The organism is Streptomyces sp. NPDC055966, assembly GCF_042269865.1.
GTDB lineage: Bacteria > Actinomycetota > Actinomycetes > Streptomycetales > Streptomycetaceae > Streptomyces.
Window position 1 is genome coordinate 165,270 of sequence record NZ_JBHJYK010000019.1, and the last position, 87,311, is coordinate 252,580.

Consider the following 87,311-nt stretch of genomic DNA (forward strand, 5'->3'; position numbering starts at 1 on the left):
CTGGGTGATGCTCGGCGCTGGTGGCTGCGGAGCCGCGGCAGTGCGCGTGGAGGCGACTCGGGTGTGCTTCGACGTGCCGATAGCTGATGATCGTTTGGCGAGGCTTGCCTGGCGCAACCGTCGAGGCCGGACCCGCTGTTTGAAGCACGTGGTCGACGGCCGCCTCAAGCGCTCGGTCGGCCTCCAGTGCTTCTAGCGGCTGACCACCGAGTCGGCCGACGCGTCGGCGGAGGTCGTCAGCAACAACATCCCTTCACCCTGAGGGCTGCCACTGTTGGGCGGGAGGCCCGAGAAGCCCTCGTCATTCCGATCTTGAAGTGTGGCAGTCGCACGAGGTTCTCATTCAGGCGCGCGTCGCCGCGTGTGGGACGGGCCACGCCGACGGCTCAGCGTGCGGCGCGCCCAGGACGGAGCTCATCAGGGTCGACCGTCGTCAGCGCCACGGTCAGTGGCACGCCGGTGCGGGCCGCGGCGGCCAGCCGCTCGCGTACCTCGCGCGGCGTTCGAGGCCGCCAGCCGGGCCCGTCACAGCAGCCAGAGTGGAACGTGACACCCGCATTCAGCAGGGCGGTCAACGTCCGCCACCCAGCGGAGTCGCTCCGCCTCGGCACAGCGAGGTCCTGGCCCGCGTCGATCAACTCTCCACCGCAGCGCGGGCATCGGCTTGCCCACGTGCCGCGCTTCTTGAACGAAGAGCGACAGGGAAGGCACACGTAATGCCGGTTAGGGGTCCCTCCGCGAAAGCACATCGCATCAGTATGGCAAGGCCACTTCGCCTGTCCCAGCGATTATCGATGCGAAAGAGTCGGTATTCTGACTTACCATCAGGGTGGCTGCCCCTGCCTCAACGACCGCTGTCGTTTGCGTTGCGGTCCCACGCAACGTGGTGTGACCAGACCATGCCCAGCTGCTCCGACTTTGGATGCGTTCGGCGTCGAGGCGTTCGCGGGCGTAGATGACGGCGGCTTCCACGCCGCGTCGCCGATACCTGCTCCCCTACCTGTCGATGGACAGGCTCGACAGCGCCCCTCTCTCGACCCCCAAGTCGCCCTCCAGGCAGGATAATTGAGGATGTTTTCCGGTGGGATCGCGTTTTTCGGGTGATCCTGGGATCGGTTCGACCGAGGAGGAACTTTGCGTCAGACGATCATTGCCGTACTCACGACGGCCGCCCTGGCCGTCGCCGTCGCCCCTGCGGCGGCCGCCGGACCCGCCGCACGTCCGTCCCTGGAACCGCTGACCAGGCTGTCCGCCGAGCGGGTCCTCATCGCCGACCAGGTGGCCGCCGCCAAGTACCGCACGGGGCAGCCCATCGACGATCCCGCCCGCGAGCAGCAGGTACTCGACGATGTGGCCGCCCAGGCCAAGGCGCTCGGCACCGACCCGGATGAGGTGGTAGCCGTATTCCGGGACCAGATCGAGGCGAGCAAGATCGTCCAACGCGGGCTGTTCCACATCTGGGACGCGGATCCGTCGAAGGCGCCGACCAGCAGCCCCGATCTGTCAGTGATTCGCGCCGAGATCAACCGCGTCAGCGGCGAGCTCGTTCAGGCCGTCGCGGACACCGAGGCGCCCCGTACCAGCCCCCGGTGCGGAGGTCGGCTGCTGGCCGCGTACCGCAACACCGACCGTACGATGCGGCTGGACGTGCTCCACTCGATCGCGCTCGGACGTTCCCTGCCGCACGTGTGCGTGGCAAAATAGCTCCCTCACCAGTGCCGTCGGCGCGCCGGGGGAGCGGTCAATCGCGCAACGTCTGACCACGATTGAACGGGTGATGTTCGCTTTCACCCGTGCGCAGGGCGCCGATCCTCTTCGCAGCAGGGCATCTGCGTCTGCGCCCTCTGCCCGCACCGCACCGCCCGGATCCGCCCCCTCCCCGGGGCGGGCGCCCGTGCCTCGTCCGTGACCCCTGGCAGACGGTCTGGTCGCTCTCCCCGACGCGGTGGACGGGTCCGGCGCTCGCCGCGGTGTGATCGAGAAAGATGGCGAGACCGCGGCGACTGTACGTTCCGCATCCGGCCTCCCTGGCCCTGGAGCGCTGGGGTCTGGCCGGTGGATCAGGACTTCGGTGGCATCCAGGGGGTGAGGTCGTCGCGCCAGTCCTCGAAGTGTTCGAGGGCGACGCTCAGATGGGAGTTCGCTCGATACAGGGTGCCGACGATGTGGTGCGGGTCGACGGTCGGGAGCAGGGACTCGCCGTCCTCCTCGGAGGCGGCGACGGCTTCGGCCTCCCGGTCGGTGAGGTGGTCGTAAGGGTAGGTCACGGCCGGGCACGACCGGTCCGGGCTGGGGCAGGGAGTGTCGGGCGGCCACACCCAGACCGCGCCGTGGTGCCGTACGAGGACTTCGCCCACGTACCAGCCGACCGCGCACAGGAACGGCCCCCGTCGGTCCTCGTACTGCTCCTCCCAGGTGGCGTAGCGGTCGAGGACGAGGTGTTCGAGGCGGGGGAGGGAGTCGGGGGAGAAGTCCCAGGATCCGCCTGCCTGTTCGGCGAGGGCGGTGAAGTCGGCGCCGGCGGCGTCCAGCCAGGCGTTCAGATGTGGGTTGTCCTGGTAGGAGGGGTCGTCGATGGGGCGCATGCCCGGCACTCTACGGCTACCGGGGTGCGCCCGGTTGTGTCGATCCTGTGTGCGCGGCGAGTTGACGAGGGCGTGTCAATGGTCTCGTCCGTAGGGTGAGGCTTCCGGCGGCGCCACAGATGTCACGGGGGCCCCGTGGCGCCGTATGCGAACCGAGTGGTCTGGGCTCCCACTGGAGAAGCCTCGTGACTCAACTGATACCTGCGCCCCGTCGGCGCGTGTGGCTGCGGGCCGCGCTGACCCTGGCCGCAGCTGGCGTGCTGACCCTGACCGGGCTGCCCGGCCTGCCGGGCGATGCCGCGTACGCGGCCAAGGGCAAGCGCTGCGACAGCCTTGCCGACGTCACCGCGACGAATCCGGGTACGAACGATCTGCCGTGGGATCACAACATCCAGGTCCGCGCCCCGGGTGACGTGGACACCTACACGTACAACGCCCCGCGGCAGACCTTGGACGGTCTGACGCTGCCGGGGGACGCGGAGAACCCGACTCCGGATCAGATCAAGGAGCGGGACGCGTTCCTCGACAAGTTCGACAAGAAGTACACCCAGTATCCGGAGAACAGCGAGGAGCGGGCGTTCGCCCGCTACAAGCAGTATCTCCAGGACAATCAGGGCAAGACGCCGAAGTACTCGACGTTCGCGAAGTGGCTGTCGGACGGCTACATCCTGCCGAACAACAACAACAGACGCGGCGCTGCCTACGAGACGAAGGTGATCAACGATCTCGGCCTGGTCGGCGAGGACTGGCTCTGCCAGGAGGAGATCGAGATCAAGGACAAGGACGGCAACCCCGTCATGGTGAAGGACCCCAAGACCGGCCGGATGAAGCCGCTGGTCCGCAAGTTCGACGCCGTGAACTACAAGAAGGGCGAGTTCCTGGAGTTCAAGGCCGGTCCGGGCCGCGACACCGGGCAGGACCTCGCGAATCAGAAGTTCCTGGAGGACCCCCGCTTCAGCGAGGGGAAGATCGCATATGTCAACGGGGAGTCCAAGGACTCCGCCACCACCAAGTACGTCACCAGGATGGCCGACGAGTACAAGGACGCGAGCGGCCAGCCCCGCATGCGGGCGTACGAGCACCTGTCCGACGACGTCCCGGAATACAAGTCCGTCAACTACCGCAACGTGTCCGGCTCCACGCTGGAGGATCCCGACTTCGCGGTGAACGGCAACAACCGGGCCGCCGGCGGAGCCTCACGTGTCATCGACCAGTCACCGCCCACCCCGCTCGACATGGAGAGGCAGCTCCAGCGCATCGGGAGGAACGGCGCGACCAACTTCGGTGTCCGCGGGCCGGGCGGCATCGACTTCTCCACCCTCGACCTCGCCTATGTCGGAAAGCCCGTCAAGGGCAAGGGCCTGCCGTACGCGTTCTCCGCGGACAAGATCCAGGACGAGAGCAAGGACTACGGCTGGGGCGGCAAGGCCAAGGCCTCCCTGATCTCCGACAGTTTCTTCACCTGGCTGGCGCTCACACCGGACAAGTTCTGGGTCAACCTCAACCCGGACCAGCCCGACAAGATCATGAACCCGGTGTTCGGGAAGACCGACGCGGGACGCGTGCTGCTCCAGGCCGACCTCCAGCTCAAGCACGACTACGCCAAGGACATGGATCCCCGTCAGGGCGTCGGCAAGACGTTCTGGGACGCCATGAAGGTCGCCAACGTCCCCTGCTCGCCGTCGATCCGCCTGTGGATCGAACCGAAGACCGCCAAGGTCCGCGCCGACGACAACGGCCTCTACATCCTCGACGCCCCCCTCAAGGTGAGCGTCGCCCACCTCGTCGTCAAGCACCCCAACCCCAACGGCAAGTGCGACCTGACCGACGCCCAGGAGAAGACCGGCGAGGCCCTGGTCCGGCAGTACGTCATCCCCGACGTGGAGCAGAAGGTCAGCTCCACTGCCGACTTCGCCGACCTGCGCCGCGTCTACAGCGCTCGCGTGGCCGCGGAGTACGTACGCCAGCAGGACGCGCAGAGCCCGTCGGACTACCACTCCGTCATCAACAGCGGCAACATCGGCGCGTGGCCGCTGCGCGCCCCCAACCAGCACTGGACGCCGAAGCAGACGTGGGACGACTACATGACGTCCTACACCAAGGGGGACTACTCCTACCCGTGCGAGTACGCAGGCCAGCAGAAGGTGTGCGTCATGGGCGGCGTCGACTTCTCCAAGGCGCCCAAACGGAACATCACCTCGGTCGAGTTCCGCGTACAGCACCCGTACCTGCCCAAGTCGGCCAGGACAGCCGCCAAGACGCAGCCCGATGACGCCGACAACCCGAAGCTGACCCTCCTCGGCGGCGACGGCCAGTCCACCGGCAGCGGCGGCGGCACGCCGACGCCCACTCCCACCGGCACTCCGACCAGCACGCCCACCCACCAGCCGACCACGCCCCCGGCCAGCCACACCCCGGCCCCGGGACACTCGACGCCGGCGGCCGGGCACACGCCGCCCGCCACCCCGCCCGGCGATGACAACAATGGCGGCGGCCTCGCGCACACCGGCACCCAGGTCCTCGGCATCGCCGGCATCGCCGCGATGCTCGTCGCGGCAGGAGCCGCTCTGGTCTGGTTCAGGCGCCGACACGGCACGCACCGCTGACGGCACAGACGGCACCAGCGAATCGTCGCGGCTCCCGCACCCGCCTTCCGGGCGCGGGAGCCGCGTCGTCATCCCGCGCTGGCGGCCCGACGCCACATCGCCGTTCTCTCACCGAGCAGGCCCCGGAGGCGAGGCGAGCCGGTGCGGACGGCGCGGGCGGGCGAGGAGCGGAGCCGCCTTCCCCGGAGCGGTCGTGCCGTTCCGGGGAAGGCGGTCGATCGGCGTTCGGTGCTGTTGCGTGGGTCAGCGGACGACGTGGACGGTCACTGGCGTGGAGGTGCGATCCGTCGTCGCGTGCTGGTGGTGCTTGTCGGTCGAGTACAGCACGGAACGGAACTGCAGCTCGCCCGTGTGCGTGGCCTTGACGTTCGCGCGCGCGTCGCCGTTGAAGCTCCGTGTGACGGCGTGCCAGTGGCCCCAGTGGCCGGGTTTGCCGGACCGCTCCTGTATGACGAGCGTGGTGTACCGCTCGGCGTCGTCATCACCCTGGCCGCGTACCTTCACCACGTGCCCGGCATGCACGGTGTGAGGAGTGGCCTGAATCGAGATGTCGCCCTTCGCGAACGCCGGGGATGCCGCCAGTGCAGCCGAGGCCACACCCAGCGCGCCGACCGCCGCGAGACGCTTCATGCCAAGCTTCATGCTCGGGTCTCCTTTGATATCTTTGCTCCCTTTGCATCAACTGGACTTTATTAATCCCTAATTGACGCTCTTTCATCGGAGAAGAGTGGTTGCCGTGCCAAGAAGTTGGCCCCCGATTGTCACTGCCTCGTAACTGCAGTGGGCCGACCACCCACGCTGCCTCACCGTGTACGGACCAAGGCGAGCTGCCTGACAGCCAACCTGGGCGGCGACATCACTGATCGACACGCTGATCTTGACCGGGTTGGCTGGGTGGCATGCCAGAGCTGCGAACCGATCGTCTTCTGCTCCGCCGGTGGCGGGAGTCCGACCTCGAACCGTGGGCGGCCATGAACGCCGATCCCGAAGTCCGAGAACACCTGGGGGCACTGCTGACGCGGGAGCAATGCGATGCCTCGGTGGCACTCATGCAGGCCGAGTTCGACGAGCGGGGCTTTGGGTGGTGGGCGCTCGAAGCACGGGAGACCGGTGAGTTCATCGGCCGTGCCGGCCTGGACGAGGTGGGCGGGGACATGCCGTTCGCGGGAGTGGATGTCGGTTGGCGGTTGATGCGTTCGGCGTGGGGTCACGGTTACGCCACCGAGGCCGCCCTGGCCTGCCTGGCTTTCGGCTTCGAGGCCCTCGGGCTGCCGGAAGTGGTGGCGTCGACGACCGTCCACAACCTCCGTTCCCAGGCAGTGATGCGCCGGATCGGCATGACCCGGGATCCGGCCGACGACTTCGAGGATCCGAGCGTGCCCGAGGGGCCGCTTCGCCAGTGTGTCCTGTACCGGATCCGCTCGTGCCCTCGCGAAGTGATGTAGTCACCGGCCGAGCTGATTCGGTTCTGGCGGGAGAAGCCGCCGGTCGCAAACCTGCCACTCGCCGTGGTGCTCGGCCAGGACTGCGGCTGCGACGCGGTCCGGAGCCGCAGGGTTGGGAAGATCTGCACAAGTGGGCCGGCGGGGAGTCCGCGAACGCGCTGCTATCCGTCGAATCCTCCAGCAGCAGCGTCCTAACCTGTGGGAACTCGCGTCCGAGCATGTCGGTGACCACGTCCAGCTGGGTGCGGACGGCCTCTGCCGTGGTCTGCGCACAGATCGTGCGGATATCACCAGCTGGACATCCTCCAGGGCACGGGCCCGTAAGGAGCGCAGGAACTTACCCAGAACGGCCGCGACTGGCTGTCACCAACCATCAGCCCGAGGATCGGTGGCCGGTTGTGGAGATTCCCGTGGCGATGACCACGGCCTGGGACACGATCCGATGGTGCACCCTGGCCTTGCAGTAGGCGGCATCCAGGCAGACGTAGGGGAAGACGGTGTGGTCCAGGCTAGGGAAGAACGGCCCGGCCGCACCTTCGGGATCTTCAGATCGAGGTCACCGGCCTGGGTGGTCAGCCCCCGCTCCCGGTGGCCGTTGCGTCAGGTCGTGCACCTCTCGGAGTGCTCGCCCCGGGGCGGCACCGACGACGTCCGTGGCCTCGGCCTCGATGAGCTCCCGCCGAATGCTCTCGCACAGCACCCTGATCGTCTCGACTACGTCAGCCGTACGTAGTGACTCCGGCATCCGCATCAGATCGGTTTGGGACAAGGCCATCGCGGGCTCCTCCGGTCGAACTGCCCATTCACCAGGTCGACTTACGCGATGGCGGCATCTGGTCAGGGAGCAGTCACGGACAGAAGGTGCACACCCTGGGCAGATACCAGCGCGTTCACGTGGAACGACCGGCTGCAGTTCCTGCCCGGCTGGGTGAGAGAGCTCGAAGACCTCCCGCGACCCTGACTACGCCGCCAAGAAGGCCAGGCTGGAGCACCTCTACGCCGTCGCCGACGGCGAGGTCATGAGCCCGATCGGGAACCCCGCCCCGCCGGCGGGCGACCTGCGCCGGCCCGCACGGTTTCCGCCACCTCTTCGCCGCGAATGACCCCGCACCTGACCGCGAAGAAGCACACCCGCGTCGGCATCCTGGTGAACGGCGTGAAGTCCACCAGCTCTGGCTCCGGCGTCACGTCCACCTTCGTGGGCCTCGACTCCGGCCATCCGCTGGGCCTGACCCTGGAGAACGTCAGCCTGGACGTCACGGCGTTCACGGCCTCGTACCCGAACATCGGCCTGTACAACAGTGACATCACACCTTCCGGCAACGGCGTGACCACCGGCTCGGTGACCGGCAGCGGTTCCGTACCGTGCTGCACGTTCCCCTCCTTGCCGAGCCTGTAGCCTGCGCCCCGGATCACCGCACCGCTCGACGGGGTACGCCGTGACATCGCACGTACCCCGTTCCGCGATGCGTCGGTCACCGGTCGCCCGGCAGCAGATGCTGGTCGACCTGCGTGAACGACCAGGATCCGGACCGGCGGCGGAAAACCCACACGAGGTCGAAGCGGTCCGGCCAGGTGGCCGGCGTTCCTGGTGCGTCCGCCGCGCCCAGCCCGGCTACGACGGCGGGGATCCGGCTGTGCTCCCAGCAGATCAGTACGGGGCCCGGCGCGGTCAGCGCGGCCTGCGCGAGCCGGCGCTCGGACCCTTCGGCGAAGTCGGTGTCGACGGTCAGCCCGAGGTCCTTGGCCAGCGGGGTCACGGTCTGGCGCATGCGATGGGCGCCCGCGTTCGGGCCCTGGTCGGCGGCGGCGAACACCGTTGCCGGTCGTGCCAGTCCCGCCCTGGGCGGCGAGAACAGCTTCGGGAGCGCGTGTGCCCGCTCCCAGCCCCGGGCCGTCAGCGACTTGCTGTCCGGTCGCCCCGAGTCGTCCATCCCGCTCAACCCGGAGGTGGGCTTTTCGCCGTGCCGGATCACCATCACCACGGTCCCGTCAGCGGCATGCACCGTGGGTGAACCGGCCGCTTCGGGTTTCTTGTGCGAGTCGCCGCATCCGACGCCGAATTGGGCGACCGACACGAGGGCCGCGCCCAGCAGCAGACGACGAGCCACAGGGGCGGAGGACAGCGAGGGGGGTTCACCGACTGCACGCACGGGCCGACCTTACGCCGACGACGGCGCGGTTTGCTCGCGCATACGAGGAGATTGCGAGGAGTTGGCGGGCTGTTGGCCTGTGCCGACAGCCCGACGGCCGGGCTCCGCGGTGCCGACGACGAACGCACTGGCCGGGACGGCGTACGTGAACAACGTGTTGTTGCCGCGACAGGTGCCGATCGGCGGGCTTCGGGAACTCGGCTCGCCGGAGGCGCCGCGCGCGCAGGAGGTCCAGTCCAGGACGAGGCGATGTTCTGACCCGCGGTGACGGTGTCGGCCGTCACGCCCACGGCCCACGCGGCGACGGCCAGTTCGTCCTGGACGAGGGTCTGGGTGTACGTACCCGGCCCCAGCACCAGGCTGCTGAAGTTGCCCGTCGACGCGTCCGGCGTGCACCAGTACTGCGCCGTGATGTCGGCGAGGCCGACCAGGGCGGTGGAACGGCTCGTGGCGCCGGGTGTCTCGCCACTCGCCGGTGGTCGGGGCGCCATACGGGTGCGGAGGGGCCTGTGGTGGAGCAGGTCGGCCGGTGACGTCGGCGTCCCGGCTCTCGTCGCAGCTGGCTCCTTCGGCGCAAACCTTCCTGGTTCGCTGTGCACTGCGGCACCGGAACCCCCGCTTCACTGTGCAACCAGACACTCCACATGAAGCGTTGCCGACCCTAGATTCGCGATGGAGCGCAAACAGGCACACCGATGTGCGGACGAACACCGGAAAACGTCCGCGGCCCCTCACCAGGGCCTCCACTCACACAGGGGGAACTTCACGCATGCCCAAACTCGGGAAGTCCAAGCGCGCGATCGCCATGGCCGCAGCAACCGTCGCTCTCGCCGCCGGCACTGCTCTCGGCGCAGGCGGGACCGCCAACGCCGCCGTGAGCGGCCCGGATCCGTCGACCACTGACTGGTTCAAGCTCTATCTGCAAAACGACTCGGGCGGTCGCACGTTCCTGGTCTGCAACGAGCAGTCCGGCCCCAACACGGTCGGCGTCCAGGTCATCGACTCCGGCTGGAACAACCTGAAGTTGCAGGACGTCAACACCGGGGCGACGTTCTACAAGGCGAACATCTACTTCAACCGCGGCGCCTGTAAGGAGTACAACGTCATCGGCAGTGATGGCAGCACGATCCTGGGGCTCATCACGACGCCCAACATCTACGACACGGGCTGGGTGACTTTCAACTGACCTCACCGGCGCGTGTGACCTCGCGGTGAACGATGCCCTCTCTGGCAGGTCCCGGGGAGGGCATCCTCATGCGCCGCCGTCCCACACCCAGCAGGCCGCGCGCCGAGCCGCGCAGCTCTGGGTGCTCGCCGGCGACCCTGGCCAGAGGATGAGAGGCGTTGCGGCATTGCTGCTCATGGCAGGAGGCCGTCCGGGTGGTTTCTCTGCCGTCGCGCGAAGAGTCGACCGTCCGTTGCGTTTCTCCCATCGGTGGTCGCATCCCGGCACGGGGACCTCGCCCAAGCTCCCAGGGCCCGTCTTCGTCCACTCCCGACACCTCGCACTCCCCAGGGCCGACTCCGGAGGCGGCAAGCGCGCCCCTGAACGGGGCCGAGCACCGCACGCGGGCGAGGACCCCGACTGCGCCCTTCTCGGTATCGCCCTGGACGCTCTCAGCCGCCTGGGTGCCATGGACGTGATCCTGTTCGTGGACGACAACGCCCGCCCGCCTGGCGACGATCGAGCGAGGGCGAACTCGGCTGTGAGCTGGGCAGGGGCCCGAAGTGGCAGTCCGGTTCGGAGACCAGGGCTGAACACCGGGCAGGTCCACCCCGTGCGTGCGCTTCCAGCGGAGCTCCTCTGGCGATGGCGGTGACGGTCGCATCGCATCGTGTAAGGGCGTCGGGACAGCGCTGTTGCGACGTGTCGAGGTCCAACACCGCGCCCCGCACGGCTCTCAGGGCTGCTGTGGTTGGCGATGCGGGGATGGTCCCGTGGATTTCGTGTAAACGTGAACAGTACTTTCGCTCGGGCCGGTCTAGGTCGGGCAAAGGGATCTACCCGCATAGAGGGATTCGCTGATGTCATGCACGCGTCCGCCCGGAATCCCTGCCGGGCATCCCCACCGGGAGATCCCCCATGTCCCCCCTGCCCCACATATCGCGCCCTCTGGTGACCACTCTGTCGGCCTTCGCGCTTGCCGCCGCGGGCCTGACGGCCACCATGGGCACCGCCCACGCGGCCAGCTGCAGCCAGTCCTATCTCCCCCTGCCCGACTCCAGTTGCACGCCGGGCGCCCTCAACCCGGACGTGACGCAGGACACCATCGACTCGACCATCTGCGTCTCGGGCTGGACCTCGACCGTCCGGCCCCCGAGTTCGTACACCACCGCGCTGAAGAAGCAGCAGATCGTGGAGTACGGCTACGCGGACACCAGCCTCTCCGACTACGAGGAGGACCACTTCGTCCCGCTCGAACTCGGTGGCAGCCCGACCAGTGAGCAGAACCTGTGGCCCGAGCCCCGCTACGACACGGGCACCGGGTACGCCTCGGCGAACAAGGACACCGTCGAGAACAAGCTCAAGACGGCCGTCTGCGACGGTCAGGTGAACCTCTCCGACGCGCAGAACGCCATCATGACCGACTGGACGACCGCTCTGTCTAACCTCGGCCTGAGCTGACCTCGGACCGGAAAGCGGTGGGGCCCTCCGTGCGGGAGGGCCCTGCCGGCGCCGGTCCGTTGTGCAGAACCCCGCGCTACTGCGTGGCCGGGGTTGCCAGTCCAGGCCGAGGCCGGCCACGCGCTGCGCCGACGGTGGCGGTGAGAAGGCCGGGGCGTGCCGCCTCAGCGGTCCTTCCTGCTCCCCGGCGACATCATCCGCCGGCAGTCGGTGTCGAGGCCGTTGCTCAGCCCGACTGGTCATCCATCGGCCACACCCTGCCCGCCGTCCGGTGTGGCGCACCGCCCGTGTGTGGGGAGGCATCTGACGGCCCGTAGCAGGCGACAGCATGCGCGGCCACGTGGCCCTGGGGCCGGGCCCGCGCACCTGTGCGCCCGGGCCCCGGCGAGTAAAGCGGTCCACGGGTCGTGGAGCATCTGCGCAGCTGCCGCTCGTCCGTGAGGGGATCGTCATGAGTTCGCTTGGTCGGGCTGTCCTGTAAGTTGCCTCTGTCTTCCAACGGCGCGGCTCGGCATGGCAGTTGCTCTGCGGCGTACTGCGCCGCACGACCCGTTTCTCCCTGTCCCGCACTCGTGCCGCACGCCATCTCGGTCTGTTCCTCGCCGCGGAGTTCACATGCGCTCCCTGACCATCCGGCTCCGGCCCGCGTGCCCTCACCATCACAGCTGGCGACACTGTCCGCTGGGCCAACCAGGACCAGGCTCCCACGACGTGAAAGCCACCTCCGGCCCGGAGTCGATCCACGCGCCGATGCTGAGCAAGGGAGGCAGCTGGAGCCATACCTTCACCAGGGCCGACGGAGTCGCCTCCGCGTCCCGCCCGCTCGGGCCCGATCCCTCCTCCTCACCGGAGTCGTCGTCGGGGTCGCCGTGCTCTGCCTGGTCCTGGTCGGATCACGCGCTGGGCCGTAGGGTCACCGGAGTCGGCGAGGTGATCGACCTTCTGGTGGGCCTCGGTCACCGCACGATCGCGTGTGTCATCGCCATCGGCATGCTCACCGCCCTGCGGGGAGGCGGGGGGTCCGGTTCCCCACGATGTCTCCGTCGTCGGCCATGACGACGACACCCTGTCCCGGCTGACCTGCTTCGATCTGACCACGGTCAGCCAGAGCACCGAGGAACAGGCCCGTCAGGCAGAGTCCTGGCCGTCGTCGAACGCTTCGACCAGGGCCGTAACGAGCCACGCGGGATCGTCCTCGTTCCCTCCCGCGTCGTTCGCGCGATCACCGCGCGGCCACGCTGATCGTGCCGAACGACTGCCGTCGGCCCAGACCAAACACCGAACCGCCGAGCACCTCTTCGCCTCGGCCCCCGCCCAGCACATCCCCGGAACCGCCGCGTCATGGAACTCCGCCGGCTGGTGGCCGAAGGTGGTCCCTGTGAAGCCACGGCTTCTGAGCGGCGTGTTTGGATGTGTTGGTGATCATTAACGCACAGGAAACTTCCGAGCCGCGGACGTACGTGGACCGGATTCTGGAGCACTGGTGCAAGGACGAGGACACCGAGGCGCTCGTCCAGGGGGCGCAGCGGCTGACCAGGGGGGAGGCTCGGCGGCGGCTGTTCAGGTTGGGGCATGCGCTGCGCGGGCAGGGGCTCGCGCCCGGCGACGGAGTGGGGCTGTTCCTGGCCAATCGCGTGGACTCCGTCCTGGTGCAGCTCGCCGTTCATCTCATCGGCTGCCGCGTGGTGTTCCTGCCGCCCGAGCCAGGGCCGGGCGAGCTCGCCGCGCTGGTCGAGCAGTCCCGGGCGTGCGCCGTGGTCACCGACCCGCTCTTCGCGCAACGGGCCGCCGATGCGGCCGGTCGCAGTGTCCATGCCCCTGTACTGCTGAGCCTCGGGCCCGGTGAGCAGCGGTGCACGGACCTGCTGGCCCTGGCGGCAGAGTGCCCGGCCGTGCGCCCAGACGGCGTGCCCGCCCCGGGAGCGGACGAAGCCGTCACCGTCCTCTACACCGGCGGAACTCTGGGCCGTCCCAAGCTCGCCGCACACAGCCACCGGCTTTACGACGCGCTGGTGGACCTGCTGGAAGACGCTCCGCAGAACTCCCGCCCCGCGGTCTTCCCGGCCATGGACCAGGGCACGGACAGGGTGCTCGCCTCCACACTGCTCACGCACGGCAGCGGCCACCTCACCTCGGTCCAGGCTCTGGTGACGGGGTGCACCCTCGTCGTGCTGCCCGAGTTCGAAGCGGGCGCGGCGTTGACGGTGCTGCGCGAGGAGCGGATCACCGCCACCATGTTCGTACCGCCCATGCTGTACGCGGTTCTCGACCACCCGGCGTGCGAGCCGAACGCTCTGCCTGCGCTGCGGCGGATCGTCGTCGGCGGCGCGGCCACGTCGCCCAGCCGGCTGCAGCAGGCGGTCGAGGTGTTCGGGCCCGTGCTCAGCCAGGGCTACGGGCAGTCGGAGGCGCTCGGGATCACCGTGTTCGGTGCGGAGGATCTCGCCTCGGAGGGAGCCCGCCGCCCCGAGCTCTGGCGCAGCTGCGGTCGCGTGATATCCGGCGTCGAGATCGAGATCCGTGGGGAAGACAGCGCGGCGGCACTGCCCGTCAGGCAGGTCGGCGAGGTGTGCGTCCGTGGCGAGACGGTGATGCTCGGCTACTACGAGGACCCGGAGCGCACCGCGGCGGCGCTGCACGACGGCTGGCTGCGCACCGGGGACATGGGCTATCTCGACGCCGAGGGGTACCTCTATCTCGTCGACCGGGCCAAGGACATCATCGTCACCGGCAGCACGAGCGACAACGTCTACTCCAGGGTCCTGGAGGATTTCCTGCTCACGCTGCCCGGTGTGCGCAACGCGGCGGCGCTGGGTGTGCCGGACGAGGAGTACGGGGAGGTCGTCCAGATCTTCCTGGCCACGGCCGAGGGCGCTGACGTCGACCCGGAGGCGGTCGGCGCGGCGGTGACCGCAGAGTTGGGCGCGTTGTACACGCCCAGGAAGACAGTGCTGCTGGACCACCTGCCGACGACCAGGGTCGGCAAGGTGGACAAGAAGGCGCTGCGCGCCGCGTGGACCAGCGGGGTCTTGGACATGCCGTAGGTTCCGTCGCTGTGGAGGCACGTCGGCCGATGCGACGTCAAGTGCGCCCGGGGGACCGGACTATCGTGGCCCACCTCTACCGGCCGCCCTTTCCCCTGTGGAAAGGCCGAAGAAGTGCGGAACGGTGAGGTGGTTCGGCCCGGATTCCGCGAGCCGCGATGAGTCCTGTGGCGTCCGGCGGTCGTACTGTCGAACCCGTCACCGAGGAGGGCTTCTGATGCGCAGCGTGACCTGTTCGATGAACGTCTCGCTCGACGGTTACATCGTCGGGCCGGACGGCGACTTCGACTGGACGGCGCCCGACGAGGACGTCTTTCGCTTCTGGATCGACGAAATCCGAGAGGTCGGCGTCCACCTGTTGGGACGACGGCTGTACGAGACCATGCTGTACTGGGAGACCGCCGATCAGGATCCATCGCTCGACGACTCCATGCTTGAGTGGGCCGCACTCTGGAAGCCGCTCCCGAAGGTGGTGTTCTCCACCACGCTGTCCGCGGTGCAGGGCCGTGCCCGCCTGGCTTCCGGTGGTCTGGCGGAGGAGATCGAGCGGTTGCGAGCCGAGCCGGGGGAGGGCGACATCGCGATCGGGGGCGCGACCCTCGCCGCGGAGGCGGCCGCGTTGGGTCTGATCGACGAGTACCGGGCCATGGTCCACCCGGTGCTGGTTGGCGGTGGCATTCCGTTCTTCCCCCGGCACAAGCGCCGGGTGGATCTCGAACTCGTCGAGACCCGCACCTTCAGCTCAAGAGTCGTCTACCTCCGCCACCGGGTGGCCCGCTAGCGCACGCCAACGTTCTTTCAGCTCCGCCGCGGTGCGCTCGCCGAGCGCTCGGACGCCTCTGATCAGCGCGTTTTGCATGCGTGTGGCGACGTGGAGGGTCTGCTCGGAGCGGCCGAGGCGGCGGCGGACGGGGACATGGACGCCGATGCCGGCGCTGATGTAGCCCTTGTCCGCGGGACCCCGTGCGACCGCGGAGCCCCACACAGGGTCGCCATCCGGCGCGGACAGGAACTGCACGTTGCCGCCGAACGCCTTGTGCTCCTGGCTGAACCACCCGTCATTGCCGTTCTCGGGCGCTCCGGCGCCGTGGAGGGCGGCGTAGGCACGCGCGACGGCCAGGCTGTCACCGGCCCGGGCGCCGCCGGGTCGTGCGGAGAATCGCTCCGCTTCGCCCTTGGCGAGGCCGAGTTGGTCGAGCAGAGACTGTTGACCCTGCTGCAGCTGGCGGGTAGTGGGTGATGTGGTGACGCAGCCACCGCCGGCGGCAGCTCGCTAGGCCGTGCAGGTTGTCGTCAGTGCGCAACTGGGCCGCGCTCAAGCACGTGGGTACGGGCCCCGTACCAACCGCGCTGCCGGTCGATCGGCCAGGGCGGGTTCCACACTGTCAACGGTCAAACAATGTGGCGGCGTCAACAATTATGTGGCGGTGTCGTTGTGGCACGGCGCGCATACGGGGCGGGATCCACCCTCAGCCGCCCACCGTCGGGCCGGTGTGCTTGCGGGCAGTGGCTCGGACGTGGGCGATGACGGGTGAGGTGGCGAAGACGTCGCCGAGTTGCGCGAGCCAGTCGGCCTCGGCCTCCAAGGGCTGATGGAGTGCATCCGTGCCGCTGGCATCGGCGTCGCGAGGAGTTGGGAGGGCACCGACGGCCGCGCGTTCGAGGGCGCCGGCCAGGGACGCGGCTTCGGCGATGAGTGAGACCTGCTCTGCGGCCGGGGGGAACCGACGGGTGGCCTCGGCAAGCCAGTCGACGGTGCGCGGATCCGTGTAGTGCCGGAGGATCATACGGGCATCCTGGATCTCGATGACTCTCCGGTAGAGCGCGAAGTGCACCTGGGACGGCCCGAACTGCCCTCGCGGCGCAATGAGCGTGATCTCGGGCAGCACGGCGTGCATTTCGCCCCATAACGGGGTGAGCGCACGGTAGCGGCGACAGGCGCCGAACCAACCACGCACGGCGGTGGAGATCGGTGCCCACAACGTGGTGCCGACCCCGGCCGCGAGCAGCCCTATGCACAACCCGCCCAGCACGGCGGACAAGGTGTCGTCCCCGCTGTCCTGGGCGCTGGTCATCGCCTCGCGGATCATGTCGTCGACTCCCCAGGCGTCCCACGCCAGACCGGCCAGGGCGCCGAGGGTGAACAGGCGCATCGCGGTGCGCAGGAGGCCGGGTCCGGCCAGGCGGGCACGCCGGGCCAGCGGGCGGACCAACGCAGCCAGACAGTAGCCGAGGTACAGCGTGATGATCGCGTCGTACCCGACGAGGTACCACCGGTGCGACGGGTTGGTGACCAGATCGCCGCTGACCAGCCGCGGACGAGCGAGGAGTTCCAGTGCGAGTGAGGTCAGCAGGGCCCCTGCCGCGAGGACCAGCTCCCGGCGGACCGCACATCGGGGCGGCTCCGCGGCGTACAGGGCGAGGGCGAGCAGCCGGAACGCACACGCCGCGCACACATACAGGCCGGCGCCCAGCAGCACCGGCAGCAGGACCAGCCGTAGGCGCGCGGCACTCTCGATGGTCAGGGGATCGAGCAGGCTCAGCTTGGCGCCCAGTGCCGCCGCCGCGAGAGAGCCGTACCGGGTAGCGGCCGAGAGGCCCTTCCAGCGGACGCGGCGGAGATAGCAGGCGCTGAGTACGAAGACCGCGGAGATCAGGTAGAGGCCGATGTCAGTCACGGCCGTCCTGGTCCGGTGCCGGAGCGAAGAAGACGTCGAGGCTCAGGAACCGCTCGCGGTGCAGTGACGCCATGTCGGCTCGGGCCGCCCTGCTCATGATCAGCGACGCCAGCAGTTCGGCCTCCCGCTCCTGCGGTTCGTCGTAGCCGGTGCGTCCGAGCACCCGCCGTACCAGGTCGGAGGGCAGGTGCGGCAGGAGTGTCTGAGATGTGACCGGGGAGAGCGGTGTGGTGCCCGCGTGGTCGAACAGCAGGTGGGCGGCCTCGTGGACGAGGATGTGCTGTCGGTGCAGGGGGCTGGTGTCGGCTGCGTAGAGGATGTAGTCGGTGCCGCTGGTGGACACCAGCAGGCCGCAGGGAAGGTCGGGGCGGGAGGCCACCGGCACCAGCTCGATGGCTCGTCCGCGCCTGCGGCCGAGCCGGGCGAGTAACTCCGCGGCGTCGAACGGCTCGGGTAATTCGAGCTGTTCGGCCATCTGTCTGCATCGCCGCACCGTGGGCCCGAAATCGCCTCGACGCACCGCTGTCCCCACCTCACTCGTCGAACCCTGTACCGGTCGGCCGGAGCCCTTGCCGCGCTGTCAGGACGTCGGCCTGTTGCGGGCCGCGTCCCGTCGTGCGATGACGTCGATCAACTCGCTCACCGTGTCCAGCCCCTCTGGTGAGAGGTTGACCGCGCGCAGGGCCACGCTGCGCACACAGGCATCGCGCATCGCGCCGAGCAGTGCCAGTTCCCTGGCGATCTCCGCGCCCTCCTGCTCGTCGAAGAAATAGGCGGGCGGGACCTGGAAGAACTGCGCGAGCGCCTCCAGATGGCGCTTGGTGGGGTTGTCGCGGCGACCGGTGCGCAGTTGCCACAGGTAGGTCGTGGAGAAGGACTCGCCTGTCGCCTCGCGACAGGCACTCGCCACCTCCTCGTTGCTGTACTGCTCACGGTCGGGCCGGCGTACCGTCTCGAACAGCGCCTCGATCTTGGCCGCAAGCCCGGACGGCTCGGTCAGCTCTCCCTTCCGGGCCGAGTCCACTACGTCACACCTTCTTCGCCTTGTGCGGGGTTGAGCCTGAATGAACGACGGATACCTTGCTCCGCAACGATAGCTAATGGCGGCGGCAGCCTCCAGACGCACGCGGCCTGCCTCGTGGGCACCCGGATCAGGGGCCCACGAGGCAGGAGAACGGCTGCGTTCCCCGGTGAGTTGACCTGGCCGGTTGTGCGCCCCCCTCCGACCGCACACCCGTGGCCTTGAGGTCACGCCGAGGCTACGACGGTCAGAGGTTGGGGTTGATGGGTGTGTTGCTGTCGGAGTGGTGCCAGTCAAACTGCTGGTTGATGTTGGGGGACGGGCCCTTTCCTGCGCCCATGAGGTGGTACGAACCGCGCGGTCCAGGCATGCCGGTGGAGTTCAGGCAGGCGTTGGCGCCATTGCACACGCTGCGGTTGCTGTCGAACGTCCAACGCTGGTGTGCATCACTGGAGTTGCATGGGACGGCGATGGTGTCAGGTCCGTCGGAAGGCCCGTTCGCGACGTGACCCCACAGGCACTGACCGTCATTGGTGCTGTGGATCAGGCCGTTCTGGTCGACGAACCAGAACTGGTTCCAGGAGCCGTCACACGGTTTGAGTACGACCGGACGGCCTTGGCCGTTGATCTGCCGGTACTCGTCCATGCAGAAGTAAGTCCCGTTGTTGGAGGGCGGCTTGTAGAGCGCGGCGAGGAACCCGTAGGCGTAGGGCTGGGGGTTGACCGGGTCCGCCTGTGCGGACACGGAGCACAGGGTCAATCCCAGGCCGAGCGCGATCGCCAGGGCCGAGACCATCTTCCATATGTGCCTCACAGGTTTGATTTCCCTTCTGTCGAGCGTCAGCGAAGCGTGCTCCGTCATGTTGGCGATGTGAGCAGTGGGGTCTGGAGCATTCCGAACGTTCCCGAACGAGTACGGGCAGCAGGTGTGTATGAAAAGGGACGTGATCATTCATCTGAGTTGACGCTCGCCGGTGGGGTGACGACACTACGTGACTGACACCGAAGTCGGTTCGACGCAACGGAGGTTGGATGTGGCGACGTCACAGGTGACTGCGGTGGCATCGCGCAGATGCCAGGCAACCGCAACCCGCCCCTGGGCGATACCGGACCTCGCAGGCGTATGCACCCTGGATGCACTGGCCGAGCGGCTGACGCTGCTCAGGCAGGACGCCGGAAACCCCTCCTACACGACGATCACCCGGCGGATCAGTGCAGCCAGAGCCGCCCGCGGCGTGCCGGCGGAAGAGCGTGCCCCGGGCCGTATCACGGTGTACGACTGCTTCCGGACAGGGCGCCGGCGTATGGACGTGGAGTTGTTGTCGGACATCGTGCAGGCGCTGGGTGCAGACCCCGGCCCGTGGCGCCGCGCCCACCGCGCGGCATCCGGCCCCGCTCTCCCTCTTCCCTCCGCGGTGCGACGCCGATGAAGAACCGACTGGACCCGACAAGGGGGACGTACCTCCCCGTTGAGGAAGCCGGGGGAGTGGGTTGGGCGGGGTGGTTGGGGTCTGGGCTACGGCCGTCTGGCTCCCTCAACCGCCGTTAGGCCCGCCCCCCGCCCCGCCGTCGCCGCGGCGGGGCGGCAGCCTTGGCACTACCGTCCCGACTTCCCAAGACGGCAACGCGCCTGCCAGATACCCGTAGGCACCCCGACCCAGCCGGCGAGCTGCTTCTTGGCCGTCTCGTCGCGCAGCCCTCCAGTGAAGGCGCGTACCGCGGCTTTGGCGGATGCGGTTGGCCCAGGGCGCACGCACACCATCCCCGACGCCTTCGCGACCTCGATCGCCGTGGATCGTTCCACCAAGTCCTCGGCTCTGCCGAGTTCTTCCGCCGGGCTCAGGACACTGAGACAGCCGCCCGGGGCGGGGCCGCGGCCGTCTCCGGTCGCCTCGTGCGGCCGTTCGGCTGCCGGGTCTTGCGGCCGCTCCCTACGGCTGCCAGGCCAGTCCGATGTAGTCGCCTGGGATCTTCGCCGTGCGGGCGACGATTCCCGGAACGGCCGGGTCCATGGTGTCGATGAATTCTTCCCCGGGTTTCTCCGAGCCCCAGGCGGCACCGATGGCCGAGCCGATGCGTTCCACGAACGCGACTTTCCTGCCGTCCGGCGAGAAGGCCGGGTCCCCGTAACCAGGAAGGACACCGTTGCCCGCGCGCGGTACCGCCGTCAACTGCTGCCATTGGCGCGCCGCCAGGTCGTACTCGATGAATCCTCCGTCATTTCCTCCGTCAGTGGAAGCGGTGGCCAGCAGCCGACCGCTCTCCGGCGACCAGCTCAACTGGCCGGTGAACGTTGGGAAGTGGGAGCCGTGGCGGCCTGCGTAGTCCGGCAACTGCGTCGCCGCTGCCGAGCCCTTCTTCACCCAGATGGTGTTGTCGCCGATGAAGGCGAGCGTTTTGCCGTCGGGGGAGAACTGCGGAGTGCCGCTGATCGCAACGGAATTGGAGACGCCGAGGTTGAGCCGGGTGAGGTGGCTGCCGTCGAGACGGGCGCTGTAAACGGTGGGAGTGCCGTCGACGTAGCTCATGAGCGAGAAGATGAGCGTTCCGCCGGGGCCGAAGGACGGGGCACCTGTGAGGTAGTGCTGGGCGTCCGGTGAGCGGTAGACGAGGCGTTCGCCGGTGCCGTCCCGGCGCAGGGTGTGGAGTTCATAGGGGGGCGACCTGGCGCTGGATCCGCGCCGTCTTCGTCACTGCGATCAGCTTTCCGTCCGGCGAGACGGCGGGGAAGCACACATTACCCATCGCGGCGGAGGTCAGCCGTCGGTTGGCGCCGGTGACGGGATCGATCGAGACGAGATAGGACGTCCCGGCCGGTGCCTGCTGCGTCCGGCAAGTGATCAGTGCACCATGGCCGGACGGCCTTCCGGAGGCCGGTGCCGCGGAAGCGGCTGCCGTGGTGCAGGCCAGGATTGCCGCGAGGAAGATCGCCGCTGGTCTTCTGCGTAACCTCAAGCGCATATGAACCCCCTGGTGGGAACCCCGGCTCGGCGGGAGAACACGGTGGCTCCCCACCGCCGTCCCGCGATTTCCCGGAAGCATAGGCAGCCCGAAGCTGCTCAAAGTCCGCTCGTGGCGAGCGGAAATCCCTATCTACGTTCCATTCGGGATCCAGGGCGGCCGAGGGCGCGTACCCGGCCTACGCCTGGCATTCGAGTGGGCGGCACGGTCCCGGACCGCTCATCGTGCCGCGCGCCCGGGGCGCACGGCGGCGACTGGCACCGACCGCCGCCTCCCGTAACCCTGCCGCGGGCTCCGCGCGCATATGTCCGTCCTGCATGCCTCACCGCGATGCGCTGGAGTCAGCGCTGCCTCGTTGGGGAGTGGGGCATTTGTTTCCTGCCCACCCATCACGCAGAGGCCGCGCCGACGCAGAACTCGTCGGCCTCGGGATCGGCCATCACGACATGGTGCCTGGGACCTTTCCAGGACGGTTCCGCCCGCTCGCACCGGGCGCTCGGACTCCGCCTTGATCCGTGCCCATCGCTCGTCAGACCTGCCGCGCAGGTCGAACTGCGCGAACCGCTCCGCACGTGTCTCGAAGGGAGCAGGGGGTGGTTCGTCGACAGAGCCCAGGGCTGTCTCCCAGAAGACGGCAAGAACCTGCACGTCCGCACCATCGAGCGTCAGGTCGATTCTGGTTGCCTTGGAGGGGCCTTACTGCGTACCTCTGACAGCCCAGGAATGACAGAAGCCGCGGGTATCAGCAATGCGCCGATGTCGGCGGCGGCTGAACGCTGGTTCTGGATCACTTTCAGTGCTGGAGCCACGGAGGGTCACCACAACCGCGATCATGAACGGCCTCGCGCGGTGAGGAGGACTCGCTTGCGGAGGAGGTCGAAGTTGGCACGGCCGAACATCTGCCTCTTCAGCATCTTGATCTTGTTGTTCTGGCCCTCGACGGCTCCGGAGCTGTAGCGGAGGCTGAGGCCCGCGACGACGGCGTCGAGGTCCTGGCCCAGGCCGGTGACGAAGGTGTGCAGAGCGGGAAGATCGTCGGCCTGGACCTGGGCGATCCACTGGTCGAGGTGTTTGCCCTGACGGGCGTTCATCAACTCGGCGAACGCGCGGATGTGGTGGGCGGTGCGGTCGAGGGCGGGGCAGCGGGCCAGGATTGTTTTGAGCTGCTGGGCCTGGTCGTCAGTGAGGCGGTCGGGATGGCGGGTGAGCCAACTGGTCACGTCCCGCACGGACGGAGCCTTGCGGGGCGGGGTGGGCGGAAAGTCCGCGCGGAGCTTGGCCAGGTAGACCCTCACTACGCTCTCGCCGCCGGGGTAGCCGTGCTCGCGTACTTCCTCGAACAGGCGGCGGGCGACGGTGCAGCCCTCGGCCCACCTCTGGTGCAGGTAGGGCTTGTAGGGGTCGAGGATGCTGGTGCGGCCGGTCCACCGTCCGACCAGGAGCTCGTCCGCACTCGCCGCGTGTGCATAGCGGCGCACGGTGTTGCGGGCCAGTCCCAGCCGGCGGCCGATTTCCCGCATCGCAATGCCTTGTTCGAGCAGAGTGTGAACGGCCTTGTGCTGTTCGCGAACCCGGTCGGACAGGCGGCCGGTGGTCCGCGGCCCTGCGGGAGCCAGGGCGAGGTCCAGCCCTTCCAACGCCGCGGCAGCCGCGGCAGTGGTGGTGTCCTGGGGCTCGCGCAGCAGAGCACGGTGCTGGACGACGGTCTTCTCGACGGCCTCGGCGAGGTTCGACCAGATGTGCCACCGATCTGCAACGTGCACCGCGTCCGGGGCGCCGAGGCGTCCGGCCTCGGCGTAAGCGGTGGAACGGTCTCTGCAGATCACCTCGACGCCGGGATGCTCGGCGATCCACCGGGCCACAGTCGCAGTGGTGCGGTCCGGCAGCAGGTCGACGGGTTGGTGTGTCTCGATGTCGAGCAGGATGGTGCCGTAGTTGTGCCCCTTGCGCAGCGCGAAGTCGTCGACTCCGAGCACCCGCGGTGTCGAGGTCCCGGGGTCCTGCAGGCGGCGGATCAGTCGTAACAGGGTCGAGCGGCTCACCTTGGCCGCCAGCGCGTGGGCCAGGCGGGAGCCGGCCCGGCCGGCCAGCATCACCGCCACCCGTTCCAGCACTGTCTGCAGCCCGGCACTGCGTCTGCCGTGCCTGAACGTCAGCCCGTCTACCTGCTCGGCGAACGTCGCCTGCAAGCAGCCCTGTTGAGAGCAGCGAAACCGCCGGACCTGTAACTCGATCAGCGCCGGACGGCCGCCGACCGCGCTGTCGGCAAGCCGGCGTACATACCGGCTGTGCACCCGCACCGACGCCGTTCCACACGCCGGACACGCAGCCCGCTCCGCAGCCGTCCGGGCCCGCACGACCACCAACTCGCCGTTGGATACGACACTTTCGACCACAACACCTTCGACCTGGTGGAACCACAGGTCCTGGAGGAGTACATCAGCCACGGCCGTTCATGATCGCGGTTGTGGTGACCCTCCGTGGCTCCAGCACTGAAAGTGATCCAGAACCAGGGTTCGGCCGTCGTCGAGACGCCGACTTCGATCACGCCGTCGAGGGCTCTTTGCCTCGCGGCCCAGCCTGCTGGGGCAGCACACCGACTGGTCGAGCACGGCCACCCCGTCGGCGCCGGTGCAGGGAGTGCCGGGCCACAGTGGTTCCCAGATCACCTGGGTGGCGAGGTTGGACGGCCCGCCGACCGCGGCAGGCGGACCAGGAGGGCGTCGATGAAGACGCCGATGGCGAGGGCGATCGGTTTGAGCATGGTGCTGCCGCCGGGGACGGAGCCGCGAGCACCGCGCATACGAGCAGCAACAGCAGCAACAGGCCGATCCAGGTCTATAGGTCAATGGCGAACAGGGATGCGGCGTTGCCAGAGGAGAACTGTTGGCGTTCTGCGTCGGAGGAGAAGTTACCTAGAAACAACCGAATCTCCTCCTTGGTCGGTCGTTGGAAGGGGTAGTCGGTCGCGAAAATCAATCGGTCGACTGAGGTCACCGACAGAGCATGCTGCAGATGTGCGGGGTTGAGCATGCCGGAGGCGGTGATGTGGAAATTCGATCGGATGCAGTCGGATACGGAGCGCTGCAGGCCGGCGGTCCGGGAGATGCTGTCGGCCCGATCCAGCCAGAAGAGCAACCCCTCTCCCCAATGGCCGAGCACCACCTGAAGGCCGGGATGCCGGTCGAAAGTACCTCGGAGGATCAGCCGCAACGCTGCTGTTGCGGTGTCCATGTGCCATCCCCAGCCGAAAGTGGCCAGGGCGAGTTCCGTCTTGGGGTCGAATCCGCGATATGAGGCATCGCGGACAGCGCTCGACGGCAGTTGGGGGTGAATGAACACGGGCTGACCGAGTTCCGATGCCGCGCCGAAGAAATCGTCATAGACGGGATCGTCGAGAAACAGATCTCCTGATCGGCCGTGCACCATGGTTCCGACGTGCCCCATACCCGCGGCTCGTTCGAGCTCGGCGGGAACGTCCTTCGGTGAGGACATGGGCAGGGTGGACATCGAGCGAAAACGGGCAGGGTTTCGGGCGACGGCCGCCGCGGCCACGTCGTTCGCCGCGCGACTCAGCGCCAGGGCTTCCTCGGGTGGCAGCGACTGCGTTCCGGGCGGAGTCAGGGCGAGGATCGACAAGTCGATGCCCTGCGCGTCCATCGACGCGATGCGGCCCGCCGCCAGGTCCTCCAAGCACTCCTGGTTGTCGTCCATCTCCCCGAGAACGAGACTTTCATCCGGGTGGGGTAGGGCGTGGAGAGCAGCCGTCAGATCCGGCATGCTCCAGTGTTCTTCGATGGCGATGATCGGCACGATCTCCTCCGTGAGGCCGTTCCAATCCGGCGAATGGCTGCCGGTGAGTGCTGGGGTGGATCGCAGGGTTCACCAAGGGACGGTCCGGCCGAAGCGGTCCAGATACGCCAGACCGGGCGTGCCCAGTCGGGAGAGCAGGACGTCCACCAGCAAGGGGACTGTCTCCTCGATGGTGAACGGTGCATCCGGACCACCCAGGGCGGTGCGTATCCACCCAGGCGCCATGAGTACGAAGGCGCGCTGTGTCTCGCGTTGCCGGGCCGCGAAGCTCCGCAGGAACATGTTCAGGGCTGCTTTGCTCCCTCGGTAGACCTCGCGGCCTCCGGTCGTGTTGTTCGTGATGCTGCCCTGTCCGGAGGACATCGCGCCGATGAGTCCTGCCGGGGACACCAGATCTTCGAGGGCTTCGATGACGCGCATCGGACTGAGCGCGTTGGTGACCATCACGTGGATGAAGTCGGCTGTCGCGACCGAGCCGATGGGCGTCTGCTCGTTGTTGGTGGTGCCCGCATTGACGAAGAGCACGTCGAGTCGGTGGTGCGCCAGACGTTCGTGCAGCGAGGTCAGGTGGCCGGGGTCGTTGATGTCGAGGTGCTCGATGGTCAACCGTCCGTCAGCGTGATCCGAGAGATCGTGCAGCGGCGTTCGGGCAGTGGTGTCGCGAACGGTGCCGACGACGTTCCAGCCCCTGTCGAGGAACTCCGCCGCCATCGCGTGGCCGAGGCCGCGTGAGGCCCCGATGATGAGAGCGGTGGGTGGACGTTGTTCGGTTCCAGTCGATGACATCCAGCGTCATCTCCGTTCTTCGAGAGTTGCTGTACTCCGCTCGGGCATCGTCGATGCCGCGGGATCGGCACAGGGCGCTGCCCGTTGCTGTGGCTGGCGCCTCAACCCGTGCGCTTCAAGTGTTCCGTCCGCACGGCATCGCAGGCGAGTCATGAATGCTCGTTTGTACGATTGCTGATATGGCAAGGGCACTTGTGACGGAATCCGCTTCAGTACAGCCTGACGATGTACGAATCATCCGGGCGCTGCAGATCGCTCCGCGGGCTTCGTTCGCCGCGATAGCGACCGCCCTCGGCCTGACCGAGGGCACGGTCAACCGTCGGTATCGCCGCCTGCGCGCGGACGGCGTCATCCGCGTGGCCGGCGTGGTCAACCCGGGTGCCTTGGGGCAGAGCAGGTGGCTGGTGCGACTGCGCTGTCGCCCTGGCAGTGGCGCGGCGATCGCCGACGCGCTCGCCAAGCGTGACGACGTCAACTGGGTAGCCCTGAGCGCGGCGGGCTGCGAGATCACCTGCGCTACGCAATCCCGGACGCGGGAACAACGCGACGACCTCCTGGGGCAGCGGCTTCCCCGCACTGCAGCGGTGATCGACATCAACGCCTTCGCCATGCTCCGCCAGTTCCTCGGAGGCCGCGGCCACTACTGGTCCGCCCTGCAGGGCACACTGTCCCCGAAAGAGGAAGCGGCGCTGGGGAGCAGCGGGCCCCCTTTCATCGAGTCTCCAGTCGTCACTCGCGAGCCACCGAGCCTTACCCCCGAGGACGAGAAGATGCTCGATGCGCTCGCTGCAGATGGCCGCGCCAGTCTCGTAGATCTCGCCACAGCCGCCGACCTCACTCCGGGACGCGTCTCGCGACGTCTTGACATTCTGATCCAGCACGGCGTCGCCCACATCGACGTCGAGATCGCCGCAGCAGCCTTGGGCTATCACGCTCGCGCGAACCTCTGGCTTCGCGTGCACCCGTCGTCCGTGAAGAGCGCGGGCCGCACACTCGCGCAGGAACCCCAGATCGCCTTCGTCGCAGCCATCTCCGGGCCCTGGAACATACACGCTGTCGCACACTGCCGGGACCTCGACGAACTGTTCGAGTTCACTTCGGATCGCATTGGGTCCCTGACCGGACTGCAGAGCATGGAGGTCTCACCCGTCCTGAAGCATGTCAAGCAGGCCGGCACTCGGCTCTCCGACGATCGCCTCGTCGAGCCATCCAGCGCTCGCGCGCGACGCTGAGAGGCTGGTCCCATGATGATGCCGTGGGCGCGGGCGGTGGTCAGGTCGTGGGTGTGTCCGGGTGTCGCGCGCGAGAAACACGGGGGCGGGACGTCCGGGACTGCGACGACCTGCACGTCCATGCCGTACCACTCGATGTTTCATCGAGTGGTACGGCTCACCGGCCTTGATGCGGTCAGCGAGTAGCCGTAGTTCTGGCCCGCCTGCGCGTACGTGGCGACGCCGCCCGCGTTTCAGGGCCCAGGCGAGAGGGCGCATGGTTGGGCAGGCGTCGATTCGGCAGTCTCGTGCGCGGTAGGGCGCGAGGGCGTCCGTGAGGCCCTCGTCGGCCCACATCCGCGGACTGATGGCGTTCCGCCGAGCCGACGGGACACGATCACATGCACTTCGAGAGGCAGTTCCGTCCGCCTGGGGGATGGTGGTCCCGCTCCGGCTGCCGCCCAGTCCACCGGCAGCCCTGCGGCTTTCCGTGCGTGCCGGTACGTCAGTGCCCACCCCCAGGGCTGCCTTGAGGCAACGGTGGGGTGGCGGATTCAGGGGGCTGTGAGCGTGTCGAGTCGTGCTGCGAGGTCGGGGTGGGGGGCCGTCAGGTAAGGGCGGGTGGCATTGAGGGGGTGGATGAGGTCGGCGGGGTCGTCGTGGGCGAGGGCTTCGTGGAGCTGGCTGAGCGGGAGGCGGGCCGCCGGGGGCAGGTCGGTGAGGGCGGTGATCTGGCCGGCGATGCTGCGTAGGTCGGCTGCGTTGCGGCGGGCCCAGGCGGCGGTGGTGCGTTCGGCGGCGCGGCGTTCGCGGGCGGCCTGGACGCGTTGTTCGCCGGTGGTTCCTGCGGGTCCGGGCCGACCCCGCAGGTAACGGCGTTCGGCGGCCTGGCGGCTGGCGACGCCGAGGGGGTGGGCAAGGTCGGCCCAGCTGGCACCCGCGTGGCGGGCGGTTTCGATCAGGCCGTTTTCCCACCCCGCGAGCTGCTCGCGGACCTGGCGCAGCAGTAGCAGCGAGGCCAGGGCCTGCTCCGGGCCGACGTCGTGGGTCTCGGCAGTCCCGGGGACCTCATGCCGGGCGGCATGCAGAGCGTCGTCTATGGCGTGCAGGGCTGCCGCGGCGGCGAGGAACGACGCCGGGCTCGGCGTGTCGGCGCTAGATGGTGCCGGCTGGTCGGCCGGGGTCATAGGCACCTCCCTCATGTGTCGTCCATCGGACGACAACAGGTTTGTCATCCATTGGATGACATGTTACAACGGTTTCAGTGAGGCGCATTGGCAGCAACTGCCCGAACCTGCTGGAGGTGTTTTCCGATGTTGATGCGCACTGACCCCTTCCGTGAGCTGGACCGGCTGGCCCAGCAGCTGATGGGACCGGGCACCTGGTCCAGGCCGTCCTCGATGCCGATGGACGCGTACCGCGAGGGCGACCAGTATGTGGTGGCCTTCGACATCCCCGGCGTCAGCGCGGACGCGATCGACATCGACGTCGAGCGCAACATGCTGACCGTCAAGGCCGAGCGCCGGCCGGCGACGAAGTCCGGCGACGTGCAGATGGAACTGTCGGAACGGCCGCTTGGCGTCTTCTCCCGCCAGATCATGCTGGCCGACACGCTGGACACCGAGAACATCACGGCCGACTACGACGCAGGCGTGCTTACCCTGCGTATCCCGATCGCCGAGCGCGCCAAGCCCCGCAAGATCGCCATCGGCGTCGGATCGGGCCGCAAGGAGATCTCCGGCTGAGCCGGACCCGATGAGGGCTGACCAGCGGCGGAGGACGGGTATCTGATCCCCCCTCGCCCGTCCTCCGCACCCCCCGGGAACCGAGGAAGGGGGCGGCCGACGTGCCTGCGCGACGCGAAGCGTTTCTCGACCATGTGAAGGAACGCGGTACGCGGTGAATACGGCACCGCGCAGGAAGCCGACCACGCGGCCCGCGTGGCGCTCGCCCTGCTGGGCGGGCGCACACCTGGTCGGCGAGGTACGCGCTGACGGGCGACGCGTCTGTCGGAGGACTTCGCCCTGGTCCTGCTCAACCCGCTCCAGAGCGCCGAGCCCCTGTCACCTGAGCGGTTCGTGGGCGGCGGTGGCCTGGATCGAGGGCGCGACCGAGTAGCCGCGCGGCCTGGCACGTCGGCGCCGTCCTGTCCATGGTCGCCGACGCCGCCAGTGAGGCCTCCTCCAGGAGATCCTGCTCCAGCTCACCGCAGGCTACGACCTCCTCTTCGGCCACTCCAGTCCACCTGACACCCACCCCCGGTGACCGCGCGGCGGCCACCGCGATTCCAGTGACAGAAAGGCAACGACCGTGATGTCCGACCACAGCGCACCGCGCCAGCACTCCTACGGGAGGGCGTACGAGCACATGCTGGAAAAGGTCCGCTACGAAGGCGCCTACCCCACCCGCGACAAGGCCGAGGAAGCCGTCCGCCTCGTCCTTTCGGGTCTGGGACGCCAGCTGACCGGCGACGAACGCGTCGAACTGGCCGCCCGCCTCCCCTTCGAAGCCGCACGCATCCTCACCGCCCAGATCCCCGACACCCAGCCGCTGGGCGGCTGGGCCTTCGTCAAGGACCTGGCCGCCCGCACCGGCGCCTCCCTGGCCACCACCCGCTGGGACACCGGATCCGTCTTCTCCGCCGTCGCCGCCTACGCCGGCCCCGACCTCATCACCCGCATCCTGCAACAGCTTCCCTCCGGCTACGCGCTGCTGTTCGGCCGCGCCGAACTCACCCCCGTCGCGTAGGTGGCCCCGTGCACGCTCGGGCACGCTTGGCCAGGCGCTTCAGTGCGAGCTCGTCGGCAGCGGCAGGGGTGGTCGATCGGCGCCGGGTCGGCTGGTAACCAGGCGCCGTATCAGCTCGGTGGCGGTCAGCGAGTGCAGTGCTTCGCGGACCGCAGCGGGCGCGGTGATAATCAGCGATTTGATCTGCTTGATGGTCTGGGTGCGGGCCTTGATGGCGCTGGCACGTACGACGCGCAGTGCGCGGATCGCCTCGACCGTGCCGGGGTCGGATTTGCCCGCGGCGCGACGAGCTCGACGGTCGGTCTACCTCAACCACGGTGATCTGGTTGGCACGCAGGTACCGGGCGAGTTCGGCGCCGAAGGATCCGGTGCCCTCCATGCGCACCGTCAGTACGTGGCCGTGCGACCGCAGCCATGCCAGCAGGCTTCGATAGCCTTCAGGTGTCGCAGGAAACGCCTCGGTGGCCAGGTACCGGCCGATGGTGCCGATGACGGCGGCCTGGTGGACGTCGGTGTGGGCTCGCGCGCACCGGCTCGGCGGACGGACACGACTGTGATGGGACCGCCTAGGTCAAGCTCGTGAGGTCATGATCGCCGAGTCGGCACGCGCAATGGCGCCGCTCGTCATAGTCCCGTTCCGCACTTTGACGTGGCTGGTCCTGCTGGCGAGCTGACCTGCGGCAACGGGTGGAATCGCTTGATGCGGAGCCGAGTCGGTCCGCACCTGGTCCGGCTCTTGGTTTGGTGTCGGCGGAGGCGCTTCCTGCGGCACCACATGGCACATGTCGTAGAGACCGTCCACGGGCGTCCAGTTGGTCCTAGGTGAGCGCGTAAGTTCAGGTCAGGGCCTTGTGACGTGAGGGCGTCCGTGGGGTTGGTGACATGCCTGTGATCGCTCGTGACGCGTGAGGACCCCCGTCGGCTTGCGTCGACGGGGGTCCAGGGTAGACGGGGATCTGATACGACGACGCTCAGCCAAGGCTTGCTCCGGGGGGGCGTCGTCGTGCAGTTGGTCAAGACGGATTGAGGCTTGCGAGGGAGGCCCCGTTGTACTCCGGCGCGCCGATCTCGAGTACGCGGAGGAGCGAGGCGGTGACGACGAGGGCGGTGTGCCCATCGGCAGGACGGGGCATGGGAATCCCCACAGCGAACACGGTCGTGGCTCTTCGATCGCGACAAGCCGAACGCCTGGCTCGCGCACGCGCTCGTCGGGGTGTTCAGCGACCGGGTTCCCGCCGGAACGCCTGGTCGATGTTGTCCTCGACCCACGAGCGGAGCGCGTTGAGCGGGAGCGCGGCGCTCTGGCCGAGGGGGGTGAGGGTGTACTCGACGTGCAGGGGGACGGCGGGGTAGATCGTGCGGTCGAGGATGCCGAAGTCCTCCAGGCGGCGCAGCGTCTGGGTGAGCACCTTGGGGCTGACGCCCTGGAGCCTGCGCTGGAGCTCACCGAAGCGCTGCGGCCCGTCCTCGAGGGCACCGATGGCCAGCGCGGACCACTTGTTGGCGAGCAGGTCGAGCAGGGCGCGACACGGGCACTGTGCGGCGTAGACGTCGTGGTGGGCGTGCTGGCCGCTGGGGCAGGTGGTCGTCATGCTTCCCTCTCCTCACCAGGTCACTTCCCAATGGGAAGTACTGGACCTTGAAGGTAACTATATCCGCGGGGATAGCGTCGTCGACGTCCACGGGAGGGCCGCAAAGGCCTTCCACAGAGTGCCCTTTTCAGGAGATGACGCATGTCCGCAGACACGATGCGCGCGGTGGTCCAGGACGGTTTCGGCGGTCCGGAGGTGCTGCGGATCCAGCAGGTGCCGCGCCCGGTGCCGCTGCCCACCGAGGTGCTGGTGCGGGTGCACGCCGCCGGGATCAACCCGGTGGACTGGAAGACCCGGGGTGGCACCGGCATGGCCGGAGTGCTGGGTGAGCCGCCGTTCACCCTGGGCTGGGATGTGTCCGGGGTGGTGGAGGAGGTCGGCTTCGGTGTGACCACGTTGAAGGCCGGCGACGAGGTGTACGGCATGCCGTGGTTCCCGCGCGTCGCGAACGCCTACGCCGAGTACGTGACCGCCCCGGCCCGCCAGTTCTCCCGCAAGCCCGCCACCCTCGACCACGTGCACGCCGCCGCCGTACCGCTCGCGGCGCTGACCGCCTGGCAGGCCGTGGTCGACACCGCCCACGTGCGAGCCGGCCAGCGCGTCCTCGTCACCGCCGCCGCCGGCGGGGTCGGCCACTTCGCGGTCCAGTTCGCCCGGCACCTGGGCGCCCACGTGATCGCCACCGCCGGCGCCGCCCGCCACCCCTGGCTCAAGGAACTCGGCGCCACCGAGACCATCGACTACACCACCGCCCGCTTCGAGGACGCCACCGCCGACGTCGACGTCGTCATCGACCTGGTGGGCGACGCCCACGACCGGACCAGCACCCGCTCGCTGAAGGTCCTGCGCCCCGGCGGCCTGCTGGTCGCGATCCCGGCCGGCGTCTCCCCGGAGCTGGCCGAGGCCGCTGCGGCGGCCGGTGTGCGGGTGACTCCCTTCCTGGTCGAGCCGGACGGTGCCGCGCTGACGACGATCGCCGACCTGATCGATGCGGGCCATGTGGCCGTCGAGGTGGAGGACACCTTTCCGCTGGAGCAGGCCGGTGCGGCCCATGCCCGCGGCGAGGCCGGCCGCACCCGCGGCAAGCTCGTCCTCACTGTCACCAACTGACCATCCCCGCAGGCAGTTTGGAGTAGCAGCATGTACTACGAGATCCGCCGCTACCAGGCGCAGCCCGGACGCCGCGAGGAATGGGTGCGCTACATGGAGGACGTCGTCATCCCGTTCCAGACCTCGCTGGGCATGGACGTGACCGCCTCCTTCGTCGACGACCAGGACCAGGACGGCTACGTGTGGATCCGCCGGTTCGAGGACGAGGCCCAGAGCGAAGCCCTGTACGCGGCGGTCTACGACCACGACCGGTGGAAGGGCGAGATCGGACCGGTCGTGTACGGCCTGCTGATTCCGGAGAAGACCGTCGTCACCCGCGTGGTCCCCACCCCCGCCTCACCATTGCGCTGACCCCGCCGCGAAGGCACCGACCGCCACTGCCCCACCTCACGACACAGCCACAAAGGGAACCGTTCATGAACACCGATACGCTCGAAAAGTCCAGCCCCGCCTCCTCGATCACCCAGGCCGCCGCCGGCGCACTTGTCGCGGCGGTGCACGTGGCTGCCGCCGGGATCGGCTTCACGGCTGCCGTAGCTGTCACCGACCCGGGCGGGCACCTCAAGGCGTTCGACCGCGCCGACGGCGTGCCCTTCCTCGCCGCCGAGGTGGCCGTCGACAAAGCCTGGACCGCGGCCTCCTTCCACACTCCCACCCACGTGTGGAACGACTACCTCGCTGAACCGCGGGTCGCGCCGCTGGCCGGCCACCCGCGCCTGATGGCGGTCGGCGGCGGCTACCCGATCACCGACAACGGTCGGTGCGTGGGAGGTCTCGGAATCTCCGGCGGCACCTATGAGCAGGATCAGCAGGCCGCCGTGGAAGCCCTGGCAGCCCTCGGGTTCGAGCTGCCCGCCCGCTGACCCCACGGTCTACTCGTCTCCGAGATCATCCCGCTGCGGGCGGTCACCTCGGCTCTGCCGACCGGCGCCGGATTGCGGTTCGGCATGCCGGTCAGCCGGCGGACGAACCGCTTCTGGACCGGTTCCGCAGCGAACAAGCTCAGCGGCGGGATCCGGGCCCGGGGGATTGCCGCGTCGAAAGCCCGATGGGTACGGCGTGCGCCCCCTGTTCCTGAACTATGGACGCCGACGCCGACCGTGACCGGCTTCCGTTGCGCGGGAAGAGAATGAGCCTCTGGTGTTCAAGGAGATCCTCGACGGTTCGTCAGAGGGTGGGGAGAATCCCTCCGTCGACCGAAATGGTGATGCCGGTGAGGTAGGAGGCGCGGGGGGAAGCGAGGAAGGCGATCAGCTCTGCGGCTTCTTCGGGGCGTCCGGGGCGGCCGAGCGGGGCGGCGAGGCGCTGGTGGAACTCCTCGCGGATGGTGTCCAGGTCGCGGCCGGTGCGTTCTGCCGCCTGCCGCAGGCTTGCTTCCACGGCGTCGGTCTCGATGACTCCGGGCATGACCGCGGTGACGCGCACGCCGTGTGGGCCGCAGGCGAGTGCGAGGCTCTTGCTGTAAGCGTTGAGGGCGGCCTTGGCGGCGGCGTACGGAGCGCCGTTGGGCTGAGGGTAGCGGGCGGCGTTCGACGACACGTGGACGACTGCCCCATGGCCTTGTGCGGTCATGTGCGGGACGAGGACGCGGTCGAGACGGACGGCGGACAGCAGGTTGGCCCCGAGGTTGGCCAGCCAGTCCTCGTCGGTCGCAGCGAGGACGCCGTCCGGTACGTGGGTGTTGCGTCCGGCGTTGTCGACGAGCACGTCGACGCCGCCCAGCAGGTCGAGCGCTGCGGCTGCCGCCTGCTCGGCTCCGTCGGGGGTGTCGAGATCGGCGGTCACCACGTGCACTCGGGCGGGGACTTCTGCTCGGTTGCGGGCGATGGCGACCACGTGCGCTCCGGCCGTGACCAGACGGCGCACGGTGGCTGCGCCGATCCCGCGGGTTCCTCCGGTGACGACGGCGCGTGCGCCGTGCAGGCCCAGATCCGCGCTCGGATCGGGGTACAGGGTCGGACGGGTGGCAGACATGGCGCTCCTCGGGCGAACAGTGGCGTACGGAGGCGGAGGGACTTGCGGTCCCTCAATCGTTCACATGCATAATTCATTGAGGAACTTACACGATTGTGTGATGTAAAGTGAAAGGGTGACTTCGGCTACCTCCATCACCTCCGGCCCGGCGCTGCTCGGCGAGCACCGCAACAGCCCCGGCCTCATGCTCGCCCTTCTGGGGCACGAGGCCATGCGTCGCCTGAGGGATGCGCACACCGCCCATGGCCTCGCGCCGCGGCAGTTCCACATCCTCGGGCTGCTCCACGATCGCGGCCCGCTGGCGCAGACCGACCTGGCCGCCGAGACGGATACCGCGGCCAGCGTGCTCGTCACGCAGCTCAACCCTCTGGAGGCCGAGGGGCTGGTGACGCGCACGCGTGACCCTCGCGATCGGCGCCGCCACCTGGTCGTGCTGACGGAGGCGGGACAGCAGCGGCTGCAGGACGCGGCAGCCGCGCAGCAGGAGGTGGAAGACGACCTGTTCCGCTCGCTGACTGACACCCAGCGCTCGCGGCTGACACAACTCCTTGTCCTGGTGCGCGACGACCTGACCGACGGCAACGAGCGCTGCGGCACCCCGACCTCCCTCGACAGGAAGACGCCGTGATGCCGTGAATGGGCTGGACCAGGCGCCGAAGCGTCCTCCGGCCCGGACGGCGACGGGCGCCCTGCTCGGTCGCTCCACACGCGGGTCCGCCTCGCGCGACAGCTTCCGCTCAGGCTCCGTTCGCCTCCGCCTGTCTGCGCGTCGAGAGGGCGGAGACGCGGTCCATTCCGCGGTCAGTCCAACCGGCGCCCTCTGCCTCGGCGGCTACAACGTGAGGGCGAAGCTGCCCAGCAAGGTCAGGGACTGTCGGCGGCGGTGCCGGGCTCGGCTCGGTAGACGACAAGGTGCTGGCCGGGGCGCTGTTGACGGAGAAGGTCTCGAAGCCCAGAGTGAGGTCGCCGATCAGCGGGTGGCGAAAACGCTTGGTCGAGGCCGTCTTGGCCCGTACCTCGTGGCGTGCCCACATACGGGCGAAGTCGGGACTTCGCCCGCAAGTTCACCTACCAGCTCCTGCAGTCGCTGATCGTCCGGGTCGGGGTTGGCGGACCGCAGCGCAGCCACGCACCCCTGCGCGACGTCGGCCCAGTCACAGTAGAAGCCCTGGGCGGCCGGGTTGAGGAACATCGCTGTGATCAGACTGGTCTCGCTGTCGAGCCAGGTAAACGCAGCTGGTGTCTTTGCTGGACGCCTGGGTCGACACGCCGGCCCTGGTCTACGGCAGGTACATTGACCTGCCCGCGCTGTGGCGGATCGACCAGCGTATGCAGGTAGGCGGATTCCTCGCCCTTCAGCAACAGGGCTGCCGCCAAGGCCCGCAGGACCTGGGACGACGGATTGCGTTCGTGTCCTTGTTCCAGCCGCACGTGGTAGTCCGTGCTCACCCCGGCGAGCAGCGCGATCTCCTCGCGTCGCAGACCGGGAGTACGGCGCGTCCCCGCGGGCATCCCGTGGTCCTCGGGGCGCACCAGTGCGCGCCGGGCCCGCAGGAACTCACTCAGCGGCTTCGCCTGCATGTCGACCAACGTACGAGCCCGCACCGCGAAGAGGGTGGCCCTGAGGCACCCACCCGGATGGCCAGATCAACAGATGTCGGAGGCCGAGCCGGCGCACAACGCCGGTCTCGGCGTCAGCCGAGTCCAGCCGCCGCCGGCGGGACTACGTCATGAACGGCTGATCCGCCGCGCGTGCGGGGCTGAAATGTGCCACGCCTCTTCGGAGATCAGTGTGCGGGTGAGTGTGCCGTGGGCCGGACGGGCGGGTGTCAGGTGGTGATGGTGGCGACGGGGTCGAGGCCGTAGGTGTGGGCGTAGCCGTTCTCGGTGCCGACGAGCAGGTCGACGACCTCGAAGTAGCGGTCCCAGAACGGGGTCTCGCGCAGCGCGTCGACGAGGAGCTGGTAGGCGTGGTGGTCGTCTGCCTCCCAGACCCAGACGTCGGTGACGCGCGCGGAGTAGAACTCCGTGTCGTAGAAGCGTGACCGAACACCGGTGGTCTTGGCCTTGATTGCGGGGAGGACCTGGGTGGTGAAGGCGTCCACACGTTCCTGGACGGTCAGGGCGAGCCACTCGGGTGTGGTCTTGACGAGCATGAACGCGGTGACCGGCGGTTCGGTCTTCTCAGTGGACATGATGAGTGCCTCCGGGGTGGCAGGGGGTCTCGGTACGGTGGGCGCCATGTGCTGCGGCGACGGCTGTTGGGCCTTCAGGAGAGGACGGCGGGCTTGAGGGTCCGGGCGCACCACTGCTCGAAGGTGGTGGGGGAGGCGGTGTCCGGGGTGCGGGCGACGCCGGCGTCGAGGCCGTCGTCCTTGGCCCGCTTCATGTCGGTGATGCCCCGGACGAATGCCTCGTTGAGGCCGTAGCCGACGAGGGTGGTGTGCAGATCGTCGAGCGGCTGGCGTTCGTAGCGCACGGGGCGGCCGAGCTGCTCGGTCATGATGCGGGCCAGGTCGTTGGGGGACAGGTCCTGCGGCCCGAGGACCGGGACGGTGTCGGTGCCGGTCCAGGAGCGGTCCAGCAGCAGGCCGGCGGCCACGGCGGCGATGTCGGCGACGGCCACGAGGGGCGCCTTGCGGTCGGCGTCGACGGTGTCGGCGAAGACGCCCTTCTCGCGGATCGAGTCGGCCTCCTCCAGGAGGTTCTCGAAGAAGGACGGGTTGGCCAGGGCCCGGTAGGCGACGCCTGTGCCCGCGATCAGGTCGTCCATGGCAAGGGAGGCGGTGACGAGCCCGGCGTGGTCGGCGACCGGGGTACCGCGGCCGAGCGCGGAGACGCCGACCACATGTCCGACGCCGTGGGAGGCGAGTGCCTTGGCGGCGGGGCGGGTGAAGCCGCAGTAGGCGTCCTCCGGGGTCAGGGAGGCGTCCGGGGGGACGAGCCAGAAGACCGCGTCCGCGCCTTCGAAGGCCCGGTCGACGACCTGGGCGTCGCCGTGCGAGCCGGTGATCACTTCGACGTGTTCGCGCACCGCGTCGGGGAGCCGGGCGGGGTCACGCACGACCACGCGCAGTTCCTCGCCGGCGGCGGGGGCGGACTCAAGGACCAGCGGAAGCAGGTGGCGGCTGATGTTCCCGGTGGGGCCAGTGATGACGATCATGAAGACCTCGTGGATGGTGTCGGGTCGGTACGCCCCTCATCCTGCGGAGATCAAGGGTGTTGCCACAATGGGAACTTCAGCATGGAATCATTGCCTGAAACGGAATTACGCTGGTGAACAACCCTGACCCGGTTATCGATGCCCAACTCGCCGTCGCATTGGACGCTTTGCTTTCCGAGCAGAGCGTCACCCGCGCCGCCGCCCGCCTGCACACCTCCCCCGCCGCCATGAGCCGCACCCTTGCCCGTCTCCGCCGCGTCCTCCAAGACCCGCTCCTGGTGCGGGCCGGACAGAGCATGGTCCCCACCCCGCGCGCCCAGGCCCTGCGCGACGAAGCCGCCGCAGTGGTGCGCCGCCTCGGAGCACTGCTCACCCCCGGCACTGGCATCGACCCTGCCGCCCTGCACACCACCTTCTCCCTCCAGAGCGCCGACCTGGTCGGCGCGGTACTGGCCCCCGGACTGCTGCAGCTGGCCCGGCAGGAGGCGCCGGGGGTTTCCCTGCGGTTCCGGGCCGAGGAGTTGGAGGCCGGACCGGCACTGCGCGACGGCCGCATCGACCTGGAAGTCGGATCCATCGACCACGTCGACCCTGAAACCCAGGTCGAGGAACTGCTCACCCTCCGGATGGTGGCGGCTGTCCGGCCCGGCCACCCCCTCACCGAAGGAACCCTGACCCCGGCTCGGTTCGCCGCTGCCGAACACGTCGCGGTCAGCCGCCGCGGCCGGTTCACCGGCCCCCTCGACACCGCCTTGTCCGAGCGCAACCTCAGTCGGCGGGTCAGTGCCGTCCTCCCCAGCCACTTGGCCGCGATGACCCTCGCCGCCCGCAGCGATGTCATCTGCCTCGTCCCCGCCGCGCTCCCCGGCGCCGCACCCTCGCCCCTCACCAATGCCACCACGGCCCTTGGCCTGCACCTCCTCGACATCCCCCTGCCACTGCCGCCCCTGACCATCGGCATGGCCTGGCACCCCCGCCATGCCGCCGACGGAGCCCACCACTGGCTCCGCAACGCCGTCCGCCGCGCCGTTCGCGCACCCGGGAACTCGCCCCCCTGACGTGCCTAAAGCCCCCTTGGCTGCGGGCGGCCGCGACCGGGCAGCAGCAAAGACCCTGGCGAGGCCGCCGGCGTCATCACACCGGCACGAGCAGAAGATTGCCCGGCCGATACGCCGCACACTCGAACCACCGGCCACCATGGTCGGTACGACAACGGCATCCTTTCCGGCACGGTGACCCAAAGCCGGCTGGGCAGGGACGCCGGCCTTTCGTGGCCCGAGCGGCACATGCCGGCCCGGGGCCGCGGGGCCGGGGCAGTGGATCGTGCCCCAGTTGCTGCGGGGCACCAGAGCCGTTTGCGCATCCGGACGGGCGGCAGCGGCGGCTGATGAGGGGGCCGAGGCCCGGATCCCTGGGCACACGGCCGCGGCTCTGGGGCTGGGCGAAGACGGGATCCTCGCAGAGGGAGTCTGGTGGGTTCACCGGCTTCCGGCCGCCTGGTCCGTGCTTTCTCAGCCACCGTCGACCTGTGGCTGGTGTGGTGGGGAGCTGGCACAGCGGGTGCGGACGTCACCGGATGCGGTGGGTGGCTGATCATGCGGGAACCGTGTCGTGCGGCCCCCGCGTCTTGCCGGGGGATGCGTTGAAGACGTAGGGGTGTCCGTGGGCGAGGTGTGCGGAATTGGTCTCCATCCGACCGGGAAGTGGTCCACTGCCGTACTGGCCGCCGAGCGGGGTGCCCGTGCCACCTTCCCCTGATCCGGCCGGCCCGGCACAGTTCCGGGACTGGCCCTCACTGTTCGGACTCCTCGGCCGCCTGCCCGGCGGCGTGGTGCTCGTGCTGTCGCCGTTTCTGCTGCTGCTCTCTCCGTTGATGGGGCTGTACTGCCTCGCACGCAGCGCCCGCCGTGTCGCCTGGCGCCTCTTCCTTCGTGACCCAGGCTCCGTCCCCGTGCGCGATCCGGACGTGGCACGCCTCAAGAGGCTCCGCACGTGCGCGGCGATCGGGGTGTCACTCGCGGATGTCGTGGCCTTCGGCTCCGTGCGGGACATAGGCGAGTCGCTCTCGGATCGCTGGAGCGCGCTCCTCACCACACCGTGGCTGCTCGTCGTGAGTGCGCCGGTCGTCTTCATGGCCTTCGTCTGGTGTGCGCCTTCCAGCCGCCGCCGGACGATGTGGGCTGCACTGCGTGGATCGTTGCGCCAACTCGGCTTGTTCGTCAGCACGTTGCTGCTCATCGTCGTACTGGTCGTTTGCTGGAGCGTGGCCGATCCGTCGCGGCTGGGCGGCTCTGCGGGTACGTGGCTGTCCCTCGCGTTCCTGGCGGGAGTCATGTGGTCGGTGTTCTTGTTCCTGTTCGCCTCGGCCGCCGTCGCACGAACCGGCTTCGGCGCGGCCGCGGTTCACCCCGCGGCCCCGCCTGTGCTGGCCACCTTCCTGGTCTGGACGTTCGCGGCCACAGCGAAACTGCCCAGCGGACCGACGCCGATCGCCTATGCGCTGTTCATCGGCGGTCCGGCCACGGTGACGGCGATCGCATGGTGGGAGATCCACCGATTGCGCACCCGGTTCGGGGTGAGACTGAGGGGCGGCTGAAGCCTCGCCTGAGCAGAACGTCGCCGGAGGGTGAGGACAACTCCGGCCGTCCTCGTCGGTCACCTTCAACTCGCCCAACTGCCCCATCGCCACCGTCTGGCAACGTGGCATACGGGCCGGGCTGGGGCGTGTCCATGGCGTGGACGCGGAGCAGGAACGCGACTGTTTCGGTTCCGGTTGTGGGGTGATCTGGGGTTCGGGTTCGGTTGGCCTGGTGGTGAAGAGCCCGGTCTCCAGACCAGGCACGCCTCCAGCCTTCGGCCGGAAGGTGCGCCGCCTTGCGATGCACGCATGGATGGCGTGCCCCCGCTGGGGCTGGAGGAGTCGCGCTGATCCGGCCTGGTCCGTGAGAGAAGGGCGCCGAGCGGGTCCGGCGGGTGGGCTCACCGAGCGCGCTCAGCGGCACAGGGTGCGCAGGGCGGTGAGGCAGTCCGCGGCCCGGCGCTGCGGGTCGGTGTCGGTGCTGGCCCAGGTGATCCGGGCGTCCGGTCGGATCAGAACCGCGGTGACGTTCCGCCAGATCGGGTCCGTCGCTGCGGTGTTGACGGTGACTGCCCGCTGTTCCAGACCGTCTGCGGTACACGGCGTCCGCGTCCCGCCGAGGTCCAGTAGCAGCGGCCGGCCGTGGTGCATCAACGGGTGGGCGGTGGGTGCGTCGGCCGTGTCCAGGGCGAGGCCGGCCAGTCGAGTGCCGTCCAGCGGGTGTGCGCCGGGTGCGGTGTCGGCGGGGAGCGGGTCGTCGAAGCCGGCGATCCGGCGGGCCCACTGGCGGTTGGTCTGCGGTTCGGCCAGCGCGGTGGACCAGACCTCGCGCAGCGCGATCTGCTCCGGGCTCGCCGCGGCGAACAGGGCGAGCTGGGCACGGGTGTTGTCGATGACGGCGCGGGCGGCCGGCCGGCGTTCCGTGTCGTAGCTGTCGAGCAGTCCGTCGGGCGCCCGGCCCTGGAGGGTGGCGGCCAGTTTCCAGCCCAGGTTGGTGGCGTCCTGGATGCCGAGGTTCATGCCCTGGCCACCGGCCGGGAAGAACATGTGCGCCGCGTCCCCGGCCACCAGCACCCGTCCGGCCCGGTACCGCGCGGCCTGGCGGGTGGCGTTGCCGTAGCGCGACAGCCAGCGGGGGTTGCGGATGCCCAGATCCCGTCCCAGTAGCGTGCGGGTCTGCTCGCGCACCTCCGCCAGGGTCAGCGGTTCGCCGGTGCCATGGTGCATGGTGGCCGTGGAGAGGCCCGCCAGCCGGTGGACGCCGTCGCCGATCGGGGCCGCCAGGAACGAACCGGCCGGCCTGGTGGCGGCGAGCGGCGCGCTGGGCGGGTCGTCGAGTTCGACGTCGGCGAGCCATCCGGTCAGCGTGGTGTCCTGCCCGGGGAAGTCGATGCCGGCCGCTTGGCGCACCGCGCTGCGCGTGCCGTCGCAGCCCACCACCCAGCGGGCCCGCACGGTCCGGTGGGTGCCGCGGGCCCGAATCACCGCCTCGACGGCGTCCGGGCCCTGGGTGAGCGAGACGACCTCCTCTCCGCGCAGCACCCGGGCGCCCACGGCAACCGCGTGCTCCTCCAGGAGCTGTTCGGTGACGGACTGACCGAGCGCCAGCATGAACGGGTGCGCCGCTCCGACTGTGGAGAAGTCCAGCCGGGTGGTCGCCGCACCGAAGTGGCCGGTCGGCACCGGGGTACCGCGTTCGATGAACCGCTCCGCGAGTCCGCGGGTGGCGAAGGTGTCCAGCGTGCCGGCCTGCATGCCGACCGCGCGCGACCGTCCGTCCGGTGCCGCCCGGCGTTCCACGACGGTCACCTCCACCCCGTGCAGGCGCAACTCCGCGGCCAGCCAGAGCCCCACCGGGCCGGCCCCGGCGATGAGCACATCGATCACGACAACCACTTTCCCCTCACTCTTGTCCAATGGATAAGAATGAGAGTGCCCTAGAATTGTCCACTGGGCAACAGGGGTGCGGAAGCCGACCGGAGAGGCGCATCGGATGGGCACGACACGGGGCGAGATCGTCGCCGCCACGCTGGCGGTCCTCGACGAGCACGGGCTGGACGGGGTGACCATGCGCGCCGTCGGGGCCCGGCTCGGCGTGCAGCACAACACCGTCCGCTGGCACGCCTCCAGCAAGGGCCGCCTGCTCGAACTGGCCTCCGACGAACTCCTCGCGCACTGTCTCGACGAGCCGCTGCCCGAGGCGTTCCCCGACCGGCTCAAGGAACTGAGCCGCCGCTGCCGCGCGGCGCTGCTCTCCCACCGCGACGCCGCCAGGATGGTCGCGGGCGTTTTCGCGGCCGAGCCCCGCACGCTGCGCTTCGCAGACAGCGTGATCGCGACCCTGCTGGCGGCCGGCCACTCGCCGCGCACGGCCGCGTGGACCCACTGGTCGATCTTCTACCTGACCCTGGGCCTCGCCCAGGAACAGCAGGCCGCCCAGGAAACCGCACCGGCCCTCCTGCCGGACCAGGTCCCGGCCGACACCTACCCGGCCCTGGCCGAGGTCCTGCCGTACATCGGCCCTGACAACTTCGACCAGCGCTTCGAATTCGCCCTCGACCTGATCATCGCCGGCCTTCCCCGGGGCGAGGGGCCAGCCGGCTGGCGGTCGTGAAGAGGAGTTCCCGCTGGACGGACGTCCGGCGGGTCTCGGTCAGCTCCATCAGTCCCGCACAGGGCGGGGTACGGCGCCGTTTGCACGCCAGCCTGAGCACGTAGCCGGTGGGCGCGCCCGGGTGTGCGACGGTGGAGTGTCCAGGCCCCACGAGCCGAGCGTGAAGAAACACGACCACAGTGAGTGCAGCGTGGCCATCCTGTGCGCCTGCCGGGCCGGTGGCTGCGGTCCCACCCGGATCGATGGAGCTCGTTCGACGCCGGGGTGCTGGTCGAACTGGAGGCCACCGGCGCCTTCGGGGCCAGACTCGCCCGCCACTCGCGCGAGTGGGGCGTGACGCCGCCGGAGCCCGTCACCGGACGGAATGAGTGTCTGGATGCCGCAGGCGACCAGTCCGGCACCGGGCTGAGAGACGTTGGGCCGCTCACGTGGGGGTTCACCACCAAGATCCACCTGGCGAGTGACGGTGGATGCCGCCCGCTGTCCATACTGATCGCCCCCGGACAGTGGGGTGATGTGCCGCAGTTGATCCCGGTCCCGGACCGTATCCGTGTCCCACGTCCAGCGGGCGGGCGCCCGCGGACCCGCTCTGACCATCTGTGCGGAGACAAGGCGTACAGCTCCCGTCGGCGAACCGGCACGACAAGAGAGCGGTCGTCTTTCATGGCACGGTCAGCGTCGCCGCGACCCGGCTGTGGATCTGTACGTGGGAACGAGGAGGGAGAACAAGCTCAGCGGGTGAGCGCGATCCACACCGCGGCGCCGAGGAAGAGCACGCTTCCGGTAAGCAGGCTGATGACCGTAGGCCGGAGGTGCTTCCGGGTGAACACCCTTGCGTTCTCAGGGTGTTCGGGCGGATAGACGACCGGCACCTGGGTTCCAAGCTCCATCCCCATCCTCGTCCCCGTCGCCACGGGTGTGAATCTGACGGGTCGCCCCTGCCGGTCGGTGAACTCGATGACGGGTGTCGAATAATCGTCCGACGGCGCCAGATACTGGTCCACCACCAACCCCTCGGCGTGTACGCCGTACCGACGCAGCCGCGCTTGCAGCCGCGCCTCCCGCACACCGCCCCACAGACTCAGCAGGCCCGCCAACACGGCCAGCGCGAAACCGGTCACTTCACCTGTTGTCATCTGTCCCCTGCTCTCCCTCGCCCAGCTCCACCCGGCACGGGCCGCGCACCAGGATGACGCGGTACCCGGCCCGATGGTTCACGAAGGTGCGCGGGTACACCGGCTCCTCGGGCTTACGTCGTCATGGCAGGGGTGTGCCCACGAAGGGCCGGCAGCCGCCTTCGCCGTCGGGCACGCGACTGCTGTCCCTGGTTGTCCTTCGCTGACTGCGTCCGGGTGGGCCGCTGGCGCATCTCGAATTGTCGGCTGAGCAGTCAGCGCCTGGGTCACAATGCCCCCATGACCGACGACCAGTCCCGGAATCCCGCTCGTCCACTGCTGCGACGCCCTCAGGACGGTGAGCTCATAGACGTTGCCGGTGTCGCTCACTTCTTCCGGCTCACCGGCAAGCACACGGGCGGACGCTTCGCCTTCGAGGAGTTCGCTCTGGCCCCCGGAGTAGTTGGCGCCAGACCGCACGTTCACGATGGACACGACGAGTACTTCTATGTCCTCGAAGGGGAGTTGACCCTCCACACCGGGGACGGCGAGGTAGCGGTTGGCTCCGGGCACCTGCTCGCCGCGACCCGCGGCACCCCGCATGGCTTCCGCAATGCGGGCTCGACTCCGGTACGCGCCCTGTGCCTGTACACCCCTGCCGGCTACGAAAACTACTTCCGTGACGTCCACGCCGCGGTGAGTTCCGGGGCCGAGGTGACTGATGAGCTGCTGGCAGAATTTCGCAGCCGCTACCGGACCAGTTCCTACTAGCGTGCCGGAGCGAGGTGCGGGTCCCTCGCCGTGTCGCCTCCGCTCTCGGCAGGCTCCGCGCCGCCTCTGCTTGGCTGATGGCTTTGGTGATCACAGGTGCTCCACGGACGGCTTCGGCGGTCGTGGCAGTCGGGCAGCGGGACGAGGCGGGCGTAGCGACTGATGCGGTCGACCGGTGTGGCGCTCGCGGACCGGAGGCAACTGGCGCACAGACCTCACCCACCGGCCCGAGCACCGCGGCGGTGGGACCATCGCAGCTGAGGCGCACACCGATCCCTATGCCGACGGCATGATCGATGTGCCGATTTCAGCGCTGGAAGTCGCGGTGGTCGAATCAGGTCCCATGGATCCGAGCGCCGCTTGCGCCACATCCAGTACCGCGGCGACCTCGTAGACGGCTGCCTCGCTGAAACGAGCCTGATCATCAGCACATGACCACCACGAGAACGCGTTCAACCTCGTAGGCCCAACGATTGGGATGGGGCAACACGCCTGGCCAGCACGCAAGAATAGGTACCGAGCACGCAATATGGTGCAATGCGGCATATTTAATCTCGCTGTAGGAGGAAATGCCATGGCGGGCAAGCCCAGCATTGTCTTCGCCCACGGACTCTGGGCGGATGGGTCGTGCTTCAACAAGCTCATCCCCACGCTCCAGGCTGAAGGGCACGAGGTGTTCGCCTCACAGCACGGCCTCGACTCGCTCGAAAGCGACGTCGCGTGTGTCAACTTCACGCTCAACCACGTCCCCGGCCCGATCGTGCTGGTCGGTCACTCCTACGGCGGGACCCTGATCACCAAAGCGGGCACCCACGACCGCGTCCGCGCTCTGGTGTACATCGCCGCGCTCGCCCCGGACGAGGACGAGACGTCGCAGGAACAGCAGGACCAATTCCCCCGCACGCCCATCTTCGAGCACGTCGACGTCGCTGACGGCCGCGTGTGGCTCAAGCCTTCAGGCGTCCCGCACTTCTGCGGCGACCTCCCGGAAGCGGAGCAGAAGCTCGTCCTGGCGACGGGCGCTGTGCCAGTGGCGGACCTGTTCAACCAGCAGGTTCCCGGCACCGCCTGGCGGACGAAGCCAAGCTGGTACATCGTCGCCAACAGCGACCGCACCGTGCACCCCGACCTGGAGCGGTCCGCCGCCGAGCGCATGGGCGCCACAATCCGCCCCGTGGACAGCAGTCACGTTCCCATGCTCTCGCATCCCGACTTCGTCCTCGATGTGATCCGTGAGGCCGCGAAGTCCCTCGACGCCTAGGCCAAGCCAAGGAGGCGGCCCGGACCGACCGGGCCGCCTCCTTGCTGCGACTCGCCGGCTTGCTCGACCTGCCGGGCCTGCCCGAGGACACCCGGATCGTCGTCAGTCGCGGGCGCCCGCATCCCGTCGCCCAGCTGTCCCTGTTCGATCTCGGCGGGCAGTTCGGGAGGCAGTATCCGCGCCGGATGCCATGTGACGGTAGGCGGTGGAGGTGCCAATCCGAACCCGGCCGCGAGCTGGGCGCAGGTCCGCCCGTTGTACAGATGGGCGAGTGTGGGCAGGGGCTTGGCGGCCGACACCCAGCCGGCGCTCCTCGAATCCGGCTACTGCAGTGCCGGACGACGCTCCCCGCGTCCGTGCCCGGATCGTAGTCGCCGTCCGCCCGGGCCGCCGCTCACCGAAGGTCCGCTGAGCACAAAGAGAAGGCCCGGCGCGCTGCAGGCGTGTCTGTGTCAGCTGGTGTTCGGCGTCGAGATGATCGTGTTGCGGAGCCAGCGATGTGCGGCGTCGTCGTCCAGGCGGGGATGCCAGGACATCGCGTAGCTCATCGGGCCGATCTCCTCCGGTGCCGGGATGACGGTGGTGACACCCGGAGCCGCGTGCTGGATGGCGAAACTCGTCGGCAGCGTCGCCACCAGCGAGGTACCCGGGACCGAGCCGGCGGCCGCTGCGTGGTAGGGCACGGTCACGCTCGCCCGCCTCGGCCTGGCCTTCGCCCTGTGGCGGCCCGCAGGCCGACTCCTGCGCCGACAAGGTGTCCCGTCAGCCGGCCTCGCCCAGCCATAGGGGCAGTGACACGTGCGGACCGCTGTCGGCATGCTTCGGCGGGTGTCCTGCGTAGACGTAGACCTGATAGGGCGACGCCCCGCCCGCTCCGGCGGGGCATCGTCGTGCCGCAGGGCGATCCAGGTCAGAGGCGCCAATATCGTGGAGATCCATAACGGCTCCTCGAACTTGACCGTGGCCTCACAGTCTTGATGAATGGGCGACGGCTGAAACCTCGTGCGATGCCGCGCATAGGCCGCTGGTGAGACGCTGCTGTTCGCGTCAGATTGTGCCCGGCGGAGGTTGGGGCAGTGGGTGGGCTCCTTCGGGGCGCAGGCCGTCGAAGATGATCGCGAGGTATCGCTGCCACAGGTCTGGTGAGGCGTCCGGGACGGAGCTGGTCACGTAGTTGGGCGCGCACATCAGCAGGGTGACGTCGGTACCGGTGACGTCGGGCCGGATGGCGCCGTCCGCACGGGCCCGGTCGACCAGGGTGTCGATGGTCTGGAACATGGCCGTGCGCGCGTGGCCGACTTCGGGGCGGGTGTCGCCGGCCTCCTGCAGGAACGACAGGTCGCGTTGTTGCCGCCGGTGTGCGGCGGCGGCGAGGAACTCCAGCAACGCGCCGCCGGGGTCGTCGGAGTCCAGCAGGCGTTCGCCGATGGCGGTGAGGGCTTGGATGCGGTCCAGCACGATGGCGGCGATCAGGTCGTCTTTGGTCGGGAAGTGGCGGAAGACAGTGCCTTTCCCGATCCCGGCCCGGCGGGCGATATCGGCGACCGAGGCGTCCAGTCCGTGCTCGGCGAACTCGTCGGCCGCCGCCGCCAGCAGCAGTGCGCGGTTGCGGGCGGCGTCGGCGCGTAGCGGGCGGGACGTGGTCATGGTCGCAGCCTAACAAGTTGACCGCCCGGTCCGGTTATCGCTAGCGTCTTCCGCCGGGGCAGAACATGACCGCCCGGTCCGCTTTTCTGGAGGGGCTTTGAACAACCACCGATCGATGAAAGCCGTCGTCGCGACCGCCTACGGACCGCCGGAGCAGTACACGGTGGCCGAGGTCCCCATTCCTCGACCCGGCCCAGGACAGATCCAGGTACGGATCGCCGCCGCGGCGATCAATCCGGCCGACGTCCGACTGCCCAGCGGCGAGTTCGGCGACGCCGTGCGGCTGGAGTTCCCGCACATCCCCGGCAACGACTTCGCCGGAACCGTCACCGAAGTCGGCGACGACGTCACCGCCTACCGAGTCGGTGATGAGGTGTTCGGCCTGGCCGTGCCTCGGGCGTTACGCGCGATGGCCGGCAAGCGCCCGTCGGTGGGCACCGGCACGCTGGCCGAGTACGCCGTCATCGAGGCGGACACCCCGCTTGTCGCGCACCGCCCGGCCGAGTTGCCGGCCGAGGACGCGGCGGCGCTGGCCACCGCGGGACTGACCGCGCGGGCGATCGCGACGACCGCGAACATCCGACAGGGCGAGCACGTGTTGGTTGTCGGGGCGACCGGCGGCGTCGGCACCGCGTTGATTCCGCTGCTGGCCGCGGCGAAGGCCCACGTGACCGCCACAGCGACCGACGCCGACGCCGACGTACTGCGCGAGCTCGGTGCAGCCGAGATCATCGGCTATCAGCCGGCGGACTACCCCGCCGGCATCGACGTCGCTGTCAACGTGGTCCTGCCGGGCGACCGCCTGACCGGCCTTGCCGCGGCGCTGCGTCCCGGCGGCCGGCTCCTCACTATCACCTACCCGGTGCCGACGCCGGAGCTGATCGGCCGTGACGATGTCGAGATGCACTTTGTCCTCGACATGGACGGCGACCTCGGCGGCATGCGTGAAGTCGGCGACGCAGCCGTGCGTGGAGAACTGCGTGCCACGATCGGACACCGGTACCGGCTCGACCGCGGCCCGCAGGCATGCGCTGACTTCCTCCGCGTGCACACCACGGGCAAGCTCGTCGTCACGAGGTAACCGTGTATCCCGTCGGCACGAAGGACGTCCCATCGGCGCCTCGCAGGCCACGAGCAGGCGAAGCGCCGATGGGCGAACCCTTAACGTCCGGATGCTGACACTGGTCACGGCCTGCCGGGACGCGTGGCATTGCCCGGGATGCGGGCAGCGCGCAAGTAGATCGTCAGGGCTGGTGACCACTACTCCGCGGGACCTGCCGCTGGCGGGGAGGCTGACACTACTGCGATGGACGAAACGCCGGTGGGAGTGCCGTAACCCTGCATGTGACCGTCGGTCGTTCACCGAATCGCTGCCGGCGATCCCCGCGCGCTCCCGCCTGACCAGCAGGCTGCGGGCCTCGGCAGGGGCAGCGGTCGCCGACGCCGGCCGGCCGGTCCTGCAGTCGGCCCGGGACCACGAGTTGTCATGGCCGGTCGTGCACGCGGCGTTCGTCGCACACGCACAGGCGGTGCTTCCGCGGGCGACACCGAGCGTCAAGCACCTGGGGACGTATGAGACCCGACGCGGCAGGGCGAAATTCCGCCGTGTCCCCGGGTCCGGTGGTGCCGAGGTCTGGGAGGTGGTGCCGGACCGACGGCATGTCGGGTTCTGTGACCTGACCGCTGGCGCCGGGCTGCTCGGGCAGGTCGAGGGCCGCACCGCCGCGTCGGTATCGGAGTGGATCGAGGCACAAGCCGCCGAGTGGCGGGCCGGGGTGAAGGCCGTCGCCATCGACATGTGCACCGTCTTCAAAGCCGCCGTCACCACATCCCTGCCGCACGCAGTGCTGGTCGTGGACCGGTTCCACATCGTGCAACTGGCTAACAACGCGGTCATCGAGGTCCGCCGCCGCGTCACCCTGACCCAGCGCGGCAGGCGCGGGCGCAAGGGCAACCGGGAGTGGCAGCTGCGTAACCGGCTGACCAGGGCGGCCTCCCGGATACACGCCGACCACCTCGATCCAAGGTCGACGACCTCAAGGCGCTGCCGAAGAACATCAGCGAACCGATCCTGGCGGCCTGGAAGGTGAAGGAGGATCTGCGCGACCTGCTGGAACTGCACGGCACCAACCCCACCCGACAGCAGATCGGCCAACTGCTCACACAGTTCTACGAGTCTGCCGCCGCCAGCGGTCTTCCAGAAGTGGAGCGCCTGGCCACCACCGTCAACACGTGGTGGCCGCAGATCCTGTCTGGGATCACCACGGGGATCACGAATGCCGCCTCTGAAGGCATCAACCGCACAATCAAGACCGACGCCCGCTGCGCCTACGGCTACCGCAACCCCGCCAACCAGCGACTCCGCGGCCATTGCACCACCATCCGACGCGCACGAGGGCACCTCACGGCTCACCCCAGCGGACCCCACGGCCGACCCCGAAAGCACTCAAACCCTTGATGCCACGGTCAAGCTCGATGAGCCGGATGGGCATCGTTCTGTGGATGGGCAGTGCACTCACTGTGCGGTCCGACACCGGAAGCATCCCCTCACCGTGCAAAGAGATCCTTCCGCCCCACCCCCTCACGGTCATACCTTCGGACCACGGAGCCGCAGGCGGGGGTGTACGGATTCGTACGGGAAACGAGACTCCACACAGCCACACTGAGCAACCTGGTTGAGCCTCCGCACAAGGCGGGGTCAACCGGCCATGCCTGGCAGTGATCACACACAGGGGGATTCATGAAGCTCAGGATTCGACTCGCGGCCGGCGCCGCAGCTCTGGCAGTGTCCACGTTCGGACTGGTTGGGCTCGGCGCGACGACTGCTCACGCGGTTGACAGCTACTACTGCGGCGACGGTGTGAAGCTCGGCAACGGCACGGTGGTGGAGGAATGCCTCCACCTCGGTGGCAACGGGTACTGGCAGCCCTACGTGTTCGTTGGCGCTTTCACGAACGTGATTTCGGGGTCCCAGTGGATCAACTCGAACGGGCAACATGGTGATATCACCAACATCGCCACCGGGCAGTACTGGGCCGGCAACATCTGGGGAAAGTCCACCAACTGGCGGTCTAGCTGCTACGTCCAGGCTCAGGTGAGCATCGACTTTCCTGGCGAGGCATACAACCTGTTCTCGCCGTCGGAGTACGTGTGCTGATAAGCCGGGACACCCAGCGAGCGACCTGAGAAGCGCGAAGCTCCGGTGCCGTAGTGGGCGGCCGGGCCACTCCGCCAGGTCGTGTCTCCCAACTCCTGTGGGGCACGGGGGCTTCGCCGATGCTCGTAGACTCGTGACGTGGCATTCATGAGCACCCCGCACTGCTGCTTCCTGTGATCGGAAGGCGTTGAGGGCGATGTCGGACGGCGTCGCCCTCCTTGGTGTGCCTGCTGCGTGAACCACGGTTCCAGCGCTGCCCGTTCCTTCCTGAGGCAGTGACGCTCTGAGCGCGCGTGCAGGCACGATCCCCTGCCTTCACCCCTTGCCAGGAGTGCCTCGTGCCCGTGTCGCTTTCCCCTGCCCTTGAACTGTCCCTCGACCTGCTGCGTTGCCCGACGTGCCGCACGCGTCACCTGCACCCCGACCGCGGCGCACTGCGTTGCCAGGTGGGCCATACCTTCGACGTCGCCCGCCATGGCTACGCCAGCCTGCTGACGGGCACCCGCGGCATCAGCGGCGACGACGCGGCCATGGTCCAGGCCCGGGACCGGTTCCTGTCCACCGGCGCCTACGCGCCCATCCGCGAAGTCGGGGCCCGCCTGGTGGCCGGCGCCGTGTCTGAGCAGGCCACGGTTGTGGACGTGGGATGCGGCACGGGCTACTACCTGGCCGGCGTACTCGACCAGTTGCCCGGCGCCCGTGGTCTGGGACTGGACACGTCGGTGCGCGCGCTGCGCTCGGCGGCCCGTGCCCACGACCGAGCCGCTGCGGTGGCCTGGGACGTCTACCGTCCCTTCCCGCTGGCCGACGGGGTGGCCGACATCGTGCTGGACGTGTTCGCCCCGCGCAACCCGACCGAGTTCCACCGCGTGCTGCGCCCGACCGGGCGGCTGATCGTGATCCGTCCCAGCGATCGGCATCTGGCCGAGCTGCGCGACCGGTTGCCTGGGATGGTCGCCATCGACCCCGCCAAGGAGCAGCGCCTGCACCGGGCGCTGGGCCCGTTCTTCGATGCCGTCGTCACCGAACAGGTGGAGTACCCCGCGACCCTGTCCAGGCTGGATGTCCTGGACCTGGTGGCGATGACGCCGAGCGCACGCCACGTGAGTCGTGCTGACCTGAACCATGACGGCCTCCTGCCCGACCAGGTCACCGTCTCCGTACTGGCCACCGCCTATCAGCCTCGGTGACCACGAGCGGGCGCGTGCCACTGCTGACCGACCAGCAGTGGGCACGCCTGGCGCCCTGCCTTCCCTGCAACGCCGGAAAGGCAGGGCGTCCGTTCACCGACCACCGTCGCATCATCGAAGGGGTCTTCTACCGGTACCGCACCGGAATCCCCTGGAGAGATCTGCCCCGCGAAGCATTCGGTCCCTGGCAGACGGTAGGGAAGCGCCATCGCAAGTGGGCGGCTGACGGCACCTGGGACACGGTTCTGGCCCAGCTGACCGCCCAGGCGGATTCGACCGACGGAATCGACTGGACCGTCTCGGTCGACTCGACAATCAACCGGGCCCACCAACACGCCACGAACACGGCACGGCCGGAGAACACCGGCGCAGCCACCTGCCGCAGCAAGGGCGAAGCTCCTGCCACCAGGGGCAAGCCAGGGCCACGCAATAGGCCGATCCCGCGGCGGCCTGACAACCAAGATCCATCACGCCGTGGACGGCTACGGCCGCCCGCTGGCCGTCGTAGTTACCCCGGGCCAGGAACACGACGCGCAGGTCCTCCCCTTCTTGCTGGGCGACGTCCGAGTCCCGCGACTTGGCCGCGGCAGGCAGCGCACCGCGCCGGACGCACTGCTCGCAGATAAGAAGCCATCTCATTTGGAGTGTTCGGTAGGGGCACGGCGTGGGGATCGTCGAGCGGCTGGTGTCGGATGAGTTGTGGGAGTTGTTCCAGCGGGTGGTGCCGGAGGCGCCGACTCGTCCGCAGGGTGGCGGCCGGCGCTGTCACGGTGACCGGGAAGTGCTGGCCGTGATCGTGTTCGTGGCCACGTCGGGCTGTACGTGGCAGCAGTTGCCGTCCGCGTCGTTCGGGCCCTCGGGAGCGACGGCCCACCGGCGATTCACCGAGTGGTCGAAGGCCCGGGTATGGGCGAAGCTGCACCGCCTGGTGCTCGACGAGCTCGGGGTGAGACTGCCCGGCCGAAGGTCGAGGCCGACGTGGACCTGGGTGTCTTCCTGTGCCCGGACGTCGACACGCCGGGCCGGAGTCGACTTTGGTGTCCAACAAGGGTGTTCAACAAAGGAGGGCTTTTGGGAACGCGGCTTTTTGATGGGTCCTCCGGAACGTGCGGCGGGTCCTGTTTCGCTCTCGACCGCCCGGCTGGTACCAGTCCTCAGGGCGGCACCCGGAGATATCCCGAAGGCATCCCTGAGGGCCTGTCAGGGTTTTCCCTGCCTGCCCATGCGCCACCACTTGTCGTGGGATCGTGAGCGAACCTCGGTGCGACTCGCACCGATCGCTCTGCGCGATCCGGACCAGCATCCGAACGGCGCGTCACGACACCCTGGGGCAAGGGCGATTACGGCATCGTACGGTCAGTACTCGGTAAGTTCTGCGGACTGTTTAGCAGGCGCTAGGTGCGAAACGGGCGGCGCGGGTGAGGAGGTGGGCTGGGGGACCTCTTCCGTGTCAGGGCAGCACGAGCGGCGAAGCCTCCAACGTAGGCGCAGGCCGATACACGTCCAGACGCTGTCCGCTGGCTCCATACACGAGCCCGGTCACCACCGCGACATCCACGGTCCACACTGCCGGCCTTGTTCTGCATGACGTTGTGGCGCATCGCGCGCCCGGCCATGCTGGTCGAGTTCGTCATGGCGTCCGGCCCGGCGAGGAGTGCGTCTGCTGCGGCGTCGCAGCACGGCGTGCACGATGTGGTCGGTGATCACCGGGCGCCGCGTGCTTGGCCGTGTCAAGTCCGTCGAGCGTGGACTGCCGGGCCGACGAGAAGAACACGACTCCAGCCCGTTCAGCCCGCGAGGCGTCGACGGCGGGCCCGCTGCCGGCAAGTAGCCCCGCAGTAACGTACCGGGCGACCGGTGGGCCGGACCGTGAGCGTAGCCCCGCATTCCTCACAGAACACGACGGTTTCCCGGCGGACACCGAGGCCATCACGAAAGCCTTGTCGTTCCGTGACGATGGCGGAAGGGCGCAGACCATCCAGGGTCAGCTGGACGAGTCTGAGGCCGGCCGACCGATCGCGGCGGGCAGCGAGCATCGAGGCGCATCCGACGGTGAGTGAGACGACATCGTCGGGGACGATGTCAGCGCGGACACCGCCGGCCCGCTGCGCCGCGTGGAGTAGCGCGGTCAGGACCTGGCGGAATCGCAGCACGAACGCCGTGAGCATCGGGCGTGGCCAACTCGCGTCGGCGGCCACGACATCGCATATATGCCCGCGCTTGTGGGACTTCTCGACGACGTCCATCAGGAACCCGAAGAACGCCTCGGTGGGCGCGAATCGGGCCATCCGTCGCTCGCCCGAGGCGACCAGTTCGTCCAGGTGCTGGACGAACACCGCCTCAAGGAGAGCCTGTTTATTCGGAAAGTGCCGGTACACGGTGCCGGCGCCGACACCGGCCCGGCGCGCGATCTCGCCGAGCGGGACGTCGAGTCCCTGCTCGGCGAATGCCTCACCAGCGGCGGACAGCACCTTGGCCCGGTTGCGGCGGGCATCGGCCCGGTCGCCACCGCTGATCACTGTAGTCATGTCACGAAACCCCTTGTGCGCCCGACCCAACCGGGTTGAAGTATTCCAGATATCCCCGGGTCCACCACCCTGTCCATAGCAACCGGCCCCCGGGGAAAGGAGAGGACGACATGGCCGCCGAACCAATCCATTCCGTCACCGGCCCGACCCAGGGCCCCGCCGACGGCCCCGTCGCTGTGACCGGCGCGACCGGCAAGCAGGGTGGCGCGACGGCGCGACGGCTGCTGGCCAGCGGCCGACCGGTGCGCGCGCTGGTGCGGGACAAGACCGCGCCCGCCGCCGCAGCACTCGCGGACGCAGGAGCCGAGTTGGCCCTCGCAGACTTCGACGAGCCGTCAGGCCTGGCGCCGGCACTTGATGGCACCACCGCTCTGTTCGCCGTGCCGCCGGTTGTCTACGGGCCAGCCGGCAGCAACCCAGAACTGGAGTTCACGCGCGGCCGGGCCCTGGCCGACGCAGCAGCTGCCGCAGGTGTCCGCCACGTGGTGTTCACCGGTGTCGCCTCGACCTCGGGAGACGCGTTCGCGGCCCCGGGAAAGCGGCGCATCGAGCAGTACCTGCGCGAACAGATCCCACTCGTGACCGTGCTGCGCCCGGTACGGTTCATGACGAACTACCTCGGGGAGTCCGGCATCGGCCTCGACGGGTTCGTTGACGGCGTCCATCGGCACCTCTTTCCGCCGAACGAGCCTGTCCAGATCATCGCCCTCGAAGACATCGCCGAGTTCGCCGCTCTGGCCTTCGAGCAACCGGACCGGTTCGCTGGACGGACTCTGGAGTTGGCCGGTGACAACCCGACCCCGGCTGAGGCCGTCGCCGCGATCAGTGCTGCCACCGGAGTCGCGGTGCACTACGAGCAGCTCACCCACGACGAGGCCGCCGCGCTGAACCCGGGGATCGCCGAGACCCGGCAACGGTGGATCTCTGGCCAACGCTGGCACGCCGACATCGAGGCTCTGCGGGTCATCCATCCCGGACTGCGCACCCTGGCGGACTGGCTCTCCGAGGGCGGCGCCGCCGCACTGCGCATCCGGTTGCTCGGCACCCCGTAGCAGCAGGCTGCGCCTGGCCGCCCGGGTGATCCTTCAGGCATCCGATTGCTTCCGGCGACCTGGTTGCCCACCGCCTGGAACAGCGCCCGCCCCTCGGGGTGCATCCAGGCCCCGTGACACGCCAGGCCAGGTGCCCCAGAGGGGGCCGTCGGCTGATGTCTCACTCGTCCTCGGGCGCCTCGGGGTCGCGCAGGGGGCGTCGCCCTACGGGCAGGTGGGGGAGTTGGAACGAGTACCGGCCGTGCATGTCGATGTGCTGCCGTACGAAGGGAGAGATGGGCCACGCCCCTGTCGCGGACGTCGGAGCCGTCCGCACGCAGTTGGTTCACCGCGGCGTCCGTGTACCGGGTGTTGAACAGGAGCAGGGCGTTGAGGACCAGGCCGAGTGCCAGCCCCCCAGCCCCCTCCACCAAGGACCGCCGACACGCGAAGACACGGTTTCGCCTTCCTGTACGAGCGCATGCGGGCCGGGGGCGTCGGCCCCGTCCTCACCCTCACCCACAGCGGCCGCGTCGCCGGCGCGATCGGCCCCATGCAGACCATGATCGACGCGACCGGACGGGGTGGAGCAGCCGGCGGCGGGAGCTGCGGGTACGTCGGGTGGAACGCCAGCAGCCGGGTGAGGCCAGCCGTGGCAAACCACGCCAACTGCATGAGCGGGCACCGGGGGACGGTGGTACGGGAGAAACCCGCCTCGGTGGCTGCCTGTATGGCGCCGCAAGAAGGCAGGTAACGGGGGTGATGGCGGTGTCGGCTCCGGAACTCACGACGCGTTCGGCAGTGCAAGGTCGACGATGCTGGGCATCACGATGGCGTACATGCCTTCGGCCTCTTGCGCAGCAGAGTGCCGAAGACGACTCCGAGCTACGCCGTAGGTCATGTCGGCGCAGAAGAGTGCCGCGGCGAGCAGAACTGGCTGGCGGGGTGTCCAGGTCAGGCAGGTGATCGCGCCATCTGGCGCTTGTGGCCGGGTATGCGGCCGAGCCGTCGGACGAGCCGACGCGGCATGGCAGGTGAGGCTGTTCAGCGCGGGGTGCGGGGGTGCGGCGATCGGGGTTGGTCGCGGCGCGGGCGCGGGAGGTCGGATGGCAGGCCGTTGACGGGCGGGAGGGTGTTGCGGGTGCGGTGATGGAAAGTGAGGAGACTGACCAGAGCGGCTGCGGTGAACCACAGGAGTTGGACGCCGAGGTAGGTGGGGGTGGCGATGGTGGAGAAACCGGCGGCTGTGGCGGTCTGCATGGCGCCGTAGGAGGGCAGCAGGCGGATGAAGGGGCTGTTGGCTCCTGAGCTGGCCATGGGGTTCTGCAGAGCCACGTCGACGACACTGGTCATGATCATCAGGAACATGCCCTCTACTTCGCGCCGTAGCAGGGAACCGTAGACGACTCCGAGAGCACCGTAGGTGAGGGCGGCTCCGAAGAGGGCAGCGGCGAGTTGGACGGGTTGTTTGGGGGACCACGCGGCACAGATGACGGCGGTGGCGTAGGTGGCGACGGCTGCGGAGGCGAGGGTCAGGGAGGTCGTCTTGGCGAGGACCAGGTGAGTGCGCGGGTAGCCCGCCAGGGCCAGGCGCCGGTCGAAGCGGCCGCTGTTGAAGGTGGCCGCGAACATCATGAAGCCGGTGATCAGCGTGACGGCGTTGAGAGCGCCGGTGATCTGGGTGAGCAGGTTGCCGGCCGGGGCGAGCCGCTCGCCTGTGGCATTCAGTTGGAATGGGACGAGTTTGTCAGGGATGACGAGGTAGGCGAGGGTGACCCAGACGGGGACGTACAGGGCGACCAGGAGCATGGCGAAGGTGTTGCGGGCGTGCTCGATCAGGTCGTACCGGGTGGCGGTGGTGTAAAGAGCGAGGTGCCGTTTCACGCCGCCACCGCCGTGCCGCGGGTGAGGGTGCCGTTGTCCAGGTGCCAGAGTTCGTCGAGGCGTTCGATGTCGTAGGCCAGGTGGGACACGACCAGGACGGAGCGGCCGGCGCTGCGCAGGCGGCTCGCGAGGCCCCAGAACTGCTGGTACGTGTCCCAGTCGAAGCCCTGGTAGGGCTCGTCCAGCAGCAGGACCTGCGGGTCGTGCATGAGAGCGAGGGTCAGGTTGAGTTTCTGCCGGGTGCCGCCGCTGAGGTCGCCGGAGCGTTCGTCGGCGTACTCGGCGAACCCCAGTGTTTCCATGATCGCCTCGGCATGGTGCAGGTCGGGCAGGCCGAAGGCGGCCTGGAAGAACTTCAGGTGTTGGTGGACGGTCAGGGCGTCATTGAGGACCACGTCCTGCGGGCAGTAGCCGAAGCGGCCCTGATGGCGGACCGTTCCCCGGTCCGGGCGCAGTTCGCCGGAGAGGATTTTCAGCAGGGTGGACTTGCCTGCCCCGTTCTCCCCGACGATTCCGACCACGGCACCGGGACCCAGGTCCAGGTGGATTCCTCGCAACACTTTCCGCTGACCGTACGCATGGTGCAGATCTTTGACCTCCATCACTCGGTCACCGGGTACGGTCGACGACCGTCGTGGTCAGTTCTTCCAGCCTGTGCCGGGCAGCCGAGGGAGGAAGCTGGGCCAGTGCGTCCCGCGCGTTCGCGGCATGCGTCAGGGCCATGTCGGTGGCCTGGTCGAGAGCACCGCTGCGGACGAGGACCTCGGACAGCCGCTGGTGAGCGGTGACGGCATCAGTCTCTTCGACGAACAGGTCGTGGAGCGTGTCCCGGTCGGCGCCGTCGGCGGCGTCCCGCGCGAGGAGGACCGGGACGGTGGGCTGCCGGTTCGCCACATCGCTGAGCGCGCCGGGGTTCTCGGTGCCGTGCGTTCCGGCTGCGTAGGGAAGGAGATCGTCGCGGATCTGGAAGGCCACGCCGAGTTCCTCGCCGTAGGTGCGCAGTGCCGCCTCGTGGTCGGCCGGGGCGTCGGCGAGGATCGCGCCGGCCTGGCATGCGGCACTGGTCAGCGCTCCGGTCTTGCCCCGGATGATCTCCAGCACGGTCGCCAGTACACAGGTGAGATCTCCGCGGACAAGAGCCTCCTGGGCGATGGCAGCAGCCGTGTGCTTGAGCGCGTCCGCCGCGACGCGCCCCGCCCGCAGGACGCGGTCGGCGGGCAATCCTGCTTCGGTGCCGGCGAGCATCGCCACGTACGCGGTGGAAGCCAGCCCGTCACCGGCCATCAGCGCCATGCTGATACCGAAGTGCTCCGCAGCCGAAGCTCGTGCGCGGCGGACGGGGGCCTGGTCGATGACGTCGTCATGCATCAAGGTCGCCACATGCAGGCATTCCAGACCGGCGGCAAACGACAACGTCTTGTCCACCGTGCCCCCTGATGCGGCCGCGGACCACACGCACAGCCTGGGGCGCAGCAGTTTGCCCGACGGAAACAGCGCGTCCAGGCACGCGACGCTCATCAGGTTTTCCCCGGCGCCCACCCAACGCCGGATCTCCTGCTCCACCAACTGGTTGACGGTCCGGTCATCCAACTCGCTGCCTGCCGTTCCGGTTGTGTCCGACACTTTGGTCGTCATGGGTTCCTCCCCCAGTTCTCACTCAACGTAGTCAGGCTCCCGCTTCAGCCCGCCAGGGCGGCACGCCACAGGCCCAGCCCCGCCTGAACCATCGGTCCTGTCGGTGGAACGGCGACGCACCGCAGGATGGAGGGACCCGCCGCGAGGACGGCGGAGCACAGCGCACGGGTGAGGGTGTCGAACGCAGGCGCGTACCGGTGCAGCCATGGGTGCTGCCGTGTGCTGTCCAACAAGGCCGGCAAGCCACTGGTGATGCGTGCCACTTCGAACGCGATCAGCTCCCTGGTGGCCGCCGTCCATCGCCCGGCCTCCAGATCCTCCCTGCGCACGCCGAACCGGTCGAGGTCCTCAAGCGGCAGATACAGCTGTCCCTCGCGCAGGTCCTCCGACAGATCGGCCAGACAATCCACCATCTGGAACGCGTCGCCGTAGCCGCGCACGATGCCCTCGCCGACCTGTCCGGCCTCGCCGAGCGCATCCCATGTCGACATGATCAAAACAGCGGAAGCCCCGCTGCTGCCGGTCGCCCAGGTCTGCCAGTCCTCGTAGGTGGCGAACTCGGTCGCCTCCCAGCTGCGGCGGAGCGCGGCAAAGCACTCTTCCATCAGGGCCCGGGGCGGGCTGTCGAAAACAGTGCTGCACGCGTGAGCCGCCGCGTGCAGGACCGGATCCGAACTGCCCCCGGATTCCAGAGCGGCGTACCAGGCGTCAATCCACTCGTCCAGACGCCGAAGGCGCGCCTCGGGTGGCCCTGTGTCCACCCGGTCGTCAGCTTCGAGGATCACCATGGTCATGGCGGCGGCGTGGGCGCGTCTCTCGGGTGGCGCCGCGAGGGTCCCTACCCAGCCCACACCGCCACGTTCCCGCAAAGCGGCGCGGGCACAGACGGTGTAACACTCCCGCAGCACCGGATCCTTGATTCCTGCTGCGTCCAGCCAGCGTCGTACCAGCACGGCACCCCCACTCGACTCCCCGGCCAAACCGGACTCTCACAGGTCCGCCCGGGCTGACGCAGGCGAGCCGAGGAGGCTCAACTCAATGAGGTGAACTGATTCGCCCCCAAGGGTGTCTGGCTGTTGCGGCATTGACCGTGAGTGCGTGACGCTGACACGAAAAATAGAGTGTGTGCGGGTCAGGCTGTGGGGACGGAGTCGAAGGCGGACGGTGGGACCGAGGCGGTTGGCTTCCTTGGTCATGCGTCGGATGGCGCGTTCGGGGTCGCGTCGGGTGAAGTAGTCGGCTCCCAGGTCCTGGTCGGTGGTCTTGTTGCGGAGGATGTGCCAGATCGCGATGGCGGTCTTGTGTATCACGGCGACCTGGGCCCGCCGCCGGCCACGCCAGGTGGCGACGCGCCGGTAGTAGGCGCTGAGGTAGCAGTCCTTGTTCCGGATCGCCGCCATCGCGGCAACGCCCAGTACGCGCTTGTGGTTGCTGCCCTGCCGGGTGCGGCCGGACTTGTTGACACCGGCGGATTCGTTCATCCCCGGACAGACCTCGATCCAGCAGGCGAGGTGCCCGGCGGTGGCGAACTGCGCCATGTCACCGCCGGTCTCGGCGATGACGATCTGGGCGGCTGCGGGGCTGATGCCGGGATGGTGTCGAGGTCGGCCACGTTCTGATCGTGCCCTAGGCGGGCGAGGAGCGCGGTGATCCGGGCGTCAATCCGGTCGGCCGCGGAAGTGAGGCGGTCGGTCTTCTCCAGGTAGTGGCGGCACATGAACGCGTGGTGGTCGGTGACCTGTCCGTACAGGGCATCGATCAGCGCCGGGACCTTGCTGCGGCCCCGGCGGACGGCGAGTTCGGCGAGTGTCCCGGGATCGCGCTCACCGTTGATGAGCGTGCCCAGAATGGCCCGGCCGTCGGCTCCGGTGATGTCGGAGAGCACCGAGGAAAGCTTCACCCCGTGTCCTCGAGTTCCTTCTCCAGGCGCTGGGCCTCCTGCCCGCAGGTGGTGACCAGTTCGGTGCAGCGGCGGGTCAGGCCGCGCAGCTCGCGGATCTCCCGCTCGGGCACGAAGGAGCCCATGACCATGCCCGAGGCGCCGGCCCGGCCAGCAACGCGGCATCGCTGGGATCGCTCATGTGCCCTCGGATGCCCTTGAGGCGGGCCGGGTTGACCAGCATCAGGTTCAGATGCGGGTGCAGGGTGTAGTAGAGATGGCGCCAGTAGTCCGAGGTGGCCTTGAGCACCACTACCTCGCCCCGGCGTTCGAGCAGCGAGGCCGGCAGAAGGCGGATCTCGGTGCCGCCGGGCCCGGCTCAAGGCGGATCTCGGTGCCGCCGGGCCCGGCTCAAGGCGGCGGCGCTGGGTGGCTCGCGCGGTGGGCTGAGCGGCAAGGTCCGTCTCGCGGCAGACCGTGGATGCCGCCCGCTGGCGTTCGTGCTCACGCCTGGGCAGGCCGTCGGCAGTCCCCGGCTCGTCGCGGTGTCGGACAAGGTCAAGGTGCGCGAACCGGTGGACCGTCCGTGCACCAGACCGGACGCGGTGGCTGCCGATAAGGCGTAGCCCTCGCGGGCGAACCGCGCCCACCTGCGCAGACGCGAGATCAAAGCGGTCATCCAGGAGAAGGCCGATCAGGCTGCGAATCGCAAGAAGCACGCCAGGGATGGCGGTCGACTGATGGTCCATGGCGCCGAGCAGTACAAGGAGCGCAACACGGCGGAACGCTGCATCAACAAGATCCGGGCATGGCGGGTCCTGGCCAGGCGCTACGACAAGACGCCCGCGAGCTGCACGGCGGGGCACCAACTACGTGGATCCATCATCTGGATGCGCAGCCTCAACCCGGGGCCGTGGTCGCGGCGCCTGGCTGGCAAGCCGGACGCCGCCACCGCGCACGTCAGACCGGCGAGGTAATCGGTCGGCCGAGGTGCCGGGCGAAGAACCGGACCGCGCTGTCGGCCTCGAACCGGGGCAATTCCTTGTGCTTGCCCGAGTTCACGTGCAACGACTTCTCCTTCGAGGCGAAGGCGTCGAACAGCGCGAGACCCTCCTGTCGCGAGATGTGCTCGTCGTCCCACTGCATGTCGAACTCGATCGGGATGGTGATCTGCTTCGCCTTCTCGGCCAGGACGTCGGGCCAGTGCTGACCGAAGACCGCGGCCGTGATCCTGGGTTCGATCGCCACGAACGGTATGCCAATCGCGGTGCCCATGTTGATGCCCCAGAAGCCGACCTGCCCGTTGGGGCCGATCTCCGGGAGTTCCTGGAGGGCGTCCAGGGTCGCCTGGTACTCGGGTACGGCGAGCTCCGCCAGGTGGTCGTTGTAGCGCACGACGATCGGGCCTTCCGGTTCGCCCGCCGCCCTCGCCCGGAACAGCTCGGCGATTTCCGCCTCGTCATGTGCCGTGCGCGGCCGGTCGCCGTGACCGGGCGCGTCGATGACGGCGACGTGGAAGCCGCAGCCGGTCACGAGGAGTCGGGCGCGGCCGGACATCGCCGGGTGCTTCTTGTGGTTGCCGCCGCCATGGGCCATCAGAACCAGGGGCGCGCGATCGGCCGCATCGGAGGTCGGCGACCAGAGGACGCCGGGGACGTCGCCCACGGTGAAGTCGCGTTCGAGCATGCCGTTCGACGGCAACTCGGCGGTGAACTGCAGAGAGTGCATAGGTGTTGCCCTTCGGGAGTGCTTGTTGGCGAGGCGCTCCCGGCGACACCTACGTCAGTCGCCGACCGTGACGGTAAGGGAGAGCACCCACGTCGATACAGCGTTCATGGGTCTCACCTCCTGGGGCGGTGTCACGGGCGACTGAAAGCTACCAGCCCGATGATCATCCCTTCAACCCTCTTCCCGCTGGGTCATCAGGACTCCAGACACGCCCTGATCGGCTGGCTCCACCGCACCCGTGGCGTTTGGGAAGATTGCTCCCGCCCCCGCGCTGCGAGGACACTCCGATCATTGGCTCCGTATGGCCTCCCGCGCCCAGTCGGCCTTGGTCTGGGCGAAGCAAGGCCGAGGGAGACCCGCCAGAACCTGTCTGACATGTCCAGGGCTGTATCGGCGGCGTCTGTGAGGGTGGTGTGGGGCGCGGTCTAGGACGCGCCGTCGCCGGCTGTCTCGCTGCGGTGGGACTGGAGGCGTTCGGCTGCTTGCTCGCTCCATGCCCGGATGACTGATGTCTGCTCGGGGGTCAGTGAGTCGAGGAAGTGGCGGCGGATGTTGCCGCCGTGCACGAGGATGGCGTTCTGGGCGGCGCGGCGGCCCTCGGTGGTCAGTCCGATCCCCGCGCGGCGACCATCGGCTCCGTACCGGGTGCGATTGACGAAGCCGCGTTTTTCCATGCGCGTCAGCTGATGTGAGACGCGGCTCTTGTCCCAGTCGAGCGACTCGGAGAGCTCGCCTACACGCATCTCGCGGCCGGCGGCCTGCCACAGTGTCACCAGCACGCTGAACTCGGCCTTCGAGATGTCGCAGTCACGCTGCAGACCACGCTCCAGCTCCCTGGTGAGCAGGCGCTGCGCCCGCATCCAGGTATCCCAGAACTCCCACTCCTCGGGTTCCAGCGATCGAGTCTCCTTCATATCGCCGAGGATACCGCGACCAGCAGAGTTGTCACATCAACACTCTCCAATCTAGAGTTGACGTATCAACTCTTCCGGAAGGGGAGACCATGACACTTCGCATCGCACTCATCCTCGGAAGCACCCGCCCCGGACGTCGCGGCGACCAGATCGCCGCCTGGGCACTGGAGACCGCCCGTGCCCACGGCGGCGCCGACTACGAACTCATCGACCTCGCTGACCACAACCTCGGCAACCTCGACGAGCCCGGCAACCCGAACCTCCAGGAGTACCAGCACGACCACACCCGCACCTGGGGCGCCCTCATCGACAGCTTCGACGGCTACGTGTTCCTCGTCCCCGAGTACAACCACTCCTATCCCGGAGCCCTGAAGAACGCCCTGGACTACGTCTACCGGGAGTGGAACGACAAGGCCGCAGGCATCATCAGCTACGGGGGCTGGGTCGCCGGGGCCCGAGCCGCCGAAGCGCTGCGGCTCGTCCTCGCCGAACTCCAGGTGGCCACGGTCCGCGCCCAGCCCACCATCTCGACACACCCCTCGTTCCACACCGGCACCTTCGCGCCCCAGGAGGGCCTCGACACTGCCCTGGGCGGCATGCTCGATCAGGTGATCGCCTGGTCCGGCGCGCTGCGCGGGGTGCGCCAGGCCAAGACACAGACGGTCGCGGCTGCATGAGGCCAAGTTCGTGGCCGATCACGTGGCAGGACGTGGCGAGCTGACGGACGCTGTACGGCAGGCGCAGCCCCTGCCGCCGGCCGCCGACGGACCCGGCCGCCGGCGGCGCAACCTGCCGGAACACTACGGGCCATGGCCGACGGTCCAGACCCGGCCGCCGACCTGGTCAAGGTCCCGGCGGCGGACTCCACCAAGGCCGCGCTCCGGGCCGGGTCCGTGGTGAACTTCGGCAGCGGGCTTCATGAGCGGCTCAGTTGGCGAGTCCCGCCAGATGGAGGGAGCGCTGGTAGGCGAGGGCGCACTGCCAGGGGGAAGCCGGTGGCGGGAGTGTCCTTCGCCCTGGTCTCTGGCGTGGTCAGCGACTCGCGTCGGTGTGGGCGAGCATGACGATGTCGTCCTCGTGGAGGCTGCCGGCGACCACCGTTCCGCGATGCTCGGCGACGCTGGTTACGAAGCCGTAGTCGACTTCGTCCGTGCGTAGGTCGTGGACGAGGCGGCCGGAGAGGTCGAAGGCCATGACCCAGGCGAGGGGGGTGGGCTTGGGGCGTACGGCCTCGGGCAGGTTCCACAGCAGGATCCGCAGGAATCCCGGCCGGGGGAGCAGCTTGTCGAGGAGTGCGTTGCGGGGCGCGGCGATCGCCACCCACACGAGTCCGTCGCTGCCCAGACTCATGTTGTCGGGCGTGCCGGCGAGGTTCTCGGCGAATGGTTCGACGGTGTCGGCCTTCGGGCCGGTGAGCCAGTAGCGGCTCACCCGATAGCCGGCGGTCTCGGCCACGAGCAGGTAGGACTCGTCCGGCGCGAGCACGAGGCCGTTGGCGAACTTGAGACTGTCGCGCAGAACAGTGACGGTGTTGTCGGGGTCGCGTCGGACGAGCATGCCTGTGCAGGAGTGTTCGACGATGTCGCCGAGATGGTGTTCAAGGTCCCAGCGACGAGTGGAGACGGTGAACCAGACGGTTCCGTCCCGGCTTTCGACCACATTGCTGGCGAAGGTGAGCGGCTTACCGGCGACGGTGTCGACGAGGACGTCGACCGATCCGTCGGCCCCCATGCGCAGCAGTCCGCGGTCGTGGTCGCAGACCAGGACGCTGCCGTCGCCGGACAGTTGGAGTCCCAGAGGCCGGCCGCCGGTGTTGCCCAGCACGGTGCGTGCGCCGCTGGCGAGGTCGAGGCGAATGACGCTGCCGTCGCCGAGACCGGCGAGTACGCGGCCCTGCCGGTCGAAGATCACGTCTTCGGGACCATGGCCGCCGCTCGCGAGTCGGCGGGCGATGGAGAAGCGGCCCGTGACAGGGCTGCGCCCTGCGTCGTCAGGGGCCGGGGGCGGGGTCCAGCGGCGAGGCGAGATGAGGCGGCGGGTCACAGTCACGGCGCCAGTATGGGCCAGCGTTCGCAGGTGCTGGCAGATTACAGGAAACCGCCGGAACGCACCTGGGGAAATCGGGCCAACGGCGCCTACGGTTACCCGGGAACCCTCGACGGGCCGATTCTCGCAAGATGCCTGGCCGCTTGGCCGAGCTGACTGCTCACGGGACCGGGGTAGGGGGTTCAGCCGGTAACAGCCGCGACAGCCTTGACTACTGGGGCGTCTCCGCCTACCAGCTCCAGCGTCCGCTCGACCGCTCCGGCTCATCGAGCAGGTGCTGCTCGACATCACCGGTTGGACGCCGGGCGAGATCGACACCTACGTCTTCCACGGACCGAGCTTGGGCAGTTCGGTCCCGGCGGCCGGGCGCTGTACGACCCGCGCCCGGGCAACCCGGCCTGCTGGGACCGGGATGGCGACATCCCCTGATCGCCCTCTCCTCGGCCGGGCGAAGACACCATACGGGCCGAACTTCCCCTGGACGCCGGGTCGTAGTGCCGTGCATGGACCCGATCCACGACATGCATGTGAGCGAGCCGGGCCCGGTCGTCGTCGACTTCCTGTTGACTGAACTAAAAATGTCGGGGATTTCGATCACGGAGGACTGGATGAGCGTTGTAGAGGCCTACCTGGGCGCCGCGGGGCAGGGGGTAGCACTGTTGGAGGCGCCGGAGGTTGCCACGGCGTGGGAGCAGCCCAGTGCGTTGGCCAAGATGACGGTCGGCGGCTTGGCCGGACATCTCGCCTATCAGATCTTAAGTGTCAGTTCTGCCCTGCAAGTCGGCGCCAACTCGGCCCTGCAGGAGGCCCCTGCCCAAGAGGTGCCGATCCCCCTGCTGGAACATTACGCCCGAGCTGCCTGGATCGATACGCCTCTCGACGGGGAGGTCAACGCCGGCATCCGGGCGAAGGGGGAGGGAATTGCGTCCCAGGGGTCGTTGTGGTTGGCAGAGCTTGCCCGTACCTCGTTCGTAGAGCAGCGGACCAAGCTCGCGGAGTGTGCAGGCGACCAGCCCGTGTTCATGCCGCAGACGGGATGGGCGTTGCGTCTCGATGATTTTCTGGTCACCCGGATGTTGGAGCTCGCCGTGCATATGGACGATCTCGCTGTCAGCGTGGGGCTGGCCGTCCAAGAGCTCCCGGAGGAAGCTTTCGATCTGGTGCTTGTGCTGTTGGCTCGTCTCGCTGCCCGGCGGCATGGCCAAGCCGCGTTGCTGAGAGCATTGGCCCGATTGGAGCGAGCGCCCGCGGCGATCAACGCGATATGACTCGCCGCAGGCGATCAGCTTGGACGATCAGCCCGCTTGCTGATCACTTCGTAGTCCATCGGAGTCGCGGCCGCCAACGACGTAACCGCTCGCGTTCCAGCAGCTGCTCGCCGATCGGCGGCGACATCTTCCGCACAGCACACTACCCACGACGAGGGCGAGCCCGGCGTACGGCTGCGTTGCTACCTGGACCTGCGCCAGCCGATGAGCCCGGCCACATCCGGTAGAGCCGCACCACCCGTGGGGCGGTGTCCCTGCCGCCCCACGGGCTCTGCGCTGTCCTTACGCGCTGAACACCCATCCGCGTTCACCCGTACCTCGTGCCGTAGACCCGCCACACCCGGCCCACCGCGTAACCGCCTGGATACGGAGCCCTCACGTGCCCTGCGACAGGCACTATGGTGCTGACGTGTGCATCTGTGCCGAAGGCGTCCACGACAATATCGGCGCGCCCGGCATCGCCAATTCGTGCTACCGCTATGGCACTTACAACCTGTCGAACCAGGTCAACCGGCATTGGCTAACGGGAGACCGGGACCGACTGGGCGTAGTGGTCAAAGGCGGCCGCAGTGTCCTGTGTGGCGCACTGACCACCGGCGCCACCAGAGCCGGTGCCTGGGACACCAGGATGTGTGAGGGATTGCGTGCCGGCTGCGTCCGGTACGGAACCTGGCCGCGCACGTACCACGGGCGCCGGGGAATGTGGTGTGAAGTCCCCGGGGCCCGCCACATGGGGATTGCGCTGCTCAACGACGGTGCGACCTGGGCGTCGACGGGTGCCGGCGGCGGCTGCTCCCGCAGGGCCTGGGCGACGTTGCGGGGCGACGAGGCGCTTCCGACGTAGCCCCCCCCGGGTCGCCGGACTCCACACCGCCCCGGACCAGATCTTCCCGTCCTCATCGAGGGGTTCTTCGTCTTCGCGTTCCTCGCCCGGCCCGGCGACAGAGTCGCCCACGGCCCTGCGCACCGGCCGTGCCGGGGGGCAGGGCCGGAGCAGGTCCCAGCCGGGGGACTAGGTATCCAGGGGCTGGTGACGTCGGCCCTGGCGGGGACGGCCCTCAGGCTTTCGGCTGCGTGAAGCGGATGCTGTTGCCGAAGGGGTCGCGCAGGGCGCAGTCGATTCCGTACGGACGCTCGGTGGGTTCCTCGGTGAACTCCACGCCCCGGTCGCGCAGCGTCTCGTACGTCTTACGGCAGTCGTCGGTGCTGAAGATGAGCGAGCCGCCCATTGCGCCCTTGGTGATCAGCTCGCGGACCTGCTGCGCCGTCTCCTCGGACAGCGCCGGAGGGCCCGGTCGCTCCAGCAGGATCTGGCGGTCGGGGTGAGCGGGGATGCTGACCGTCAGCCAGCGCATGAAGCCCAGGTCGACGTCGGCGTTGACCTCCAGGCCGAGCTTGCCGACATAGAAGTCGAGGGCCTCGTTCTGGTCGAGGACGTAGATCTGCGAGTGTGTGATGGCGTTGAACATGTGCATCACGCTAGTGGGCGGGCCGGACGAAAACTTATCCAAAACTGCTCAGTCGACGGACGGTGCCCGTAACGCGGACGGTCAGGCGCGCGGCCGCAGCCACGCCATCGTGAAGCACGTCGGTACGTCCGTGGCCGCCACTTGTCTGCGGTACGCCCGCGGTGACAGGCCGACGACGGTGCGGAAGGTGCGGCTGAAGGTTCCCGGGCTGGTGAAGCCGACCGCGAAGCAGATGTCCGTCACGCTGCGGTCGGTCTCCCGCAGCAGGGACATCGCACGCTCCACCCTGCGACGCTGCAGGTAGCGGTGGGGCGTCTCGCCGAACGTGGCCCGGAAGGTGCGCGTGAAGTGCGCCTCGGACACATGGGCGATCCGGGCCAGGGCCGGTACGTCCAGTTGCTGCGCGTAGAGGCGGTCCATCACGTCCCGTGCCCGCAGCATGCGGCGATTGGTCGATTCCACGGTGCGACTCACGGCGCCATCACACCACGCCTCTCCGTCGTCCGTCATCGACGCCGGCCGGCACCCGCCGGTCCAGGTCCATCAAGGCCGCCGCGGAGGCACCGCCGGGGGAGTGGCCGAAGACACCGAACCGGCCGAGAGCCAAGAGCCCGCGCAGGCCGCGCGGGAGCGGCCGCCGTTCGGCGTCGGGGTTGTGCCGCCCCTGTCCAGGACGGCCACTTGGTCCAGCACACAGCGCAGGCCGGCGACGCGCACCGCGACGGCGTCCGCGCTCGGGGCGGAGCGGGTGAGCACCATTCGGCCGTCAGGGAACTCCACCTCGCCCGAGTCATAGGGATGGTCGACCGCGACCACGACGTAGCCCCAGGGACGCCAGTTCCTCGACGAGCAGCGTGTTGAACGTGCGATCCGACTGACAGCGCGGCGAGTGGAGCAACACCGGCCGGCGGACCGGCCGGACCGGCGCGCGGTCCGCGCTGTGGGTCTGCGGGAGCGCGTAATCGTCCACCGCGCCTCCGAAGCGGGCCTTCAGGGCCCGCTCGGCGCCCGTCGGCAGCCATGGCAACAGCGCGCGGTCACGCACGTCGGCGGCCGGACAGGTCACGGTCACCATCACCTCGCGCGTCCGCCCCGACCAAGGGTCGGACCGAGACGGGTCCACCAGATGCAGTTCTACCGCGCCCACCGGCAGGGGACCGGTCGGCCCTGCCAGCCGGATGGGGATGAGACCGGCTGCCAACGCAGGCGTGGACACCGACAGGGGAACGGCGGCTGAGGCGGCCACTGCGAGGCCACCGGCTCTCGCCGAGTCAGCCCAGCAGCGGTAGCGGGCAGTGAACGCACCCCACCTCGCCGCCCTGGTTCGTGCCGGAGCCCGCTTCGAGCGCGGCCACCCCGTCGAACGCTCCGAGGGCCACGCGGCCTGAACGACCGCAATTGATCCACGGGTCATGGCTCCTGCCCCTCAGCCCGGCATCAGGCCGGGCGCGTCGGGCCGATGAGTTTGCCGGTTGCCTGAAGTCTTCCTCGTGATAACCCGCCCCGTCGGCGGATCAGGAAACGCCGGATCCCGGTGTCATGGAGGAGAGAAGGAGGCCAGGATGAACAATCCGATTCGGCTGTACATGTCGATGTCGCTCGACGGCTATATCGCCGGCCCGGACGATCGGCCGGGGCAGGAGCTCGGACGCGACGGGGGACGGCTCTTCAACTGGCTCGACGACCGGGAGTCCGACGGTCCGAGCGGCCGGGTCTACCGCGAGGCGCGGGCGACCGGCGCGGTGATCTCTGGCCGTCGGACCTTCGAACTCGCCGGGCGCTGGCAGGGCGATCACCACGACGGCGTGCCGATCTTCGTCCTCACCCACCAGGTGGATGACGGGGACGTGCCACCCGACCACGCGCGTTTCGTCACCGATGTCGAGGACTGCGCCCGTCAGGCTCGCTCAGCCGCAGGGGACCGGCCGGTTATGGTCCATGGGGCGGGGGCGGCCCAAGCACTCCTCCGCGCCGGGCAGGTGGACGAGATGGAGATCCACCTGGTGCCGGTCCTCCTCGGGGACGGTCGACGGCTGTTCGACCACCTGGGTACCGATCACATCGAACTCGACCTCGTCCGACGGCTTGAGGATCGAGACGTTACGCATCTCCGCTACCGGGTGTATCGACCCGAGGAGGTCGCGTGAAGACGCTCTTCGTCTCCTACCGCGTCACCGACCTGGACCGCTCGCTCGGTTTCTACACCGCCTTGGGCTACGTCGAACTGGGCAGGATCGAGGGCGGCGACGGGGCCCGCCTCGTGATCCTCAAGTTCCCCGACGAACCGGTGGCCTCGCTCGAACTGGTCCACCGCCCCGGCGACGGACCGGTCGACGTGGGCAGCGGTTTCGACCACCTCGCGATCCAGGTGGAAACGCTGGCCACCACCCTGGAGACGCTGACCGAAGCCGGCCTGGAGCCGGAGCATGTCCAGTATCCGGGCGGTCCTCACGGCCCGAAGACGTCGTGGCTCACGGACCCGGATGGTTACCGGATCGAGTTGGTGGAGTGGCCGTCCGGACATCCCGACGGCATCACCGCAGCAGACTTCTCCTGAGGGGGGCACGGTGACCGGAGTGACGAAGCCTCCCTCGGCGCGGCCGCGGCACAACGCGGGGCAGCATTGCCGTCCCATCCACAGGTCTTGACGATTACTCGGTCCGTATCCACGACACGCCATCAACCGCACTTGAGGAGAGCACTATGACGGCTGTCTACACCTGGGACGTCTTTTCCACCCTCGACGGCTACGGCTCCTACGGCCCCGACGGCGACTGGGGCGGCTACTGGGGAAAACAGGGCCCTGAGTTCCTTGAGAACCGCCTTGCCGTGATCAGCAAAGAGCAGCGGATGGTTCTCGGGGCCAACACCTTTCGGCAGTTCGTGGAGCTGCTGGACCCGATCCCAGAGGCCGACCTCGACCCGGTGAACTCCCGGATGCGAAGCATGCCGACAACGGTGGTGTCGACGACGCTCACAGGACCCTTCGCGTGGCCGGACGTGACCGTCGTGGCTGGCGACGCCGTCGACGTCGTCGCCCGGCTCAAGGAGGAGTCCGAGGTGCCGTTGCGCTCGCACGGCAGCCTGTCGTTGAACCGGGCGCTGATGGCCGCAGGGCTCGTCGACCGCGTTCAGGTGACGATCTTCCCTGTGATCAGCGGTCAGACCGGGACCGACCCGATCTTCGAGGGCGCGGCCGACTTCGACCTTGAGCTGATCGAGAGCCGGATGTTCGACGGCCGCACCCAAGAGCTCATCTACCGGCCCACCCTGCACTGTTCAGCACAGCCGTGCACTGCACCAGGTCCAGCAGCCGAACCTGACCCGGAAACTCCCCCGCGAGCCGACATGCCGCACCTGACATGAACTTGAACACGCCCTGGGCCGCCGGTGCCCCGTCGCGGTGGCTGTCTGCCTGGACACGCACCTCGGAGCACTCGGCCGTGCTCCCGCTCGGGCAACGACGGGGTTCTTCTCCAGCGGCACAGCACGTAGGCCACGGCGCGCCCCCTCGCTGAAACGGCCCGGCCGGCGCTGCTGGATAGGCTCGGGGCGTGGAGCCGATCAGCATGCAGCCGAACCACGCGTTCGCCGGAGAAGCCCGGGGCGGGCTGTCGCCCCGGGCGGCCCGGGCGTTGTGGTGGGGATCGGGAGGTCTGGTGCTCGGCGTGCTGGGCACCTCGGTGCTCGTCGCCGGTGCGGAGCACGGCCGGCGCCTGCTGGTGACCGTGATCCTGGTCCTCGCGCAGGTATGTGCCCTGCGGTGGCAGACACGCGCGCCCATGGCCGTACTGGCCGTCAACGCGCTGACGGGGCTTGCGGTGTGGGCTCTGCTGCCCGCGGTGTCCTTGTCGGGGGCGCTGCTTGCCGCGCAGGTCACGTTGTGCGTGCTGTCGGCCACCAGGCCGCGGCGGGTGTCGGTGTGGGCGCTGGCGGTGATGTGCCTGCCGGCGCCGTTGGCGCTGGGGGCGGCCGGCGCCGCGGGGCCGTCGGTCTATCTGCTGGCGGTGGTTCTGGCGTGGACAGCGGGGCAGTGGCGCAGGGCACAGCAGGACCGGATGCGGGCGGAGGCGCGCCGGGCTGTGGTCGAGGAGCGGGCGCGGATCGCGCGCGAGGTGCACGACGTCGTGGCGCACACCCTCTCCGTTATGGTCATTCAGGCGGGCGCCGCCGACGACGTGTTCGTCCAGCGGCCCGAACAGGCGCGTGAGGCGCTGCGGGCCATCGAAACGGGTGCCCGCTCGGCACTGGGCGAACTGCGCTTGCTGCTGCGGGCCTTCCATTCCGACGAGGGGGCGGGCGCGGCTGGGGATGAGTTGGGGCAGCAGCCCTCGCTCGCGCGTCTGCAGGAGCTGGCCGACAGCGTGCGTACGACCGGGATCACCGTGCACGTGCACTGCGAGGGCGCAACCGACACCCTGCCGGCCACGGTGGACCTGGCGGCATACCGGATCGTCCAGGAGGCCCTCACCAACACCGTGCGCCATGCGGCCGGTGCCGACGAAGTGAGCGTGCGAGTGAAGGCCGAAGGGGAGTGCGTGAAGGTCACTGTGGTCGACAACGGCCGTACCCGGCAAGGCGGTCCGGCCACGGTGGGAGCGGGTCGCGGGCTGGTGGGGATGAAGGAGCGTGCCCGGCTCGTGGGCGGCAGCCTGCGTGCCGGGCCGTTGCCCGAAGGAGGCTTCGAGGTGACGGCGCAGTTGCCCGTGCGGGACGGGTCATGACGCTGCGCGTGGTGGTGGCCGACGACCAGGCGTTGGTCCGCACCGGGTTCCGCATGATCATCGATGCCCGGGACGACCTTGAGGTGGTCGGTGAGGCGTCCGACGGCCAGGAGGCGGTACGGCTGACCCGGGAGCTGGTACCCGACGTGGTGCTGATGGACGTACGCATGCCGGTCGTGGACGGCATCGAGGCGACCCGGCAGATCGCGCTGTACGGCAGCCCGGCCAAGGTGCTCGTGCTGACCACGTGGGACGTGGACGCGCACGTCGTCGCCGCTCTGCGGGCCGGAGCGAGCGGCTTCCTGCTCAAGGACATCCGACCCACCGAGCTCGTCGACGCGATCCGCCTCACCGCGCGCGGCGACGCGCTGCTGGCGCCCGCCGTGCTCAGCCGCGTCCTCGACCGGTTCCTGCGCACCATGCCCGACCCGGCACCGCCGCCCTCCCTGCAGGACCTCTCCGGTCGCGAACGGGAGGTGCTCACCCTGATCGGCCAGGCCCTGTCCAACGCCGAGATCGCCGAACGGCTGCACTTGTCGGAGGCCACGGTCAAGAACCACGTCACCGCGGTGCTGCGCAAACTGGGCCTGCGCGACCGCGTCCAGGCCGTCGTCGCCGCCTACGACCACGGCCTCGTGCAGCCGCGCCGCCCCTGACACCTGTCTCCTCCTCAAGGAGGAGACAGGGCCACGATCCTCCTGTGTTCCCAGTGCCGGACCGCTCCCACGGACGATCCACGGGCTGGGCGGCCGGCCGTAGCGTCGACGTGTGATCGACGACCTGCCTTGCCTCATGTATCTGCTCGCCTACGACGACGCGGCCGAAGGCCCCTACGACCGCCCCCGGACCCAGTTGCTGCTCCGGGCCGCCGCCCTCGTCGACCTCGCCCTGCGCGGCCGGCTGCGGGAGGACGACGGCACGGTCACCGTCTTCGGCACCCGACCGACCGGCGCCCCCGCCCTGGACGGCGTGCTGCACGACGCGGCCGGCGGCCACGGCTGGAAGCACCTCACGCGCACCCACCGCAAGCGGACCCTGACGGAGGTGGAGGACCACCTCACGGCGGCCGGAGTCCTCACCGTGAAGGAACCCCGCACCCCCTTCGGCACCCGGCGGCTGACCCTGACCGACCGCGCCGTGCCCGCCGCCCTGCACGCCCGCATGTCCGTGGCGCTGCGCGGGGACGAGCCCGTGCAGAGCCTCCCCGCCGCCGACACCGCGCTGCTGGCGCTGGCCGCGGCGGCCGGCGTCCACTCGGTCGTCTCCCGGCAGGACCGCAAGACCTACCGGGCCCGAATCGATGCCTGCACGACAGCTCTCGCCGCCCTGGCGCCTGGCCTGGAGAAAGCGGTACGCGACCTGCCGACGACCATGATCGCCGCCCAGGGCGGCATGGGCGGCAGCTGACCGAACGAAACGGGGAGACGATGACCATGCGCCGCGTCCTGACCGCCCTATGCTGTGGCCTGACCGCCGTCCTCGCGACGGCCTGGTCCGCACAACCGCCGACGCAGTCCGGCCGGCCCGATGCCGCCGCCACGACGGTCCGCACCCACGACGGCCTCGTGCGGGGCGCCGCTCACGACGGCTACCGCACCTTCGAGGGCATCCCCTACGCCGCACCCCCGATCGGCAGGCTCCGCTGGGCAGCGCCTCACCATGCCGCCCCCTGGTACGGGGTCCGGGACGCGACCCGTCCCTCGAACGCCTGCCCGCAGCCGGCCGGTGAGGTGCCCGGCGGCAGCACGGACGAGGACTGCCTCCGCCTGAACGTCACCACGCCCGACGGCGCGCGACCGGCACACCCCCGTCCGGTGATCGTGTGGCTGCACGGCGGCGGCTTCACCACCGGAGCGGGCGCCTCCTACGACGCCCACCGCATGGCCACCCGTGGCGGTGTCGTGGTCGTCACCGTCAACTACCGCCTCGGAGCACTCGGTTTCCTCGCCCACAGCGCACTGCCCGGCTCCGGCACCTTCGGCCTGGCCGACCAGCAGGCGGCGCTGCGCTGGGTCCGCGCCGAGATCGGCGCCTTCGGAGGCGACGCGCACAACGTCACACTGGCCGGCGAGTCGGCCGGCGGCTACAGCGTCTGCGCCCAACTCGCCTCACCCGCCGCCGCGGGCCTCTTCGACCGGGCGATCATCGAGAGTGGTCCGTGCACCGGCCGCGCCGGCCGACCCTTCGCCCCGTCCTCCGTCCCGCTGTCCACGGCGCGTACCGCGGGCGCGGACCTCACGGCGAAGGTCGGCTGCAACACTGTCCACGACGTCATGCACTGCCTGCGGCGCGTGTCCGTCGCCCGCCTGCTCAAAGCCCAGACCACCGACCAGCAGCCCGCATACGCCACGTCTCTGCTGCCCCGTGACCCCGCGGCGGCCATCGCCGCCGGTCGCTTTCACCACGTGCCCGTACTCCTCGGCAACAACCACGACGAGGGCAACAGCTGGGCCGCCGGGATCATCCGAGCCGGTCACCCCGTCACCCCGGACACCTGGCCCGATGTCGCAGCCGCCTTCTTCCCCGCCGCGGGGGAAGCGAAGGCGATCGTCCGCGCATACCCGGTGCACCCCACCGACGGCGGCCCGGTCTTCGGCGCGGTCATCGGCGACTCCGACTTCGCCTGTCCCACCGCGCGCACGGACTCCCTCCTCGCCACCCAGGTGCCCGTCTGGCGCTACGAGTTCGCCGACCAGCATGCCCCGCCGCTCACTCCCGGCACGCCACCGTTCCCGCTCGGCGCACCACACGCGAGCGAACTGCCGTACCTGTTCGACCTCGGCGGCCGCCCCCGCAGCCTGACCGCGGCGCAGCACCGCCTGGCCAACACCATGATCGACTGCTGGACCCGCTTCGCCCGAACCGCCGACCCCAACGGCCCGTTCTCACCGCGCTGGTCCCGCCAGACGACACTGTCCCTGGCACCCGACCACATCGTCCCCGCACGCACCACCCAGACCCGCCACCACTGCACGTTCTGGAACGCCCTCGGGTGACCACCGGGACAACCACTGACGAGGACCTCACCCAACCGCACAACTGGCCCGCGACCCACCACAAACCCGCCCTCACCGGCCACCACACCGGCCACCCCGCCCAGACCCGTTCGCCGACTCACCAGCGATGACTGTGCCTGGCGAGCGCCCACCGGGTCCGAACAGGGCTACGTGCCGACCTTAAGGAAATGAGGCAGCGCGACATGCGCAAACTCAGCCGCATCACCAGCACCGCCGCAACGCTCATGGTGGCTACGGGCCTGACCCTTGCCATCGGAGCCGGAACCGCGCAGGCCGACAGCTACACCCAGTACGTGAATGGCTATACAGGTCTGTGCCTGGACGACAGCAACTCGTACAACTGGCGCGCTTTCCCGTGCAATTACGACTCGTGGGAGGCTGGCTACCAGAAGATCTACCACCACGAATTCAACGACGGCACGGAGCGCCTGATGGGCCAAGCCACCGGCCTGTGCCTGCGTGACTTCGGGGGCGGACGGGTCGGCCACGCCGGATGCGACACCTCGCAGGCGGAGAGCTGGTACCACACCTACGACAATGGACTAAGGCTCAAGAACCAGGCCACGGGTTGGTGTCTGGACGACAGTCCTGAGGCGCACCTGCGCACTTTCCCGTGCAATGGCTTGTCCTACCAGGCGTGGTAGCCGCACGCGGCTGAGGCCGACGCGCGGTTGAAGGAGGACCGGCCCGGCATTCGCCGAGTACCGGTGGTGACGGCCGGCAAGGGTCGGCCGCGAACGGAGGGACACCACTATGCGCAGGATCACGCGCGGCGCCGCCGCGCTCGCGCTCGCCACGGCCGCGATAGCGACAGCCGGCACCGGCTCCGCACACGCGAGCGACAGGACCGTCTACGGCTGTCCGGGCGGGGCGGTGTGCATCTACCCCGAAGGGGCAGACATCCACACGAGCTCGCCGGCGCACATCTTCTACAGCTATGGCGCCCACAATCTGAGCAACCAGTTCGGCAACCACTACGTGCTCAACAACCAGTACGGCAGCGCAAACGCCACCGCCCAGTTGTGCAACGGCTACAACGGCGTGGACTGCGTGGTCACTGTCGGGCTGAACGAGTTCGGAGTCTTCAACCTGACGCCGATCAACTCGATCGTCCTGAACCAGCCGTAGCCGGCCGTTGGCTGGTGTTCGACGGGATCGACGATCTGACCGTCGAGGCGGTGACGGCCGTTTTCGGCACGGTCGATGTGGTGGCAAGAGGCCGGGCGGCTGCGGCCCGCTGCCCGGACTGCAATGGCTTCTCGAACCGGGTGCACGACTCCTGCCTGCGCAGACTCAGAGATCTCCCGATCGGTGAGTTCCGGGTCGTGATCCTTTTGACTGTCCGGCGGTTCGTCCGTGGCTCGGCGGACTGCCCGCGCCGGACGTTCGCCGAGCCGTTCGCGCAGTTCACGACCCCGTGCGCACGCTCCACCAGCCGTCTCAAGCGCGCCCTGGAACGCATCGGGCCGGCACTGGCCGGACGAGCCGGCTCCCGGCTGGCTGTCCAACTCAGTTTCGACGCTGGGAGGATGACCTTGCTGCGCCGGGTCATGGCGTTTCCGGATCGCTGTCCAGCACGCCGCCCGTGCTGGGTGTGGACGATTTCGCCACCCGGCGCGGACAGTCGTACGCCACTGTGATCACGGACGGCGAACGCCACCACCCGATCGACGTCCTGCTCGGACGTGAAGCGGGACCGCTCGCGGCCTGGCTCACCGCGCATCCCGGCGTGGAGATCGTCTGCCGGGACCGGGCAGGCGCCTACGCGGAAGGGGTCCGGCGCGGTGCCCCTGACGCTCTCCAGGCCGCCGACCGGTTCCATCTGTGGCGGGGACTCGGCCGGGCCGTGGAGACTTGCGTGGGAACGGCGGTTAGCCGAAGGCTGCACGAGCGTCATCCAGCTGCACCGTGTACTGCTGGCCGAGAACGCCCCCGTCACCTATCAGATGGTCCGTGCCCACATGGCCGGCCTGCGTGCCTCTCCGACTCAGGCACCGCCGCCACCACCGACAGTGCGGCAGGTGACGGGCTGGCTCACCCGCCGTCCCATGGCCCTGGGCGAAGAGGATCGTGCCGGCCTCAAGGAGGTTCTGGCCCGCTGCCCCGAACTGGACACCGCCGCCGGACACATCCGTGAATTCGGCGAGATCCTCACCGACCGCCGCGGCGCCATGCTCCCCCACCTGGATCGACGCTGTTGACGCCAGCCAACTCCCCGGCCTCACCGGCTCCGCACTCCACTTGCTTCGAGACATCGACGCCGTCACCGCCGGACTCACCCTCACATGGAGCTCCGGCGGCATCGAGGGCGCCGTGAACCGCATCAAGAAGATCAAGAGGCAGCTCTATGGGCGTGCCGGATTCGAAGTGCTCCGCAAGATGATCCTGCTTCAGTGAGGCTCCGCGGCCGCTCCCCAAGATCTGTGCCAGAACCCGGAATTCACCGACATCGAGGCGCTGGACTTCGACCTGTAGACCCCAGGAGGATGAGGACCAGGAAGCGCAGCGGTGACTCAGCACTTCACCTGGCGAGTGAGCAGTTCACTTGGCGGGGCTGAGCCCTCCAGTCGGCGAGCTGAGCATTGCGGCTGCTGAGCGAGTCGATCTCTGTTTGACGACGGTGAGGATGTCGTTGCAGAGCGGGCGCATAGGATCGCCGGCATGGCACTGCGACCCGTCATGGTGAACATAAAGGCTCTTGATCACTCGGCAGTCGGCCGGTTCTGGGCGGAGGCGCTCGGCTGGAGTGCCTACAGCCCCGGCGTGACCACCTACGTCGGACCCGCCGGCGGCCTCGTCTGGCCGGACCCCGTCTTCGTCGGCATCGACGTCGTCCCCGTCCCGGAACCCAGGACATCGGCAAAGAACCGCGTACACCTCGATCTCGCCACCGCCTCTGCGGCCCATCAGGCGGAGTTGGTCGCGCGTCTGAAGTCTCTCGGTGCGACGCCCGCCGACGTGGGCCAGGGTGTGGTGCCGTGGACGGTTCTCGCCGACCCCGAGGGCAACGAGTTCTGTGTGCTGGAGCCTCGGGAGATCTACCGGGACACCGGGCCGATCGCCGCGGTTGTGGTCGACTGCGCGGATCCGCGGGCCATGGCCCGGTTCTGGGACGAGGCGACGGACTGGACCCTGCACGAGGTGAGCGACGATCAGGCGGTGTTGCGCTCCGCCAAGGGCGTCGGCCCGTATCTCGAATTCCTGCGCACGCCCGACGTGAAGACCGTTCCGGACCGCGTCCATCTCGACCTGCTGCCGTACCCCGGTGACGACAAAGCAGCGGAGGTGGCCCGGCTGCGGGCCCTCGGCGCCACTGACCTCGACCTCGGCCAGGGCGACGTCCCTTGGACGTGCCTGGCCGACCCGGAGGGCCACGAGTTCTGCGTCCTCGCCCCGTCCTGACGCGGAGCCTTAGCGACTCCCCGACGCGTGAGCCTTGTGTGCTCATGAGCCCTGACCCGGGGTGGGTTGGGCTGCCGCGTATCGGTCGATTCGGGCGGCGAGAGCTGTGCCTGTTTGCGATCCTCGGAGCGCGTATGAGCGGTGCCTCCAGCGTCGGTGTCGGACCACGTGGCTGCCTTGTCCGCGTCAGGATGGTGCCGGAAAGGCGCGGCCCGGCTATGCGGCTTGGGTGAGTTCGGCATGGCCGAACAGCAGCGCGTAGCCGGAGGGGAGCTGTTGCAGGATGCGGGTGATGAGGTCGGGTCCGGCGTAGGCGGCGACGGCGGAGAAGACGGATCCGGTGTCCCAGCGGGTGGTGGCCAGGGAGGCGCCGGTGCGGGCGGCGAGGTCCTTGACGAAGGCCCAGCCGCCCAGCGGTTGGGTGTCGGGGATCTGGGCGGTGAGGATGCGTGCGGCTTCGAAGGGGAGGCGGGCGGCCAGTTCGACGCGTTCGTCGCCGGTCAGCTGGCGTCCCAGACCCGAAAGGACGAGGCGGACGGCTTCCTCGGCCTTGTCGCGGGTGGGGTAGGCGCCTTCGTAGCGGACCTTTTCCAGCATGTGCTCGTACGCCCTCCCGTAGGAGTGCTGGCGCGGTGCGCTGTGGTCGGACATGACTGCGGTGGTTGCCTTTCTGTCACCAGGTCGTGGTGGCCGGTGTGCGGTCACCGGGGGTGGGTGGTCAGGTGGGCTGGGGGCGGCCGAAGAGGAGGTCGTAGCCCGCGGGGAGCTGGAGCAGGATCTGTTTGAGGAGGTCGTCGCCGGTGGCGTCGGTGACTGTGGACAGGACGGCGCTGACATCCCAGGCCGAGGCCCGCGACCCGCAGCTCCGCCGATGCTGGGTGGTCCTGGCCGACGGCGCCACCCACCAGCTGGGGCTGATCCGGGCCTGGACTGCCCGCCGCAGGATCGAGATCCATATCGTCCTCGACATCGTGCACGTGCTCGAAGAGAAGGTATGGGCGGCCGCGCGGTGTTTCCACACCGCCACCGATCCCGACGCCGAGGACTGGTTGGGCACCGAAGCCACCCGGATCCTGGCCGGTGACGCCCCATCAGCCGTCGCAGCCATCCGCACCGAGGCCGACCGCACGGGCCTGTCCCCAGATCAGCGGGCCGCAGCGGACAAAGCCTGCCGCAACCTGGAGAACAATGCCGCCTTCGTCCACTACGGCCAGGCCCTCGACGCCGGCTGGCCGATCGCCAGCGGCATCGTCGAAGGAGCAGCCCGCCACTTGACGGACCGCCTCGACATCACCGGCAGCCGATGGAGCGTCTGCGGAGCCGAAGCCGTCCTCACCCTCCGCGCCGTCATCAGCAACGGCGACTTCCCGGCCTACTGGACCTACCACACCCAGAGAGAACGCGAACGCCGCTATCACCCACCCGACGAGCACAACGGCGAACTCCAGCCCTGACCAACGATCTCACCGCAGAAGAGCCGCACCCATCCGCAATCCGCCGCACAGCGGCGCCATGAATACCTTTTCAAGATCTCGATGGTCTGCAGACGTGACGGAACGGTGCGCTTCATCGGAGTGTGACCGCTGGGCGGTCAAGATCGACACGGCAAGCCCTGGCCCGGCATCCCGAGCCGGGTGCTGAAGCCCCCGGCCGGGGGCAGGCCGTGCGCCAACCTGTCCTGCGGTAGTTCTGGGCGATGACGGTGGAGCGAGGAGCGTTCAGGTGGGCGTGTGGTGCCCGTTCTGATGACGTGGCGATGGGTTCTCGCGGAAAGCGCCCGGCGTCACGCCCGTCCGCAGCCGGAAGAACTTCGTGAAGTCGCTGGCGTCGGTGAACCCGAGCCGGTCCGCGACCTCCTTGGCAGCGAGTCCGCTGTGCCACAGCAGCCGCTTCGCCTCGAGCAGCACCCGGTCGTCGATGTACTGCTTGGCCGTACGTCCCGTCGCGGCGAGCGTCGCACGGGTCAGCGTGCGCGGGCTGTAGCCGAGCGCCGCTGCGTAGTCCTCCACGCGTCGGGTCACCGCATGGTCCCGCTCCACGGCCGAGTGGAAACGGCGGAAAGTCTCTGACGCGGAGGTCGGCCGGGGCGCCGGGCCGCGCGCCTGTGCGAACCGCACCACGAGGACGGACAGCAGCGCGCGCAACACCTCGGTGTGTGCCTGAAGGGGAAGCGAGGCCATCGCACGGTACTCGTACGAGAGATGGTCGAGCGCCCGCCGCAGGCCCTCCGCCGCCGCGCTGTCCGGCGTCGTCGGACGCTGCTCGTAGGGCGGGTCCATGTGCGCCGCCGACACCGTGGCCGACGGCAGGAAGCCAGGCTGGAACAGCACCACCACCCCGTCCGCCGCCACCAGGTCGGGGCCGAACCGCTGCACCTGCCCCGGTCGGATCCACAGCCACGACCCGGGCCGCAGCTCGTGCTCGACGAAGTCCACCCACATCCGCAGCGGCCGCGAGCGGGCGCCGATCAGCTGGTGGAAGGCGGGTCGCAGCGGCACGTACGGGTCGTTGCCATGGCGGCGCGAGCGCTCGTACAGATCGGAGAGCTCCATCACCTCGACCCCGGCCGCGGCGCCCACGGTCGGGGTGTAGGCCAGCTCCTTGACCTCAGACTGTCCGTTTTTCCCCATCGTGAGTCCCGAGGGTACCGCCGCACGCCCAGAACCGCCTCCTAGCGTGGAAACACAGGTCAGCGAGGTGTGAGGAGTGGTCTTGTGCGGTTGGTCGTGGGAATGACCGGGGCGACGGGAGCCCCGTTGGGTGTCCGGCTCCTGGAGCACTTGCGGGAGCTGCCGGACGTGGAGACGCATCTGGTGCTGTCTCGGTGGGCGCGCACCACCATCGAGCTGGAGACGGGCCTGTCCGTGGCCGACGTGTCCGCGCTCGCCGATGTCACACACCATCCCGAGGACCAGGGCGCCACCATCTCCTCCGGTTCGTTCCGCACCGACGGCATGGTGATCGTGCCGTGCTCCATGAAGACCCTCGCCGGGATCAGGACCGGCTATGCCGAGGGGCTCGTGGCCCGCGCCGCCGACGTCGTCCTGAAGGAGCGCCGCAAGCTCGTCCTCGTCCCGCGCGAGACACCGCTGAGCGAGATCCACCTCCGGAACATGCTCGAACTTGCCCGCATGGGGGTGCACGTGGTGCCGCCCATGCCCGCCTTCTACAACAACCCGCGGACCGTCGACGACATCGTCGACCACATCACGGCCCGCATCCTCGACCAGTTCGACCTGCCCGCGCCGGCCGCCAAGCGCTGGGCCGGGATGCGCGCGGCGCGCACGGCCTCCCGATCGTCGGCTGACGCCGCCTGAAATTTCTTAACCCACAAAGGAGTTCCCTATGGCCTACGACGATCTGCGCAGTTTCCTGGACACGTTGGAGAAGGAGGAGCAGCTGCTGCGCATCACCGACGAGGTGCTGCCCGAGCCGGATCTCGCGGCCGCCGCCAACGCGACGGGCCGCATCGGCGAGAACGCCCCCGCCCTCTACTTCGACAACGTCAAGGGCTTCACCGACGCCCGCATCGCCCTCAACGTCCACGGTTCCTGGGCCAACCACGCGCTCGCCCTCGGACTGCCGCGGAACACCCCGGTCAAGGAGCAGGTCGAGGAGTTCGCCCGCCGTTGGGACGCCTTCCCCGTCGCGCCCGAGCGCCGCGAGGACGCGCCCTGGCGTGAGAACACCCGGGAGGGTGAGGACGTCGACCTGTTCTCTGTGCTGCCGCTGTTCCGCCTCAACGACGGAGACGGTGGCTTCTATCTCGACAAGGCCGCCGTCGTCTCCCGCGACCCCGAGGACCCGGACGACTTCGGGAAGCAGAACGTCGGCACCTACCGGATCCAGGTCATCGGCCGGGACCGGCTCGCCTTCCAGCCCGTCCCGATGCACGACGTCGCCCAGCACCTCCGCAAGGCCGAGGAGAGGGGCGAGGACCTGCCCATCGCCATCACCCTCGGCAACGACCCGGTGATGGCGATCGTGGCCGGGATGCCGATGGCGTACGACCAGAGCGAGTACGAAATGGCCGGCGCCCTGCGCGGCGCGCCCGCACCGATCGCCACCGCGCCGCTCACCGGCTTCGACGTGCCCTGGGGGAGCGAGGTCGTCATCGAGGGCGTCATCGAGTCCCGCAAGCGTCAGATCGAGGGCCCCTTCGGCGAGTTCACGGGCCACTACTCGGGCGGCCGCCGCATGCCCGTCATCCGCGTGGACCGCGTCTCGTACCGCACGAACCCGGTCTTCGAGTCCCTCTACCTCGGCATGCCGTGGACCGAGTGCGACTACCTCGTCGGCCCCAACACGTGCGTGCCGCTGCTCAAGCAGCTGCGCGTCGAGTTCCCCGAGGTGCAGGCCGTCAACGCCATGTACACGCACGGCCTGATGGTCATCATCTCCACGGCCAAGCGGTACGGCGGCTTCGCCAAGGCCGTCGGCATGCGCGCCATGACGACGCCGCACGGACTCGGCTATGTGGCCCAGGTGATCCTCGTCGACGAGGACGTCGACCCGTTCAACCTGCCGCAGGTCATGTGGGCCATGTCCGCCAAGGTCAACCCGAAGGACGACGTCGTCGTCATCCCCAACCTGTCCGTCCTGGAACTCGCGCCCGCCGCGCAGCCCGTCGGCATCACCAGCAAGATGATCATCGATGCGACGACGCCGGTCGCCCCGGACGTCCGCGGCAACTTCTCCACCCCGGCCAAGGACCTGCCCGAGACCGCCGAATGGACGATCCGCCTGCAGCACCTCATCGCCGACCGCCACTGACGCCTGTCACTCCTCCCCTCCCCCCCTGAAAGGACAACTCCCGTGAACGACGAGCACCTTGAGTGCCCCCGTTGCGCTTTCGGCACGATCACCCAGCTCGCCGCGTCCCCCGTCCCCGGTGTGTGGGACGTGCTGCAGTGCGCGCGCTGCCTCTATACCTGGCGCACCATCGAACCCGCCCGCCGCACCCGCCGCGACACCTACCCCGAGGCGTTCAAGCTGACGGAGGCCGACATCGAGAACGCGATCGAGGTGCCCGCCGTCCCCCCTCTCATTGGCCGCAGTTGATGACGTGGCCGACACACAACGAGGTCATCCGGTTTGGGTGCGGCTCTTCTGCAGTGAGCTGGTGATGCTGTGCGCCGTTGCCGCTTGTGGTCGGACGGCGGAACGCCGTGTCCCAGGACGTGGTCTTGGAGGCGGCGATGGTGTCGTGGCTGGAGGAACTCGATCGGCGGGCGACTGCCGCAAGGGAGGAGATCGCCGAACTGCGGGGACAGATCGAGGAGTTGACCAGGCGTGTCGGTCAGCGGGAGGACGTGTTGTCCCGGCTGCAGATCACGCGGGAGACGATGACCGGGATCCTGTCCGGCAACGAGACGGTCTCGGTTGCCGGGGCGGTAGCGGACGCGGGCGAGGCGGAGATGGAGGAGCTCCGGTTGCCGTCGGGATCGCCGGTCGGTGTGCGTCTGGTGCCGCACTGGACGCCCGAGCCGGCCGTGGGGGTGCTGCCGGATTCGTACCGGGACATCATCGAGGTCCTCCAGGACGCGGTGCATCCGATGCGGGCGCATCGATCTGGCAGGTGGCGAACCCGCTGCTGAACGCCGCGGTGTGTGCTACTTCATCTTCGGCATGCTGACGGGCACAAGGCCCGCCAGCTTCCCCACCACGTGTGGGCGTACGCGGTCGGCTGGGCGCTGCTCTTCGGCGTCGGCGGGTGCATCTACTTCTGGAAGGCAGAGGAGCGGTACGGCCGTGGCTGAGCAGATCACCGAATTGGTTCCCGCTGCGAGACGCTACGGGCCCGTGGCCTGCTCGGCACGAGCCCGGCCCCCGTCGGCACCACGGCGGACCCTCGGTACCCGCGGCCGTGCCTCCCTGTGACGCGGCGGGTGCTCGCACACAGCGGGGCCTTCGGCAACGGCGGAGTGGATCCAGCGCTCCCGTCCGGGGCTCTTCACTCGGCAGACAGCTGGGGGCGGGCAAGCAGGTGCCGTAACCTGTGGTGATGAACCAGGTGTTGGACGAGGGACCGTTCTTTCACGGCACGAAGGCCGAGCTGCGGGTCGGAGATCATCTCACAGCCGGATTCCGTTCCAACTACCGGCCCGAAATCGTGATGAACCACATCTACTTCACCGCGTTGCGCGACGGCGCGGGACTCGCCGCCGAACTTGCCGCCGGTGACGGAGCCCCGCGGGTGTATGTCGTCGAACCGACCGGAGAGTTCGAGAACGATCCAAACGTCACCGACAAGAAGTTCCCTGGAAATCCCACTCGCTCCTATCGCAGCAGAGAACCGCTCCGGATCGTCGGGGAGGCCACCGACTGGACGCGACAGACACCCGAAGCTCTCCAGATGTGGCGAGACCGGCTGGCCGCAATCCGTCTGGATGGCCGCGCCGAAATCATCAACTAAGAGGACGTCTCACGTGGCGATGTCTCGTCACGGACTGCTCGCTTGTGGGCACACTCGTGCAACTGCGCCGATGGAGCCCCGAGTTTTCGCTGCCCCGGCCGTCAAGTAGCTTCTTGACTCTCACACCGTGTCAGGCGGTCAGCTCGGAGACATCATGTTCACCATCGGAGACTTCGCCCGGCATGGCCGCGTCTCGGTCCGGATGCTGCGTCACTACGACGCGACCGGACTGCTGCGCCCGGCTCACGTCGACCCCGCCAGCGGCTATCGCTACTACACCGCTACCCAGCTCGCCCGCCTCAACCGGATCATTGCGCTCAAGGACCTCGGATTCACTCTCCAGCAGGTCCAGGACATCGTGGACGAGAAGGTCGGCCTCAAGGAACTGCGCGGCATGCTGCGGCTGCGGCGGGCCGAACTGGAGACCGCAATGGCTGCCGCAGGAGCACGGCTGATCCAGGTCGAGGCGAGGCTCCGAGCGATCGAGAATGAGGGGCACATGCCCACGAACGACGTCGTCATCAAGAGCGTCCCTTCCGTCCGGGTGGCGCAGCTGACCGCAACGGCCGCGAGCTTCGAGCCCGAGGACATCGGCCCGGTCATCGGGCCGCTCTACGACGAGCTGTTCCGGTGCCTGGGCTCAGCGGGTATCACTCCCACGGGCCCCGGCATCGCGTACTACGAGGACGCCCCGGAGGGCGGAGGCAGGATCAGCGTCCACGCCGCCGTCCAGGTCTCCGTCCCTCTCCAGGACGGTACCTTCCGGATCCTCGACCTGCCGTCCCTCGACCAGGCAGCGACCATCGTGCACCACGGTTCGATGGACGCCGTGCTCCCCACCGCCCAGGCCCTGGCCCGCTGGATCGACGCCAACGACTATCAGTCGACCGGATACCCCCGCGAGATCAACCTGGAGTGCCCGGAAAATCGTGACGACTGGGTGACGGAACTGCAGGCACCGGTGACCCGGGCCTGATCAATCGCGCCCAGCCTGGCCGGATTACGTTCGGGCAGCGGGAGACCGCTATGGCCTCCCGCTGCCCGACTTCAGTCTTGAGAGCTTCTTGTAGCAGGTCAGGGCGGAAGCGAGGCCGAGAAGGGCGAGGAAGTGTGAGCCGGTTCGCTCGTATCGGACGGTGAGGCGGCGGTAGCCGAACAACCAGGCGATCGGCTTCGGCCCGGTGAGGGTGCCCCCCTTTTCGTCCGGGCCGAGGCGGCGTCAATGATCGCCGAGGTCAAGTCGACTTCGTCCTTGGCGCCGAGTTCGTCCAGCACCGCCCGGTGAAGCCGGCGCCACAGGTCCGCCTCGGTCCACGCAGTGAACCGGCGATGCACCGTCGCGAGAGACGTACCGAACGTCGGCGGCAGATGCCGCCAGGCACAACCGCTGGTCAGCACGTACACCACGGCAGTGAACACGGCCCGCTCGGAAGATTTCAAGTCCAGTGAGACGGTCGTGACGCTATGAGGTTTGTGGTGCGGGTTCCCTGCGCTTGGCCGGGTCGTTGATCCATGCCTGCTG

At 68.9% G+C, this 87,311-nt stretch carries 91 protein-coding genes and 14 pseudogenes; 58 read left to right on the forward strand and 47 right to left on the reverse strand.

Going from position 1 to position 87,311, the window contains the following annotated elements; translation table 11 throughout:
- The first annotated feature begins 1,134 nt into the window (after positions 1-1,134).
- On the forward strand, positions 1,135-1,704 hold the full coding sequence (locus ACFC8N_RS34380) for a chorismate mutase (RefSeq protein WP_376292636.1): 570 nt from the start codon (positions 1,135-1,137) through the stop codon (positions 1,702-1,704).
- 356 nt (positions 1,705-2,060) lie between these two features.
- Here ACFC8N_RS34380 and ACFC8N_RS34385 read toward each other — a convergent pair whose 3' ends face one another.
- A complete protein-coding gene (locus tag ACFC8N_RS34385) occupies positions 2,061-2,585 on the reverse strand; it encodes a hypothetical protein (protein ID WP_376292639.1) in 525 nt (174 codons plus the stop codon).
- A gap of 185 nt (positions 2,586-2,770) precedes the next feature.
- Here ACFC8N_RS34385 and ACFC8N_RS34390 point away from each other — a divergent pair, with 185 nt between their 5' ends.
- Entirely contained in the window at positions 2,771-5,191 is a 2,421-nt protein-coding gene (locus ACFC8N_RS34390) for a hypothetical protein (RefSeq protein ID WP_356033746.1), read from the forward strand.
- A gap of 243 nt (positions 5,192-5,434) precedes the next feature.
- On the opposite strand, the gene ACFC8N_RS34395 is transcribed toward ACFC8N_RS34390, so the two are convergent.
- Entirely contained in the window at positions 5,435-5,833 is a 399-nt protein-coding gene (locus tag ACFC8N_RS34395) for a hypothetical protein (protein ID WP_356033743.1), read from the reverse strand.
- A 257-nt stretch (positions 5,834-6,090) separates the two neighbouring features.
- Here ACFC8N_RS34395 and ACFC8N_RS34400 point away from each other — a divergent pair, with 257 nt between their 5' ends.
- Positions 6,091-6,636, forward strand: coding sequence for a GNAT family N-acetyltransferase (locus ACFC8N_RS34400; protein ID WP_356033741.1), 546 nt, complete (start codon positions 6,091-6,093; stop codon positions 6,634-6,636).
- A gap of 373 nt (positions 6,637-7,009) precedes the next feature.
- Here the strand turns inward: ACFC8N_RS34400 and ACFC8N_RS34405 are convergent, their stop codons facing one another.
- Positions 7,010-7,144, reverse strand: coding sequence for a transposase (locus tag ACFC8N_RS34405; protein WP_376292783.1), 135 nt, complete (start codon positions 7,142-7,144; stop codon positions 7,010-7,012).
- 591 nt (positions 7,145-7,735) lie between these two features.
- Between ACFC8N_RS34405 and ACFC8N_RS34410 the strand changes: the two genes are divergently transcribed.
- Positions 7,736-8,035: a hypothetical protein gene (locus ACFC8N_RS34410; protein ID WP_376292642.1), complete on the forward strand. Its 300-nt coding sequence runs from the start codon at positions 7,736-7,738 to the stop codon at positions 8,033-8,035.
- A gap of 76 nt (positions 8,036-8,111) precedes the next feature.
- Here ACFC8N_RS34410 and ACFC8N_RS34415 read toward each other — a convergent pair whose 3' ends face one another.
- Both ACFC8N_RS34415 and ACFC8N_RS34420 read right to left on the reverse strand, forming a co-directional pair.
- Positions 8,112-8,732, reverse strand: a complete 621-nt coding sequence (locus ACFC8N_RS34415; RefSeq protein WP_376292785.1) for a hypothetical protein — start codon at positions 8,730-8,732, stop codon at positions 8,112-8,114.
- Positions 8,615-9,280 (reverse strand): hypothetical protein, encoded by a 666-nt coding sequence (locus ACFC8N_RS34420; RefSeq protein ID WP_376292644.1) that lies wholly within the window; start codon positions 9,278-9,280, stop codon positions 8,615-8,617. Before ACFC8N_RS34420 ends, ACFC8N_RS34415 begins: the two co-directional genes overlap by 118 nt.
- Positions 9,281-9,558: 278 nt before the next feature.
- Here ACFC8N_RS34420 and ACFC8N_RS34425 point away from each other — a divergent pair, with 278 nt between their 5' ends.
- From ACFC8N_RS34425 to ACFC8N_RS34445, 5 genes are all read left to right on the forward strand, one after another.
- Positions 9,559-9,975 carry a hypothetical protein gene (locus ACFC8N_RS34425; protein WP_356033733.1) on the forward strand — a complete coding sequence of 139 codons (417 nt, stop codon included), beginning with the start codon at positions 9,559-9,561 and terminating at the stop codon, positions 9,973-9,975.
- Between the two features lie 930 nt (positions 9,976-10,905).
- Positions 10,906-11,415, forward strand: coding sequence for a hypothetical protein (locus ACFC8N_RS34430; protein WP_376292646.1), 510 nt, complete (start codon positions 10,906-10,908; stop codon positions 11,413-11,415).
- A 973-nt stretch (positions 11,416-12,388) separates the two neighbouring features.
- Positions 12,389-12,844, forward strand: coding sequence for a substrate-binding domain-containing protein (locus tag ACFC8N_RS34435; RefSeq protein WP_376292647.1), 456 nt, complete (start codon positions 12,389-12,391; stop codon positions 12,842-12,844).
- 31 nt (positions 12,845-12,875) lie between these two features.
- Positions 12,876-14,459 (forward strand): class I adenylate-forming enzyme family protein, encoded by a 1,584-nt coding sequence (locus ACFC8N_RS34440; protein WP_376292649.1) that lies wholly within the window; start codon positions 12,876-12,878, stop codon positions 14,457-14,459.
- Positions 14,460-14,676: 217 nt separating this feature from the next.
- Positions 14,677-15,240 carry a dihydrofolate reductase family protein gene (locus ACFC8N_RS34445; RefSeq protein ID WP_356033723.1) on the forward strand — a complete coding sequence of 188 codons (564 nt, stop codon included), beginning with the start codon at positions 14,677-14,679 and terminating at the stop codon, positions 15,238-15,240.
- 688 nt (positions 15,241-15,928) lie between these two features.
- On the opposite strand, the gene ACFC8N_RS34450 is transcribed toward ACFC8N_RS34445, so the two are convergent.
- The 9 genes and pseudogenes from ACFC8N_RS34450 to ACFC8N_RS34490 all read right to left on the reverse strand — a co-directional run bounded on the left by ACFC8N_RS34450 (position 15,929) and on the right by ACFC8N_RS34490 (position 25,718).
- Complete coding sequence (locus ACFC8N_RS34450; protein ID WP_376292652.1) at positions 15,929-17,137, reverse strand: MAB_1171c family putative transporter; 1,209 nt, start codon at positions 17,135-17,137, stop codon at positions 15,929-15,931.
- A complete protein-coding gene (locus ACFC8N_RS34455) occupies positions 17,130-17,612 on the reverse strand; it encodes a ParH-like protein (protein WP_376292654.1) in 483 nt (160 codons plus the stop codon). Before ACFC8N_RS34455 ends, ACFC8N_RS34450 begins: the two co-directional genes overlap by 8 nt.
- A 105-nt stretch (positions 17,613-17,717) precedes the next feature.
- Positions 17,718-18,161: an XRE family transcriptional regulator gene (locus ACFC8N_RS34460; protein WP_376292657.1), complete on the reverse strand. Its 444-nt coding sequence runs from the start codon at positions 18,159-18,161 to the stop codon at positions 17,718-17,720.
- Positions 18,162-18,405: 244 nt separating this feature from the next.
- Positions 18,406-19,020: a ricin-type beta-trefoil lectin domain protein gene (locus ACFC8N_RS34465; protein ID WP_376292659.1), complete on the reverse strand. Its 615-nt coding sequence runs from the start codon at positions 19,018-19,020 to the stop codon at positions 18,406-18,408.
- A gap of 1,069 nt (positions 19,021-20,089) precedes the next feature.
- On the reverse strand, positions 20,090-20,686 hold the full coding sequence (locus ACFC8N_RS34470; protein ID WP_376292662.1) for a TolB family protein: 597 nt from the start codon (positions 20,684-20,686) through the stop codon (positions 20,090-20,092).
- 822 nt (positions 20,687-21,508) lie between these two features.
- Positions 21,509-21,794: pseudogene (locus ACFC8N_RS34475) on the reverse strand (VOC family protein).
- A gap of 155 nt (positions 21,795-21,949) precedes the next feature.
- On the reverse strand, positions 21,950-23,566 hold the full coding sequence (locus ACFC8N_RS34480) for an ISL3 family transposase (protein WP_376292664.1): 1,617 nt from the start codon (positions 23,564-23,566) through the stop codon (positions 21,950-21,952).
- A gap of 391 nt (positions 23,567-23,957) precedes the next feature.
- Positions 23,958-24,932 carry an amidohydrolase family protein gene (locus ACFC8N_RS34485; protein ID WP_376292665.1) on the reverse strand — a complete coding sequence of 325 codons (975 nt, stop codon included), beginning with the start codon at positions 24,930-24,932 and terminating at the stop codon, positions 23,958-23,960.
- 69 nt (positions 24,933-25,001) lie between these two features.
- Complete coding sequence (locus tag ACFC8N_RS34490; protein WP_356033700.1) at positions 25,002-25,718, reverse strand: SDR family NAD(P)-dependent oxidoreductase; 717 nt, start codon at positions 25,716-25,718, stop codon at positions 25,002-25,004.
- A 179-nt stretch (positions 25,719-25,897) separates the two neighbouring features.
- On the opposite strand from ACFC8N_RS34490, the gene ACFC8N_RS34495 reads away from it, so the two are divergent.
- Positions 25,898-26,950, forward strand: coding sequence for an Lrp/AsnC family transcriptional regulator (locus tag ACFC8N_RS34495; RefSeq protein WP_356033697.1), 1,053 nt, complete (start codon positions 25,898-25,900; stop codon positions 26,948-26,950).
- Between the two features lie 14 nt (positions 26,951-26,964).
- Here the strand turns inward: ACFC8N_RS34495 and ACFC8N_RS34500 are convergent.
- Both ACFC8N_RS34500 and ACFC8N_RS34505 read right to left on the reverse strand, forming a co-directional pair.
- Positions 26,965-27,124 (reverse strand): annotated as a pseudogene (locus tag ACFC8N_RS34500) (IS5/IS1182 family transposase); the annotation flags it as partial.
- Positions 27,125-27,483: 359 nt separating this feature from the next.
- On the reverse strand, positions 27,484-28,116 hold the full coding sequence (locus ACFC8N_RS34505; RefSeq protein ID WP_376292787.1) for a type III effector protein: 633 nt from the start codon (positions 28,114-28,116) through the stop codon (positions 27,484-27,486).
- Positions 28,117-28,242: 126 nt separating this feature from the next.
- Between ACFC8N_RS34505 and ACFC8N_RS34510 the strand changes: the two genes are divergently transcribed.
- The 3 genes and pseudogenes from ACFC8N_RS34510 (at position 28,243) to ACFC8N_RS34520 (ending at position 29,677) form a co-directional block, all read left to right on the forward strand.
- On the forward strand, positions 28,243-28,674 hold the full coding sequence (locus tag ACFC8N_RS34510; protein ID WP_376292669.1) for an Hsp20/alpha crystallin family protein: 432 nt from the start codon (positions 28,243-28,245) through the stop codon (positions 28,672-28,674).
- 101 nt (positions 28,675-28,775) lie between these two features.
- Positions 28,776-29,194, forward strand: a pseudogene (locus ACFC8N_RS34515) (DUF2267 domain-containing protein).
- A gap of 48 nt (positions 29,195-29,242) precedes the next feature.
- Positions 29,243-29,677: a DUF2267 domain-containing protein gene (locus ACFC8N_RS34520; protein ID WP_376292672.1), complete on the forward strand. Its 435-nt coding sequence runs from the start codon at positions 29,243-29,245 to the stop codon at positions 29,675-29,677.
- On the opposite strand, the pseudogene ACFC8N_RS34525 reads toward ACFC8N_RS34520, so the two are convergent.
- Both ACFC8N_RS34525 and ACFC8N_RS34530 read right to left on the reverse strand, forming a co-directional pair.
- Positions 29,661-30,179 (reverse strand): annotated as a pseudogene (locus ACFC8N_RS34525) (transposase); the annotation flags it as partial. The gene ACFC8N_RS34520 and the pseudogene ACFC8N_RS34525 overlap by 17 nt on opposite strands.
- Positions 30,180-30,894: 715 nt before the next feature.
- A complete protein-coding gene (locus ACFC8N_RS34530; protein ID WP_356027904.1) occupies positions 30,895-31,269 on the reverse strand; it encodes a helix-turn-helix domain-containing protein in 375 nt (124 codons plus the stop codon).
- A gap of 141 nt (positions 31,270-31,410) precedes the next feature.
- Between ACFC8N_RS34530 and ACFC8N_RS34535 the strand changes: the two genes are divergently transcribed.
- The 3 genes from ACFC8N_RS34535 to ACFC8N_RS34545 all read left to right on the forward strand — a co-directional run bounded on the left by ACFC8N_RS34535 (position 31,411) and on the right by ACFC8N_RS34545 (position 33,242).
- On the forward strand, positions 31,411-32,379 hold the full coding sequence (locus ACFC8N_RS34535; RefSeq protein ID WP_356027906.1) for an NADP-dependent oxidoreductase: 969 nt from the start codon (positions 31,411-31,413) through the stop codon (positions 32,377-32,379).
- Positions 32,380-32,409: 30 nt separating this feature from the next.
- Positions 32,410-32,730, forward strand: a complete 321-nt coding sequence (locus ACFC8N_RS34540; RefSeq protein ID WP_356027908.1) for an NIPSNAP family protein — start codon at positions 32,410-32,412, stop codon at positions 32,728-32,730.
- A gap of 65 nt (positions 32,731-32,795) precedes the next feature.
- A complete protein-coding gene (locus tag ACFC8N_RS34545) occupies positions 32,796-33,242 on the forward strand; it encodes a heme-binding protein (RefSeq protein ID WP_376292675.1) in 447 nt (148 codons plus the stop codon).
- A 304-nt stretch (positions 33,243-33,546) separates the two neighbouring features.
- Here ACFC8N_RS34545 and ACFC8N_RS34550 read toward each other — a convergent pair whose 3' ends face one another.
- Positions 33,547-34,353, reverse strand: coding sequence for an oxidoreductase (locus ACFC8N_RS34550; RefSeq protein WP_362817312.1), 807 nt, complete (start codon positions 34,351-34,353; stop codon positions 33,547-33,549).
- A 115-nt stretch (positions 34,354-34,468) separates the two neighbouring features.
- On the opposite strand from ACFC8N_RS34550, the gene ACFC8N_RS34555 reads away from it, so the two are divergent.
- A complete protein-coding gene (locus tag ACFC8N_RS34555; protein ID WP_376292679.1) occupies positions 34,469-34,981 on the forward strand; it encodes a MarR family winged helix-turn-helix transcriptional regulator in 513 nt (170 codons plus the stop codon).
- A gap of 109 nt (positions 34,982-35,090) precedes the next feature.
- Here ACFC8N_RS34555 and ACFC8N_RS34560 read toward each other — a convergent pair.
- From ACFC8N_RS34560 to ACFC8N_RS34575, 4 genes and pseudogenes are all read right to left on the reverse strand, one after another.
- Positions 35,091-35,545 (reverse strand): annotated as a pseudogene (locus ACFC8N_RS34560) (hypothetical protein).
- An 8-nt stretch (positions 35,546-35,553) separates the two neighbouring features.
- The gene (locus ACFC8N_RS34565; RefSeq protein WP_376292681.1) at positions 35,554-35,934 is read right to left on the reverse strand and encodes a hypothetical protein; all 381 of its coding nucleotides are present in this window, start codon (positions 35,932-35,934) and stop codon (positions 35,554-35,556) included.
- A gap of 248 nt (positions 35,935-36,182) precedes the next feature.
- Entirely contained in the window at positions 36,183-36,548 is a 366-nt protein-coding gene (locus ACFC8N_RS34570; protein ID WP_356027918.1) for a darcynin family protein, read from the reverse strand.
- 74 nt (positions 36,549-36,622) lie between these two features.
- The gene (locus tag ACFC8N_RS34575; RefSeq protein WP_376292683.1) at positions 36,623-37,516 is read right to left on the reverse strand and encodes an NAD(P)H-binding protein; all 894 of its coding nucleotides are present in this window, start codon (positions 37,514-37,516) and stop codon (positions 36,623-36,625) included.
- Between the two features lie 104 nt (positions 37,517-37,620).
- Between ACFC8N_RS34575 and ACFC8N_RS34580 the strand changes: the two genes are divergently transcribed.
- Positions 37,621-38,574 (forward strand): LysR family transcriptional regulator, encoded by a 954-nt coding sequence (locus tag ACFC8N_RS34580; protein WP_376292789.1) that lies wholly within the window; start codon positions 37,621-37,623, stop codon positions 38,572-38,574.
- A 770-nt stretch (positions 38,575-39,344) separates the two neighbouring features.
- Positions 39,345-40,112, forward strand: coding sequence for a hypothetical protein (locus ACFC8N_RS34585; RefSeq protein WP_376292685.1), 768 nt, complete (start codon positions 39,345-39,347; stop codon positions 40,110-40,112).
- 396 nt (positions 40,113-40,508) lie between these two features.
- Here ACFC8N_RS34585 and ACFC8N_RS34590 read toward each other — a convergent pair whose 3' ends face one another.
- Entirely contained in the window at positions 40,509-41,981 is a 1,473-nt protein-coding gene (locus ACFC8N_RS34590; protein WP_376292688.1) for an FAD-dependent monooxygenase, read from the reverse strand.
- A 106-nt stretch (positions 41,982-42,087) separates the two neighbouring features.
- On the opposite strand from ACFC8N_RS34590, the gene ACFC8N_RS34595 reads away from it, so the two are divergent.
- Both ACFC8N_RS34595 and ACFC8N_RS34600 read left to right on the forward strand, forming a co-directional pair.
- Positions 42,088-42,708 (forward strand): TetR/AcrR family transcriptional regulator C-terminal domain-containing protein, encoded by a 621-nt coding sequence (locus ACFC8N_RS34595; RefSeq protein ID WP_362817324.1) that lies wholly within the window; start codon positions 42,088-42,090, stop codon positions 42,706-42,708.
- Between the two features lie 368 nt (positions 42,709-43,076).
- A pseudogene (locus ACFC8N_RS34600) lies at positions 43,077-43,342 on the forward strand (IS5/IS1182 family transposase); the annotation flags it as partial.
- Between the two features lie 97 nt (positions 43,343-43,439).
- Here the strand turns inward: ACFC8N_RS34600 and ACFC8N_RS34605 are convergent.
- Entirely contained in the window at positions 43,440-43,844 is a 405-nt protein-coding gene (locus ACFC8N_RS34605) for a DUF3592 domain-containing protein (RefSeq protein ID WP_376292690.1), read from the reverse strand.
- 279 nt (positions 43,845-44,123) lie between these two features.
- Between ACFC8N_RS34605 and ACFC8N_RS34610 the strand changes: the two genes are divergently transcribed.
- Both ACFC8N_RS34610 and ACFC8N_RS34615 read left to right on the forward strand, forming a co-directional pair.
- Positions 44,124-44,594: a cupin domain-containing protein gene (locus tag ACFC8N_RS34610; protein ID WP_356027932.1), complete on the forward strand. Its 471-nt coding sequence runs from the start codon at positions 44,124-44,126 to the stop codon at positions 44,592-44,594.
- A 574-nt stretch (positions 44,595-45,168) separates the two neighbouring features.
- Positions 45,169-45,855: an alpha/beta hydrolase gene (locus tag ACFC8N_RS34615; RefSeq protein WP_376292692.1), complete on the forward strand. Its 687-nt coding sequence runs from the start codon at positions 45,169-45,171 to the stop codon at positions 45,853-45,855.
- On the opposite strand, the gene ACFC8N_RS34620 is transcribed toward ACFC8N_RS34615, so the two are convergent.
- The 3 genes from ACFC8N_RS34620 to ACFC8N_RS34630 all read right to left on the reverse strand — a co-directional run bounded on the left by ACFC8N_RS34620 (position 45,852) and on the right by ACFC8N_RS34630 (position 47,502).
- Positions 45,852-46,154: a hypothetical protein gene (locus ACFC8N_RS34620; protein ID WP_376292695.1), complete on the reverse strand. Its 303-nt coding sequence runs from the start codon at positions 46,152-46,154 to the stop codon at positions 45,852-45,854. The two genes, ACFC8N_RS34615 and ACFC8N_RS34620, sit on opposite strands and share 4 nt — an antisense overlap.
- A 153-nt stretch (positions 46,155-46,307) precedes the next feature.
- A complete protein-coding gene (locus ACFC8N_RS34625; protein ID WP_376292696.1) occupies positions 46,308-46,544 on the reverse strand; it encodes a hypothetical protein in 237 nt (78 codons plus the stop codon).
- A 358-nt stretch (positions 46,545-46,902) separates the two neighbouring features.
- Positions 46,903-47,502 carry a TetR/AcrR family transcriptional regulator gene (locus ACFC8N_RS34630; protein WP_362817329.1) on the reverse strand — a complete coding sequence of 200 codons (600 nt, stop codon included), beginning with the start codon at positions 47,500-47,502 and terminating at the stop codon, positions 46,903-46,905.
- Positions 47,503-47,617: 115 nt separating this feature from the next.
- Between ACFC8N_RS34630 and ACFC8N_RS34635 the strand changes: the two genes are divergently transcribed.
- The 9 genes and pseudogenes from ACFC8N_RS34635 to ACFC8N_RS34675 form a co-directional block, all read left to right on the forward strand.
- Entirely contained in the window at positions 47,618-48,583 is a 966-nt protein-coding gene (locus tag ACFC8N_RS34635) for an NADP-dependent oxidoreductase (RefSeq protein ID WP_376292699.1), read from the forward strand.
- 91 nt (positions 48,584-48,674) lie between these two features.
- Positions 48,675-48,827: pseudogene (locus ACFC8N_RS34640) on the forward strand (transposase family protein); the annotation flags it as partial.
- A gap of 315 nt (positions 48,828-49,142) precedes the next feature.
- Entirely contained in the window at positions 49,143-49,592 is a 450-nt protein-coding gene (locus ACFC8N_RS34645) for a transposase (protein WP_376292791.1), read from the forward strand.
- Entirely contained in the window at positions 49,589-49,960 is a 372-nt protein-coding gene (locus tag ACFC8N_RS34650) for a transposase (RefSeq protein ID WP_376292702.1), read from the forward strand. Before ACFC8N_RS34645 ends, ACFC8N_RS34650 begins: the two co-directional genes overlap by 4 nt.
- Positions 49,961-50,242: 282 nt before the next feature.
- On the forward strand, positions 50,243-50,659 hold the full coding sequence (locus tag ACFC8N_RS34655) for a hypothetical protein (protein ID WP_356027944.1): 417 nt from the start codon (positions 50,243-50,245) through the stop codon (positions 50,657-50,659).
- 338 nt (positions 50,660-50,997) lie between these two features.
- A complete protein-coding gene (locus ACFC8N_RS34660) occupies positions 50,998-51,849 on the forward strand; it encodes a putative RNA methyltransferase (RefSeq protein ID WP_376292704.1) in 852 nt (283 codons plus the stop codon).
- A pseudogene (locus tag ACFC8N_RS34665) lies at positions 51,846-52,206 on the forward strand (IS5 family transposase); the annotation flags it as partial. The gene ACFC8N_RS34660 and the pseudogene ACFC8N_RS34665, both read left to right, overlap by 4 nt.
- Positions 52,207-52,269: 63 nt before the next feature.
- Positions 52,270-52,476, forward strand: a pseudogene (locus ACFC8N_RS34670) (IS5/IS1182 family transposase); the annotation flags it as partial.
- Positions 52,477-52,513: 37 nt separating this feature from the next.
- Positions 52,514-52,801 (forward strand): annotated as a pseudogene (locus ACFC8N_RS34675) (transposase); the annotation flags it as partial.
- A gap of 835 nt (positions 52,802-53,636) precedes the next feature.
- On the opposite strand, the gene ACFC8N_RS34680 reads toward ACFC8N_RS34675, so the two are convergent.
- On the reverse strand, positions 53,637-54,407 hold the full coding sequence (locus tag ACFC8N_RS34680; protein WP_376292706.1) for a TetR/AcrR family transcriptional regulator: 771 nt from the start codon (positions 54,405-54,407) through the stop codon (positions 53,637-53,639).
- Between the two features lie 80 nt (positions 54,408-54,487).
- Here ACFC8N_RS34680 and ACFC8N_RS34685 point away from each other — a divergent pair, with 80 nt between their 5' ends.
- Positions 54,488-55,429, forward strand: coding sequence for an NmrA family NAD(P)-binding protein (locus ACFC8N_RS34685; RefSeq protein WP_376292709.1), 942 nt, complete (start codon positions 54,488-54,490; stop codon positions 55,427-55,429).
- Between the two features lie 160 nt (positions 55,430-55,589).
- On the opposite strand, the pseudogene ACFC8N_RS34690 reads toward ACFC8N_RS34685, so the two are convergent.
- From ACFC8N_RS34690 to ACFC8N_RS34725, 8 genes and pseudogenes are all read right to left on the reverse strand, one after another.
- Positions 55,590-55,818, reverse strand: a pseudogene (locus tag ACFC8N_RS34690) (Tn3 family transposase); the annotation flags it as partial.
- A gap of 634 nt (positions 55,819-56,452) precedes the next feature.
- Positions 56,453-57,292 (reverse strand): ABC transporter permease, encoded by an 840-nt coding sequence (locus ACFC8N_RS34695; protein WP_376292711.1) that lies wholly within the window; start codon positions 57,290-57,292, stop codon positions 56,453-56,455.
- Positions 57,289-57,894: an ABC transporter ATP-binding protein gene (locus ACFC8N_RS34700; RefSeq protein ID WP_362817339.1), complete on the reverse strand. Its 606-nt coding sequence runs from the start codon at positions 57,892-57,894 to the stop codon at positions 57,289-57,291. Before ACFC8N_RS34700 ends, ACFC8N_RS34695 begins: the two co-directional genes overlap by 4 nt.
- A 7-nt stretch (positions 57,895-57,901) precedes the next feature.
- Positions 57,902-58,855 carry a polyprenyl synthetase family protein gene (locus ACFC8N_RS34705; RefSeq protein WP_362817588.1) on the reverse strand — a complete coding sequence of 318 codons (954 nt, stop codon included), beginning with the start codon at positions 58,853-58,855 and terminating at the stop codon, positions 57,902-57,904.
- 116 nt (positions 58,856-58,971) lie between these two features.
- Positions 58,972-59,880, reverse strand: a complete 909-nt coding sequence (locus tag ACFC8N_RS34710; RefSeq protein ID WP_376292714.1) for a phytoene/squalene synthase family protein — start codon at positions 59,878-59,880, stop codon at positions 58,972-58,974.
- A 36-nt stretch (positions 59,881-59,916) separates the two neighbouring features.
- Entirely contained in the window at positions 59,917-60,465 is a 549-nt protein-coding gene (locus ACFC8N_RS34715; protein ID WP_376292717.1) for a transposase, read from the reverse strand.
- Positions 60,405-60,827, reverse strand: coding sequence for a hypothetical protein (locus tag ACFC8N_RS34720; protein ID WP_376292719.1), 423 nt, complete (start codon positions 60,825-60,827; stop codon positions 60,405-60,407). The genes ACFC8N_RS34715 and ACFC8N_RS34720 overlap by 61 nt, the downstream gene beginning before the upstream one ends.
- Positions 60,824-60,952: a hypothetical protein gene (locus tag ACFC8N_RS34725; RefSeq protein ID WP_356027960.1), complete on the reverse strand. Its 129-nt coding sequence runs from the start codon at positions 60,950-60,952 to the stop codon at positions 60,824-60,826. The genes ACFC8N_RS34720 and ACFC8N_RS34725 overlap by 4 nt, the downstream gene beginning before the upstream one ends.
- 246 nt (positions 60,953-61,198) lie before the next feature.
- On the opposite strand from ACFC8N_RS34725, the pseudogene ACFC8N_RS34730 reads away from it, so the two are divergent.
- Positions 61,199-61,708 (forward strand): annotated as a pseudogene (locus ACFC8N_RS34730) (IS5/IS1182 family transposase); the annotation flags it as partial.
- A gap of 58 nt (positions 61,709-61,766) precedes the next feature.
- Here ACFC8N_RS34730 and ACFC8N_RS34735 read toward each other — a convergent pair.
- Positions 61,767-62,534: an alpha/beta hydrolase gene (locus ACFC8N_RS34735; protein ID WP_376292721.1), complete on the reverse strand. Its 768-nt coding sequence runs from the start codon at positions 62,532-62,534 to the stop codon at positions 61,767-61,769.
- A 425-nt stretch (positions 62,535-62,959) separates the two neighbouring features.
- Positions 62,960-63,448, reverse strand: a complete 489-nt coding sequence (locus ACFC8N_RS34740; RefSeq protein ID WP_376292722.1) for a MarR family winged helix-turn-helix transcriptional regulator — start codon at positions 63,446-63,448, stop codon at positions 62,960-62,962.
- Between the two features lie 89 nt (positions 63,449-63,537).
- Between ACFC8N_RS34740 and ACFC8N_RS34745 the strand changes: the two genes are divergently transcribed.
- Entirely contained in the window at positions 63,538-64,125 is a 588-nt protein-coding gene (locus tag ACFC8N_RS34745; protein WP_376292724.1) for an NADPH-dependent FMN reductase, read from the forward strand.
- A gap of 355 nt (positions 64,126-64,480) precedes the next feature.
- On the opposite strand, the gene ACFC8N_RS34750 is transcribed toward ACFC8N_RS34745, so the two are convergent.
- The gene (locus ACFC8N_RS34750) at positions 64,481-65,497 is read right to left on the reverse strand and encodes an SMP-30/gluconolactonase/LRE family protein (RefSeq protein WP_356027967.1); all 1,017 of its coding nucleotides are present in this window, start codon (positions 65,495-65,497) and stop codon (positions 64,481-64,483) included.
- Between the two features lie 500 nt (positions 65,498-65,997).
- On the opposite strand from ACFC8N_RS34750, the gene ACFC8N_RS34755 reads away from it, so the two are divergent.
- Together ACFC8N_RS34755 and ACFC8N_RS34760 are read left to right on the forward strand one after the other, a co-directional pair.
- On the forward strand, positions 65,998-66,762 hold the full coding sequence (locus ACFC8N_RS34755) for a hypothetical protein (protein ID WP_376292726.1): 765 nt from the start codon (positions 65,998-66,000) through the stop codon (positions 66,760-66,762).
- A gap of 57 nt (positions 66,763-66,819) precedes the next feature.
- Positions 66,820-67,170: a DUF6207 family protein gene (locus tag ACFC8N_RS34760; protein WP_376292794.1), complete on the forward strand. Its 351-nt coding sequence runs from the start codon at positions 66,820-66,822 to the stop codon at positions 67,168-67,170.
- 650 nt (positions 67,171-67,820) lie between these two features.
- On the opposite strand, the gene ACFC8N_RS34765 is transcribed toward ACFC8N_RS34760, so the two are convergent.
- From ACFC8N_RS34765 to ACFC8N_RS34775, 3 genes are all read right to left on the reverse strand, one after another.
- Positions 67,821-68,231 (reverse strand): VOC family protein, encoded by a 411-nt coding sequence (locus ACFC8N_RS34765; protein ID WP_356027970.1) that lies wholly within the window; start codon positions 68,229-68,231, stop codon positions 67,821-67,823.
- A gap of 81 nt (positions 68,232-68,312) precedes the next feature.
- Positions 68,313-68,705 (reverse strand): AraC family transcriptional regulator, encoded by a 393-nt coding sequence (locus ACFC8N_RS34770; protein WP_356027972.1) that lies wholly within the window; start codon positions 68,703-68,705, stop codon positions 68,313-68,315.
- Between the two features lie 316 nt (positions 68,706-69,021).
- Positions 69,022-69,306, reverse strand: a complete 285-nt coding sequence (locus tag ACFC8N_RS34775; RefSeq protein WP_376292729.1) for a hypothetical protein — start codon at positions 69,304-69,306, stop codon at positions 69,022-69,024.
- Between the two features lie 487 nt (positions 69,307-69,793).
- On the opposite strand from ACFC8N_RS34775, the gene ACFC8N_RS34780 reads away from it, so the two are divergent.
- From ACFC8N_RS34780 to ACFC8N_RS34840, 13 genes are all read left to right on the forward strand, one after another.
- Positions 69,794-70,378, forward strand: coding sequence for a dihydrofolate reductase family protein (locus ACFC8N_RS34780; RefSeq protein WP_376292731.1), 585 nt, complete (start codon positions 69,794-69,796; stop codon positions 70,376-70,378).
- The gene (locus ACFC8N_RS34785; RefSeq protein ID WP_376292732.1) at positions 70,375-70,788 is read left to right on the forward strand and encodes a VOC family protein; all 414 of its coding nucleotides are present in this window, start codon (positions 70,375-70,377) and stop codon (positions 70,786-70,788) included. The genes ACFC8N_RS34780 and ACFC8N_RS34785 overlap by 4 nt, the downstream gene beginning before the upstream one ends.
- A gap of 146 nt (positions 70,789-70,934) precedes the next feature.
- Positions 70,935-71,597: a dihydrofolate reductase family protein gene (locus ACFC8N_RS34790; RefSeq protein ID WP_376292735.1), complete on the forward strand. Its 663-nt coding sequence runs from the start codon at positions 70,935-70,937 to the stop codon at positions 71,595-71,597.
- 188 nt (positions 71,598-71,785) lie between these two features.
- Entirely contained in the window at positions 71,786-72,955 is a 1,170-nt protein-coding gene (locus ACFC8N_RS34795; protein WP_376292737.1) for a sensor histidine kinase, read from the forward strand.
- Positions 72,952-73,611: a response regulator transcription factor gene (locus ACFC8N_RS34800; RefSeq protein ID WP_356027984.1), complete on the forward strand. Its 660-nt coding sequence runs from the start codon at positions 72,952-72,954 to the stop codon at positions 73,609-73,611. The genes ACFC8N_RS34795 and ACFC8N_RS34800 overlap by 4 nt, the downstream gene beginning before the upstream one ends.
- A 112-nt stretch (positions 73,612-73,723) precedes the next feature.
- Positions 73,724-74,362 (forward strand): GPP34 family phosphoprotein, encoded by a 639-nt coding sequence (locus ACFC8N_RS34805; protein ID WP_376292739.1) that lies wholly within the window; start codon positions 73,724-73,726, stop codon positions 74,360-74,362.
- A 20-nt stretch (positions 74,363-74,382) separates the two neighbouring features.
- Positions 74,383-75,951: a carboxylesterase/lipase family protein gene (locus ACFC8N_RS34810; protein WP_376292742.1), complete on the forward strand. Its 1,569-nt coding sequence runs from the start codon at positions 74,383-74,385 to the stop codon at positions 75,949-75,951.
- A 203-nt stretch (positions 75,952-76,154) separates the two neighbouring features.
- Positions 76,155-76,616, forward strand: coding sequence for a ricin-type beta-trefoil lectin domain protein (locus tag ACFC8N_RS34815; protein ID WP_376292743.1), 462 nt, complete (start codon positions 76,155-76,157; stop codon positions 76,614-76,616).
- Between the two features lie 109 nt (positions 76,617-76,725).
- The gene (locus ACFC8N_RS34820; RefSeq protein WP_376292745.1) at positions 76,726-77,100 is read left to right on the forward strand and encodes a hypothetical protein; all 375 of its coding nucleotides are present in this window, start codon (positions 76,726-76,728) and stop codon (positions 77,098-77,100) included.
- 14 nt (positions 77,101-77,114) lie between these two features.
- Positions 77,115-77,612: a transposase family protein gene (locus tag ACFC8N_RS34825; protein ID WP_376292747.1), complete on the forward strand. Its 498-nt coding sequence runs from the start codon at positions 77,115-77,117 to the stop codon at positions 77,610-77,612.
- Entirely contained in the window at positions 77,609-78,109 is a 501-nt protein-coding gene (locus ACFC8N_RS34830) for a transposase (RefSeq protein WP_376292796.1), read from the forward strand. The genes ACFC8N_RS34825 and ACFC8N_RS34830 overlap by 4 nt, the downstream gene beginning before the upstream one ends.
- Positions 78,106-78,369 carry a transposase gene (locus ACFC8N_RS34835; RefSeq protein WP_356027999.1) on the forward strand — a complete coding sequence of 88 codons (264 nt, stop codon included), beginning with the start codon at positions 78,106-78,108 and terminating at the stop codon, positions 78,367-78,369. Before ACFC8N_RS34830 ends, ACFC8N_RS34835 begins: the two co-directional genes overlap by 4 nt.
- 264 nt (positions 78,370-78,633) lie before the next feature.
- A complete protein-coding gene (locus ACFC8N_RS34840) occupies positions 78,634-79,374 on the forward strand; it encodes a VOC family protein (protein ID WP_356028002.1) in 741 nt (246 codons plus the stop codon).
- A gap of 216 nt (positions 79,375-79,590) precedes the next feature.
- On the opposite strand, the gene ACFC8N_RS34845 is transcribed toward ACFC8N_RS34840, so the two are convergent.
- A complete protein-coding gene (locus ACFC8N_RS34845; RefSeq protein ID WP_376292749.1) occupies positions 79,591-80,025 on the reverse strand; it encodes a DUF2267 domain-containing protein in 435 nt (144 codons plus the stop codon).
- A gap of 67 nt (positions 80,026-80,092) precedes the next feature.
- Positions 80,093-80,227, reverse strand: a pseudogene (locus tag ACFC8N_RS34850) (DUF2267 domain-containing protein); the annotation flags it as partial.
- Here ACFC8N_RS34850 and ACFC8N_RS34855 point away from each other — a divergent pair.
- Positions 80,175-80,828, forward strand: a complete 654-nt coding sequence (locus ACFC8N_RS34855) for a hypothetical protein (protein WP_376292799.1) — start codon at positions 80,175-80,177, stop codon at positions 80,826-80,828. The pseudogene ACFC8N_RS34850 and the gene ACFC8N_RS34855 sit on opposite strands and share 53 nt — an antisense overlap.
- Before the next feature lie 264 nt (positions 80,829-81,092).
- Here ACFC8N_RS34855 and ACFC8N_RS34860 read toward each other — a convergent pair whose 3' ends face one another.
- Entirely contained in the window at positions 81,093-82,004 is a 912-nt protein-coding gene (locus ACFC8N_RS34860; RefSeq protein ID WP_376292751.1) for a helix-turn-helix domain-containing protein, read from the reverse strand.
- Between the two features lie 84 nt (positions 82,005-82,088).
- On the opposite strand from ACFC8N_RS34860, the gene ACFC8N_RS34865 reads away from it, so the two are divergent.
- The 7 genes and pseudogenes from ACFC8N_RS34865 (at position 82,089) to ACFC8N_RS34895 (ending at position 86,765) form a co-directional block, all read left to right on the forward strand.
- Positions 82,089-82,691, forward strand: coding sequence for a non-oxidative hydroxyarylic acid decarboxylases subunit B (locus tag ACFC8N_RS34865; RefSeq protein ID WP_356028007.1), 603 nt, complete (start codon positions 82,089-82,091; stop codon positions 82,689-82,691).
- 28 nt (positions 82,692-82,719) lie between these two features.
- Complete coding sequence (gene vdcC / locus ACFC8N_RS34870) at positions 82,720-84,147, forward strand: non-oxidative vanillic acid decarboxylases subunit C (RefSeq protein ID WP_376292754.1); 1,428 nt, start codon at positions 82,720-82,722, stop codon at positions 84,145-84,147.
- 42 nt (positions 84,148-84,189) lie between these two features.
- The gene (locus ACFC8N_RS34875; protein WP_356028012.1) at positions 84,190-84,435 is read left to right on the forward strand and encodes a non-oxidative hydroxyarylic acid decarboxylases subunit D; all 246 of its coding nucleotides are present in this window, start codon (positions 84,190-84,192) and stop codon (positions 84,433-84,435) included.
- Positions 84,436-84,542: 107 nt separating this feature from the next.
- Positions 84,543-84,971 carry a hypothetical protein gene (locus tag ACFC8N_RS34880; protein ID WP_376292757.1) on the forward strand — a complete coding sequence of 143 codons (429 nt, stop codon included), beginning with the start codon at positions 84,543-84,545 and terminating at the stop codon, positions 84,969-84,971.
- A 51-nt stretch (positions 84,972-85,022) separates the two neighbouring features.
- Positions 85,023-85,133 (forward strand): annotated as a pseudogene (locus ACFC8N_RS34885) (ABC transporter permease); the annotation flags it as partial.
- 245 nt (positions 85,134-85,378) lie between these two features.
- Positions 85,379-85,789, forward strand: a complete 411-nt coding sequence (gene arr / locus ACFC8N_RS34890) for an NAD(+)--rifampin ADP-ribosyltransferase (RefSeq protein WP_376292760.1) — start codon at positions 85,379-85,381, stop codon at positions 85,787-85,789.
- 154 nt (positions 85,790-85,943) lie between these two features.
- On the forward strand, positions 85,944-86,765 hold the full coding sequence (locus tag ACFC8N_RS34895) for a MerR family transcriptional regulator (RefSeq protein ID WP_376292763.1): 822 nt from the start codon (positions 85,944-85,946) through the stop codon (positions 86,763-86,765).
- Positions 86,766-86,863: 98 nt separating this feature from the next.
- Here ACFC8N_RS34895 and ACFC8N_RS34900 read toward each other — a convergent pair whose 3' ends face one another.
- Positions 86,864-87,229 carry a transposase gene (locus ACFC8N_RS34900; RefSeq protein WP_376292766.1) on the reverse strand — a complete coding sequence of 122 codons (366 nt, stop codon included), beginning with the start codon at positions 87,227-87,229 and terminating at the stop codon, positions 86,864-86,866.
- Positions 87,230-87,311 lie beyond the last annotated feature (82 nt).

Excerpts from the sequence above, each read along its gene's own strand:
- ACFC8N_RS34545 (WP_376292675.1), top strand. The coding sequence starts at position 32,796 with ATGAACACCGATACGCTCGAAAAGTCCAGCCCCGCCTCCTCGATCACC.
- ACFC8N_RS34635 (WP_376292699.1), top strand. The coding sequence starts at position 47,618 with ATGAAAGCCGTCGTCGCGACCGCCTACGGACCGCCGGAGCAGTACACG.
- ACFC8N_RS34565 (WP_376292681.1), bottom strand. The coding sequence starts at position 35,934 with ATGCAGGCGAAGCCGCTGAGTGAGTTCCTGCGGGCCCGGCGCGCACTG.
- ACFC8N_RS34815 (WP_376292743.1), top strand. The coding sequence starts at position 76,155 with ATGCGCAAACTCAGCCGCATCACCAGCACCGCCGCAACGCTCATGGTG.
- ACFC8N_RS34495 (WP_356033697.1), top strand. The coding sequence starts at position 25,898 with ATGGCAAGGGCACTTGTGACGGAATCCGCTTCAGTACAGCCTGACGAT.
- ACFC8N_RS34465 (WP_376292659.1), bottom strand. The coding sequence starts at position 19,020 with ATGACGGAGCACGCTTCGCTGACGCTCGACAGAAGGGAAATCAAACCT.
- ACFC8N_RS34410 (WP_376292642.1), top strand. The coding sequence starts at position 7,736 with ATGACCCCGCACCTGACCGCGAAGAAGCACACCCGCGTCGGCATCCTG.
- ACFC8N_RS34775 (WP_376292729.1), bottom strand. The coding sequence starts at position 69,306 with ATGGTGACCGTGACCTGTCCGGCCGCCGACGTGCGTGACCGCGCGCTG.
- ACFC8N_RS34550 (WP_362817312.1), bottom strand. The coding sequence starts at position 34,353 with ATGTCTGCCACCCGTCCGACCCTGTACCCCGATCCGAGCGCGGATCTG.
- ACFC8N_RS34780 (WP_376292731.1), top strand. The coding sequence starts at position 69,794 with ATGAACAATCCGATTCGGCTGTACATGTCGATGTCGCTCGACGGCTAT.
- ACFC8N_RS34765 (WP_356027970.1), bottom strand. The coding sequence starts at position 68,231 with ATGTTCAACGCCATCACACACTCGCAGATCTACGTCCTCGACCAGAAC.
- ACFC8N_RS34655 (WP_356027944.1), top strand. The coding sequence starts at position 50,243 with ATGAAGCTCAGGATTCGACTCGCGGCCGGCGCCGCAGCTCTGGCAGTG.
- ACFC8N_RS34530 (WP_356027904.1), bottom strand. The coding sequence starts at position 31,269 with ATGACGACCACCTGCCCCAGCGGCCAGCACGCCCACCACGACGTCTAC.
- ACFC8N_RS34595 (WP_362817324.1), top strand. The coding sequence starts at position 42,088 with ATGGGCACGACACGGGGCGAGATCGTCGCCGCCACGCTGGCGGTCCTC.
- ACFC8N_RS34395 (WP_356033743.1), bottom strand. The coding sequence starts at position 5,833 with ATGAAGCTTGGCATGAAGCGTCTCGCGGCGGTCGGCGCGCTGGGTGTG.
- ACFC8N_RS34575 (WP_376292683.1), bottom strand. The coding sequence starts at position 37,516 with ATGATCGTCATCACTGGCCCCACCGGGAACATCAGCCGCCACCTGCTT.
- ACFC8N_RS34685 (WP_376292709.1), top strand. The coding sequence starts at position 54,488 with ATGGCCGCCGAACCAATCCATTCCGTCACCGGCCCGACCCAGGGCCCC.
- ACFC8N_RS34800 (WP_356027984.1), top strand. The coding sequence starts at position 72,952 with ATGACGCTGCGCGTGGTGGTGGCCGACGACCAGGCGTTGGTCCGCACC.
- ACFC8N_RS34615 (WP_376292692.1), top strand. The coding sequence starts at position 45,169 with ATGGCGGGCAAGCCCAGCATTGTCTTCGCCCACGGACTCTGGGCGGAT.
- ACFC8N_RS34840 (WP_356028002.1), top strand. The coding sequence starts at position 78,634 with ATGGCACTGCGACCCGTCATGGTGAACATAAAGGCTCTTGATCACTCG.
- arr (WP_376292760.1), top strand. The coding sequence starts at position 85,379 with ATGAACCAGGTGTTGGACGAGGGACCGTTCTTTCACGGCACGAAGGCC.
- ACFC8N_RS34605 (WP_376292690.1), bottom strand. The coding sequence starts at position 43,844 with ATGACAACAGGTGAAGTGACCGGTTTCGCGCTGGCCGTGTTGGCGGGC.
- ACFC8N_RS34470 (WP_376292662.1), bottom strand. The coding sequence starts at position 20,686 with ATGAGCTACGTCGACGGCACTCCCACCGTTTACAGCGCCCGTCTCGAC.
- ACFC8N_RS34700 (WP_362817339.1), bottom strand. The coding sequence starts at position 57,894 with ATGGAGGTCAAAGATCTGCACCATGCGTACGGTCAGCGGAAAGTGTTG.
- ACFC8N_RS34420 (WP_376292644.1), bottom strand. The coding sequence starts at position 9,280 with ATGGCGCCCCGACCACCGGCGAGTGGCGAGACACCCGGCGCCACGAGC.
- ACFC8N_RS34505 (WP_376292787.1), bottom strand. The coding sequence starts at position 28,116 with ATGACCCCGGCCGACCAGCCGGCACCATCTAGCGCCGACACGCCGAGC.
- ACFC8N_RS34535 (WP_356027906.1), top strand. The coding sequence starts at position 31,411 with ATGTCCGCAGACACGATGCGCGCGGTGGTCCAGGACGGTTTCGGCGGT.
- vdcC (WP_376292754.1), top strand. The coding sequence starts at position 82,720 with ATGGCCTACGACGATCTGCGCAGTTTCCTGGACACGTTGGAGAAGGAG.
- ACFC8N_RS34740 (WP_376292722.1), bottom strand. The coding sequence starts at position 63,448 with ATGAAGGAGACTCGATCGCTGGAACCCGAGGAGTGGGAGTTCTGGGAT.
- ACFC8N_RS34610 (WP_356027932.1), top strand. The coding sequence starts at position 44,124 with ATGACCGACGACCAGTCCCGGAATCCCGCTCGTCCACTGCTGCGACGC.
- ACFC8N_RS34455 (WP_376292654.1), bottom strand. The coding sequence starts at position 17,612 with ATGGCCGAACAGCTCGAATTACCCGAGCCGTTCGACGCCGCGGAGTTA.
- ACFC8N_RS34385 (WP_376292639.1), bottom strand. The coding sequence starts at position 2,585 with ATGCGCCCCATCGACGACCCCTCCTACCAGGACAACCCACATCTGAAC.
- ACFC8N_RS34520 (WP_376292672.1), top strand. The coding sequence starts at position 29,243 with ATGTCCGACCACAGCGCACCGCGCCAGCACTCCTACGGGAGGGCGTAC.
- ACFC8N_RS34630 (WP_362817329.1), bottom strand. The coding sequence starts at position 47,502 with ATGACCACGTCCCGCCCGCTACGCGCCGACGCCGCCCGCAACCGCGCA.
- ACFC8N_RS34445 (WP_356033723.1), top strand. The coding sequence starts at position 14,677 with ATGCGCAGCGTGACCTGTTCGATGAACGTCTCGCTCGACGGTTACATC.
- ACFC8N_RS34845 (WP_376292749.1), bottom strand. The coding sequence starts at position 80,025 with ATGTCCGACCACAGCGCACCGCGCCAGCACTCCTACGGGAGGGCGTAC.
- ACFC8N_RS34820 (WP_376292745.1), top strand. The coding sequence starts at position 76,726 with ATGCGCAGGATCACGCGCGGCGCCGCCGCGCTCGCGCTCGCCACGGCC.
- ACFC8N_RS34895 (WP_376292763.1), top strand. The coding sequence starts at position 85,944 with ATGTTCACCATCGGAGACTTCGCCCGGCATGGCCGCGTCTCGGTCCGG.
- ACFC8N_RS34425 (WP_356033733.1), top strand. The coding sequence starts at position 9,559 with ATGCCCAAACTCGGGAAGTCCAAGCGCGCGATCGCCATGGCCGCAGCA.
- ACFC8N_RS34715 (WP_376292717.1), bottom strand. The coding sequence starts at position 60,465 with ATGGCGCAGTTCGCCACCGCCGGGCACCTCGCCTGCTGGATCGAGGTC.
- ACFC8N_RS34755 (WP_376292726.1), top strand. The coding sequence starts at position 65,998 with ATGGACCCGATCCACGACATGCATGTGAGCGAGCCGGGCCCGGTCGTC.
- ACFC8N_RS34570 (WP_356027918.1), bottom strand. The coding sequence starts at position 36,548 with ATGTCCACTGAGAAGACCGAACCGCCGGTCACCGCGTTCATGCTCGTC.
- ACFC8N_RS34540 (WP_356027908.1), top strand. The coding sequence starts at position 32,410 with ATGTACTACGAGATCCGCCGCTACCAGGCGCAGCCCGGACGCCGCGAG.
- ACFC8N_RS34735 (WP_376292721.1), bottom strand. The coding sequence starts at position 62,534 with ATGCACTCTCTGCAGTTCACCGCCGAGTTGCCGTCGAACGGCATGCTC.
- ACFC8N_RS34490 (WP_356033700.1), bottom strand. The coding sequence starts at position 25,718 with ATGTCATCGACTGGAACCGAACAACGTCCACCCACCGCTCTCATCATC.
- ACFC8N_RS34810 (WP_376292742.1), top strand. The coding sequence starts at position 74,383 with ATGACCATGCGCCGCGTCCTGACCGCCCTATGCTGTGGCCTGACCGCC.
- ACFC8N_RS34400 (WP_356033741.1), top strand. The coding sequence starts at position 6,091 with ATGCCAGAGCTGCGAACCGATCGTCTTCTGCTCCGCCGGTGGCGGGAG.
- ACFC8N_RS34790 (WP_376292735.1), top strand. The coding sequence starts at position 70,935 with ATGACGGCTGTCTACACCTGGGACGTCTTTTCCACCCTCGACGGCTAC.
- ACFC8N_RS34725 (WP_356027960.1), bottom strand. The coding sequence starts at position 60,952 with ATGGGCTCCTTCGTGCCCGAGCGGGAGATCCGCGAGCTGCGCGGCCTG.
- ACFC8N_RS34510 (WP_376292669.1), top strand. The coding sequence starts at position 28,243 with ATGTTGATGCGCACTGACCCCTTCCGTGAGCTGGACCGGCTGGCCCAG.
- ACFC8N_RS34860 (WP_376292751.1), bottom strand. The coding sequence starts at position 82,004 with ATGGGGAAAAACGGACAGTCTGAGGTCAAGGAGCTGGCCTACACCCCG.
- ACFC8N_RS34745 (WP_376292724.1), top strand. The coding sequence starts at position 63,538 with ATGACACTTCGCATCGCACTCATCCTCGGAAGCACCCGCCCCGGACGT.